The organism is Brevundimonas huaxiensis (assembly GCF_014218725.1).
Classification (GTDB): Bacteria; Pseudomonadota; Alphaproteobacteria; order Caulobacterales; family Caulobacteraceae; genus Brevundimonas; species Brevundimonas huaxiensis.
The window spans coordinates 333,494-444,143 of sequence record NZ_JABBJE010000001.1; the positions used below are offsets into that span (position 1 = coordinate 333,494).

Annotated in this window: 106 protein-coding genes, 2 tRNA genes and 1 pseudogene (2 of these 109 cut by a window edge); 51 read left to right on the forward strand and 58 right to left on the reverse strand. The window is 65.9% G+C overall.

Features of this window, described 5'->3' with window-relative positions; genetic code table 11:
* Positions 1-900, forward strand: partial view of a ligase-associated DNA damage response exonuclease gene (locus HF680_RS01700; protein ID WP_185223897.1) — the 3' portion only. 132 nt of this gene lie to the left of the window's left edge; 900 of the gene's 1,032 nt are visible here — the last part of the coding sequence; its start codon lies off the left edge, out of view; it ends in the stop codon at positions 898-900.
* A gap of 3 nt (positions 901-903) precedes the next feature.
* On the opposite strand, the gene HF680_RS01705 is transcribed toward HF680_RS01700, so the two are convergent.
* A complete protein-coding gene (locus tag HF680_RS01705; protein WP_185223898.1) occupies positions 904-2,514 on the reverse strand; it encodes a response regulator in 1,611 nt (536 codons plus the stop codon).
* A 201-nt stretch (positions 2,515-2,715) separates the two neighbouring features.
* Between HF680_RS01705 and queC the strand changes: the two genes are divergently transcribed.
* From queC to HF680_RS01720, 3 genes are read left to right on the forward strand one after another with little or no spacing between them, the layout of a single operon-like run.
* Positions 2,716-3,426: a 7-cyano-7-deazaguanine synthase QueC gene (gene queC / locus HF680_RS01710; protein ID WP_394353519.1), complete on the forward strand. Its 711-nt coding sequence runs from the start codon at positions 2,716-2,718 to the stop codon at positions 3,424-3,426.
* Complete coding sequence (queE, locus tag HF680_RS01715; protein ID WP_185223900.1) at positions 3,423-4,058, forward strand: 7-carboxy-7-deazaguanine synthase; 636 nt, start codon at positions 3,423-3,425, stop codon at positions 4,056-4,058. The genes queC and queE overlap by 4 nt, the downstream gene beginning before the upstream one ends.
* Positions 4,058-4,426 (forward strand): 6-pyruvoyl trahydropterin synthase family protein, encoded by a 369-nt coding sequence (locus tag HF680_RS01720; RefSeq protein ID WP_185223901.1) that lies wholly within the window; start codon positions 4,058-4,060, stop codon positions 4,424-4,426. Before queE ends, HF680_RS01720 begins: the two co-directional genes overlap by 1 nt.
* A gap of 1 nt (position 4,427) precedes the next feature.
* On the opposite strand, the gene HF680_RS01725 is transcribed toward HF680_RS01720, so the two are convergent.
* Both HF680_RS01725 and HF680_RS01730 read right to left on the reverse strand, forming a co-directional pair.
* Positions 4,428-4,706 carry a hypothetical protein gene (locus tag HF680_RS01725; protein WP_017504585.1) on the reverse strand — a complete coding sequence of 93 codons (279 nt, stop codon included), beginning with the start codon at positions 4,704-4,706 and terminating at the stop codon, positions 4,428-4,430.
* A 55-nt stretch (positions 4,707-4,761) separates the two neighbouring features.
* Positions 4,762-5,610: a thioesterase family protein gene (locus HF680_RS01730; RefSeq protein ID WP_185223902.1), complete on the reverse strand. Its 849-nt coding sequence runs from the start codon at positions 5,608-5,610 to the stop codon at positions 4,762-4,764.
* Between the two features lie 180 nt (positions 5,611-5,790).
* On the opposite strand from HF680_RS01730, the gene HF680_RS01735 reads away from it, so the two are divergent.
* From HF680_RS01735 to HF680_RS01745, 3 genes are all read left to right on the forward strand, one after another.
* Positions 5,791-6,279 (forward strand): winged helix-turn-helix transcriptional regulator, encoded by a 489-nt coding sequence (locus tag HF680_RS01735; RefSeq protein ID WP_017504587.1) that lies wholly within the window; start codon positions 5,791-5,793, stop codon positions 6,277-6,279.
* 49 nt (positions 6,280-6,328) lie between these two features.
* The gene (locus tag HF680_RS01740; RefSeq protein ID WP_185223903.1) at positions 6,329-7,030 is read left to right on the forward strand and encodes a helix-turn-helix transcriptional regulator; all 702 of its coding nucleotides are present in this window, start codon (positions 6,329-6,331) and stop codon (positions 7,028-7,030) included.
* A gap of 61 nt (positions 7,031-7,091) precedes the next feature.
* Complete coding sequence (locus HF680_RS01745) at positions 7,092-7,442, forward strand: VOC family protein (protein WP_185223904.1); 351 nt, start codon at positions 7,092-7,094, stop codon at positions 7,440-7,442.
* Between the two features lie 6 nt (positions 7,443-7,448).
* Here HF680_RS01745 and HF680_RS01750 read toward each other — a convergent pair whose 3' ends face one another.
* The 7 genes from HF680_RS01750 to HF680_RS15890 all read right to left on the reverse strand — a co-directional run bounded on the left by HF680_RS01750 (position 7,449) and on the right by HF680_RS15890 (position 17,003).
* Positions 7,449-8,138 carry a response regulator gene (locus tag HF680_RS01750; RefSeq protein WP_185223905.1) on the reverse strand — a complete coding sequence of 230 codons (690 nt, stop codon included), beginning with the start codon at positions 8,136-8,138 and terminating at the stop codon, positions 7,449-7,451.
* A gap of 164 nt (positions 8,139-8,302) precedes the next feature.
* A complete protein-coding gene (locus HF680_RS01755) occupies positions 8,303-10,636 on the reverse strand; it encodes a TonB-dependent receptor (RefSeq protein WP_185223906.1) in 2,334 nt (777 codons plus the stop codon).
* A 159-nt stretch (positions 10,637-10,795) separates the two neighbouring features.
* On the reverse strand, positions 10,796-11,998 hold the full coding sequence (mnmA, locus tag HF680_RS01760; protein ID WP_185223907.1) for a tRNA 2-thiouridine(34) synthase MnmA: 1,203 nt from the start codon (positions 11,996-11,998) through the stop codon (positions 10,796-10,798).
* Positions 11,999-12,098: 100 nt separating this feature from the next.
* Positions 12,099-12,383 carry a CtrA inhibitor SciP gene (sciP, locus tag HF680_RS01765; protein ID WP_026108337.1) on the reverse strand — a complete coding sequence of 95 codons (285 nt, stop codon included), beginning with the start codon at positions 12,381-12,383 and terminating at the stop codon, positions 12,099-12,101.
* Between the two features lie 172 nt (positions 12,384-12,555).
* Entirely contained in the window at positions 12,556-14,313 is a 1,758-nt protein-coding gene (flgE, locus tag HF680_RS01770) for a flagellar hook protein FlgE (RefSeq protein ID WP_185223908.1), read from the reverse strand.
* A 49-nt stretch (positions 14,314-14,362) separates the two neighbouring features.
* Complete coding sequence (locus HF680_RS01775; protein ID WP_045810240.1) at positions 14,363-15,091, reverse strand: flagellar hook assembly protein FlgD; 729 nt, start codon at positions 15,089-15,091, stop codon at positions 14,363-14,365.
* Between the two features lie 4 nt (positions 15,092-15,095).
* Positions 15,096-17,003, reverse strand: coding sequence for a flagellar hook-length control protein FliK (locus tag HF680_RS15890; protein WP_235968807.1), 1,908 nt, complete (start codon positions 17,001-17,003; stop codon positions 15,096-15,098).
* A 407-nt stretch (positions 17,004-17,410) separates the two neighbouring features.
* Here HF680_RS15890 and flgK point away from each other — a divergent pair, with 407 nt between their 5' ends.
* From flgK to HF680_RS01825, 9 genes are all read left to right on the forward strand, one after another.
* On the forward strand, positions 17,411-19,510 hold the full coding sequence (flgK, locus tag HF680_RS01785; protein WP_235968808.1) for a flagellar hook-associated protein FlgK: 2,100 nt from the start codon (positions 17,411-17,413) through the stop codon (positions 19,508-19,510).
* Positions 19,507-20,472: a flagellin gene (locus HF680_RS01790; RefSeq protein WP_017504599.1), complete on the forward strand. Its 966-nt coding sequence runs from the start codon at positions 19,507-19,509 to the stop codon at positions 20,470-20,472. The genes flgK and HF680_RS01790 overlap by 4 nt, the downstream gene beginning before the upstream one ends.
* Before the next feature lie 67 nt (positions 20,473-20,539).
* The gene (locus HF680_RS01795) at positions 20,540-21,778 is read left to right on the forward strand and encodes a putative DNA modification/repair radical SAM protein (RefSeq protein ID WP_185223910.1); all 1,239 of its coding nucleotides are present in this window, start codon (positions 20,540-20,542) and stop codon (positions 21,776-21,778) included.
* A complete protein-coding gene (locus HF680_RS01800; RefSeq protein WP_185223911.1) occupies positions 21,778-23,232 on the forward strand; it encodes a UdgX family uracil-DNA binding protein in 1,455 nt (484 codons plus the stop codon). Before HF680_RS01795 ends, HF680_RS01800 begins: the two co-directional genes overlap by 1 nt.
* 228 nt (positions 23,233-23,460) lie before the next feature.
* Positions 23,461-24,576, forward strand: a complete 1,116-nt coding sequence (locus tag HF680_RS01805; RefSeq protein WP_185223912.1) for an MlaE family ABC transporter permease — start codon at positions 23,461-23,463, stop codon at positions 24,574-24,576.
* Complete coding sequence (locus tag HF680_RS01810; protein ID WP_185223913.1) at positions 24,573-25,349, forward strand: ABC transporter ATP-binding protein; 777 nt, start codon at positions 24,573-24,575, stop codon at positions 25,347-25,349. The genes HF680_RS01805 and HF680_RS01810 overlap by 4 nt, the downstream gene beginning before the upstream one ends.
* Before the next feature lie 12 nt (positions 25,350-25,361).
* Entirely contained in the window at positions 25,362-26,300 is a 939-nt protein-coding gene (locus HF680_RS01815; protein ID WP_017504604.1) for an MlaD family protein, read from the forward strand.
* A complete protein-coding gene (locus tag HF680_RS01820) occupies positions 26,297-26,947 on the forward strand; it encodes an ABC-type transport auxiliary lipoprotein family protein (RefSeq protein WP_185223914.1) in 651 nt (216 codons plus the stop codon). Before HF680_RS01815 ends, HF680_RS01820 begins: the two co-directional genes overlap by 4 nt.
* A 94-nt stretch (positions 26,948-27,041) precedes the next feature.
* The gene (locus tag HF680_RS01825; RefSeq protein ID WP_039246452.1) at positions 27,042-27,944 is read left to right on the forward strand and encodes a hypothetical protein; all 903 of its coding nucleotides are present in this window, start codon (positions 27,042-27,044) and stop codon (positions 27,942-27,944) included.
* Positions 27,945-27,947: 3 nt separating this feature from the next.
* On the opposite strand, the gene uvrA is transcribed toward HF680_RS01825, so the two are convergent.
* The 3 genes from uvrA to HF680_RS01840 form a co-directional block, all read right to left on the reverse strand.
* Entirely contained in the window at positions 27,948-30,893 is a 2,946-nt protein-coding gene (gene uvrA, locus HF680_RS01830) for an excinuclease ABC subunit UvrA (RefSeq protein WP_185223915.1), read from the reverse strand.
* Positions 30,894-31,003: 110 nt separating this feature from the next.
* On the reverse strand, positions 31,004-31,498 hold the full coding sequence (locus HF680_RS01835; RefSeq protein WP_185223916.1) for a group III truncated hemoglobin: 495 nt from the start codon (positions 31,496-31,498) through the stop codon (positions 31,004-31,006).
* Positions 31,499-31,523: 25 nt separating this feature from the next.
* Positions 31,524-31,958 carry a hypothetical protein gene (locus tag HF680_RS01840; protein ID WP_185223917.1) on the reverse strand — a complete coding sequence of 145 codons (435 nt, stop codon included), beginning with the start codon at positions 31,956-31,958 and terminating at the stop codon, positions 31,524-31,526.
* Positions 31,959-32,133: 175 nt separating this feature from the next.
* Here HF680_RS01840 and HF680_RS01845 point away from each other — a divergent pair, with 175 nt between their 5' ends.
* Positions 32,134-33,744 (forward strand): ABC-F family ATP-binding cassette domain-containing protein, encoded by a 1,611-nt coding sequence (locus tag HF680_RS01845; protein WP_185223918.1) that lies wholly within the window; start codon positions 32,134-32,136, stop codon positions 33,742-33,744.
* A gap of 6 nt (positions 33,745-33,750) precedes the next feature.
* Here HF680_RS01845 and HF680_RS01850 read toward each other — a convergent pair whose 3' ends face one another.
* The 4 genes from HF680_RS01850 to HF680_RS01865 form a co-directional block, all read right to left on the reverse strand.
* A complete protein-coding gene (locus HF680_RS01850) occupies positions 33,751-35,328 on the reverse strand; it encodes an EAL domain-containing protein (protein ID WP_185223919.1) in 1,578 nt (525 codons plus the stop codon).
* 90 nt (positions 35,329-35,418) lie between these two features.
* Positions 35,419-35,856 (reverse strand): flagellar basal-body protein FlbY, encoded by a 438-nt coding sequence (locus HF680_RS01855; RefSeq protein ID WP_185223920.1) that lies wholly within the window; start codon positions 35,854-35,856, stop codon positions 35,419-35,421.
* A complete protein-coding gene (locus HF680_RS01860) occupies positions 35,853-36,155 on the reverse strand; it encodes a rod-binding protein (RefSeq protein WP_091747798.1) in 303 nt (100 codons plus the stop codon). The genes HF680_RS01855 and HF680_RS01860 overlap by 4 nt, the downstream gene beginning before the upstream one ends.
* Positions 36,156-36,157: 2 nt before the next feature.
* A complete protein-coding gene (locus HF680_RS01865) occupies positions 36,158-37,279 on the reverse strand; it encodes a flagellar basal body P-ring protein FlgI (RefSeq protein WP_017504614.1) in 1,122 nt (373 codons plus the stop codon).
* 183 nt (positions 37,280-37,462) lie between these two features.
* Between HF680_RS01865 and HF680_RS01870 the strand changes: the two genes are divergently transcribed.
* The 3 genes from HF680_RS01870 to gltX all read left to right on the forward strand — a co-directional run bounded on the left by HF680_RS01870 (position 37,463) and on the right by gltX (position 39,913).
* Positions 37,463-37,888, forward strand: a complete 426-nt coding sequence (locus HF680_RS01870; RefSeq protein ID WP_185223921.1) for a flagellar assembly protein FliX — start codon at positions 37,463-37,465, stop codon at positions 37,886-37,888.
* A gap of 179 nt (positions 37,889-38,067) precedes the next feature.
* Positions 38,068-38,502 (forward strand): RNA polymerase-binding protein DksA, encoded by a 435-nt coding sequence (gene dksA / locus HF680_RS01875; RefSeq protein ID WP_017504616.1) that lies wholly within the window; start codon positions 38,068-38,070, stop codon positions 38,500-38,502.
* A 76-nt stretch (positions 38,503-38,578) separates the two neighbouring features.
* Positions 38,579-39,913 (forward strand): glutamate--tRNA ligase, encoded by a 1,335-nt coding sequence (gene gltX, locus HF680_RS01880; RefSeq protein WP_185223922.1) that lies wholly within the window; start codon positions 38,579-38,581, stop codon positions 39,911-39,913.
* A 15-nt stretch (positions 39,914-39,928) separates the two neighbouring features.
* On the opposite strand, the gene HF680_RS01885 is transcribed toward gltX, so the two are convergent.
* A complete protein-coding gene (locus HF680_RS01885) occupies positions 39,929-40,222 on the reverse strand; it encodes a CC_3452 family protein (protein WP_017504618.1) in 294 nt (97 codons plus the stop codon).
* Positions 40,223-40,327: 105 nt separating this feature from the next.
* A complete protein-coding gene (locus HF680_RS01890) occupies positions 40,328-40,933 on the reverse strand; it encodes an LOG family protein (RefSeq protein WP_039246470.1) in 606 nt (201 codons plus the stop codon).
* A gap of 111 nt (positions 40,934-41,044) precedes the next feature.
* Between HF680_RS01890 and HF680_RS01895 the strand changes: the two genes are divergently transcribed.
* Positions 41,045-41,767: a hypothetical protein gene (locus tag HF680_RS01895; protein WP_205195884.1), complete on the forward strand. Its 723-nt coding sequence runs from the start codon at positions 41,045-41,047 to the stop codon at positions 41,765-41,767.
* 119 nt (positions 41,768-41,886) lie between these two features.
* Here HF680_RS01895 and mnhG read toward each other — a convergent pair whose 3' ends face one another.
* The 7 genes from mnhG to HF680_RS01930 form a co-directional block, all read right to left on the reverse strand.
* Positions 41,887-42,228 (reverse strand): monovalent cation/H(+) antiporter subunit G, encoded by a 342-nt coding sequence (gene mnhG, locus HF680_RS01900; protein WP_045810223.1) that lies wholly within the window; start codon positions 42,226-42,228, stop codon positions 41,887-41,889.
* Complete coding sequence (locus tag HF680_RS01905; protein WP_045810222.1) at positions 42,225-42,506, reverse strand: K+/H+ antiporter subunit F; 282 nt, start codon at positions 42,504-42,506, stop codon at positions 42,225-42,227. Before HF680_RS01905 ends, mnhG begins: the two co-directional genes overlap by 4 nt.
* Entirely contained in the window at positions 42,503-42,991 is a 489-nt protein-coding gene (locus HF680_RS01910) for a Na+/H+ antiporter subunit E (protein WP_045810221.1), read from the reverse strand. Before HF680_RS01910 ends, HF680_RS01905 begins: the two co-directional genes overlap by 4 nt.
* On the reverse strand, positions 42,988-44,583 hold the full coding sequence (locus HF680_RS01915; protein ID WP_045810220.1) for a monovalent cation/H+ antiporter subunit D: 1,596 nt from the start codon (positions 44,581-44,583) through the stop codon (positions 42,988-42,990). Before HF680_RS01915 ends, HF680_RS01910 begins: the two co-directional genes overlap by 4 nt.
* Positions 44,580-44,924: a Na+/H+ antiporter subunit C gene (locus HF680_RS01920; protein WP_197070993.1), complete on the reverse strand. Its 345-nt coding sequence runs from the start codon at positions 44,922-44,924 to the stop codon at positions 44,580-44,582. Before HF680_RS01920 ends, HF680_RS01915 begins: the two co-directional genes overlap by 4 nt.
* Positions 44,921-47,839, reverse strand: a complete 2,919-nt coding sequence (locus HF680_RS01925) for a monovalent cation/H+ antiporter subunit A (protein WP_185223923.1) — start codon at positions 47,837-47,839, stop codon at positions 44,921-44,923. Before HF680_RS01925 ends, HF680_RS01920 begins: the two co-directional genes overlap by 4 nt.
* Positions 47,840-48,058: 219 nt before the next feature.
* Positions 48,059-48,133 (reverse strand) — tRNA-Asn (locus HF680_RS01930).
* 65 nt (positions 48,134-48,198) lie between these two features.
* Between HF680_RS01930 and HF680_RS01935 the strand changes: the two genes are divergently transcribed.
* Positions 48,199-49,011, forward strand: coding sequence for a TrmH family RNA methyltransferase (locus HF680_RS01935; RefSeq protein ID WP_185224301.1), 813 nt, complete (start codon positions 48,199-48,201; stop codon positions 49,009-49,011).
* Positions 49,012-49,059: 48 nt separating this feature from the next.
* Here HF680_RS01935 and HF680_RS01940 read toward each other — a convergent pair.
* Positions 49,060-49,133, reverse strand: a tRNA-Cys gene (locus HF680_RS01940).
* Between the two features lie 134 nt (positions 49,134-49,267).
* On the opposite strand from HF680_RS01940, the gene HF680_RS01945 reads away from it, so the two are divergent.
* The 5 genes from HF680_RS01945 to HF680_RS01965 all read left to right on the forward strand — a co-directional run bounded on the left by HF680_RS01945 (position 49,268) and on the right by HF680_RS01965 (position 55,983).
* On the forward strand, positions 49,268-49,897 hold the full coding sequence (locus HF680_RS01945) for a protein-L-isoaspartate O-methyltransferase family protein (RefSeq protein WP_045810093.1): 630 nt from the start codon (positions 49,268-49,270) through the stop codon (positions 49,895-49,897).
* A 140-nt stretch (positions 49,898-50,037) separates the two neighbouring features.
* Positions 50,038-51,573 carry a TolC family outer membrane protein gene (locus tag HF680_RS01950; protein ID WP_045810092.1) on the forward strand — a complete coding sequence of 512 codons (1,536 nt, stop codon included), beginning with the start codon at positions 50,038-50,040 and terminating at the stop codon, positions 51,571-51,573.
* A gap of 130 nt (positions 51,574-51,703) precedes the next feature.
* The gene (locus HF680_RS01955) at positions 51,704-52,303 is read left to right on the forward strand and encodes a DUF2497 domain-containing protein (protein WP_045810091.1); all 600 of its coding nucleotides are present in this window, start codon (positions 51,704-51,706) and stop codon (positions 52,301-52,303) included.
* Between the two features lie 83 nt (positions 52,304-52,386).
* The gene (locus HF680_RS01960) at positions 52,387-55,230 is read left to right on the forward strand and encodes a valine--tRNA ligase (protein ID WP_045810090.1); all 2,844 of its coding nucleotides are present in this window, start codon (positions 52,387-52,389) and stop codon (positions 55,228-55,230) included.
* Between the two features lie 21 nt (positions 55,231-55,251).
* Positions 55,252-55,983 (forward strand): TlyA family RNA methyltransferase, encoded by a 732-nt coding sequence (locus HF680_RS01965; RefSeq protein WP_045810089.1) that lies wholly within the window; start codon positions 55,252-55,254, stop codon positions 55,981-55,983.
* Between the two features lie 161 nt (positions 55,984-56,144).
* On the opposite strand, the gene HF680_RS01970 is transcribed toward HF680_RS01965, so the two are convergent.
* On the reverse strand, positions 56,145-56,807 hold the full coding sequence (locus HF680_RS01970; RefSeq protein WP_185223924.1) for a glycine zipper 2TM domain-containing protein: 663 nt from the start codon (positions 56,805-56,807) through the stop codon (positions 56,145-56,147).
* 193 nt (positions 56,808-57,000) lie between these two features.
* On the opposite strand from HF680_RS01970, the gene HF680_RS01975 reads away from it, so the two are divergent.
* Together HF680_RS01975 and HF680_RS01980 are read left to right on the forward strand one after the other, a co-directional pair.
* Complete coding sequence (locus HF680_RS01975) at positions 57,001-58,245, forward strand: class I SAM-dependent RNA methyltransferase (protein WP_185223925.1); 1,245 nt, start codon at positions 57,001-57,003, stop codon at positions 58,243-58,245.
* Positions 58,242-58,643: a hypothetical protein gene (locus HF680_RS01980; RefSeq protein ID WP_045810087.1), complete on the forward strand. Its 402-nt coding sequence runs from the start codon at positions 58,242-58,244 to the stop codon at positions 58,641-58,643. The genes HF680_RS01975 and HF680_RS01980 overlap by 4 nt, the downstream gene beginning before the upstream one ends.
* Here HF680_RS01980 and HF680_RS01985 read toward each other — a convergent pair.
* The 4 genes and pseudogenes from HF680_RS01985 to HF680_RS15900 all read right to left on the reverse strand — a co-directional run.
* On the reverse strand, positions 58,640-59,482 hold the full coding sequence (locus HF680_RS01985; RefSeq protein ID WP_185223926.1) for an alpha/beta hydrolase family protein: 843 nt from the start codon (positions 59,480-59,482) through the stop codon (positions 58,640-58,642). The genes HF680_RS01980 and HF680_RS01985 overlap by 4 nt on opposite strands.
* 42 nt (positions 59,483-59,524) lie before the next feature.
* Positions 59,525-60,610 (reverse strand): PA0069 family radical SAM protein, encoded by a 1,086-nt coding sequence (locus HF680_RS01990; protein WP_185223927.1) that lies wholly within the window; start codon positions 60,608-60,610, stop codon positions 59,525-59,527.
* Positions 60,611-60,672: 62 nt separating this feature from the next.
* Complete coding sequence (locus HF680_RS15895; protein WP_235968852.1) at positions 60,673-61,353, reverse strand: SPOR domain-containing protein; 681 nt, start codon at positions 61,351-61,353, stop codon at positions 60,673-60,675.
* A gap of 48 nt (positions 61,354-61,401) precedes the next feature.
* Positions 61,402-62,163: pseudogene (locus HF680_RS15900) on the reverse strand (D-alanyl-D-alanine carboxypeptidase family protein); the annotation flags it as partial.
* 275 nt (positions 62,164-62,438) lie between these two features.
* Here HF680_RS15900 and HF680_RS02000 point away from each other — a divergent pair.
* Positions 62,439-62,930: a phasin family protein gene (locus HF680_RS02000; protein ID WP_039247554.1), complete on the forward strand. Its 492-nt coding sequence runs from the start codon at positions 62,439-62,441 to the stop codon at positions 62,928-62,930.
* 61 nt (positions 62,931-62,991) lie between these two features.
* Here the strand turns inward: HF680_RS02000 and HF680_RS02005 are convergent, their stop codons facing one another.
* Positions 62,992-63,486: a nuclear transport factor 2 family protein gene (locus HF680_RS02005; RefSeq protein WP_235968809.1), complete on the reverse strand. Its 495-nt coding sequence runs from the start codon at positions 63,484-63,486 to the stop codon at positions 62,992-62,994.
* A gap of 151 nt (positions 63,487-63,637) precedes the next feature.
* Between HF680_RS02005 and clpS the strand changes: the two genes are divergently transcribed.
* Together clpS and clpA are read left to right on the forward strand one after the other, a co-directional pair.
* A complete protein-coding gene (clpS, locus tag HF680_RS02010) occupies positions 63,638-63,967 on the forward strand; it encodes an ATP-dependent Clp protease adapter ClpS (protein WP_017504641.1) in 330 nt (109 codons plus the stop codon).
* Positions 63,968-63,980: 13 nt separating this feature from the next.
* Positions 63,981-66,281: an ATP-dependent Clp protease ATP-binding subunit ClpA gene (gene clpA / locus HF680_RS02015; protein ID WP_026108343.1), complete on the forward strand. Its 2,301-nt coding sequence runs from the start codon at positions 63,981-63,983 to the stop codon at positions 66,279-66,281.
* A 52-nt stretch (positions 66,282-66,333) separates the two neighbouring features.
* Here clpA and HF680_RS02020 read toward each other — a convergent pair whose 3' ends face one another.
* Positions 66,334-67,479 (reverse strand): GNAT family N-acetyltransferase, encoded by a 1,146-nt coding sequence (locus HF680_RS02020; protein WP_185224303.1) that lies wholly within the window; start codon positions 67,477-67,479, stop codon positions 66,334-66,336.
* Positions 67,476-67,934, reverse strand: a complete 459-nt coding sequence (locus HF680_RS02025) for a RidA family protein (protein WP_017504644.1) — start codon at positions 67,932-67,934, stop codon at positions 67,476-67,478. Before HF680_RS02025 ends, HF680_RS02020 begins: the two co-directional genes overlap by 4 nt.
* A 105-nt stretch (positions 67,935-68,039) precedes the next feature.
* Between HF680_RS02025 and HF680_RS02030 the strand changes: the two genes are divergently transcribed.
* Positions 68,040-68,936: a hypothetical protein gene (locus HF680_RS02030; RefSeq protein ID WP_185223928.1), complete on the forward strand. Its 897-nt coding sequence runs from the start codon at positions 68,040-68,042 to the stop codon at positions 68,934-68,936.
* A gap of 4 nt (positions 68,937-68,940) precedes the next feature.
* On the opposite strand, the gene HF680_RS02035 is transcribed toward HF680_RS02030, so the two are convergent.
* The 3 genes from HF680_RS02035 to HF680_RS02045 are packed head-to-tail and all read right to left on the reverse strand — an operon-like array spanning position 68,941 to position 72,290.
* Positions 68,941-69,681: a polysaccharide deacetylase family protein gene (locus HF680_RS02035; protein ID WP_185223929.1), complete on the reverse strand. Its 741-nt coding sequence runs from the start codon at positions 69,679-69,681 to the stop codon at positions 68,941-68,943.
* Positions 69,682-69,717: 36 nt separating this feature from the next.
* Complete coding sequence (gene pncB, locus HF680_RS02040) at positions 69,718-71,013, reverse strand: nicotinate phosphoribosyltransferase (RefSeq protein ID WP_185223930.1); 1,296 nt, start codon at positions 71,011-71,013, stop codon at positions 69,718-69,720.
* Positions 71,014-71,021: 8 nt separating this feature from the next.
* Entirely contained in the window at positions 71,022-72,290 is a 1,269-nt protein-coding gene (locus HF680_RS02045) for a DNA polymerase IV (protein WP_185223931.1), read from the reverse strand.
* 106 nt (positions 72,291-72,396) lie between these two features.
* Here HF680_RS02045 and HF680_RS02050 point away from each other — a divergent pair, with 106 nt between their 5' ends.
* Positions 72,397-72,762 (forward strand): response regulator, encoded by a 366-nt coding sequence (locus HF680_RS02050; RefSeq protein WP_164952723.1) that lies wholly within the window; start codon positions 72,397-72,399, stop codon positions 72,760-72,762.
* Positions 72,759-74,120 carry a PleD family two-component system response regulator gene (locus tag HF680_RS02055; protein ID WP_161640213.1) on the forward strand — a complete coding sequence of 454 codons (1,362 nt, stop codon included), beginning with the start codon at positions 72,759-72,761 and terminating at the stop codon, positions 74,118-74,120. The genes HF680_RS02050 and HF680_RS02055 overlap by 4 nt, the downstream gene beginning before the upstream one ends.
* A gap of 75 nt (positions 74,121-74,195) precedes the next feature.
* On the opposite strand, the gene rpmG is transcribed toward HF680_RS02055, so the two are convergent.
* The gene (rpmG, locus tag HF680_RS02060; RefSeq protein ID WP_003164451.1) at positions 74,196-74,363 is read right to left on the reverse strand and encodes a 50S ribosomal protein L33; all 168 of its coding nucleotides are present in this window, start codon (positions 74,361-74,363) and stop codon (positions 74,196-74,198) included.
* Between the two features lie 126 nt (positions 74,364-74,489).
* Here rpmG and HF680_RS02065 point away from each other — a divergent pair, with 126 nt between their 5' ends.
* Complete coding sequence (locus tag HF680_RS02065; protein ID WP_185223932.1) at positions 74,490-75,056, forward strand: hypothetical protein; 567 nt, start codon at positions 74,490-74,492, stop codon at positions 75,054-75,056.
* Positions 75,057-75,058: 2 nt separating this feature from the next.
* On the opposite strand, the gene HF680_RS02070 is transcribed toward HF680_RS02065, so the two are convergent.
* From HF680_RS02070 to rnr, 3 genes are read right to left on the reverse strand one after another with little or no spacing between them, the layout of a single operon-like run.
* Positions 75,059-75,472, reverse strand: coding sequence for a DUF5990 family protein (locus HF680_RS02070; protein WP_185223933.1), 414 nt, complete (start codon positions 75,470-75,472; stop codon positions 75,059-75,061).
* Between the two features lies 1 nt (position 75,473).
* On the reverse strand, positions 75,474-76,175 hold the full coding sequence (locus HF680_RS02075) for an NUDIX hydrolase (RefSeq protein ID WP_185223934.1): 702 nt from the start codon (positions 76,173-76,175) through the stop codon (positions 75,474-75,476).
* Positions 76,172-78,481 carry a ribonuclease R gene (gene rnr / locus HF680_RS02080; protein WP_185223935.1) on the reverse strand — a complete coding sequence of 770 codons (2,310 nt, stop codon included), beginning with the start codon at positions 78,479-78,481 and terminating at the stop codon, positions 76,172-76,174. The genes HF680_RS02075 and rnr overlap by 4 nt, the downstream gene beginning before the upstream one ends.
* Before the next feature lie 118 nt (positions 78,482-78,599).
* On the opposite strand from rnr, the gene HF680_RS02085 reads away from it, so the two are divergent.
* Positions 78,600-80,000, forward strand: coding sequence for a pyridoxal-phosphate dependent enzyme (locus tag HF680_RS02085; RefSeq protein ID WP_205195887.1), 1,401 nt, complete (start codon positions 78,600-78,602; stop codon positions 79,998-80,000).
* 4 nt (positions 80,001-80,004) lie between these two features.
* Positions 80,005-81,168: a cystathionine gamma-synthase gene (locus HF680_RS02090; RefSeq protein ID WP_045810073.1), complete on the forward strand. Its 1,164-nt coding sequence runs from the start codon at positions 80,005-80,007 to the stop codon at positions 81,166-81,168.
* 7 nt (positions 81,169-81,175) lie between these two features.
* Here the strand turns inward: HF680_RS02090 and HF680_RS02095 are convergent, their stop codons facing one another.
* The 3 genes from HF680_RS02095 to HF680_RS02105 form a co-directional block, all read right to left on the reverse strand.
* Positions 81,176-81,880, reverse strand: a complete 705-nt coding sequence (locus tag HF680_RS02095; protein ID WP_185223936.1) for a TorF family putative porin — start codon at positions 81,878-81,880, stop codon at positions 81,176-81,178.
* Positions 81,881-81,918: 38 nt separating this feature from the next.
* Positions 81,919-82,851, reverse strand: a complete 933-nt coding sequence (locus tag HF680_RS02100) for an NAD(P)H-dependent flavin oxidoreductase (protein ID WP_112861696.1) — start codon at positions 82,849-82,851, stop codon at positions 81,919-81,921.
* Between the two features lie 271 nt (positions 82,852-83,122).
* A complete protein-coding gene (locus tag HF680_RS02105) occupies positions 83,123-83,524 on the reverse strand; it encodes an endonuclease domain-containing protein (RefSeq protein WP_185223937.1) in 402 nt (133 codons plus the stop codon).
* A 107-nt stretch (positions 83,525-83,631) separates the two neighbouring features.
* Here HF680_RS02105 and queF point away from each other — a divergent pair, with 107 nt between their 5' ends.
* Entirely contained in the window at positions 83,632-84,093 is a 462-nt protein-coding gene (gene queF / locus HF680_RS02110; protein ID WP_066554928.1) for a preQ(1) synthase, read from the forward strand.
* A 28-nt stretch (positions 84,094-84,121) separates the two neighbouring features.
* Here queF and HF680_RS02115 read toward each other — a convergent pair whose 3' ends face one another.
* Positions 84,122-84,604, reverse strand: a complete 483-nt coding sequence (locus HF680_RS02115; RefSeq protein ID WP_185223938.1) for a hypothetical protein — start codon at positions 84,602-84,604, stop codon at positions 84,122-84,124.
* Positions 84,605-84,752: 148 nt separating this feature from the next.
* Here HF680_RS02115 and HF680_RS02120 point away from each other — a divergent pair, with 148 nt between their 5' ends.
* Complete coding sequence (locus HF680_RS02120) at positions 84,753-85,583, forward strand: DUF817 domain-containing protein (RefSeq protein ID WP_185224304.1); 831 nt, start codon at positions 84,753-84,755, stop codon at positions 85,581-85,583.
* Here the strand turns inward: HF680_RS02120 and HF680_RS02125 are convergent.
* Both HF680_RS02125 and HF680_RS02130 read right to left on the reverse strand, forming a co-directional pair.
* Positions 85,555-86,217, reverse strand: coding sequence for a DedA family protein (locus HF680_RS02125; RefSeq protein WP_185223939.1), 663 nt, complete (start codon positions 86,215-86,217; stop codon positions 85,555-85,557). The genes HF680_RS02120 and HF680_RS02125 overlap by 29 nt on opposite strands.
* A 72-nt stretch (positions 86,218-86,289) precedes the next feature.
* Positions 86,290-86,883, reverse strand: coding sequence for a nitroreductase family protein (locus HF680_RS02130; RefSeq protein ID WP_185223940.1), 594 nt, complete (start codon positions 86,881-86,883; stop codon positions 86,290-86,292).
* Between the two features lie 45 nt (positions 86,884-86,928).
* Between HF680_RS02130 and HF680_RS02135 the strand changes: the two genes are divergently transcribed.
* Complete coding sequence (locus HF680_RS02135; RefSeq protein ID WP_185223941.1) at positions 86,929-87,555, forward strand: NUDIX domain-containing protein; 627 nt, start codon at positions 86,929-86,931, stop codon at positions 87,553-87,555.
* A gap of 20 nt (positions 87,556-87,575) precedes the next feature.
* Positions 87,576-88,403 (forward strand): serine O-acetyltransferase, encoded by an 828-nt coding sequence (cysE, locus tag HF680_RS02140; RefSeq protein WP_185223942.1) that lies wholly within the window; start codon positions 87,576-87,578, stop codon positions 88,401-88,403.
* Between the two features lie 9 nt (positions 88,404-88,412).
* Here cysE and HF680_RS02145 read toward each other — a convergent pair whose 3' ends face one another.
* Positions 88,413-90,488, reverse strand: a complete 2,076-nt coding sequence (locus HF680_RS02145; RefSeq protein WP_185223943.1) for a TonB-dependent siderophore receptor — start codon at positions 90,486-90,488, stop codon at positions 88,413-88,415.
* A 51-nt stretch (positions 90,489-90,539) separates the two neighbouring features.
* On the opposite strand from HF680_RS02145, the gene HF680_RS02150 reads away from it, so the two are divergent.
* On the forward strand, positions 90,540-91,739 hold the full coding sequence (locus HF680_RS02150) for a DUF1624 domain-containing protein (RefSeq protein ID WP_185223944.1): 1,200 nt from the start codon (positions 90,540-90,542) through the stop codon (positions 91,737-91,739).
* A gap of 72 nt (positions 91,740-91,811) precedes the next feature.
* Positions 91,812-92,033 (forward strand): DUF3126 family protein, encoded by a 222-nt coding sequence (locus HF680_RS02155; protein WP_039243756.1) that lies wholly within the window; start codon positions 91,812-91,814, stop codon positions 92,031-92,033.
* 50 nt (positions 92,034-92,083) lie between these two features.
* Here HF680_RS02155 and HF680_RS02160 read toward each other — a convergent pair whose 3' ends face one another.
* Together HF680_RS02160 and abc-f are read right to left on the reverse strand one after the other, a co-directional pair.
* Positions 92,084-92,335: a DUF2164 domain-containing protein gene (locus tag HF680_RS02160; RefSeq protein WP_045810064.1), complete on the reverse strand. Its 252-nt coding sequence runs from the start codon at positions 92,333-92,335 to the stop codon at positions 92,084-92,086.
* Positions 92,332-94,254 carry a ribosomal protection-like ABC-F family protein gene (gene abc-f / locus HF680_RS02165; protein ID WP_045810063.1) on the reverse strand — a complete coding sequence of 641 codons (1,923 nt, stop codon included), beginning with the start codon at positions 94,252-94,254 and terminating at the stop codon, positions 92,332-92,334. The genes HF680_RS02160 and abc-f overlap by 4 nt, the downstream gene beginning before the upstream one ends.
* Before the next feature lie 151 nt (positions 94,255-94,405).
* Here abc-f and ndk point away from each other — a divergent pair, with 151 nt between their 5' ends.
* Both ndk and HF680_RS02175 read left to right on the forward strand, forming a co-directional pair.
* On the forward strand, positions 94,406-94,825 hold the full coding sequence (gene ndk / locus HF680_RS02170; protein ID WP_017504672.1) for a nucleoside-diphosphate kinase: 420 nt from the start codon (positions 94,406-94,408) through the stop codon (positions 94,823-94,825).
* Positions 94,826-95,038: 213 nt separating this feature from the next.
* Positions 95,039-95,239: a YMGG-like glycine zipper-containing protein gene (locus HF680_RS02175; protein WP_017504673.1), complete on the forward strand. Its 201-nt coding sequence runs from the start codon at positions 95,039-95,041 to the stop codon at positions 95,237-95,239.
* A gap of 91 nt (positions 95,240-95,330) precedes the next feature.
* Here the strand turns inward: HF680_RS02175 and HF680_RS02180 are convergent, their stop codons facing one another.
* Both HF680_RS02180 and purN read right to left on the reverse strand, forming a co-directional pair.
* Positions 95,331-97,415: a M13 family metallopeptidase gene (locus HF680_RS02180; RefSeq protein ID WP_185223945.1), complete on the reverse strand. Its 2,085-nt coding sequence runs from the start codon at positions 97,413-97,415 to the stop codon at positions 95,331-95,333.
* Positions 97,416-97,502: 87 nt separating this feature from the next.
* A complete protein-coding gene (purN, locus tag HF680_RS02185; RefSeq protein WP_235968810.1) occupies positions 97,503-98,105 on the reverse strand; it encodes a phosphoribosylglycinamide formyltransferase in 603 nt (200 codons plus the stop codon).
* Between the two features lie 142 nt (positions 98,106-98,247).
* Here purN and HF680_RS02190 point away from each other — a divergent pair, with 142 nt between their 5' ends.
* A complete protein-coding gene (locus HF680_RS02190; protein WP_185223946.1) occupies positions 98,248-99,858 on the forward strand; it encodes a S10 family peptidase in 1,611 nt (536 codons plus the stop codon).
* A gap of 23 nt (positions 99,859-99,881) precedes the next feature.
* Here the strand turns inward: HF680_RS02190 and purM are convergent, their stop codons facing one another.
* A complete protein-coding gene (gene purM / locus HF680_RS02195) occupies positions 99,882-100,919 on the reverse strand; it encodes a phosphoribosylformylglycinamidine cyclo-ligase (RefSeq protein ID WP_185223947.1) in 1,038 nt (345 codons plus the stop codon).
* Between the two features lie 79 nt (positions 100,920-100,998).
* Between purM and rnd the strand changes: the two genes are divergently transcribed.
* Positions 100,999-102,147 (forward strand): ribonuclease D, encoded by a 1,149-nt coding sequence (gene rnd / locus HF680_RS02200; RefSeq protein ID WP_185223948.1) that lies wholly within the window; start codon positions 100,999-101,001, stop codon positions 102,145-102,147.
* A gap of 47 nt (positions 102,148-102,194) precedes the next feature.
* Here rnd and HF680_RS02205 read toward each other — a convergent pair whose 3' ends face one another.
* From HF680_RS02205 to HF680_RS02220, 4 genes are all read right to left on the reverse strand, one after another.
* Positions 102,195-103,682, reverse strand: coding sequence for a Ppx/GppA phosphatase family protein (locus HF680_RS02205; RefSeq protein WP_185223949.1), 1,488 nt, complete (start codon positions 103,680-103,682; stop codon positions 102,195-102,197).
* Entirely contained in the window at positions 103,682-105,898 is a 2,217-nt protein-coding gene (locus HF680_RS02210; RefSeq protein ID WP_055804537.1) for an RNA degradosome polyphosphate kinase, read from the reverse strand. Before HF680_RS02210 ends, HF680_RS02205 begins: the two co-directional genes overlap by 1 nt.
* Positions 105,899-105,958: 60 nt before the next feature.
* On the reverse strand, positions 105,959-106,639 hold the full coding sequence (locus HF680_RS02215; protein WP_185223950.1) for a P-loop NTPase family protein: 681 nt from the start codon (positions 106,637-106,639) through the stop codon (positions 105,959-105,961).
* Positions 106,640-106,725: 86 nt separating this feature from the next.
* Positions 106,726-107,013, reverse strand: coding sequence for a YciI family protein (locus HF680_RS02220; protein ID WP_045810057.1), 288 nt, complete (start codon positions 107,011-107,013; stop codon positions 106,726-106,728).
* A 164-nt stretch (positions 107,014-107,177) separates the two neighbouring features.
* Here HF680_RS02220 and aspS point away from each other — a divergent pair, with 164 nt between their 5' ends.
* The 3 genes from aspS to HF680_RS02230 all read left to right on the forward strand — a co-directional run.
* On the forward strand, positions 107,178-109,010 hold the full coding sequence (gene aspS, locus HF680_RS02225) for an aspartate--tRNA ligase (protein ID WP_045810056.1): 1,833 nt from the start codon (positions 107,178-107,180) through the stop codon (positions 109,008-109,010).
* Between the two features lie 144 nt (positions 109,011-109,154).
* Positions 109,155-109,289 (forward strand): hypothetical protein, encoded by a 135-nt coding sequence (locus HF680_RS16130; protein WP_255360388.1) that lies wholly within the window; start codon positions 109,155-109,157, stop codon positions 109,287-109,289.
* Between the two features lie 95 nt (positions 109,290-109,384).
* On the forward strand, positions 109,385-110,650 hold the 5' portion of the coding sequence (locus tag HF680_RS02230; protein ID WP_185223951.1) for a hemolysin family protein. Its footprint extends 69 nt past the window's final position; only the first 1,266 of its 1,335 coding nucleotides appear in the window; the start codon lies at positions 109,385-109,387; its stop codon lies off the right edge, out of view.

Consider the following 110,650-nt stretch of genomic DNA (forward strand, 5'->3'; position numbering starts at 1 on the left):
GCCGGTCACGGGGCGGTGCTCGCGACGCGCCAGACCCTGGCGATCATGGCTGAACGTTATGGCGCGGATTTTACGCTACAGCCCCAATCGGTGGAATACGGCGAGGCGACCGCGATCAATGGGGTCGATCTCAGATTGGCGCCCGCCGGCCATGTGCTGGGTTCGGCCCAGGTCGAGGTGCGCTGGAAGGGGCTGATCATGGTCGTGTCCGGCGACTATAAGCGCCGCCGCGATCCGACCTGTGCGCCGTTCGAACCTGTGCCGTGTCACGTTTTCATTTCGGAGGCGACGTTCGGCCTGCCGGTCTTCAGCCATCCGCCGGCGGACGAGGAAGTCGGGCGGCTGGTGCGGTCGCTGGGACAGTTTCCCGAGCGGGCGCATCTGGTCGGCGCCTATGCGCTGGGCAAGGCGCAGCGGATCATCCGTCTGCTGCGCGAGGCTGGATGGGATCGCACCATCTATGTCCACGGTGCGCTGGAGCGGCTGAACGCCCTCTACGAAAGAGAAGGAGTCGATCTGGGCCCGCTGGCGCCGACCCGTGACCTGCCCAAGAATGCGCTGGGCGGCGAAGTCGCCATCGCGCCGCCGTCCGCCATCCAGGATCGATGGGCGCGTCGATTCGCCGATCCGGTCACGGCCTTCGCTTCGGGCTGGATGGGCGTGAAGGCGCGGGCGCGGCAGCGCGGCGTGGAACTGCCGTTGGTCGTGTCGGATCATGCCGACTGGAACGAACTGACCGCGACCTTCACCGAGATCAAGCCGGAGGAAATCTGGATCACCCACGGCCGTGAGGAAGGGCTGCTGCGCTGGGCGGAGATCAACGGCCAGAAGGCGAGGGCGCTGCGACTGGTCGGCTATGACGAAGAGGACGAAGAGGCGCTGGACGTTCGCCCGGACTGATGATCAGGCGACGGCGCGATCGGATTGGTCCTGTTCGTCCGCGGCGGAGATGGCGGCGTTCATCGCCATACGCAGGCGTTCGGGCTTGATGGGTTTTTCGACGACGGCGGCCATGCCGATCGACAGATAGTGTTTGGCGTCTTCCGGGTCCGCATTCGCGGTCAGGGCCACGATCGGCACGCGGCCGACGGCGCCGGGCAGGGCGCGAATGGCCTGAGTGGCCTGAACCCCGTCCATTCGGGGCATCTTGATGTCCATCAGGACCAGATCGTAGCGGCTTTCCTGAACGGCCTGCAGCGCCTCCAGGCCGTCCTCGGCCAGTTCGGAACTACAGCCGAACATCTCGCACAGCGCCTGGGCGACGACGCGGTTGGTGGCGTTGTCGTCGACGATCAGGATATGCGGCGCGGATTTCAGGTCCAGGCCCGACAGATCCGACACGTTGGACTGCGCCTCCACCTCGACCACCGCGCGGGGCGCGGTCAGGTCGAAGGCGAAGGTGGCGCCGCGGCCCTTGTTGTTCTCGGCCCAGATCCGGCCGTCCATCCGGTCGATGACCTGACGACAGATCGACAGGCCCAGGCCGGCGCCGTCGGGGCCGGAACCGTGCACGAAGGGTTCGAAGATGGAGTCGACGCGATCCGGCTCGACGCCCGGGCCGTCGTCGCGAATGCGGGCTTCCATGTGGATGCGGTCGCCCTCGACCCAGGCCTTGAGACCCGCCTCAACCACGCCGTTGCGGGCGAACTTCAGCGCATTGCCGATCAGGTTGTTGAACACCTGCTTCAAGCGCACGCCGTCGATCACGGCCGCCAATTCGGTGTCGCCTTCGTAGCCGACGAGCAGGGTCACGCCGTCCTGAGAGGCGCGCGGTTCCCACATCGACTGGATGTCGTCCATGACCGCGCGAAGGGCGGTCGGTTCGGTCTTCAGCTCCAGTTCGCCGGCCTCGGCCTTGGACAAATCCACCGCGTCCTGGAGGATGCGCAGCAGGGTCTCGGACGAATCCACGATGGTCTGGACGTGCGCCTGAGCCGCCGTATTCAACGGCTGGCGGCGGAGCAGTTCGGCGACGGCCAGGACGCCGTTCATCGGCGTGCGCAGTTCGTGGCTCATGATGGCCAGGAACTGGCTCTTGGCGCGAGCGGCGGCGATGGCCTGGGCGCGGGTGTCGCTGAGGATCGCGGCCTGTTCTGCCAGTTCGGCGTTCTGCTCGCGCTGCCGCGTGTTGACGGCCTGCAACAGGGTGGCGGCGGTGCCCACGCCCCAATAGGCGCCGTTCTTGGTGACGATGAAGCCGCGCAACAGGACGGCCGGACCACCCTTCAGCATGATGTCGCAAAAGGCGTCGATGCGGACGCCGGCCTCGACCACGGCCGGCTCGGCATCCATGGCGAAGGTGATGGGGCGAAGGTCGTAGAGGGCGTGGCCGAAGCGGGCGGCGATTTTCTGAAGGAAGGCGGTGCGTTCGACCAGGCCGACAGGGCGGTCGCCATCGACCACGGGAATGACCAGCGTATCCGGCTCGCGTTCGAAACGCGCCAGAACCTCGCAGCCGAGAGTCGTCGGCGCAACCGGCTTTGGACGCTCGGAAAGGGTCTCGATGGTCGGCATACTGCCCGGAACTCCTACTCATTGTGAGTAAAAGCCCAAATCGCTTGCGGATTAGTTAAGCGGCGTCATCCAAGACGCAAATCCGCCTTTTTTGCTCAAGGGTTGGGTCTGGTGTATGAGGCCCGCCCGACCCATCTGGGTCCCCATCCTTTTGTGCATGCGCGCGGCCGACCGGCCGACCGCAGATTCGTCATGAGCGCCATCCTGGAAAAGAAGCCCGCATCGGCCTTGGTTCTGTTCTCCGGCGGGCAGGACAGCGCGACCTGTCTGGCCTGGGCGCTGGAACGGTTCGAGCGGGTGGAGACGGTCGGGTTCGACTATGGCCAGCGCCATCTGGTGGAGATGCAGGCGCGTCAATCCGTGCGCGACGGAATGAAGACGGCTCTGCCCCAGTGGGCCGATCGCCTGGGCGACGACCATGTGGTGGATCTGACCGGATACGGTCGGATCGCCGAGAGCGCCCTGACCGCCGACCGCAAGATCGAAATGGACGCGCGCGGCCTGCCGACGACCTTCGTGCCGGGCCGCAATCTGATCTTTTTAGTCGCAGCCGCGGCGTTGGCGGATCGGCGCGGGCTGGAAGTCCTGGTCGGCGGCATGTGCGAGACGGATTATTCGGGCTATCCGGATTGCCGCCACGAAACGATGGAGGCGATGGCGCGGGCGCTGTCGCTGGGGCTGGACAAGCCGGTCGTCATCGACACGCCCCTGATGTGGCTGACCAAGGCCCAGACCTGGGACCTGGCCGACAGCATCGGCGGCGACAGGCTGATCAAGCTGATCATCGAGGATAGCCACACCTGCTATCAGGGCGACCGGACGCATCGACACGCCTGGGGCTATGGCTGCGGGTCTTGCCCGGCCTGCGAACTGCGCGCGGCCGGCTATGACGAATGGGCGTCGGGGCGATGACCTACTCGGCCAAGGAAGTGTTCCTGACGGTTCAGGGCGAGGGCGGACAGGCGGGGCGACCGGCGGTCTTCCTGCGGTTCGCCGGCTGCAATCTGTGGAGCGGGCGCGAGCACGATCGGGCCAGCGCCGTCTGCACCTTCTGCGACACCGACTTCGTCGGCGTTGGCGGCGATGGGGGCGGCAAGTTCGCGACGGCGGACCTGCTGGCCGATCACGTCGCGGCGATGTGGCGCGGGCGTGACGGCGATCCGAAACTGGTGGTTTGCACGGGCGGCGAACCCTTGCTGCAGTTGGATGCGCCCCTGATCGACGCGCTGCATGCGCGCGGGTTCGAGATCGCGATCGAGTCGAACGGTACGATCGTAGCGCCGGACGGCGTAGACTGGATCTGCATCAGTCCCAAGGCCGATGCGGATGTGGTTCAGACGCGCGGGGCCGAGCTGAAACTGGTCTTTCCCCAGCCCAAGGCCATGCCGGATCGGTTCGAACATCTGGATTTTGAACGGTTCTGGCTTCAGCCGATGGACGGGCCGGATCAGGTCGAGAACACCGCCGCCGCCATCGAATACTGCCTGACCCACCCACAGTGGCGCCTGAGCGTCCAGACCCACAAATACATCGGCGTCCGCTAATGCCCGTCTTCGAGATCACCAAACAGGCGACCTTCGACGCCGCCCACCACTTCCCGAACGAGCCCGAGGGCAGCATCTATCGCCGCGTCCACGGTCATTCCTTCACGGTCGAGGCGACGGTGCGGTCCGAGGTCCTGGACGTCGAACACGGTTGGGTGGCGGACCTGGGCGCGCTGGACCGGGCGCTGAAGGCGGCGGCCGAGACGCTGGATCACGGCATGCTGAACGAGCACGAGGGACTGGAACTGCCCAGTCTTGAAAACCTGTGCCTGTGGTTCGCCAGAACGCTGAAGCCTGCGTGGCCGGGCCTTTGTCGGATTCAGGTGGCGCGGCCGACGATCAACGAACGCTGCGTTCTAAGTCTCTGATCTAGCAGCGTTTGCCCTGACGCTGGCGCTGTTCGCAGCGGCGTTGTTCGCGTTCATAGTCGCGCTGTTCACGCTCGCGACGCAGTTTGGTTTCCTCGTCCGAGGTGGTGACGGCATCGAAGCCGGCGCCGACGACCGCGCCGGTGGCTTTCGCCGTCCCGCCGACGACCGCAGCGGTCCCGCCGACGACGGCGCCGACAAGGCAGCCCTGCAGCATCAGACAACCGCCCAGCACGACGACGACTTGGGACACGGAAACGAGGCGATTTCGACGACGCATGGCGACACTCCAGAGATTTGGAATAGTCGTCGATAATGATGAATGAGGGCTGACTTCAGGCGGGACGTTGCGGCAGCAGTTTGCGGCGTTGGCGCGACAGGGCCAGCGGCGTTCCATCAGCGCCCCAGGCGATCGCCTCGTCCACCGTCCAGCCCAGGCCGAGGTCCAGCATCCTGAACTCGAAGAAGGCCCAGCCGGCCGGCGCGGTCTGGGGCGTCGGATCGGTCAGGATGTCGATGCGCAGATCGACGGTGGTCATGGCGGCCGGCGTCTTGGACGCGGTCCAGGCGGGTGGATACAGCGCGTCCAGAAGGTAGCACAGGCCGACCTCATCCAAGGGCCGGCCGTCGGCCATCCGCATCCAGGTGCGTTCGATCACCGGCTTGCCCTCATTGCCGCCCAGGATGTTGGGGCCGCCGTCGAAGCGGTATTCGACATGCTGGGCGAAGTGCGGCGACATCGGCCCGCGTATCGTGGCCTTCGGGTCCAGCCTGTCCAGCGGCGGGGGCGGCCCGTGCAACGGCGTCAGCGGCGGCGGCGCGGCGTCCAGCCCATAGGTGCCGGTGGCATGGTGGGTCATGCGCCCGTCCTGCTCGGCCTCCACCGCAGCATACAGAACATTGCGGCCGCCGCGCAGCAGGCGAGGGCGAAAGGCGACCTGTTCACCGAACCTTGCCGCTGACAGATATTGGACTGACAGGGTCCGAAGGGGCGCCGTCAGCGCCAGTCCCTGTCGCATCGACTGCGCGCAAAGGGCCGCCAGCAGCCCGCCGAACGGAAAGCCCTTCTCCGGCGCCATGCTCGATGGGCCATTCGAGAAATGACCCGGCACGGGCGCGGACAGACCGCCGTCTTCGAGGACCTGGAAGGTCAGGGCGGCGTCGAGAGAAATGGGCGGCGTCATTGCGCAATCCTGCGTCAGGCGAAGAAGCGGCGGAAGACCTGATGACGATCTCCCGCCGAAGTCCAAGGAACAAGGCGGCGAACCGGGAGGCCTGCACGTCCGTTGCGAAACAAGACTGACTTGGAGCGTTCGGATTTGCAACCCTTGCCAAATGCCTGACGCGGCGTCACTTTCGCGCCTATGGGACGCACCGCCGACTACAGCCGCCAAAGTTGCTCCATCGCCGCCACGCTTGAGGTGATCGGCGATCCCTGGACCCTGCTGGTCATTCGCGACGCCTTCAACGGCGTCAGCCGGTTCGAACAGTGGCAAGACAATCTGGGCGTGGCGCGCAACGTCCTGGCCGCCCGGCTCAAAAGCCTGGTCCAGCATGGCGTGCTGGAGCCGCGCCTGTATTCCGAACGCCCGCCGCGCAACGAATATGTCCTGACCGCCAAGGGCAAGGATCTGTACGGCGTTCTGGTCACCTTGCACGGCTGGGGCAACAAACACGTCTATGGCGACGCCGACAGCGGCATCGACATGGTCCACAAGACCTGCGGCCATTCCCTGACCCCGCGCATCGCGTGCGGCTGCTGCGGCGAGATCGTCAAACCGAGGGATATCGCCCTGACCCGCGCCGAGAACCGGCCGACGGTCGGCGATGTGATGCCCAAGGAAGCGGCCTAAGCCCGTTCCTGCTGACGCTTTCTGGCAGCAGGACTGCTAGGATCGCGGGGTGTCACGCTCCGAACGCCTTCTTGATCTGCTGAACGTCCTGCGGCGGCATCGTCGGCCGGTGAGCGGGCAGGTGTTAGCCGAGGAGATGGGCGTCAGTCTGCGGACGCTTTACCGCGACATCGCCAGCCTGCAGGCGCAAGGGGCGACGATCGAGGGGGAGGCGGGGGTCGGCTATGTGCTGAAGCCGGGCTTCATGCTGCCGCCGCTGATGTTCACGCCGGAAGAGATCGAGGCCCTGGTGCTGGGGTCGCGCTGGGTGGCGGATCGGGCTGATCCGCGCATGCGCGATGCGGCGTTGGCGGCGCTGGGACGGATCTCGGCGGTGTTGCCGCCCGATCTGCGCGACGAGATGGATACCTCGGCCCTGCTGGTCGTGCCGGGCGAGCCGTTCCCGGCGGATCGGGTCGATCCGGCCTTATTAAGGAAAGCGATCCGCACCGAGCGGCGCCTGAAGCTGTGTTATCGCGACGAGGCGGGATCGGCGTCCGAGCGTGTCGTCTGGCCGTTCGCCCTGGCCTTCTTCGACCGGGTGCGATTGCTGATCGCCTGGTGCGAACTGCGCGGTGATTTCCGCAGTTTCCGCACCGACCGCATCGTCGAGGCGGAGGTGATGGAGGCGCGCTATCCGATGCGTCGCCAGGCGCTGATGAAGACCTGGCGCGAGGCGCACGAAAGATCGCGGTCAGGAGACGGCTGCTGACGGAAACTGGCAGCAGCGAAGGCTAGGGTTCGGCGTGTTGGAAACATGAGGGGCCGGGCTGATGAGCGAGATCGAGGACATTCTGCTGGCCGTTGAGGATCCGGAAGTCAGCGCGCGCTTCTATGCCAGTCTGCTGGGTTGTCGGCCGGTGATGGCGGGACCGGACCGGGCCTTGTTCAAGCTGACGTCGGGCCGGGCGCTGGGGCTGCTGCGGCGTGCCGGCGATCGGCGCGAGGTGTGCGAGGTGGACTTTCCGCTGGAGGGCGCCGCAGCGGTGGATCAGGCGCATATCGACTGGTGGGATCGCGGGGCGCGCATTCTGACGCCGCCGACGGACGCCGCGCCGGTCCGCAGCTTCGTGGCGGGCGATCCCGACGGCCATCGGCTTAGGGTCTACGCCGTCGCGGCGTGAGCGCGATCAGACCTCGGCTTCGAGCCGGTATCCGACCCCGCGCACATTGGTCAGCAGGCCGGCGGCGTCTGCGGCGTCCAGCTTGCGGCGCAGGTGGCTGACGTGGCTGTCGATCGTGCGTTCCAGCACCGCCTGATTGGGGAAGCAGGCCTGCATGATCTCGCTGCGGCTGAAGACGCGCAGGGGCGTGCGGGCCATGTGGGCCAGAATGCGGAACTCGGTCAGGGTCAGGTCCAGACGGCGCTTGCCCGATGGCGTCAGGATCGCCGCCAGATAGTTCTCCAACTGCACCTCAAGCGGACCGACGCGAAGGGTCTTGGCGGCCCGGCCGCCGCCGCTGCGTCGCAGGATGGTCTGGATGGAGGCCGTGACCTCGGCCGGCTTGAACGGCTTGGCGATATAGTCGTCCGCCCCGATCCGCAGCGCCTGCAGCTTGTCGGCGGCCTCGTCCCGGTCGCCGACCATGATGACTGGCGTTTCGCCGCGCCGACGCAGTTCGCCCAGCACATCCCAGCCGTCGCGCACGGGCAGGCGGACGCTGAGCAGGGCGAGATCGGGCTTGAGCGACGCATGCAGGTCGGCCGCCTGCTGGCCGTCGGCGGCGACGACGGTGCGAAAGCCGTCCCGACGCAGGGCGGCGTCCAGGATTTCGACGCCCTCGGCGACGTCATCGGCGATCAGGATCAGGCTGCTCATGGCGTCTCCGAGAGCCGCCATCGCGCCAGATCGTCGCGTCGTCCAGCAAAACCGGACGGCTGCGGTGAAGTTTCATATCGCCGTCGCAAAGCCTTCACGCAGACGAAGAAAAACCCCCTTCCGCCGTGGCGGAAGGGGGCCAGTCGGTCGTTCGGGAGGAACGCTTAGTAGGAGGCGCGCAGCTCGATGCCGAAGGTGCGCGGGTTGTTGAAGTTGCCGTAGTCGCCCAGTGTGTTCCGGTTCGACGGATCGCGGCGATAGACGTAGGTCTCGTCGAGCAGGTTGCGCGACCACAGGGCCACTTCCAGCAGCGGACCGCCGTCGCGGGTCGTGATGTCGGCGATGGCGACGCGGGCGTTCACGACGAAGGACGAGTCGGCCTTGATCGCGAACTGCTCGAAGCTGTGGGCCGCATCGGCGTAGTTGGCGTCAATGTGCGCCTTCAGGGTCGCGCCCATGAAGGGCGAGTTCCAGTCGGCGGCGACGCTGCCGGCGTTCTCGGGCGTATAGGCGATGAAGACCTGCTGCACCTGGCCGTTGAACGGGTTGATCGTGTCCGGCACCTTGGCGTCCGTATAGGCGTAAGACGCCGACAGGGTCAGGTTGTCGGTCGCCCGGAACTGACCTTCCAGCTCCACGCCGCGGATTTTCGTGGTGCCCGGGGCGTTGATCGTTTCCAGCGTGTTGCGGGTCGAGGCGCCCTGGACGGTGACCAGGCTGAAGTCGATCTGGCTGTCGGTGCGGTCCATGGCGTAGACGGCGGCGTTGAAGCGGACGCGGCGGTCGAACAGGTCGCTCTTCAGGCCGATTTCGTAGGCCTTGACCTCTTCGGGATCGAACGAGCGGTAGGTCAGCGAGCGCGAGGAGGCGCCGCCGGCGCGGTAGCCGGTCGAATACTTGCCGTAGACGTTGATGTTTTTGCTGACGTCATAGGCCAGGGTGACCAGCGGGTCGAAGCGATCGACCTTGGAGCTGAAGGTCAGGTTGGTGGGGGCGTTGTTGACGACCTCCAGCTTGCCGTCCTTGTCGTCCCAGGTGTAGCGACCGCCGACCGTCAGATGCAGGGCGTCCATGCTGGCCGGGGTCCAGGTGGCTTGTCCGTAGATGGCCTTGGATTCCGAGTGGGCTGTGGACTTGCGGTCCAGCGAGCGGAAGCCGCGGATCGTCGGGGTGGGGTCCAGGATGGTGTAGCCCGTGCCGTCGGCGTTCCACTGGTTCGTCGAGGGCGTGGCGGCGTCGTCGGACACCGTTTCCTTGAAGTAGAAGACGCCGCCGACATAGTCGATGCTGTCACCCAGCGAACCGACGGCTTGCAGTTCCTGGCTGAACTGATGCTGCCAGAAGCCGGCCAGCGAATAGCGGCTGAAGCGGCCGTTCGGGCCGACGACCGGCGGACGGTGCGCGCCGGCGATGTTGTCGTACTGTTCAACATCCAGATCGCGGTAGGCCGTGATCGAGCGGATTTCCAGCGCGTCGGTCGGGCGATACGACAGGTGCAGATCCATGCCGCGCGTGTCGTCGACGCTGAACTGCTGAGGCACGCCGATGTCGGCCTGCGTCATGCGGTTGGAGCCTTCGACTTGGACCAGGGGCGACAGGGCGCGGATGCTGCCCGAGGGAACCGTTGCCGAGGTGAAAGGCACGACGGTCAGGCCGTTCGGGTTGAAGTTCAGCAACTGGCTGTAGAACGGGGTGTTCTTGTCCTTGCTGATGTCCGCCGCCAGGGTGGCGGTGAAGTTGTCGGCCGGCGTCCAGCGCGTCTGGAAGCGAAGGCCGCGACGGTCATATTCGCCAAAGCCTGACTGTCCCGGCAGGATGTTCTCGGTCACCGGCCCTTGGACCGAAATGATGCCGTCGACCTTGAAGGCGAAGTCGCCGAGAGCGGGGAAGTCGACGTGCAGTTCGGAGTTGTAGGACTCCAGATTGCCGACGCCGGCGATGGCGCGCATGCCGAACACGCCCGTGGGCTTCTTGGTCACCAGCGACAGGGCGCCGCCTTCGGTGTTGCGGCCGAACAGGGTGCCTTGCGGACCCTTCAGGACTTCAACGCGCTCGATGTCGAGCAGGGCGGCGGCGAGGCCGTGCTGGCGGGCCAGATAGACGCCGTCGACATAGACGCCGACGCCTTGCTCGCGGGCGGGCTGGTTGGCGTCGTTCGGCACGATGCCGCGGATGCCGATGGTCAGGGCGGACTGGCGGGCCTCGAAGGTGGCGATGCGCAGGCTGGGGACGCTGCCGTCGGCCAGGTCCATCAGGCTCTGCACGTGGCGATCGGCCAAGGCTTCGGCGTTGACGACCGAGATCGAGATCGGCGTGTCTTGCAGATTGGTTTCGCGCTTGGTCGCGGTCACGACGATGTCGTCAAGACCGGCCGGCTCGACGCTGGCGGCCGTCGGCGCGGTCTGGGCCGGCGCGGTTTGGGCGAAGGCGGAAACGGGCGCGGCGAGAAGTGCAGTCCCCAGCAGCAGCTGGAGGCGCAGTTTGGTCTGACGATGCATTTTTATCCCCTGCTTAGTCGGGGCGGGGATTACGCCGTCATTGCGATGCGCAGTTTACAGCCGTGCAACAGCCCGGTGCATCTTTGATGTCCGAGGTTGAGAGAAACCTGCAACCAGGGTCCACCGCGCCTCCACATCGTCTCCACACTTTGGCCAGAGCTAGATGACGACCGCGTTCGTGTCGCGGATGAAGCCGCCGCCCAGGATGCGTTCGGGGTCCGTCGGATCGTACAGGGCGCAGGCCTGACCCGGCGCCACGCCTTCTTCGCCCTCGTTGAAGACGACGCAGATATCGCCATCGATCAGGGCGAGGCGGGCTGGCGAGGGCTGGCGAGTCGAGCGGACACGGGCCAGGACCGGGATGTTGGCCTCGGCCGCCTCGGTGATGGTCGCCTCGTCACCGAGCCAGTTGGTTTCTTCCAGCGTCAGACTGGCGGTCAGCAGGGCTTCGCGCGGGCCGACGATGACGCGACGGGTTTCAGGCTCCAGCCGTGTCACGAACAGGGGCTCGCCCACGGCGACGTTCAGGCCGCGGCGCTGGCCGATCGTGTAGTCCGTGATGCCTGCGTGCCGGCCCAGCACCCGACCGTCCATATGCACGATCTCGCCGGCCTCACGCCCTTGCGGACGCAGGCGGTCGATCAGGGTGCGATAGTCCCCGGAAGGCACGAAGCAGATGTCCTGGCTGTCCGGCTTGGCGGCGATCTTCAGGCCCAGTTCGGCGGCGACGCCGCGCACCTGGGGCTTTTCCAGATCGGCCAGGGGGAAGCGCAGATAGTCCAGCTGGTCTTGGGTCGTGGCGAACAGGAAGTAGGATTGGTCGCGCGAATGGTCGATGGCCTTGCGCATCTGCGAGCGGTTGCCGGCGACGGCGCGGCGGACGTAGTGACCCGTCGCCATCGCCTCGGCGCCCAGATCGCGCGCCACGTCCAGCAGGTCGCGAAACTTGACGGTCTGATTGCAGCGGATGCAGGGGACCGGCGTCTGGCCCTTCAGATAGCTGTCGGCGAACTGGTCGATCACCGCGTCCTTGAACCGGCTCTCATAGTCCAGGACGTAGTGCGGAATGCCGATCATGTCGGCGGCCAGGCGGGCGTCGTGAATGTCCTGACCCGCGCAGCAGGCGCCCTTCTTCTTCAGCGCCGCGCCGTGGTCATAGAGTTGCAGCGTCACGCCGACGACGTCGTAGCCCGCCTTGTGCAGCAGGGCCGCGACGACGGTGGAATCCACTCCGCCCGACATGGCGGCCACCACGCGCGCGCCGACCGGCAGGCCGACCGCCGCCCGCGCGCTCTCGACCGCCGCATCCATGTCGGTGCGCGCGATGTCGGGAACGGGGCAGAAATCTTCGACCAGGGTCATCGCGGCCTTTTAGTGCGGAACCGGCGCGATTTCGAGGCCCGCAAAAGAAAAGGGCCGCACCCGTCGCCGGATGCGGCCCTTAACGTCTTCGGGGAAACCCTCAGGAGCGATAGCTCTGGATCCGCGTTGTGCGCAGACCCTGCATGCCCCATTTGTCGATGGCCTTCTGCCAGGCCAGGAACTCTTCGGCCGTCAGGCGATATTTCGCCAGGGCGTCGTCGAGGCTGAGCAGGCCGCCGCGAACGGCGGCGACGACCTCGGCCTTGCGCCGGATCACCCACCGGTCCGTGTTGGACGGCGGCAGGTCATTGAGGGTCAGGGGCGTGCCAGTCGGTCCGACCACGTATTGTTCGCCTTTGCTATTAAGGCGTCGCTCTTGCAACATGGGCTTATGCCTCTTTCACCAACACCGTAGTGTCATGAAGGTAGGCGTTCCCGACTAAGGTCCGTTTAAGCGTCGTGGTGAAGGAACGGATAACTTCCGCCCCTTCCTGAACGACTCTGTAAACCTTGCTTGCGCGACGATTCATCGAGACTAACGCTTACTTACTCGCCGATCAGCGTTTGATGTTGATCAGCTCGGCCAGCATTTCATCGGCCGTAGTGATGATTTTGGACGAGGCGGAATAGGCGCGCTGGGTGGTGATCAGGCCCGTGAACTCGGCCGACAGATCGACGGTCGAGGACTCCAGCTGCTTGGCCGCGATCTCGCCCGCGCCGCCCGTTCCCGCCGCCTTTAAGTTAAAGGTGCCGGACTGAAGGCTGACGGCGTAGGCGTTGCCGGACACTTCACGCAGGCTGTCGGGGCTGGGGAAGGTGGCGACCGCGACCTGGGCGATGCGGCGCATGACGCCGTTGTCGAAGATGGCGGTGACGAAGCCGCCCTCGTCGATCTTGATTTCGCTCAGATTGCCGAACGCCGTGCCGTTGGTGACCGTCGACTGGACGACCGAGGCCGTGTTCAGCTGGCTGAGACCGCCGGCCGAGGTGTTGAGGTCCAGCGTGACGGCTTGGGCGGCGATGCCCAGACCGTCGGCCCAGGCGACCTGGCCGACCGGCATGGTCAAGTTGGCGGGGTCGGACTTGCCGAAGTTCAGCGTCGCCATGGTCGGGTCATCGAACAGACCCGTGCCGGCGGGCCAGGCCTTCATCGTGTCGACGTCCAGGCGACCCGACGGCGTGAAGGCGATCTTGCCGGTCTTGATCTGGCCGTTGGCGTAGGGCGCGCCTGCGATCACGTCGCTGGCCGGCACGGACACGATCTCCGCATACCAGATGTTCGGTTCGTCGCTCTTCAGGAAGCGGAGTTCCAGATTGCGCTGGCCGCCCTTGGAGTCCGAAACCGGGATGTTCATCTTGAAGTCGGGCTTCACGCCGACGGGGTTGTCGTCGTCGGCGTTGTACATCGCCATGGAGTTGACCGACGGGTCGTACTTCGTCTTGGCGACGTTTTCGTTGCCCAGGCCGACGTCCGAGAGGTTGATCGTATAGGCGGGGCCGCTGGCCGGCGTGAACTGGATCTGGGTCGGCGGCGTGCCGATCGCGGTCGCCGAGCCGGCGTTCGCGCCGTTGATGGTCAGGCCAGTGATGGCGCCGGTGGTCGGGTCGAAGGTCGCCGAGGCGTCGATCTTCTGCGAACCGGACTTGATCACCAGATCGTGGCTGCTGGCGCCGGTGCGGGTGTAGCGGACAGACACGTCGTGGGTCACGGCCGGCGTCGCCGTATCGGACACGCCCTTGTAGGACTGGGCGCTGGCGGCCGAAGACGCTTCTTGGCTCGAACGCAGGTTGGCGTTGATCTGGACACGAGTGGTCGGTTCGGCGGTGCCGCCGACTGAGCCGATGTTGATCGAGCGCAGACGCGACAGATCGGACGGATCGGTCGAGATCTCGCCGTTGGAGTCCACTGGCCAGCCTTGGAGATACAGGCCGGCGCTGTTCTTCAGATAGCCCTGCTTGTCAACGGTAAAGGCGCCAGCGCGGGTGAACAGGCGGGTGTCGGTCGCGCCGACGTTTTCGGCCTGCGTCGTCGTGACGAAGAAGCCCTGACCGTTGACGGCGAGGTCGGTGCTTGAGGTCGTGCGCTGAAGCTGACCTTCCTGGCTGACGTAGGAGCGGGTGTTGGTGGTCACGCCGCCGGCCGAGTAGCTGCCGCCCGATGCGGTCTGGCTGTTGACCAGGGTCTGGAACTCGCTCGCCGTGCGCTTGTAGCCGACGGTGTTCACGTTGGCGATGTTCTGGGAGATCGCCGCCAGGGCGGCGGAGTTGGCGGCCAGGCCGGACACGCCGGCCAGCATTGCACTGTTGAGGCTCATGGAAAGAACGCTCCTTAAATAGAGGTCATCGGGAAGGCGGCGGATCGCATCATGCGGCCGCCTCCTCGGTGGGGACGTTCGGATTCTCCGTATCGTCGGTATCATTGGCCGCCTGGGCCGTGATCTCGTTCAGCGAGATCACGGTCGAGAGCGGAAGGATGGAGTCGCCGATCACCAGATACGGCGCGCCGTTGTACATCTCGACGCCGGTGACCCGGCCCTGGATCAGCGCCTGGGCGTCGACCTTGGCGCCGGTCGAGTCGGTGGCGGCGACCTTCAGCGTATAGACGCCGCCGTCTTGGGCCATGCCGCCGTCCTTCAGCTTGCCGTCCCAGGAGAAGGTGTGCAGGCCGGACGTCTTGTCGGGCGCGGCGCCCTCCCAGACCACGACGCCCTTGCTGTCGACGACCTGCAAAGTGGCCTTGTCCGCGTCGGCGCCCAGTTCGTAGGCCCAGGTGGCCTTGCCGTCGTTGAACTCGGTGGCGGTCCAGGCGGCGGTGACGCTCTTGCCGATGTAGTTGGCGGCGTTATCCAGACCGCCGCCGGCCTGGGCGGCCAGCAGGCTGGTCAGCAGGTCGTTCGTCAGCAGTTGTTGCTCCACGCCGGCCATCTGCGTCAGCTGCGCGGTGAACTGGTTCGAGTCCAGCGGCGACAGCGGATCCTGGTTCTTCATCTGCGTGGTCAGCAGGGTCAGGAAGGTCTCGAAGTTCGAGGCCAAGGCTTTGGTGCCGCCGGTGATGCGGCCCGCTGCGGCGGAGGTTGTGACGGCGTCGACCATGGGGTCAGACCTTCAGATCGACGCGGTCAGGCGTCAGGGAATGGTTAATCCAGGCGCCAGGCGCCGGGACGGTGGGCATGTCGGCCTGGGCCGCGAGGCGAGAGCCGCCGGCGAACAGGGCGTTGCGCTGCTGCTGACGCTCGAAGGCGCCGCCGCCCGTGGACGGATCGCGTTGCGAGAAGTCGAGCGCGTCACCTGCGACCTGGAAGCCGGCCTCCTGAAGCTGGCGACGCAGTTCGTCGGCGCGGCCCTTCAGATCGGCGGCTGCGGCGGGATTGTCGAAGGCCAGTCGAGCGGACAACTGGCCGTCCTTGCCGATCTCAAGGCTGACATCGACGCGGCCCAGATCTTCGGGCGTCAGCACCATGTCGAACCGGGTCGAACGGCCCTCGAGCTTGCGGGCCATCTGCGCGGCGAGTTGGGCGGTGGTCTCGACGGTGGCGCGCGACAGTGTGGTCAGGCCCTGAGCATGGCTGGACACGGCGGCCTGTTGCGCAGGCTGCGCATCGAGCGGCGCAGGGCTTGCGGTAGTGGATTCAGGCGAGGCCGGCTCCGGCGTGGCGACGCCGCCGGTCGCAGCCTCGGCTACCTTAGCGGATGGCGACGTCGGCTTGGCGGCGACTTCTATCCCGGCGCTGGAAGGGGTGGCGTCTTGGGTTGTAGCCGTTTGGATCGCGGGAACGGCGGCGTCGCTGGTCTGGTCCACCGCCGCATGGAGATTGCCGCGCAATGGCGAGGCGGGTTGAAGCGAGGTCGGCGACTTCGGCGTATCGATCGGAGCCGCCTCTGCCGGCTGATCGGCTGTGTCGGCCGTTTCGGCTGTCGCAGACGACGCCGCTTCAGTGGACGCAGCGACGACGCCGGCCGGGGCGATGAAGGACGGCTTGGGCATCGTCGACGTGACGGCGATCTGGACTTGGGCGGTCGGGATCTGAGCGGCCGCAAGGGATTGAGAGATGGGCGACGGTGCGGCCGGTTTGTCGGGGTTAGCGACAGCGGTCTGGATCGTGCTGGCCTCACTTTCGGACGTGGCAGGCGCCGGCGCCGTTGCGTCGGTCGGACGAGGCGCTGCGTCGCCCTTGATCGTAAAGGCCGACTTGGGCGCGACTGTCGGCTTCGGACCGTCGGTCGTCGTCGGCTGAACGGGCGTGACCGGGGCCTCGGCGGCCTTGACTTCAGCCGGCTTCGCCACGGCGGGAGAAGAGGGCGACGCTTCGGTCGTCAGGATTTCGGAGAGTTCCGAAAGGACTGTTTGAGCGGTCGCGGCCGCCAACGCGGACTTCGCTTCAAGGTCCTGGTTGGCAGGCGCCAACGCAGTCTTGGCAGTGGTGTCAATTGGAGAGCGGGGAGCCGTGGCTACCGCCGTCGTGGTCGCCTCGGGCGCAACGAATGCGACTGCCGCAACATCCTTGGGAGCTTGTGGATCGACAGGGATTTCCGCCGCGTCCTCGGAAACGGCCGGCGAGCCCGCGACATCGAGCGATTGGGCGACCGGAACGGCCAGCGTCGGTTGCGCGGCTGTGAACGGCGTTGCGGCGACGAGGCCAGGGGTATCGTCGTCCTTCGCGGCCGTGTCCGTGCCGATCTGCTGTTCGTCAGACAAGACGCGCTGCGTTTCGGCGTCTGCGCTCTCGCCCGTGGTCGCAGGAATGGTGTCGGTCGTCGCGGTCGCCGTGTCGGCGTCCAAGTCGGCCGTCATCGGCTGGGCCATGATGACACCCAGCGACCGAGCGCCCGTCAGACGGCCGGGCGTCATCCGTTCGGCCGGCGCGCCGTGGACGCCCGCGTTCAGCGCCTCGGCGATCTTGCCGGAGAACAGACCCGCATCGACGGCCTCTGCGCCCAGGGCGGCAGCCGACGGTCCGGTCGAAACCGGAGCGGCAGGCGCGAACAGGGCGGAAGCGGTGGACATGGAAGCGCGGCGGCTTTCGTAAGGAGCGACGACGGCGCCTGCTGCGCCCAAGAGTTCGTCGTCCTCGACGCAAGGGACGGGCCAAGAAAATAAGCCAGCAAAAACAATACGAAAAATAGCCTTGAGGGCTGAGGCGCCGAAGGGCGGCGGTCGTTATTGCCGCGCTCTCGCCACTTTTTGCCCGGCTTCGCGGCGCTGCCGATCAGCGACAGGCGGGGTGTCTGCATCCGATTGGCCCGACCTTTGCGCAGCTTTCCTATCATGACGGCCGTCCGATCAACGATCCTGTGTAAAAACAACGCTTTGTGTGAGCGGTCGTGGCGCGTAGCTGGGCAAGAACTGCGCGTCGCGATGCAGCGGTTGCCGGGTAGGGCGGGGGAGACGCGTCAATGTCGCTGAACTCGATCATGAACATTGCGACGTCGGGGCTGAAGACCGCCCAGTCGCAGTTGCGCGTCACCGCCGACAATATCGCCAACGTCGATACGCCCGGATACATCCGCAAGGTCGCCGATCAGTCGGCTGCGGTCACCAACGGCTATGGTTCGGGTGTCGACGTCACGCGGGTGCGTCTGGCGACGGATCGTTTTCTGCAGGCCGCCAGCCTCAGCGCCGGGTCGGACGCCGCGCGCCAGACCGTGCGCTATGAACTGTACGACCAGATCCAGAACCAGTTCGGCGATCCCAGCAGCGACACCAACTTCTTCGCCCAGGTCGACAAGCTGTTCGCCACCTATGCGACCCTGGCCGAAAGCCCCACGTCCTCGGCCGGGCGTCAGGACACGATCTACAAGACCCAGGCGATCTTCAATGAGGCCGCCGGCATCGCGTCCCAGATCCAGTCAGCGCGTCAGGAGGCGGACGGCCGGCTGCTGAGCGCGGTCGAAACGGTCAATCCGCTGCTGGAACAGATCGCCAAGCTGAACAAGACCATCGCCGCCGGAACGGTGACGAACGAGGATGTGACCGGGGCCCAGAACGCCCAGCTGGGCCTGATCAACGAACTGTCCAAATATATGGATGTGAAGGTCGAGGCCCGCTCCAACGGCGGCGTGACGCTGCGCACCAACACAGGCACCACCCTGGTGGGTGAGGGGGCAGCGACGCTGTCGTACCAGGCGGCCGGCACCGTGGACGCCATGACGGCCTTCTCCGACATCATGATTACCGAACCCAGCGGCACGCGCTGGCCGCTGCTGGACGGCGTGTCGTCCGGTCAGATCCGGGGTCTGGTCGAGATGCGCGATGTCGATGCGCCTGCCGCCGCCGCGCGCCTGGGTGAGTTGACGGCCAAACTCGCGGACGAACTGAACCGCGCCCATAACGCCAATAGCAGCGTTCCTGCGCCGACCACCCTGACGGGGCGCAACGTTGGACAGTCGCTGGCGAACGCCCTGACCGGCTTCACCGGCACGACGACCATCTCGGCGGTCAATGCGTCGGGCGTGGTCCAGGCCTCGGCGCAGATCGTCTTTTCCGGCGGGACGATGACGATCAATGGCGCCGCCGCCGATCCGACCACCTTCCTCAGCGTGCTGAACGCCCAACTGGGCGGCACGGCGACGGCGAGCTTCTCGGACGGCCAACTGCGTCTGGACGGGGCGGGTGGAAACGGCGTGGCCATCGCCGACGATGCGACCTCGCCCAGCACGAAGGGCGGTCGAGGATTTTCGCACTGGTTCGGCCTGAACGACCTGGTGACCACGACCACGCCGACCTTCTACGAGACGGGCCTGACCCTGACGTCTCAGCATGGGTTCGATCCGGGTGAGAGCCTGACCTTGCGCTTTGCCGGTCCTTCCGGCGCGCGTCTTCGCGACATTACCGTGTCCGTACCCGCCGGGACGGGCACGATGGGCGAGATGCTGGGCGCGCTGAACGACCCCATCACGGGCGTTGGCCGCTACGGCGCCTTCAGCCTGGATGCGGCGGGCAAGCTGTCCTTCAAGGCCTACGACCCGTCGGCGACGTCGATGAGCGTCGTCAAGGACAATACGACCCAGGATCCGTCCGGCGTTTCGATGTCGCAACTGTTCGGCCTGGGCGCGACGGGATCGACGCGGGCGGGCGCCTATACGGTGCGTAGCGATATTCAGCAGGACCCCGGAAAGCTGGCCTTGGCGCAGTTGAACCTGTCGGCCGCGGCGGGGACGCCAGCGCTGAGCAAGAACGATGGGCGCGGCGGCCTGGCGTTGGGGGATGTGGGCAAGACGAACGTCGCCTTCGCCGCAGCCGGCGGCAACGCCGGCGGGACCAAGACCCTGTCGTCCTATGCGGCGGACTTCGCCGGCGAGATCGGCGGCAAGGCCTCGGCTGCCAAGACCCGCAGCGAAACGGCAAGCGCCCTGGCCAAGGAGGCGGACAGCCGCCGCAGCTCGGCCGAAGGCGTGAACATGGACGAGGAACTGGTCAACATGACCACCTTCCAGCAAGCCTATAACGCCTCTGCGCGCCTGATCCAGGCGAGCAAGGACATGTACGACGTACTGATCGGAATCCTGCAATGACGCGCGTCGCGACCCACGGGAACTACCAGTCGGCCTTGCTCAGCCTGATGAACGCGCAGGGCCGCGCGCAGCAGGCGCAGGAGCGGATCGATAGCGAGAAGATCGCCACCGATATGTCTGGCTATGGTCGAGGCGCCGAACAGCTGACCAGCCTGACATCGACACAGGCGCGGCTGGAGGGCTTCATCTCCACCGGCGAGGCCGTGAAGGCGCGGCTGAGCGCCCAGGATCTTGCCATGAGCCGCATCTACGAAGGCGGTAATGCGGCGCGCGAGGCCATCGCAAACAGCCTGGCGGCCGGGCGGATCGACAATCTGATGGTCGAGCTCGGTCTGAACTATCAGACGGTGCAGGGTGGACTGAATGCGGAACACCAGGGCTCCTATCTGTTTGCGGGCGGCCAGAGCGATATCGCGCCCGCCACGGCTGCAACCATGGCCGATTTGACGGCGGCGCCGTCCACCGCCGCGACCTTCGCCAACGACACCCTGAAGCAGAAGTCGCGCATCGACGAGAAGACCACGGTCGAGACCGGGTTTCTGGCCAGCGAGATCGGCGGGCCGCTGACCGAGGTGTTCCGCAACATCCAAGCCTTCCAGAACGGCACGGCGGTCACCGTCGGCGGCGTGACCTATACGCCGGCCGGGGCGGGCACGCTGACGGGACAGCCCGACGCCAACGTCACCGCTTTTCTAAAGGCGCAGATGGGCGAACTGGACAAGGCGAATGCGGGCCTGACGAACCAGACGGCCAAGAACGGTCTGATTCAGAACCACGTCGAGACGGCGCTGGACGCCCAGGAAAATCAGAAAACTGCTCTGCAGAAGATGATGCAGGACAAGTCCGGGTATGATCCGGCACGGGCGATCACCGATCTGCAGATGGCGCAGGTGGCGATCGAGGCTTCGGCTCAGATCATCAACTCGCTGAAAAGCACGTCGCTGCTTAATCTGCTGCGCTAAGTTATCGTTTCAAAAAAAGAAAACGGCAACGCTGGACCAAACATCGTTCTGGAACGTATCAAGAACGATGGCCCGTCTCGATCTGCTTCGAAAACTTTCCGTTCTGGCTGACGCCGCCAAATACGACGCTTCGTGTTCGTCGTCCGGAACGTCGAAACGAAACTCCGTCGGCGGCAAGGGGATCGGCTCGACCGAGGGGATGGGCATCTGCCACGCCTATACACCGGACGGTCGGTGCATCAGTCTGCTCAAGATCCTGCTGACCAACTTCTGCATCTACGATTGCGCCTATTGCATCAATCGCGTGTCGTCGAATGTGGAGCGCGCGCGGTTCGATGTCGACGAGGTGGTCGACCTGACGCTCAACTTCTACAAGCGCAACTATATCGAGGGCCTGTTCCTGTCGTCGGGCATTATTCGATCCGGCGACTATACGATGGAGCAGCTGGTCCTGGTTGCCAAGACGCTGCGCGAAGTCCACGACTTCCGGGGCTATATTCATCTGAAGCTGATCCCGGAGGCGGACCCGAAGCTGGTGGAGATGGCGGGTCTGTACGCCGACCGCCTGTCAGCGAATATCGAACTTCCGCGCGACGAGGCGCTGGCGCGACTGGCGCCGCAAAAGGATGTTGGTGTCATCAAGAAGGCGATGAGCCAGGTGCGCTTGGGCGTCGAGGCGGCCAGGCCGGCCAAACGTGAAAAGATCAAACCGCCGAAGTTCGCGCCGGGCGGCCAGAGCACTCAACTGATTATCGGCGCCGACGGCGCGCCGGATACGGAAATCCTGGATCGCAGCGCCTCGCTCTACGGCGGTTACGGCCTGCGCCGCGTCTACTATTCGGCGTTCAGCCCGATCCCGGATTCCAGTTCGATCCTGCCGCTGTCCAAGCCGCCGCTGATGCGCGAGCATCGGCTGTATCAGGCCGATTGGCTGATGCGGTTCTATGGCTTCTCCGCGCCGGAGATCGGCGAGGGCGCATCGAACGGCATGCTCGATCTGGCGGTCGACCCCAAACTGGCCTGGGCGCTGAACAAGCGCGAGCAGTTTCCCGTCGATGTGAACCGTGCGCCGCGCGAAATGCTGCTGCGGGTGCCGGGTCTGGGCGTGAAGGCGGTGGACCGGATTGTCTCGGTGCGCCGCTATCGGACCCTGCGGCTGGAGGACGTCGGACGACTGACGCGATCGGTGGCCAAGATTCGGCCCTTCATCACGGCGTTGGACTGGACGCCAGGCGGACTGACGGATGCGGCGGACCTGAAGTCGCGCGTGACCAGCCGCACGCCCGAGCAGTTGAGCCTGTTCTGATGGCGGTGGCGACGCTGGACTGTGAGACCGACTTCGACGGCTGGCGGAAGGCGGCGCGCGCGTTTCGATTGGCGGGTGTGGAGCCCGCAGCGGCGCGGTTCGTCGTGGCGGGGGCGGTAGAACAGGGCGGGCTGTTCGATCAGCCGATTGCCGAAGAGGCGTCGCCGACGCCGGATGACCGCAGAGCTTTCAACGTGCCGAAAGAGTTTGTGGACCTGGCCCAGAACCTGATCCTTCATCGATCCGCTGACCGTTTCGATCTGATGTATCGGCTGCTGTGGCGACTGAAGGATGAGCCGGACCTGATCAAGGTCATTTCGGACCGGGACGTCGCCGACGCGCTGGAGCGGGTCAAGAACGTCAGCCGCGCCTCGCACAAGATGAAGGCCTTCGTTCGCTTTCGCCAGGTGCATGACGATCTGGGCGAGGCCTGGGTCGCGTGGTTCGAGCCGCCGCATCGGGTTCTGGAAAAGACCGCGCCGTTTTTCCAACGGCGGTTCACGACCATGCGCTGGTCGATCCTGACGCCGGATGGTTCGGCCTTCTGGGATGGCGAAACCCTGCGGTTCGGGCCGCCAGCGACCCGCGACATGGCGCCGGCCGAAGACGAGATCGAGGATTTCTGGAAGACCTACTACGCCTCGACCTTCAATCCTGCGCGGCTGAAGGTGAAGACGATGCAGGGCGAGATGGCCAAGTCCTACTGGAAGAACTTGCCGGAAGCCGCCCTGATCCCGGAACTGGTGGCGGCCTCGTCGGTTCGAACCGAGACCATGGTCGCTACGCCGTCGCCTCAGCCCAATCCGCGCTTCGCGCGCGCCGTCGCGCCAGACCTGCATCTGGCGCGTCCCGACGCCGAAGCCGTGCCCGAAAACCTCGACGATGTCGCCGGCGGCGTTCAGGCGTGTCGCCGTTGCCCGCTTTACCGCGACGCGACGCAGGGTGTGTGCGGGGAGGGGCCGAAGTCGGCGCGTCTGATGATCGTCGGCGAGCAGCCGGGCGATCAGGAGGATCTGGCAGGCCGCGCCTTCATCGGGCCGGCGGGACAGGTGCTGAACGCAGCCCTGGCCGAGGCCGGCATTGATCGATCCGATGTCTATGTCACCAACGCGGTCAAACACTTCAAACACGAGCCGCGCGGCAAGCGCCGTCTGCACAAGACGCCGAACGCGGGCGAGGTTCAGGCCTGCCGTTGGTGGCTGGACTCAGAACGCCGGCTGATCAAGCCGCAAGTCGTGCTGGCCCTGGGGGCGACGGCGGGTCTGGCGTTGCTGGGTCGAAAGCCGGCCGTGATGCAGGAACGCGGCGCGCCGATCGACCTGAGCGATGGATCGACCGCCGTGCTGACGGTCCACCCCTCCTATTTGTTGCGTCTGCCGGACGAGGCCGCGAAGTCCGAGGCGAGACGGTTGTTCATCGAGGATCTGGCGGCCGTGCAACGTCGTATGAGGTGACGCGAGAACGAATCCCGTTCGGCCGCGTTTGGCATCAGCGCCAGCGTGACCGTTGGACGTTTCATTGGGGGAGGCGATCTCGACACGATCGATCGACAAACATCCGTGCGAATGTTATCGCGCGTTGACATCGAATGCCGGCTTGACCATTAGGGCGGCAGGGATTTCGGCTGTCTGTTCAGAGGGGCAGGGGATAATCGCGATGTCAGACCGGTCATCAGAGGCCCGATGAACCAGGCCGCATACGAAATCGTCGATCGTGATGGCGAAGCCCGTCTGCGCCTGACCGGCGACTGGACGACCACGGCGCTGGGCCGTCTGCCGACGGAGCTGAGCCGCGATCTGGAAGGCCGCGAAATCGCCAGCATCGACACCTCCGATCTTGGTCGCTTCGATACCGCAGGCGCGCTGGCCCTGGTGCAGGCCTCCAGCGGCCGCCTGTCCAAGAGCCAGTGGAAGGATCGACCCGAGGCCGGCCGTATCTATCACATGATCGAACTGCTGGAGCGCCAGAGCGCCCCGGCCCCGAAACGCCCCAGCGCCTTCGTTCGCACCTTCGCCAAGATCGGACGCGGCGTGTATGATTTCGGCGGCGAGGCCATGTTGTCGCTGGCGTTCCTCGGCCGACTGATGGCCGCCGTGGTCGAAGCCGCCAAACGCCCCGGTGGCATCCGCTGGCCGGCCTGGGTCAGTCAGGCGGAGCGGGCCGGTCTGGACGCCATTCCGATCGTCATGATCACCAACTTCTTCATCGGGGCCGTGATCGCCTTCATCGGCGTAGATTTGCTGACCGACTTCGGCGCCCAGGTGTTCGCGGTTCAGTTGATCGGTGTCGCCATGTTCCGCGAGTTCGCCGTGGTCATCGCCTCGGTCCTTCTGGCGGGACGTTCGGCCTCGGCCTTTGCGGCGGAGATCGGGTCAATGCGGATGAATCAGGAGGTCGACGCCATGCAAGTCATGGGCGTCGATCCATTTCAGGCCCTTGTAATTCCTCGTGTTGCGTCGCTGGTGATCATGCTGCCGCTGCTGACCTTCATGGGCATGATCGGCGGTCTTATCGGCGGTCTGGTCGTGTGCTGGAGCTCGCTGAATCTCGGCCCGTCCTTCTTCTTCCAGCGTCTGGTCGAGGACGGCACCATGGCCCAGCATCTGATGGTGGGTCTGGTGAAGGCGCCGGTCTTCGCCCTAGTGATCGCCGCCATCGGTTGCCGTCAGGGCATGGCCGTCGCCGGTGATGTCGAAAGCCTGGGCCGCCGCGTGACGGCCGCCGTGGTGCAAGCCATCTTCGCCATCATCTTCCTGGACGCCGTGTTCGCCCTGGTCTTCCTGGAGCTGAACATATGACCGAAGCGCCAGAAAACCTGATGGAGGTGCGCGGCCTGCTGAGCCAGTTCGGCGAGCGCACCATCCACGAAAACCTCGACCTCGACCTGGTGCGCGGCGAAGTCCTGGGCGTCGTCGGCGGATCGGGGGCGGGCAAGACCGTGCTGCTGAACACCATCATCGGCTTGAAGGAGCCGGAAGGCGGGTCGGTGAAGGTGCTGGGCTACGACCGGGCGAACCTGACCAAGGCCGAGGCGGCCGACATCGAGAAGCGCACCGGCATCCTGTTCCAGCAGGGCGCGCTGTTCTCATCGCTCAGCGTGCTGGAGAATGTGGCGTCGCCCTTGGTCGAACACACCAAACTGCCCAAGTCGGTCATCTATGAGCTGGCTGAGCTCAAGATCGCCATGGTCGGTCTGAAGCCCGAGCATCACCATCTGAAGCCGGCGGAACTGTCGGGCGGCATGAAGAAGCGGGCCGGCCTTGCGCGTGCGCTGGCGCTGGACCCCGAGCTGGTGTTTCTTGATGAGCCGACGGCGGGCCTGGATCCCATCGGCGCGGCCGCCTTCGACGATCTGATCCGGCAACTGGCGGACGACCTCGGTCTGTCCGTCTTCATGATCACCCACGACCTCGATACGCTCTACGCCATCTGTGACAAGGTGGCGGTGCTGGCGGACAAGCGGGTCGTGGAAAAGGCCACGGTGCAGGAGCTGGAAGGCTCCGACCATCCGTGGATCAAAGAATATTTCCTGGGGCCGCGCGGACGCGCAGCCACCAAGTCTGCCGCCTGAGGAGAGCGGATCATGGAAAGAGACGCACATTACGCCGCCGTCGGCATCGCCACCGTCGCCCTTCTGGCGGCCTTGGCGGTGTTCACAATCTGGCTGGCCCGGCTGCAGTTCAACAGCGACTACGACATGTACGACATCGTCTTTTATGGGCCGGTGAACGGCCTGTCCAAAGGCGGCGAGGTGCATTTCAACGGCATCCGCGTCGGCCAGGTCACCGACCTGAACATCGACACCAAGCGCGACGATCAGGTCATCGCCCGTGTCCGCGTGGACGGCACGACGCCGGTGCGCGTGACCTCGCGCGCTCAGCTGCAACCGCAAGGCATCACCGGCTTGAACTACATCCAGATCACCGCCGGCTCGCCCAACAGCGCCCTGTTGAAAGAGCAGTATCCGGACAATGTCGTGCCTGTGCTGCAAAGCCAGCCGTCGCCGATCGCCGAACTGCTGAGTGGTTCGGGCACGGTGCTGGCCCAGACCGTGGATGCGCTGAACCGGATCAACCGCGTCATGTCCGACGACAATATCCGCAGCTTCTCCACCAGCGTGAAGAACGTCGAGGCCCTGACGACCGAACTGGAAGCCCGCAAGGCCATCTTCCAGCAACTGGAAGAGGCCGTGACCAACGCCAACGCGGCGGTGAAGGAATATCAGGCCCTGGCCGTCGACACGCGTCAGATCATCAATACGGACGGTCGCCAAGCCATCGCCAACATCAACTCGGCGACGGCGGAGGCCCGCACGGCGATCGCCTCGGCCAACCGTTCGATCACGGGTCTGGAGCGTCCTTTGGGTGACTTTGCGACGACCAGCCTGCCGCAACTGACCGGCACGATCGAAGAACTGCAGGACGCCACCCGGTCTCTGCAATCCCTGATCGACGATGTCCGCGCCAGTCCGCGCGACTTTATCGGTCGTCCGAAATCCAAAGAGCTGGAGGTGCAGCCGTGATCCTTCGTCCTGTCCTTCGACTGGCGGCGTCCGCCGCTGTCCTGACCGCGCTGAGCGGATGCGCCCTGCTGTCGTCGCCGGACCCGGTGCAGAACTATCGGTTCGGCCTGCCGATGGTCGCGCCGTCGGCGGTGGGCGACACGCCTGCGCCTCTCACGGTCTCGATCCGCCGCATCGAGTTCCCGCAGGCGACCGGCGACGACAAAATCCTGGGCGTCACGGGTCTGGAGACGGCCTATATCGGCGGCGCACGCTGGGTGTCGCCGGCCTCGACCCTGTTCGACGACAGTCTGAAGGCGGCCTTCGCCAACCGAGCCGATCGCATTCGCGTACTGGGTCGTCGCGAACCGGGAACGCCGCCGCTGATCCTGCAAGTCACGGTCACGACGTTCGAGGCGCGTTACGCCGCGCCGGGCGCCGTGCCGGATGTGGTCGTGACCGCGCGGGCGCAGCTGCGCTCCACCCCGGAACGGCGCGCGGGCGGCGGCACCATTCGTCCCGAGGAAGGGCGCTCGGTCGAGCGGGTCTTCACCGTGACCCAGCCCGCCGGCGACAATCGCGTATCCGCCATCGTCGCAGCCTTCGACACGGCGACCCGCGACATCAACACCCAGATCGCGGACTGGACGATCGCCTCCGCGAACTGAGGCGATCGAACGCGTGATGCCGTAACGGCGGCGGTGCGGGACGTAGGCTTGTGGATGCGCTAGGGTGCGCCGCGAATCTGCTCCCGGAGTTGTCATGAGTTTTTCCGCCACCGACGCGGCCTTCGAAGGCTTCCGGGTCGTTCGTCGGCATCCGATCGTCGCGGTCGCCTGGGGCCTGGTTTATCTGGCCGTCTATGTCGCCATGTTCGGACTGGGCGCCGACAAGTGGGCCAGCCTGATGGCGGCGGGTGAAGCGCTGGAACAGTCGGCCAACCCGTCGATGGCGGAGTTTCAGGCCTTGGGTCAGACTTACGCCGGAGCCCTGATCTGGGCCGCGCCTATCGGCTTGCTGGTCGGCGCGGTGCTGAGCGCGGCGGTGGCGCGCTCGGTTCTGCGGCCGGACGAGTCGTCGTGGGGCTATCTGCGTTTTGGCATGGATGAGGTTCGTGTTCTGGCGGTCAGTCTGATCGTCAGCCTGGCTGTCGGTCTGGCGTCGGGCGTCGGCATGATGGTGGTCGGCGCGGCTATCGGTTTCGGCGCGGCGTCGGGTCAGGCGCTGCTGATTTTGGCCGGCGTGCTGCTGATCTTCGCCGTCTTCGCCCTGATCGTATGGCTGGCGATCAAGTTCAGCCTTGCGGTGCCGATGACGATCGATCGTCGCAAGATCACCATCGTGGAATCGTTCGCCGCCACCAAAGGACATTTCTGGTCGCTGCTGGGCATGGCCGTGATCGCCATCATCATGTCGCTGATCGTCAGCATCCTGGGCATGATCATCGGCGCAGCGGCAGACCTCGCCACCGGCGGCATCCAGACGCTGGCGCGCTTCGACGGCGAGGGATTGGGTCAGATCCTGATGCAGGCCTGGCCGGCGATCCTGGTGTCGTCGATCGTCAACGCCTTCCTGGCCGCGCTGCAACTCGCGGTCCTGTATGCCCCGTTCGCAGCGGCCTGGAATGGGCTTCGAGGCGGTCAGTCGACCGACGTCTTTTCCTGACGATCAGGCCGACGCCTTCACTCTTTTCTTCTTTGCCGGAGCATCGACGGAGCCGCCCAGGGTCGCCACACGCGCCTTGCGGCGGTCCTCGTGCCGATCCAGCACCTCCTTGAGGTATTTGCCAGTCCAGCTGGCCTTGTTGTCCGCGACCTGTTCGGGCGTGCCGACCGCGACGATCTCGCCGCCGCCGTCGCCGCCTTCGGGACCGAAGTCGAGCAGATAGTCGGCGACCTTGATGACATCGAGATTGTGCTCGATCACCACGATGGTGTTCCCGGCCTCGACCAGTTCCTGCAGCACCTCGAGCAGCTTGCGCGTATCCTCGAAGTGCAGGCCGGTCGTCGGCTCGTCGAGGATGTAGAGGGTGCGGCCGGTGGCGCGTTTCGACAGCTCCTTGGACAGTTTGACCCGTTGGGCCTCGCCGCCCGACAGGGTGGTCGCCGGCTGGCCGACCTTGACGTAACCTAGGCCCACGCGTTCCAGCGTCAGCATCTTGTCGCGGATCGGCGGCACGGCCTTGAAGAAGCTGGCGGCCTCCTCGACCGTCATGTCCAGCACGTCCGAAATGGACTTGCCCTTGAACACGATCTCCAGCGTCTCGCGGTTGTAGCGTTTGCCCTTGCAGACGTCGCAGGTGACATAGACGTCCGGCAGGAAGTGCATCTCGATCTTGATGACGCCGTCGCCCTGGCAGGCCTCGCAGCGACCGCCCTTGACGTTGAAGCTAAACCGGCCGGGGCCGTAGCCGCGCGCCTTGGATTCAGGCAGGCCGGCGTACCAGTCGCGGATGGGGCCAAAGGCGCCGGTGTAGGTCGCGGGGTTCGAGCGCGGGGTGCGGCCGATGGGCGACTGGTCGATGTCGATGACCTTGTCGAAATGCTCCAGGCCTTCGATCCGGTCGAAGGGGGCAGGGGCCTCCGATGCATTGTTCAGCCGACGCGCGGCGGCCTTGTACAGGGTTTCGATGGTGAAGGTGGACTTGCCGCCGCCCGAGACGCCGGTGATGCAGGTGAAGACGCCGACCGGGATTTCGCCGGTGACGCTCTTCAGATTGTTGCCGCTGGCGCCGCTGATTTTCAGCATCCGCTTGCGGTTGATGGGGCGACGGCCCTCGGCGGGGATTTCGATCTCACGCTCGCCAGTCAGGTATTTGCCGGTCAGGGACTTGGGGTTGGCCATGACCTGGGCCGGCGTACCCTCGGCGCACACCTGTCCCCCGTGAACCCCGGCGGCGGGGCCCATGTCGATGACGTAGTCCGCGGTCAGGATGGCTTCTTCATCATGCTCGACCACGAGAACCGAGTTGCCGAGGTCGCGCAGGCCCTTCAGGCTTTCCAGCAGGCGGGTGTTGTCGCGCTGGTGCAGGCCGATGGACGGCTCGTCCAGCACATAGAGGACGCCGGTCAGACCAGAGCCGATCTGCGACGCCAGGCGGATACGCTGGCTCTCGCCGCCCGACAGGGTGCCGGAGGACCGGGACAGGTTCAGATAGTCCAGGCCGACGTTGTTCAGGAACCGCAGCCGGTCGCAGATTTCCTTCAGGATGCGCCGGGCGATCTCCATCTGCTTTTCGGTCAGATTCTCTTCCAGGGTCGAGAACCACAGATAGGCCTTGGAGATCGACAGGGTGGAGATGTCGGCGATGTCCTCGCCGCCGACCTTGACCGCCAGGGCCTCGGGCTTCAGCCGCTTGCCGTGGCAGGCGTCGCAGGGCGTCTCGGACTGATAGCGCGCCAGTTCCTCACGCACCCAGGCGCTGTCGGTCTCGCGCCAGCGGCGCTCCAGGTTCGGCAGGACGCCCTCGAACGGCTTGGAGACCTCGTACTTTCGGGCGTTGTCGTCATAGACGAACTTGATCTTTTCGGACCCCGTGCCGTGCAGGATGGCCTTGTGCGCCTGGGCGGGCAGGTCACGCCACGGCTTGTCCATCGAGAAGCCGTAGTGGAGGCTCAGCGATTGCAGCGTCTGGGTGTAAAGCGGCGACGGCCCGCGCGCCCACGGCGCCACGGCGCCCTTGTGCAGGGTCTTGTCGCGGTCGGGGATCACCAGATCGGCGTCGAACGCCAGCTTGACCCCCAGGCCGTCGCAGACCGGGCAGGCGCCGAAGGGGTTGTTGAACGAGAACAGGCGCGGTTCGATCTCGCTGATCGTGAACCCCGACACCGGGCAGGCGAACCGTTCGGAAAACAGGATGGAGCGCGGCGCTGTCTCGCCTTCGGCCGTGGAGGCCCATTCGGCGTTGGCGATGCCATCGGCCAGACCCAGCGCCGTCTGCAAGCTGTCGGCGTAGCGCGCTTCCTGATCCGGTTTGGTGACGATCCGGTCCACGACGATGTCGATGTCGTGCTTGAACTTCTTGTCCAGGGCGGGCGCTTCGTCGATCGGGTAGAACTGGCCGTCGATCTTCAGGCGCTGGAAGCCCTGACGCTGCCATTCGGCGATTTCCTTCTTGTATTCGCCCTTGCGGCCGCGAACGACGGGAGCCAACAGCAGGATGCGCTCACCGTCGGGCAGGGCGACCAGCTTGTCGACCATCTGGCTGACGGTTTGGCTCTCGATGGGCAGGCCGGTGGCCGGCGAATAGGGCACGCCCACACGCGCCCACAGCAAACGCATATAGTCGTGGATTTCCGTCACCGTGCCGACGGTCGAGCGCGGGTTCTTGGACGTCGTCTTCTGTTCGATCGAGATGGCTGGGGAGAGGCCTTCGATCAGATCCACGTCCGGCTTGCCCATCAGCTCCAGGAACTGGCGGGCATAGGCTGACAGGCTTTCGACATAGCGACGCTGGCCCTCGGCATAGATGGTGTCGAACGCCAGCGAGGATTTACCCGACCCCGACAGGCCGGTCATCACCACCAGCTGCTCACGCGGAATGTCGAGATCCACGCCCTTGAGGTTATGCTCGCGGGCGCCGCGAACGCGGATGAAGTTATGCTTTTCGGTCATGCTGTCCGGAGAACGCGGAGGAGGGCCGGCGGGTCCGGCGCGACATCGCTATATGGGGACGAATTGCGGGATTGAAGCAAGAACAATGTAGGAACATTGCGGCCGGCGCATCATTCCGGCGTCCACGCCTGCGTGGGCCGCACGAAACGCTCGCCCTTGGCCAGAAGCACGCCGCTGGCGTTGGCGACGCCGAGTTCAAGGCTTTCGGCGATGCGGCGGGCGCGTTGAATGAAGTGGTCGGCGGCGATGGGCGGGCAAAGGGTGCGCGCGGTATCGGCGAACAGCTCCAGCCAGCGATCGAAATGCCGCGCATCGATGGGAAGGGGCAGGTGTTTTGGCATCGGCCGGCCCTGATAGACGCCGGTGGACAGGGCGACCGACGACCAGAACAGCTTCATCTGCGCCAGATGCGGCGCCCAGTCGGTGATCCGGTGTGCGAAGATCGGGCCGATCAGCACGTCGTCGCGGACACGGGCGTAAAAGCCTTCGACCAGGGCGTCGATCATGGCCTCGTCTATGCCGGTCTGGTCTCGCAGGCGCTGGACGGCGGCCTCGCGCCGCGCGGCGGCGCCAGCGGGGTTTTCAATGCGGAAACGGGTTTGCATGACGGCAGGTCTAGCCGCCGCCAGCCTAGTGGTCGAGAAAGTCGCCGGCGTTGAACGACAGGACGCAGATGGGGTCTCCGCCCGTCGTATCGATCGAGCAGGAATCGACGCCGAACAGGTCGGCCTCGACCTTGGCGGTCGAGCGGAAGGTGCGGCCGTCACGCTGGAATGTCGATCCGATCTTCTCGCTCCACGGGATCAAGGCCGCGGCAAAGGCCGCGGCCGGCGCACCCGTGCACGTGAACAGAATATATTCCGCGCCGTCCCCGTTGTCCGCGCGGCGATAGGCATCGGCCGCAGCAGCCTGCTGCAGGCAGGCGGCATAGAGCCGCGCGTTCGGCGGCGGCGCCTGCGTTGGCACGGCGCTGTAGTTTGGGGCTGATGGCGGCGCGTTCGGCGCGGTGGCGCAGGCGGCGCAAGCGAGGGCGGAGAACACTGTGAGCAGGACGACTGGCTTCATAGGGGTCTCCTCAAGGCCAAGCTTCTCACGCGGCCGTGTTCGACGCCAGACTTGCGCATTGCGGGATTACGACCCATCCTGCTTGTTCTGACGCGTTTTGCAGAAGGTTTGACGATCATGATCATCGCATTGGCCACCGGTTCCGCCCTGTCCGCCATGCTGCTCGTGATCCTCAATGCCAATCAGCCCAAGCCGAAACGCGTCCCCGTCCGCACTCGCGACACTCGACAAGGTCGCCGCTAGGACGCCGGACGGCGCCACCCTCTTCGACAATCTGAGCCTGACGTTCGGGCCTGAGCGCACCGGCATCGTCGGTCGCAATGGTGCGGGAAAGAGCACGCTGCTTCGCCTGATCTCGGGCGAAGCCGCGCCGGCCGAAGGGGCTGTCGCGCGAGCCGGAGCGATCGGCGTCTTGGATCAGCGCTATGAGCCGACGCCTGCTGAGACCGTTGCTCAAACCCTCGGCGTCGAAGGAGCGCTGGCGGTTTTGGGGCGGGCTTTGGCAGGGCAGGGAACGGCTGACGATTTGGCCGAGGCCGACTGGACGTTGGAGGCTCGTCTTGATGAGGCCTTGCGCGACGTCGGGCTGCCGGATGTGGACCTCGAACGCCTGACGTCCAGTCTCAGCGGGGGCGAGCAGACGCGGTTGCGCTTGGCGCGGTTAAGGCTGGCCTTGCCCGATCTGATCCTGCTGGACGAGCCGACCAATCATCTGGATGCCCAAGCGCGGGCGCTGGTCGCCGACGTCATCGCACGTTGGGACGGCGGGGTCGTGGTGGTCAGCCATGATCGCAACCTGTTGCGCCGCATGGACCGAATCCTTGAGGTGTCGAGCCTGGGCGTCGCCAGCTACGGCGGCGGCTATGACGCCTATGTCGAGCGAAAGGCGCTGGAGCGCGAGGCGGCGACGCGGGATCTGGCCGAAGCCCAACGCGACCTCGCCCGTGTCGGCGCCGAGGCTCAGCAACGCGCCGAGGCCCAGTCGCGCCGCGACGCCGCCGGCCGCCGTAAGGCCGCGAAGGGCGACATGCCGAAAATCCTGCTGGGCGCACGGGCCGAGCGCGCCGAAAGCACGGGCGGCCTCAGCCGCTTGCTGGCCGAACGACAGGCTGAGGCCGCGCAGGACGCCTTGGCTTCAGCCCAGGCGCGCGTGGAGCGAACGCGAACGCTGGCGATCCCGATGCCGACGACCGGCCTGCCAACGGGACGGGCGGTGCTGACGTTGGACCAGGCGGGCTGGGCGACACCTGAGGGGCGTACGATCGTCGGGCCGGTCGATCTGAAGTTTGTCGGGCCGGAACGGGTCGCGATCACGGGACCGAACGGCGCGGGCAAGACGACCCTGTTGCGGCTGATCACCGGCGATCTGCAACCGACGACAGGGCGCGTCGAGCGGCCTGTGCGGGCGGTGCTGCTGGATCAGGAGGTCAAGATCCTGAGCCCGGACGAAACGCTGGTGGAGGCGTGGCGACGGTTGAACCCGAAAGGCTCGGTCAATGACGCACAGGCGGCGCTGGCGCGGTTCCTGTTTCGCAATACGGCGGCGCAGCGCCGGGTCGACGAACTTTCGGGCGGCGAGCGGCTGAGGGCGGGCCTGGCCTGCGTCATGACAGGCGCGACGCCGCCGCAGTTGCTGGTTCTGGACGAGCCGACGAACCACCTCGACCTGGACGCCATCGCGGCGGTCGAAGAGGCGCTGAACGCCTATGACGGCGCCTTGATCGTCGTGAGCCACGACGTGGATTTCCTGGCGGCGCTGAAGATCACGCGCACGATCCAGCTCTAAGGTCGGTCAGCCCCAGGCCTCCACGGCGCCCTTGCGACGGACCATAGACGGGCTGGACAGTTGGGTGCGCGGCTCGGCTTCGGCGCGGCCGAACAGCCAGCCTTGGCCGTATTCGACGCCCGCCGCCTTGAGTTCTGCGGCGACGCCGTCGGTTTCGATCATCTCGGCGATGGTTTCCAGACTCATCGAACGGCACATTTCGACGATGCTGTGCAGCATAGCCTTGGAGCGTTGGTCGGTCTGGATATCGCGAACAATGGCCCCGTCGATCTTGACCGAGTCCACCGACAGTTTGCGCAGATAGTCGAAGGCGGCGGCTCCCGCGCCGAAATCGTCGATGCAGACCTTGATGCCGGCTTCGCGCAGCCCGGCCAGGCGACGGTCGGCGGCTTCGATGTCTGCGACGGCGGAGGTTTCGGTCACCTCGACCATCAGGCGACGACGTTCTTCGGGCGCGCCGGCGGTCATGCGCAGCAACTGCTCGACATAGGTGTCGTCGCCCAGCGAGGCGCCCGAGACATTGACCGCCATCTTCAGCAGGCCGGCGCCGGGCTGGCGCATCCGCTTCAGCACCTTTTCCGCCACGGCGAGATCGAATGACTCGATCATGTCCAGCTCCTCGGCCATGCGAATGGCTTCCGCGGGACCGCTGTTGCCGCTGAATCGGGTCAGGGCCTCGAAGTGATGGACCGCTCGTGAATCCAGATGGACGATGGGCTGATAGTGGACCTGGAACTCGCGCGACTTGACCAGGCTGCGGAAGGTCTCGGCGTCGCGGAAGGTGCGCTTCAGCGAGTCGGCGAAGGCGATCTGCGGATTGGCGAGGCCGTCGCCCTTCAGGCAGCCTTCGATGGCGAACCGCATGGCGCGCAGCACGCACAGGGAATCCGATCCGGGCGGGACGGGCGAGCTGAACGCCTCTGCACCCAGCGACAGGCCTTCGGCCCGGCCGGCCTCAACGATTTCGGCAGCGATGTCACGACGGTCGTTGGCGGGGCGGAGAAGGGCATAGCGGACGCCCGTGACCTGCGACGCGCTCGATCCCTCGACGGCGGCGGACTGAAGCGTGGCCTCGATGCGGCGGTTCAGACGATCGGCGGCTTCGCCGGTGACATTCTCCAACCCGGTAATGTCGAGGAAGGAAAGGGCCAGGTCGGGATTGGACTCCAGCACACGCCCGGCGTCGGCCAGGAAATCTTCCGGTTCCAGAAGCGGCCGTGTGTCCAGATCCTCCAGCGCGAAGGCCGGGCCTTCGTAGGAGATGGCGCAGGAGACGGCCGGCGCCATCTGCGGCAAGACGAAGGCGCGGAAAGAGGCGCGGCGCACGCGGTCGGGGCCGGCCGCCACAAGGACCGACGTCGCCGGAATACGCACGCCGGACTTCATGCCTTGCAGGGCGGTCAAGGTGGACGCGCCGTCGTGCAGCAGATCGAGCAGGGGACGGCCGGTCCAGGTTGCGCCTGCGTCCTCGCCGGCCACAGCGCCCGCGCCGATCGCAAAGGAGACCACGCCTTTCGGATCCACCTCCACCAGAGTGTCGGCGGAAGCGAAGGCCAGGCCTAGGAGGCGGGTGGTCAGCGTCATGAGGCCATGCTGGCACGCAGTCGCTTAAAAAATAGGCAATGACCCTTAAGGCGCGAACCGTGATCGGCGAACGGCGAAGGGACTTCCCGTTCAGGCCATCCGATTGAGGGCGACAGCGCGTCCGTCGCCCAGCGAGGCCCGGCCGTCGGCGGCATAGGCGGAGGCGGGGGTGCGGGCGGCGGTGACCTCCGCCGCGATGGCGCGGACCAGACCCTCGGAGATTTGACGCGCGGCGTCGACGGCGCGGCTGTGTCGCGTCAGGACGGCGTCGAACTCACGCGTGGCGTTGATCAGGGTCTTTCGATCTTCGAGCGGAGCGCCGCTCAGCAGCGCCGGATTGGCCTTCACATGAGCGGAATCGCGACGGTAGAGATTGGCCATCTCCTGGGTTTCCGACAGACCGGCGGCCACATCCTGAGGACGGCCGTCGGCGAAGGCGGCTGTTTCGGCCTTCAATCGCTCGGTGAGACGCAAGGTCAAGGTCGTCAACTGACGAACCCGCGCCTGGGCCAGTTCGGTGTCGCTCATTGCCGGCCCTCCTGCATCTTCAGCATTTCGGCCATGACGGTGTTGCTCAGACCGATGCCCCCCGCCTTCACCGTGGACTTGGCCATTTCGTCCAGCATGAAGCTGCGCCATGTCGCCTCGCCCTGGCCGCCGCCGAACAGGCCGTCGGTCGACAGGCCTTCGAACATCGGCTTCAGCATTTGCGAGATGAAGGTGGCCTCGAAGGCCTTGGCGGTTTCCGCGATCTTGTCTCGGTTAGCCGCCGTGGGCGCGGCCGCGGCGGGGCGCAGCAGGTCGGCGGAGACGGTCAGGTCGGTCATGCTCACATCACCTCGATGTCGGCCTGCAGGGCGCCGGCGGCCTTGATGGCCTGCAAGATGCTGATCATGTCGCGCGGGCTGACGCCAAGGGCGTTCAGGCCGTTGACCAGGGTGGAGAGGTTGGCGCCACCGCCCACCAGCCGCATCTGGGTGCCCAGATCCTCTTCGACGTTCACCTGGGTCGAAGGGACGACGGCGGTCTGGCCCCGGCTGAAGGGCGCCGGCTGGCTGACTTGCGGCTGTTCGTCCACCGATATGGTCAGATTGCCCTGAGCGATGGCGACGCGAGAGATGCGCACGGCGTCGCCCATGACGATGACGCCGTTGACCTCGTCGATGATGACCTTGGCGGGCGTATCGACGCTGACGGCCAGGTTTTCGATCCGGCTGATAAAGCCCGCCATGCCCAGTTCGCCGGGCGCGCGCAGGGACACGACCGTGCCGTTCTCGGCCAGGGCCGACCCCGGGTAGGCGGCGTTGACGACGGCGGCGACGCGCTGGGCGGTGGTGAAGTCGGGGTTGCGCAGGTTCAGGCGCACCTCGTTCATATTGGCCATCTGGAAGCCGGTCTCGCGCTCGACCAGGGCGCCCGAGGCGATGCGGCCCGCGGTCGGCACGCCGCGCGTCACCGACGACCCCGAACCGCCCGACGCCGAGACGGCGCCGGTCTGGACCGAGCCTTGCGCCACCGCATAGACTTGACCGTCTGCGCCTTGCAGGCTGGTTACCACAAGCGAACCGCCCAGCAGGCTCTTGGCGTCGCACATGGAGGCCACTGACACGTCGATGCGCGAGCCGGGCGTGGCGAAGGCCGGCAGGTCGGCCGTGACCATGACGGCGGCCATATTCTTGGTGTTGGCGTTGGCGCCGCGGATATTGACGCCCAGCCGCTCGGTCATGCCTTCCAGCGACTGGCGGGTGAAGGGGCAGTTGCGTAGGGAATCGCCCGTCCCGTTCAGCCCCATGACCATGCCGTAGCCGACAAGCTGGTTGCCGCGCACGCCCTCGACGGCGGCGATATCCTTGATGCGCGACTGCGACTGGGCCAGCGCCGATGTCGCGCCGCCGGCGACGACAAGCGTCGCGGCGACGGAGGCGATCAGGCGGGCAAGCAGATTTTGCATCGGTCAGGCGTCCACGCAACGTTACGACGCCGTCTGTGCGAAGATCATGCCGCGGAATTAACGACGCGAATTCAATGACAGTCGGCCTTTGAAGGTCAGAGAAGCGGCAGAATTTGCCGGGGCGTTAACCAAACAGTCATCGCCGCCCGTCATCCATGGTTTCATGACGCGGAGCACCTGCACATGAAGGTTGTCGGCCCCAACGGCGTCAGCACGCCTGCCAGCACACGTCCGACGCGATCCGCCAGCGGCTTTTCGCTGGGGCAGACTGCGGCTGCGTCCGCGCCTGCCGCAACGACCGCCAGCGCAGCAACAGGCGGGGTCTCTGACGTCTCGGCCCTGATGGCCCTTCAAGGGGTCGAGGGGCCGCTGGAAAAGCGGCGTCGCGCGATCCGGCGCGGCAGCGGTCTTCTGGATCGTCTCGATGAAATCAAGTTGGCCCTGCTGAACGGCGACGCCGACGAGGGGGCTCTGGATCGACTGGCGCGGAGCCTGCGCGAAGAGCGCGCCGACGATGACGACAAGGACCTGGCCGCCTTGCTGGATCAGATCGACCTGCGCGCTTCAGTCGAACTGGCGAAGGCGGAAATGCGCCGCAACCGCCCCTGATACGAAATAATCGTCTGACATCAGGCGGCTAAGCTTCGGCAGTGAGTGACTTTTGCCACTGTCAGACGGTTAGTCGCCCTATTTTCATCACGGAATCGAGAACCGCGTTGCCGCGACTCGACGGGCTGACTATACGGCCATCTACGCCACAGGGGGGCGTGTTAGAGAGCGTGAGATCGATGAGCGCCTTGGCGTCCGTTGTGTCCGACGAAACCGGCCCGTATCGGCCGTCTGACAGCGAGCCGTTCATGAACGAACGGCAGCAAGCCTATTTCAAGAAGAAGCTGCTGGCCTGGAAGGATGAGATCCTTCGCGAGTCCAAGGGCACCGTCGTCAATCTGAAGGCCGAGACCGAGAACCACCCCGATCTGGTGGACCGGGCGTCTTCGGAATCCGATCGCGCGCTGGAGTTGCGCACCCGCGACCGCCAACGCAAGTTGATCTCCAAGATCGACGACGCGCTGCGCCGGATCGAGGACGGCTCCTACGGCTACTGCGAAGACACGGGCGAACCCATCAGCCTGGGTCGTCTGGAAGCCCGTCCGACGGCGACCCTGTCGGTCGAAGCCCAGGAACGCCACGAACGCCGCGAACGCGTTCACCGCGACGACTGAGGTTTAAGCCTTCCGCGCCTTGACTTCGCCGGGTTGCGGGGCGACCTAGCCGCCTCGCTTTCGAGGTCGTCTATCCATGTCCGTCAAGGTTCGTTTCGCCCCGTCGCCCACGGGTAAGCTGCACGTCGGCAATGTCCGTACCGCCTTGGTGAACTGGATGTTCGCCAAGGGGCAGGGTGGATCGTTCGTCCTGCGCATCGACGATACCGACCTGGCGCGCTCCACGCCCGAGTTCGAACAGGGAATCGAAGACGACCTGACCTGGCTGGGGATGCCGTGGGACGAGCGTTACAACCAGTCCAAACGGTTTGATCGCTACGAAGAAGCGGCCGCCAGGCTGAAGGCGTCGGGGCGGCTTTATCCCGCCTATGAGACCGCCGACGAGCTCGACCGTCGGCGCAAGGTGCAACTGTCGCGCGGCCTTCCGCCGATCTATGACCGCGCGGCGCTGGAACTGACCGAAGAGCAGAAGGCCGCATACGAAGCCGAAGGGCGCCGTCCCCATTGGCGCTTCAAGCTGGATGGCAAGCGCGTCGCCTGGGAAGACCTGGCGCGCGGTCATGCGGAGGTGGACACCGCCTCGATGTCGGACCCGGTGCTGATCCGCGAGGACGGCCTGTTCCTCTACACCCTGCCGTCGGTCGTCGATGACATCGACATGGCCATCACCCACATCATCCGGGGCGAGGATCACGTCACCAACACTGGCGCGCAGATCGAGATCTTCGAAGCGCTGGGCGCGACGGTTCCGGGGTTCGCCCACATGCCGTTGCTGGTGGGCGCCGACGGCGCGGCCCTGTCCAAACGCCTGGGATCGCTGTCGATCAGCGACATGCGCGACCAAGGCTATGAGCCGATCGCCATCACCAGCCACCTCGGCCGGATCGGGACCTCCGATCCGCTGGAAGTCGGCGCCTCGGTCGAGGCTCTGGGTCAGAGCTTCGCCTTCTCCAAGATGGGCCGTTCGCCGGCGCGTTACGATACGGCGGATCTGGACCGGCTGAACGCCCAGGCGCTGCACGTCATGGATTATGCGACGGCGCAGCCGCGTCTTCAGGCTCTCGGCGCCGATCTGGGCGAAGCCTTCTGGAATACGGTGCGGGGCAATCTGACAAAGTTCGCCGACGTCGCGGACATGGCGCAGATCGTCCGCGGTCCGATCCAACCCGTTATCGAAGATACGGTCTTCATCGAAACGGCGCTGCGTTTGCTGCCGGAAGTGATCGACGAGAACGCCTGGTCGGCGTGGACCTCGGCCGTCAAGGCCGAAACGGGCGCGAAGGGCAAGGCGCTGTTCATGCCGCTGCGTCTGGCGCTGACGGGCCAGCAGCACGGGCCGGACATGGCGGCCATGGCGCCGCTGATCGGTCGTGAAACCATCCAGCGGCGGCTAAGAGGCGAGGCGGCCTAAGCCGCCTCACGCATTTTAGGCGTTGCAGACAGCCAGTTCGTCAGCGCTCAGGGCGACGCCCTTGTACGAGAAGGCGGTCACGGGACCGAACTTCTGAACCACGCGGCGGCAGGCGCGCGTCGCGGGCTGTTCCGTGCCGCCTGCAGCGGTGCAGGTCGCGCCTTCGCAGGACCAACGTGCGCCGTCGATAATGGTGGCGCGTGCGGGCGCCTTGGCGGCGTCGGCCAGCGTCAGGCTGGTGGCGGCGGGGGCTTGGGCGACCGCAGGGGCGGCGGCGAACAGGGCGGCGGCGATCAGCAGAGCGCGCATTGAAAACTCTCCGAAATGAAGAACGGCGTCATGCCGCTGCGCTCCCATGTCAGTTTTCGATAAAAACTGTCAAGACGCGCGCAGCGGATTATGAGCGATGATCACTTATCGATGATCATGTTTCAATTGCGGCGCATCGCCGCCGGCCTGAACCTGCGCCATCGCCTCTTCGACGGTTTCGGCGACGGTCCAGGCGTCCAAAAACGACGGCGGCGTCATTCCTTCTGCGACGCTGTGCTTCATCAGATCGAAGAAGCCGTTCCAGAAGCCGTTCAGGTTCAGGAAGACGACCGGCTTGTGGTGCAGGTCCAGCCGCTTCCAGGACAGCAGCTCCACGACCTCTTCCAGGGTGCCGATGCCGCCGGGCGCGACCACGAAGGCGTCGGATTGGTCGTACATCAGCTGTTTGCGCTCGTGCATCGAGGTGACGACGACGGTTTCGACCTCGTCGAACAGGCGTTCGCGGCTGCGCAGGAAGGCCGGCATGATGCCGACGACCCGGCCGCCCGCCTCATGCGCGCCACGCGCGGAGGCTCCCATCAGACCCACGCCTCCGCCGCCATAGACCAGCCGCCAGCCGGCCTCAGCCGCCGCCTTGCCGAAGGCGTAGGCCGCCTCGGTATAGGAGGGATCGGCGGTCTCGGAGGCGCCGCAGAACAGGCAGACGGAAGAGCCGTCGAACGGCAGGAACGAAACGGGGGGCAGGGACATGGAGCCTCGAAGAAAACGAATAGGCGGCCTGGCCATGGCCAAACCGACGGCGCTCAAGCTAACACAGGCTCGAGCCGCTGGGTCGCCAGTCCTATATCGTAGAGGCGCAGGATGAAACGTCGGATGATGGTCGCGTGTGTCGCGGTCCTGGCTGCCGCAGCCTGTTCCGATCAGCAGGGCGGCGTGGCGGGGCCGACGGGGGCCGACGAGGCCTCGCCCTGGGTTCGCCCGCCCCAAATCGATGGCGTGTCGCGCGACGGCGGCGTCCTGGTGCTGCGCGGCGGGGCGGGGCCCAATGCGCGTGTCGTGCTGCGTGCGTCGGATACTGCGGCCGTGGCGACGACGGCGGACGGCGCGGGGCGTTTCGAACTGCGGCTGCCGCCTCTGAGCGGCGATGTGCGCTTCACGCCCGAGGTGCAGGTGGGCGAGGACGCCGCCGTCTCGCCCGAGACCCTGGTGGTGATCCAGGGCGGGGCCGGTCCCGTCGCCCTGATTGCCGCTGGCCAGCCGACGGTTCGCCTCGATGGCGGCGAAGGGCTGGATGCGGTGGATTCGGACGGCGCGACTTTGATGGCGTCGGGTCGAACAAATGGGGCGGCTCCCTCGGTCAATATCAACGGCGCAGATATGTCGCCGACAGCGATCGGGCGCGGCCGCTGGCGGGCCGTCATCGGACAGTCGGGTGCGGCGACGATCACGGTGAATGGCAAGCGCTTCGACTATCCGGGCGTGGGCGCGGCTGGCAGCTTCATCGTCGAGCGGGCGGGGGCAGGCTGGCGGATCACTTGGCCTGTCGATCCAGCGGGGCGTCAGACGACATGGCTGCCGGACTGAAGGGCGCTTAACGATCTGGAAACCATTTCGGTTAAGGAATGGGGTCGTCCTCAGGGACACCATCACCGAACCTGCTTGCAGCCCGGCGCCCCCGCCGGGCTTCTTTTTTCGCCGGCCGATCAGCCCTTTCTCGGCGTGTCTTCGGCGCCCTCGGTGCGATCGCGGAACAGGGCGGCGCGGGCCAGCAGGATCAGGGTGACCGGCGTTGTGACCGTCAGGAAAAGGCCGATCAGGATTTCGCGGGGCATGAAACGCCGCTCGACGGTCGTGAACCAAACGATCGACGCCAGCAGGACCAGCGCCATGCCGAGCGTGGCCCCGAGCGTCGGAGCATGGACGCGCTCATAGAAGGTCTTCAGCCGAACCAGCCCAACCGCGCCCAGCAGCGAGAGGGTCGATCCGATGACCACCAGGGCGACGACGAGGATGGCGGCCCATGCGGGAACGTCAGCCTCGGTCATTCGATCACCTCGCCGCGCATCAGGAATTTTGCCAAAGCCACGGTTGCGGCGAAGCCCAACATGCCGATCACCAGGGCGGCCTCGAAATAAAGCTGGCTGTTGGTGCGGATGCCGAACACCACCACCAGCAGCATGCCGTTCAGATAGAGGGTGTCCATGCCCAGGACGCGATCCTGGGCGCGCGGACCGTGAATGATCCGCCATGCCGCCAGGCCCATGGCGCAGATCAGCATCAGCTGGGCCAGACCCAGGCCCCAGGTCAGCACCGCCGCCGTCATTCGAAAATCTCCATCAGCCGACGTTCGTAGCGATCCTTGATCAGCCGCACCCAGGTTTCTTCATCCACCAGATCCAGCACGTGCAGCAGCAGACGGCCGGTCGCGGCTTCGTACTCGACCCACAGGGTGCCGGGCGTCGAGGTGATGATGATGGCCAGTACCGCCAGACCATATCGATCGCGCAGGTCCAGCGGGATGTGGATGAAGCCGGATGTGCGCTCATGCCGTCGCCGCCCCAGAATGATGTGCGACACTGCCCAGTTGGAGCGCACGATGTCGCCCACGACGTCGATGGCGAGGCGCATTATCGCCGTCGGCGACTTCACTCGCACCCGATCCACGCCCAACGCCAGCATGATGATCGGCGCCAGCAGGGCCAGCAGCACCGCGAGCGCCAGGGACGGCGGCGCGACCGAGGCGCTGAGCAGGATTGAGGCGACGAACAGGCCGAGTGAAAGGATGGGGTAGGGAAGGACGCGTCTCATCGACCGCCTCCGCCCAATACCGCATGAATGTAGCCTTGCGGTTCAGCCAGCCAGGCCGCCGTGTGGTCGGTGTAGATCAGGGCGGAGCCAGCGAAGATGGCCAAGAACACGCACGCGCCAAGCAGGGCTGCGACCGCCGTCAACTCAGCCGCCCCCACCACGAAAGCCGGCGCGTCTTCGTCGCGCGTCCAAATCGCGCCGACGCCAAGGCGGGTCAGCCCGATTAAGGCGCCGAGGCTGGACACGGAAAGCACAGCGACCAGCGTCCAGGCCGCCGCATCGCCAACGCCCACCAGGGCGCTGATCATCGACAGTTTTCCAACGAAGCCGGCCAAGGGCGGCAGGCCGGCGACCATCAGGGTGCAGATCAGAAAGGCGCCGCCCAAGGCCGCGACGGCCGCCGGGATGACCAGGCCCGGCTCGTTACGCTCTTCGTCGTCGAACGGATCACGATATTCGTCATCGAAAACAGCGCGCGCCTCGCCGACATCAGCTTCACGCCCGCGCTGGAGGATCTCGGCCAGCAGAAACAGGGCTGCGCAGGCCAGGGTGGAGCCGATCAGGTAAAAGAGCGCGCCGCTGAGGGTCGCCGCGTCGCCGACGCCCAGGCTGGCCAGAACGGTGCCGGAAGAAATCATCACGCCGAACCCGGCGGCGCGCGACAGATCGCGAGAGGCGATCAGGCCGAATGTGCCGAACCCTATGGTCGCCAGTCCGCCGACGAACAGCCAGGTCAGGCCAAATCCGGAGGAGGCGCCAGCGTCCGCGCCGAACAGCAGCAGACTGAGGCGGATGACGACATAGACCCCGACCTTGGACAGGATGGCGAAGACCGCCGCCGCCGGCGCGGTGGCCGCCGAATAGGTCGGCGTCAGCCAGAAGCCCAAGGGCCACATGGCGCACTTTATCAGGAAGGCCGTGCCCAGCACCGCCGCTCCGATATGGAACAGTCCCAGGTCATCCGCTGAGACCGTCGCAACCCGCGTCGCAACATCCGCCATGTTCAGCGTACCGGTCACCCCGTAGACCAGGCTGACGCCGATCAGGAACAGCAGGGATGCGGTCAGATTGACGGCGATATAGATCACGCCCGCCCGCACCCGCGCCTCGCCCGACCCATGCAGCGCCAGTCCGTATGAGGCGGCCAGCATGATTTCGAAAAAGACGAACAGGTTGAACAGGTCGCCGGTCAGCAGGGCGCCGTTCACGCCCATGATCAGAAGCAGGAACAGAGCGTGGAAGCGCGGTCCCGCTCTGTCCCATCGCGCCAGGGCGAAGATCAGGGCGCATCCACCCAGAACGCTGGTCAGCGCGACCATCATCGTCGACAGACGGTCGGCCACCAGGACAATGCCGTAGGGCGCAGCCCACGATCCCAGGCGATAGACGCGCGCAGTATCGCCGCCGCCCACGGCGCCGTTTGCGCTCTCGTGCAGCAGAACCAGGGCCATGACCAGAATGGCGGCCATTGCGCTCAAGCTGAGCACCGCCTTCAGCGTTCGACGACGCTCGTCCAGCAACAGCATGGCGGAGGCGATAACCATCGGCAGGACGATGGGGCCGATGATCAGATGGGCGTCCCAGTTGATCATGCATCCGGCTCCTTGCCATCGACATGATCGCTGCCGGTAATGCCACGTGCCGCCAAGATGACGACCAGGAACAGCGCCGTCAGGGCGAAGCTGATGACGATCGCGGTGAGGACCAGCGCCTGCGGCGTCGGGTCGGTGTAGCGCGCGGGATCGGCGACCTCGCCCGCCAGCACCGGCGGCGCGCCCGATCTCAGCCGTCCCATGGCGAAGATGAAGATGTTGACCGCATAGGACAGCAGCGACAGCCCCATGATCACCTGGAAGGTGCGCGGGCGCAGCAGCAACCAGACGCCGGAGGCCGACAGCACGCCGATGGCGAGGGCGAGAACCAGCTCCATCATGACGGCTCTCCTTCTTCGGCGTCTCTTTGCTTGGGCTTGCGCAGCGACTGGTGCGCCAGGGCGACCAGGGTCAGGACCGTGGCGCCCACGACCAGAACAACGACGCCCAAATCGAACAGCACGGCGCTGGCCAGCGGCACGCGGCCCAGGATCGGCAGGTCGGCATACTGGAACCAGGAGGTCAGGAAGGGATAGCCGAAGAGCCATGAGCCGATCCCGCTGAGGGCGGCGATCACCAAGCCGGCCCCGATCCAGACGATGGGCCGGATCGCCAGCCGCTCTTCGACCCACCGCGCGCCCGAGGCCATATACTGAAGGATGAAGGCGATCGACAGGGCCACGCCCGCCGCGAAACCGCCGCCCGGCAGGTCATGCCCGCGCAGGAACAGGTGAACGGCGAGCAGGATGATGAAGGGGAAAATCCAGCGCATCACCACGCGGGGGATCAGCATGGTCTCCTTCAGCGTATCGCCCTCCGATCGCGTCTCATGATCGCGGTCGGAAGCGTCCTGCACGCTCTGCTGACTGGGATTGGACAGGGTGTCGTCGGCGGGGCGGAAGCGGCGCAGCAGGGCGAAGATCGTCAGGCCGACAATGCCCAGAACCGTGATCTCGCCGAAGGTGTCGAATGCGCGGAAGTCGACCAGGATAACGTTGACGATGTTGCGCCCGCCTGCGTCCTTATAGGCGTGCTCGACGAAGAAGCGCGAAATCCCCTCGATCGATGGGCGCGTCATGATGGCGTAGGAAATGGCCGCCAAGGATGCGCCAGCGGCGGCGGCGATGATCAGGTCGATACGGCGACGGCGGCGAGACCGCTTCTCCATGGCCTGTGGCAGGCGAATGGTCTCCAGCCGTTTGGGCAGCCAGCGCAGGCCCAGCAGCAGCAGGACGGTGGTCACGACCTCGACCAGCAACTGAGTCACGGCCAGATCCGGCGCCGACAGCCAGACGAAGGACAGGCAGCTCGCCAGACCAGCGCCGCCCATCAGAACCACGGCCGCCAGCCGGTGATATTTCGCCTGCCATGCCGCTGCGACGGCACAACTGGCGCCGACCAGCCAAAGACCTGCGAAGGCCCAGTTGGACAGGGTGAATGTCGGCATGATCGGGCGGATCACAAATCCCGCGCCGATCGCCGCCAGCCCGCCCGCCAGCAGGGCGACCAGGACGATGGCCCGCAGCTGTGGCTGTTGTCGTGTCGCCCCGAACAGGCGAACCATCGCCTCCGATCCCTTGAACAGGCCGGTCATGGTTCGCTCGAACAACCAGCCGCCGTTCAGGCGCTTCCAGCCCCACGGTCCGCCGCGCGGGTTGGCGTTGATGCGTTTGCCGAAGACGACATAGAGACCCACGCCGCCCGCCAGCGCGACGAGGCTGAGCACCAGCGGCAGGTTGAACCCGTGCCACAGGGCCAGACTGTAGTAGGGCAGGTCAAAGCCCAGCACCGAAACGGCGGCGCTCTTCAGGAACGGCCCCACCGTCACAGCCGGGAAGATGCCGACGACCAGGCACAGGGCGACCAGCACCTCGACGGGGCGACGCATCCAGGCGGGCGGCTCGTGCGGGATGCGATCCAGCTCGGTCGGAGCCGGGCCGAAGAAGGTCGCGTGGATAAAACGCAGGGAATACAGAACGCTGAAGGCGCTGGCCAAGGTGGCCAAGGCGGGCAGCAGCATGTTCAGGCCGTGCGTATGGGCGCTGGCCACCGCCTCGGCCAGGAACATTTCCTTGGATAGGAAACCGTTCAGCAGCGGCACGCCCGCCATTGCGGCTGCGGCCACCATGGCCAGGGTCGCCGTAAAGGGCATGAAGCGGAACAGACCGCTGAGTTTGCGCATGTCCCGCGTGCCGGCCTCATGGTCGATGATGCCGGCGGCCATAAAGAGCGACGCCTTGAAGGTGGCGTGGTTCACCGTGTGGAAAATGGCCGCGATACAGGCCAGCGGACTGCCCAATCCCAACAGCAGCACGATCAGGCCCAGATGGCTGATCGTCGAATAGGCCAGCAGGCCTTTGAGATCATGCTGGAAGATGGCGCACCACGCGCCGAGCAGCAGCGTCGCCAGGCCCATGCCGCCGACGATCAGATACCAGCTCTCGGACCCCGCCAGGACGGGCCAGAAGCGGATCAGCAGGAATATGCCCGCCTTCACCATTGTGGCGGAGTGTAGATAGGCGCTGACCGGGGTCGGGGCGGCCATGGCGCGGGGCAGCCAGAAGTGGAACGGAAACTGCGCGCTCTTGGTCATCGCGCCGAGCAGCAGCAGGATCAGCGCCGGCAGATAAAGCGGGCTGGTCTGGGTCGCCTCTCGTGACGCCAGGACGACGTCGAGGTCGTAGCTGCCGACGATTCGCCCGATCAAGATCATGCCGACCAGCAGCGCGATGCCGCCCGTGGCCGTCACCGTCAGCGCCATGCGCGACCCTTCGCGCGCGGCGGGGTTCTGGTGCCAGTAGCCGATCAACAGGAAGGAAAAGAGGCTAGTTAGCTCCCAGAAGACCACCAGCTGAATCAGATTGCCCGACAGCACCACGCCCTGCATCGCGCCCATGAAGGCCAGCAGGAAGGAGAAGAACCGCGGCACCGGATCCTTCGGCGACATGTAATAGCGGGCATACAGCACCACCAAGGCGCCGATCCCCAAGATCAGGGCGCTGAACAGCCACGACAGTCCATCCAGTCGCAGCACCAGATTGACGCCCAGCGACGGCAGCCACGGGATTTCGTAGCGCAGCGTCTCACCGTCCTGGAACATCGGCCATAGCGCGGCCAGACATCCAAGGCTGACCAAGGACACGACCCACGACAGAATGGCGGCCGAGGTGCGTGCGTGACGCGGCAAGCCGGACGCGACGATGGCGCCAAGAAACGGCAAGACCAGGATGACGACAAGAAGGAAGCTGATGGACATCGAGGCGGGGCGTCTCTCCTGGATCGCGAGTGATCACTTTGCCAACGCTCAAGGTTGGCCAAGGTTCGCTTTGATCTACGGACAGGAGCCGGGTGCGTCAAAGCGACACCAGAGCGCGGAACGCCGGCGCCCAATGGCCCGATCGCCGTACGAAACAGATCAGATTGTGAGGAAAGTTTTCGACCTAACGCCTTGTCTGGCCTCAGTCTTTACCCCGAGTGGCTCCGCAGGTAGGATTCGAACCTACGACCAGCCGATTAACAGTCGGCTGCTCTACCACTGAGCTACTGCGGAACATCTGCTCGGGAGGCGGGCGTATAGCAGCGGCCGTTCCGATCTTGCAATGGGAAAACGAGCCAATCGAAACGATATTTATCGACGACCCTGACGACCCGCGTGTTGCGGCCTATCGCGATATCCGCGAACGCGATCTAACGGGGCGTCAGGGGTTGTTCATCGCGGAAGGGGAGGTGGTGGTGCGTGGACTGGCGTCGACGGCGTCGCGCTGCCGGCCCCTGTCGCTGCTGCTGGCGGAAAAGCGCTTTGCGGCTTTGTGCGATGTCATTACGTCTCTGCCGCCAGCGACGCCCGTCTATGTCGCAGGCCAGGCCGTGCTGGACCGGATTGCGGGTTTCGAACTGCACCGGGGAATTCTGGCCTTGGGCAAAAAGCCCGAGCCGCTGTCGTTGGACGATGTGCTGGCGGATATCGGGCCGCAGGACGTGTTCGTCGTGGCCAGCGGGATCGGCAACCACGACAATGTCGGCGGCCTGTTCAGGAACGCCGCCGCGTTTGGCGCCAGGGCGGTGCTGCTTGATCCGACCTGCTGCGACCCCTTCTACCGCAAGGCGATTCGCGTTTCGGTCGGCGCGGTGCTGCGCACGCCGTTCGTCGTCGCCGGCGCGACGGACAGTATCGAAGCCCTGCAGCGGGCTGGAGTCGAGGTCTTGGCGCTGACGCCTTCGGCGACCGAGCGGCTTTCGGACTACGGGCGTGTCGGAACGGTCGCTCTGATGCTGGGGTCGGAAGGGCCGGGGCTGCCCAGGGATTTGATCGATCGGTGCCGGCCGATCGGCATCGCTATGGCGGGCGGGTTCGATTCGCTGAATGTCGCGGCGACGAGTGCTGTTGCCCTTCATCATCTGACGACGACGGCGCTTGCTGGTAGCTGAAAACGCGAAGGCCGCCCCGAGGGGCGGCCTTCGTCCGTATCGTCGCGATGGAGGCCTGACCGGGAATCGAACCCGGGTGCAAGGATTTGCAGTCCTCTGCGTCACCACTCCGCCATCAGGCCGCTTTTTGTCCCCGATTTCTCGGGGGCGGTCATCGCGAGGGGCGTTCGCTATCAGATCGGATTGTCCGCTGCAACGCACGGACCTATAAGCGCGCGAGATTTCCTCCCGGATTATCGTTGAAGGCTGCCTACAGATGGATTTCACCGCAGAGCGCAAGGCCATGGTCGACTCGCAGGTGCGGGTGAACGACGTGACCGATCGCGCGATTCACCTGGCCATGATGGCTGTGCCCCGTGAAAACTACTGCGCGCCCGACCGCGCCTTCGCCGCCTATTCCGAGGAAGCGGTGATGATCGCGGGCGAGCGCCGCCTGATGCCGGCGCGCGACGTCGCCAAGCTGCTGCAAGCGGCCGATGCGCGCGAGGGCGAGAAGGCCCTGGCCATCGCCGCGCCCTACGCCGCCGCCCTGCTGGCCCGTATGGGCGTCAGCGTCACGGCTCAGGAATCGGACGACGCCGTGTTCGCCGTGGTCGGCGAGGCCTTATCGGACGCGGGCGTGGCGACCGTCGTCGCGCCGCTGGCTCAGCCGACCGGCGAAGGATGGGATCTGATCATTTCCGAAGGCGGCGTCGAGAGCCTGCCCGAATCGTGGGGCGCGGCCCTGCGTCCTGGCGGCCGGATCGTCGTGGTCGAACGTCGCGGCGCCATCGGCAAGGCTGCCCTGTATGTTCAGACGCGCGAAGGCTTGTCGCGCCGCGAACTGTTCGATTCGTCGCCTGCGGTCCTTGCCGAGCTGAAGCCGGCCCCCACTTTCGCGCTGTAAGATCAAAGAGACGCGCGGTTGCGACGGAGATCCCGTTCGCAACCGTGAAGAAAACTTAACTGGCGTGTGGTTCGGTCAGGCCGCAGTTACGCTTGAGAAAACATTCGGGCGTTCTTCGGAGCGTCACGCAAGGACGGACAATGTTGAAACGCTCGCGTGTGCTGGCTTCGGCCGCTGTGGTCGCCGTGATGACCGGTCTGGGCGCACCGGCCTGGGCCGAGACGCTGCAGGACGCCATCGCCCTGGCCTATCGGACCAATCCCAACCTGCTGGCCCAGCGCGCCAACCAGCGTGCGCTGGACGAGACGGTGGTCCAGGCGCGGTCGGGCCTGCGCCCGACCATCGGCGCCTCTGCCGGCGTGGACTACACCCGCAGCGACTTCCCCGCCATGACCCAGTTCGTCGATACGAACGGCGACGGCATACCCGACACCCAGGTCACGACCTCGTCGTCTGAAACCGAAGGCGCCAATGTCGGCGTCAGCGTCAGCCAGAACGTCTGGACCGCCGGCCGCACCTCGCGCGCCATCGACCAGGCCCGCGCCAGCGTCCTGGCCGGCCGTGAGAACCTGCGTGAGATCGAGCAGTCGGTCATGCTGTCGGTGATCCAGGCCTATGTGAACGTCACCCGTGACATGGAAATCCTGCGTATCCGCCAGGAGAACCTGACGGTGCTGCAACGCCAACTGGAGGAAACAAGCGCCCGTTTCGAGGTCGGTGAGATCACCCGCACCGACGTGGCTCAGGCCGAAGCTTCGCAGGCGCAATCCGAAGCCGATTTGGCGAACGCCCAGGCCCAGTTGTCCACGTCGCGCGCCGCCTATGCCGCCGTCGTCGGCCAATCGCCGACCGATCTGGAAGCCGCGCCGATTTTGCCGGAGGTTCCCAGCGACTTCGACGTCGCCATCGAGACGGCGTTGCAGCGCAATCCCGCTGTCCTGGCCGCGACCTATCAGTTGCAGAGCGCCGAGGCGGCCGTCGCCGCCGCCCGTTCGGAATATCTGCCGTCGGTGCGCGCCACCGCCTCTTATGGCGGATCGTCCAATGATCTCGGCGACTTAGGGCAGCTGGCTGACCGTCGCAGCTTCACGGCCGGCGCCACCCTGTCCGTGCCGCTGTTCACCGGCGGTCTGAACCGCTCGCGCGTCGCCCAGGCTCTGGAGCGCGCCAACGCGGCCCAGATCGGCATCGAGGGCGAGCGCCGCACGGTGCTTCAGAACGTCAGCTCGGCCTACGCCCAGGTGCTGTCGACCCGCGCTACGGTCGCGGCCGGCACGGAAGCCGTTCGCGCCGCATCGGTCGCGGCCGAAGGCGTGCGCCAGGAAGCCCAAGTCGGCCTGCGCACCACGCTGGACGTGCTGAACCAGGAGCTGGCTCTGCGCAACGCCCAAACGGCGGTCGCCAGCGCCCGCGCCGCGGAGTACGTCGCCCGCGCCTCGCTGCTGGCCGCCATGGGGCAGCTGGAAGGCCCGGCGCTGAACCCGACGATCGAGGCCTATGATCCCGCGACGAACTACGACCAGGTCAAGGGACGCGGCGGCCTGCCGTGGGACGGCGTGATCGAGACGCTAGACCGCGTGGCCTCGCCGCCGATCGTGACCACGCCGGACACCGCCGACGCGCCGATCGACGCTCAGCTCAAGGGCGAGGTCGTCCGCACGGCGCCGCAGAACTGACCGCGTCGAATACGGACGGAAACCGCCCGTTGATTCCGACGGGCGAAGATGCGACGACAAGGCACAGGTTTCGAGCGATCCATCGCTCGGCGCCCACCCCTTCTACCCAGGCCTCGCCCAAGGTTGCGCCATGACCGATCAGTCCGCCCAGGAACCGACCATGGAAGAGATTCTGGCGTCGATTCGCCGGATCATCTCTGAAGACGAGGCCCCGGCCGAAACGCCGGCCGCCGCCATGCCGGAAGCCACGCCTGAGCCGGTTCCCGAGCCGCTGGCCGCCGAAACTATCTTCGCCGCCCCAGTCGAGCCGACGCCGGAACCCGCCGCCGTCGAAGACGACGTGCTGGAACTGACCGATCGCTATGAGGCGCCGGCCGAGACCATCGGCGATCTGGACGTGGTCGAACATTCGCCCGCGCCCTATCAGCCCGAGCCTGAACCCGCTTACGAATCGGCTCCCGAGCCGGCCCGGGCCTATGACACCCTGGTCGGCGACAGCGCCGCCGCCAGCGCGGCCTCGGCCTTTGCAGGCCTGGCCGCCAGCTTCAAGAAGCCTGAGCCGGCTCCGTCGGCCTCGGGCGACCTGCCCTTCGTCAGCGGCAACACCGTCGAGGCCATGGTCGCCGAGATGCTGCGTCCGCTGCTGAAGGACTGGCTGGACAACAACCTGCCCGGCATCGTCCAGGCGGCGGTACAAAAGGAAGTCGAACGCATCGCGCGCAGCGCCTAGCCCTTCGCTTCAGCCCAGACTAATCCGAGGGGCGGCTCCTGAAGGGGGCCGCCCTTTCGCATTTTGCAAAAGACCCTATTCCCATGCTTGAGAAGACTTTCGAACCCCAGGCCGCCGAGCCCCGCCTGTACGCCCAGTGGGAAGAGAGCGGCCTGTTCGCCCCGCGTCCGGCCAAGGCGACAGACGGCGCCGCTGACGCCTATTCGATTGTCATTCCGCCGCCGAACGTGACGGGCAGCCTGCATATCGGCCATGCGCTGAACAACACCTTGCAGGACATCCTGGCCCGCTATCACCGGATGAAGGGCAAGGCGGTGCTGTGGCTGCCGGGCACGGACCACGCCGGCATCGCCACCCAGATGGTGGTCGAGCGCAAGATGGCGACCGAGGGCAATATCGGTCGTCGCGACATGGGCCGTGACGCCTTCATCGATAAGGTCTGGGAGTGGAAGGCCGAGAGCGGCGGGACCATCGTGCGCCAGCTGCGCCGCCTGGGCGCCTCCTGCGACTGGTCACGTGAGCGGTTCACGCTTGACCCGGAGATGAACGCCGCCGTCCGCAAGGTCTTCGTGCAACTGCACAAGGAAGGCCTGATCTATCGCGACAAGCGGCTGGTGAACTGGGATCCGCATTTCCAGACCGCCATCTCGGACCTGGAGGTCGAGCAGCGCGAGGTCGACGGAGCCTATTGGCATTTCGCCTATCCGCTGGCGGACGGCGTGACCTACGAACACCCCATTGCCTTCGATGACGACGGCAAGGCCACGGAATGGGAGACGCGCGACTTCATCGTCGTCGCCACGACTCGACCCGAGACCATGCTGGGCGACACCGGCGTGGCGGTGCATCCGGATGACGAACGCTATGCCGGCCTGGTCGGCAGGTTCGTGACCCTGCCGATCACCGGCCGTCGCATCCCCATCGTCGCCGACGACTATGCCGATCCGACCAAGGGCTCGGGCGCGGTGAAGATCACGCCGGCGCATGATTTCAACGACTTCGGCGTGGGCAAGCGCGCGGGACTCGAAGCGCTAAACATTATGGACGCCGAAGCGCGGATCACTGATGAAGACTCCCCGGAAGTTCCTGCCGAACTCGTGGGAATGGAACGTGAGAAGGCGCGCAAGGCCATCGTCATTCGTGCGGAAGAAGAAGGCTGGCTGCGCGAGATTGAGAAGACCAAACACGTCGTGCCGCACGGCGACCGGTCCGGCGTGGTCATCGAGCCGTGGCTGACGGACCAGTGGTACGTCGACGCTAAGGTCTTGGCCCAACCCGCGCTGAAGGCGGTGGAGCAGGGCGATGCGGTGTTCGAGCCCAAGTCGTACGAGAAGATCTACTTCGAATGGCTGCGCAATATCGAGCCGTGGTGCATCTCGCGTCAACTTTGGTGGGGGCATCGTATTCCCGCTTGGTTTGGGCCACCCGCAGGCGAAGATGGCAAATGGGAAAGCGGGCCATTCAAGATATTTGTCGCCGAAAACGCGGCTGACGCGCTAGCGGAGGCCGAAGCATTCTACGGCTGTAAAGCGACCGAAAGCGACGCCGTTGGATGGGAAGCCGGCGAACCTATAGATAGCTCCGACTATCCATATACGGCCGTGCGTTTGAAGCAGGACGAGGACGTTCTCGACACCTGGTTTTCCTCGGCCCTGTGGCCGTTCTCGACCATGGGCTGGCCTGAGAAGACCGAGGATCTGGAGCGCTTCTATCCGACCAGCGACCTGGTCACGGCGGCGGACATCATCTTCTTCTGGGTCGCCCGGATGATGATGATGGGCCAGCACTTCATGGGCGAAGTCCCGTTCAAGCGCGTCATCATCAATGGCCTCGTCCGAGACGAGAAGGGCCAGAAGATGAGCAAGTCCAAGGGGAACGTCATCGATCCGCTGGGCATCATCGACGAGCTGGGCGCTGATCCCTTGCGCTTCACCATGGCCATCCTGTCGGGCACGCGCGACATCAAACTGTCGAAACAGCGGATCGAGGGCTATCGCAACTTCGGCACCAAGCTGTGGAACGCCGCGCGCTTCAGCCAGATGAACGAGGCGCGCCGCGTCGAGGGCTTCGACCCCGCCACCGTCGACCAAACGATCAATCGCTGGATCCGAGGCGAGCTGACCAAGGCCGAACGCGCGGTGTCGCAAGCCATCGAAGGCGGACGGTTCGACGATGCGGCCGGCGCCCTGTATCGCTTCGTCTGGAACGTCTTTTGCGACTGGTATCTGGAACTGGCCAAGCCTGTCTTCCAAGGCGCCGATGAAGCCGCCAAGGCTGAGACGCGGGCGATGACCGCCTGGACGCTGGACCAGACGCTCAAGCTTCTGCATCCGGTCATGCCCTTCATCACCGAGGAACTGTGGGCCGAACTCGGCAAAGAAGGGCCGGCGCGCGACGGTCTGCTGATCGGCGCCGAATGGCCCGTGCTGCCGGACGCCTTCATCGACGCCTCAGCCGAGGCCGAGATCGGTTGGTTGGTCGATCTGGTCGGCGAGATCCGCGGCCTGCGCGCCGAGATGAACGTGCCGCCGTCGGCCAAGCCGCCGCTGGCCTTCGTTGCGCCCGACGCCGTGACGGCCGAGCGGATCACACGCCATCGCGATCTGATCTTGACACTAGGCCGTGTATCCGAGGTCGGCTCGGCGGACGCGGCGCCGACAGGGGCCGTGACCTTCGTGTCCGGCGGTTCGACCATCGCCTTGTCCTTGACGGGCATCATCGATCTGACCGCCGAACGGGCCCGTCTGGAGAAGGAAATCGCCGCCTTCGACAGCGACATCGGCCATGTGAACAAGAAGCTGGGCAACCCCAATTTCGTGTCTCGCGCCGCGCCGGAAGTCGTCGACGAACAGCGCGCCAAGCTGGCCGAGGCCGAGGCAGGCAAGGTCAAGCTACAGGCGGCGCTGGCGCGTCTGGCGTCGCTTTGACGCCCTGATGAAAGCAAGGCTGTGAAGACGCGGATTGATCAGCTTCTGGTCGCACGCGGCCTGTTCGACAGCCGCTCGCAAGCGCGCGCCGCGATCGAGGCGGGGCTGGTTCTGGCCGACGGCGTGATCGTTCGGAAGGCGTCCGAACAGCTTGCGGACGACATCGCGCTGGAGGCCCAACCCGCCCTCCCTTGGGTCGGGCGCGGCGCGCTGAAGCTGGACCACGCCCTGAACCTGTGGCCCGTCCTCGTGGAGGGCAGGGTGGCGCTGGACGTCGGCGCATCGACCGGCGGCTTTACCGAGGTTTTGCTGAACCGCGGCGCAGCCAAGGTGTTCGCCGTCGATGTCGGCTTCGGCCAGATGCACGCACGGGTGTCGTCTGATCCCCGCGTGGTCAATCTGGAGCGCACCGATGCGCGCGACCTGACGCCTGATCTGATCCCGCAGCCGCCGTCGCTGGTCGTCTGCGACGCCAGTTTCATCAGCCTGATCAAGGTTCTCCCGGTCGCGCTCGACCTGGCGACGCCTGGCGCGGATCTGGTCACCCTGGTCAAGCCGCAGTTCGAGGCCGATGGTCCGGGCGGCGGCAAGAAGGGCGTGATCAAGGATGTGACGGCGCATGCGGCCGCCGTGGAGCGCGTGCGCGACTGGCTGGAAGCGCTGGGTTGGGCGGTTCAGGCGACGACCGAAAGCCCGATCACCGGCGGCGACGGCAATGTCGAGTTCCTGCTGTGGGCGAAGAAGCCGGGCTAAGGCCGTAACCCCAAAACGGGCTCAAACAGCTCAACGGCCGATAGCCCCAAACGGGCTCAAGTAGGCCAAAGGCCGATAGCCCCCACAAACAAAGAGAAACCGCCGGAGGATTGCTCCTCCGGCGGCTCCGTCACGTCGTCGATCGACAGGGGGGCTGAAAATCAATCGACGACGCGATAGCGGCCGTACTGGTCGGGGCAGGTGCGGACATAGCGGGTATCCGTACGACCATCGGGCAGACGGATCTGGCTTTCGGCCAGACGGCATCCGTCTGAATTCTGATAGGAGTCGACCGGGCGCGAACGATCGTCGTAGTAGCCGCCGCGGCTGTAGGCATAGTCGTTGCGACGATCGTAGTCGTCGTAGCGATAGCCCTGGTCGCCGGTGTAACGATCATCGTAGTAGCCGTAGCTCGGTTGGCTGTAGCCCTGAGCGTAATAGCCGTTCGAGCCATAGCTGTTCTGATAGCTGCGGCAGGCGTCCGAGCTGGACCGACCCACCTGAGACCCGACGACAGCGCCGAGCACGCCGCCCAGGATGCTGCCTTCGGTGCGACGGCCGCGTGCGGCCAGTTGCGAGCCGATGACGGCGCCCGCGCCGCCGCCGATCACTGCGCCGGCGCCGGTGCGACCTTGGCGCTCACGCGCGCAAGGATCGTAGTAGCGGCCGCTGTTGTAATCATACGAGCGGCTGTAGGCGCCGGTGCCGTAGTTCTGGCTGTAGCCGCTGCCGTAATAGTTCTGGGCCGACGCCGTGAGCGGGGCGGCCGTGACGCCGAACGCCAGGGCGGCGACGGCGGCGATCGATGTTTTTGTGAGACCCATTTCCAACCCTCTGAGGACCGAACGATTTCCGTCAAACGTTAACGGCAAAGCCTCGTGTCTCGTTGCACTAGGATTTACGACGGCGAAGCTGAACGGCGATTGATCGGTTCGTTCATCTTCGTTCATGTCCATCCGGTCGCCCCTACTGCCCGGTGGCTTGAGCGAACGGGGACGCCCGGCTAGAAGCCGGCCGATGGACATCTTCACCATCGACCGCGTCGGCGGCCAGGGCGACGGCGTCGCCCAGACGCCGTCCGGCGCGGTGTTCGCCGGCCTGACCTTGCCCGGCGAAACGGTGCGCGGCGTGGTCGTGGACGGGCGGCTGGAAGAGGTCGAAATCATCACGCCCAGCCCCGACCGGATCGTACCGGTCTCGCCCCAGTATGGCGATTGTGGCGGCTGCTCGCTTCAGCATTGGTCCGAGGGGCCGTATCTGAACTGGAAGCAAGAACAGGTGCGACTGGCCCTGGCGCGCGAGCGGATCGAGACCGAGATCGAGGCGACGGTGGCGACTCCGCCGGCCAGTCGTCGCCGCCTTGCGCTTCATGCCCGTCGCACCCAGGATGGACGGGTCGTGCTGGGCTTCAAGGCGCGCCGCTCCTGGCGGCTGGTCGAGGTGAAGGCCTGTCCGGTCGCCGATCCCCGGATCGTGGCGGCCATTCCGGCGCTGACCCAGGTCGCGGCCGCCTTTTTCGAACATCCGAAGTCCGCGCCGACCCTGCACGTCACCTGGACGCTGTCGGGGCTGGATGTGGATGTGACCGGGGTCGAACGGCGCTCGGGCGGAGGCCTGTCGGCCGACGCGCAGATGAAGGCCATCGAGGCGGCGCACCGGGCCGATCTGGCGCGCCTGAGCCTGGCGGGCGACACCCTGGTGATGGCGCGCCAACCCAAGGTGGGGTTCGGCCCTGCCACCGTGGCCCTGCCGGCGGGTGGATTTCTGCAGGCGGTACCTCAGGCCGAGGCGGCGATGGTGTCTCGCGCGCTGACGGCGGTGAAGGGCGCCAAGAAGATCGCCGATTTGTTCTGCGGCGCCGGGACCTTCACCTTCCCCTTGGCCACGGTCGCGCCGGTGATCGCAGCGGACGCGTCCAAGCCCGGCATCGATGCGCTGAAGGCCGCCGTCGGTTCGGCCAAAGGGATGAAGGCCATAACGGCCGAGGCGCGCGATCTGTTTCGTCGGCCGATGAATCCTTATGACCTGAAGGGATGCGACGCCATCGTGTTCGATCCGCCGCGGGCCGGCGCGATCGACCAGACGGCTCAGATCGCGGACACCAAGGCCGGCGTCGTCGTGGGCGTATCGTGCAACCCTCAGACCTTTGCGCGTGATGCGCGGGTGCTGATCGACGCCGGTTTCCGGCTGGAGACGGTGACGCCGGTGGATCAGTTCCTGTGGTCTTCGCACGTCGAACTGGTGGGGGTTTTCAAACGATGACCTTAAACGACACGAGCGAAGAGGACGGCGGCGGTTTCGACGCCGACGACTGGACGCGGCTGAAACCGTTCACGGGCGCCGTGGCGACGCTGGACGACGTTCAGGCGCGACGGGCAGTATTCGCCTTGGGCGAGACCGACGATCCGCGTCCCATCGCCATGGACCTGCCCCAACCGGTCATCTGGTGGGAAGAGGAGGGTGAACAGGCGGCGGTGGCCGTCCAGGCCGAAAGCCATCTCGGCGCCGATGGCGAGGAGATGGAAATCCTGGGTCTGATCCTGCCGGACGGCGAGGGCGCGGTGGCCCTGATGGAGGACGTCGATCTGGTCGATGACACCGATCCGACCTGGCGCGATCTGGTCACGCGCGCCATCGATCCTTCGGCGGCGGACGACTAATTCAGAGCTGCGCCGACGCGAGTGACGAAATCCAGCTGCGAAGGGATGTCGCCGTGGTCTGCTCTCGCGAACACAAGACGCTCGACGTTCACGCCTCTCGCCCGAAGATCATGAGCAAGTTTGCGGCTGAGTACGGGCGGCAGGGTCGTGTCGCGAGAGGCTTCCAGCACGACGACCTTGCCTGAATAGCCGTCCAGCGTCGCGGGCACATCCACAGTGGTCAAGGCCTCGGCCAACTGGACGCGGACGATCGGCCGCCACAGTCCCACCATTGAATCAACGGCGGCGCGGGCGGTCGGCGTGGTCGCCTCTAGCACCAGGGCGTCGGCGCGGATGACACGCGCGGCCTCGGCGCAGATCGGACCGCCCAGGGAATGCCCCCAGGCGATCAGCCGGCGGCCCTCGGCGTCGGCCTGGGCGCGGGCGGTCGCCGCGATGACCTCGCCTGCATCCCTGTAGGTCGCGAAGCTGGCCTGCCCCGGCGTGTCGCCGGACCCCGGATAGTCGAACATCAGCACATCGCCGAACGGCGCGAGTTCGTTCGCAACCTGCGCGCCCGAAACACCACGCCGAAACAGATTGCCCCCGCAATACAAGATCAGCGGCGCGTCGGCGCGTCCCGTCCGCACGCGGGTTGCAGCGACAGCGCCTCCCGCAAAAGGCAATGACAGGATTTCAGCCCCAGGAATGGCAGGGCCGGGAGCCAAGATCAGCTTCTCCGCCTGAACCCGCGTGTCGGGATAGAAGAACTGCCCTTCAGGCACATTGACGGTTAGGCAGCCGGCCAGGATGGTGGACAGGCCAATGGCGGCAGCGGTCGCCGACAAACGTTTGATCATGACACCCCCCAAGATTTGCGACGCTAAACCGAAGGCGGTTGATCAGGCAATCTTGTCGAGCGGCGGATCGAACAGGTCCATCTGAGGCCGGGCGTCTGCGGGCACGCGGAACTGTGTTTCGTCCAGCAGGCGATGCGGCGTGTCGAGGCCGTAGCGTTTGACGGCGGCCTTAAACCGCGTTCCGATCAGTTCGGCGACGGGGCCGCTCCCCTTCATCCGCTGGGACCAGTCGGCGTCATAATCCTTGCCGCCGCGCGTCTGCCGGATCAGGGACATGACCCGCGCGGCGCGATCCGGGCGGGCGTCGGCCAGCCATTCCCGAAACAGGTCCTTGATCTCAAGCGGCAGACGGAGGGTGACATACATAGCCCGCGTGGCCCCGGCCTTGGCGGCGGCTTCCAGTATGGCTTCCAGTTCGTGATCGTTCAGACCGGGGATGACGGGGGCGAAACCGACCCCTACCGGACAACCGGCGTCCGCCAGGCGGCTGATCGCCTCCAGCCGTTTGGCGGGGGTAGAGGCGCGCGGCTCCATCGCCCGCGCCAGCCCACGATCCAGTGTGGTGATGGAGACGAAGGCCGAAGCCAGCCCCGCCTTGCCCATTGGGCCCAAAATGTCGGCGTCGCGCGCGATCAACACCGACTTGGTGATGATGCTAAATGGGTGATTGAACCGCTGCATGACCTCCAGAATGGAGCGCGTCGACTTCAGATCACGTTCGACCGGCTGATAGGGGTCGGTGTTGCCGCCTATGTGGATGCGCTTGCATCGGTATCGGGGTGCGAGGAACGCCTGTTCCAGCAGACTTGCGGCCTGGGGCTTGAAGAAGATCCGGCTCTCGAAATCCAGGCCCGGGGATAGGCCCATCCAGGCATGGGACGGACGGGCGTAACAGTAGATGCAGCCATGTTCGCAACCTTTGTACGGGTTGATGGAGCGGTCGAAGCCGATGTCCGGACTGTCGTTCCGGGCGATAATGGTGCGAGCGTATTCAGGGGTGAGGGTGGTGCGCAGCGGCGCGGCCTCGGCGTCGTCCGGCGTCCAGCCGTCATCGAACGACTGATGCTGCTCAGGCTCGTATCGGCCGCTGGCATTCGAACGCGCGCCTCTTCCCTTGGCGGTTTCCATGGGAAGGACGATGCGACATTAGATAGAACAAAGCAAGAACATTTGTTCTCGCCGAGTTGGCCTCAGTCGGGGCCGATGACCATGCAGGTCACGCGACGCGCAGCCAGCGTCTCACAGGCGGATTTTGCGCCGGTTTCGGTCAGGCCGACGAAGCGGGAGCGATACCAGTCGCCGGCGGTCTGGACGTTGCGCTCTGCGGTGGCGAACTGATCGCGGAAGCGGCGGTTGACCTCGGTCAGCCAGTCGGTCGCCACCTTCTCTTCGCGGAAGGCGCCGACCTGCACCGCCCAGCGACCGGCCGGCGTGCGGGGCGTGGCGCGGGCGGGTTCTCGCGTTGCAGATGACGCGGAACGACGGGGCGTGGTGGACGGCGCGACAGCGGCATTGGCCGGCGCGCCGTTCAGCGACGCAGTGACATTGCGGGGCGCACGGGGAGCGGGGACGGCGGCCGGCGTCGAACCAATGGGCGGCAGCGTTGCAGCGGCCCGCTGGCTGGCTGCGCGCTCCGACGGCGCAGGGGCGACACGCGTCGGCAGGGCGGCGGGCGCCGGTGCGGCCGTATAGGCGACAGCGGTGGACTCGGCGCCGACGCCGTCCTCGTCGTCATTGACCGAAGCATAGGCGATCGGGGCGTCGGCGATCGCCGATCCCACGCCGAAACCACGTTGCTCGAAGAAGGTTTGGGCCACCTGGATCCGCTCGCCCTGGGCGCGGCGGCGCTCGACTTCGAAGCCTGTGTCCATCAGCTCGGCGACGTGGGCGTTGCGGCTGGCGGTCGAACGGCCGCCCAGGACGATGGTGATCAGGCGTCGCCCGTCGCGCACGGCCGAGGCGGCCAGGTTGTAGCCCGAGGCGTTGGTATAGCCGGTCTTCATCCCGTCATAGCCGCGCCCGGTCGGCAGAAGGCCGTTGGTGTTGCGATAGTTGCGACCGTTGTAGGCCCAGTCGTGAAGGCCGAAGTAGCTGTAATACTGCGGGAAATCACGCATGATCGCGCGCGCCAGAATGGCCTGATCGCGCGCGGAGGTCACCTGACGTGCGTCCGGCAGGCCGTTTGCGGTGTAGTAGCGCGTCTGGGTCATGCCCAGCTGGGCGGCCTTCTGCGTCATCATATTGGTGAAGCGGGCTTCCGATCCGCCGATGTGCTCGCCGATGGCCAGGGCCATGTCGTTGGCGGACCGCACGGCGGTGGCGCGCATGGCGTTGTCCAGGGTGATGGTCTAGCCCGCAGCGAGGCCCAGTTTTGACGGCGGCTGGGACGCGGCGCGCGGCGAGATTGTCAGCACGTCGTTCACATTGGCCTTGCCCTGAGACAGGGCCTCGAACGTCAGATACAGCGTCATCATCTTGGTCAGAGACGCTGGATAGCGGCGGCTGTCGGCGTTCCGCGCGAACAGAACCTCGCCCGTGGCGGCGTCGATCACGATGGCGGCGTAGCGGCTGTTCTCCTGGGCCGAGTAGGCGGTCTGGGCCTCGATCGGTCTGACGTTCGCGCCCAGAACCAGCGAAAGCGCGAGGACGGCGAACAGGCCACGGCGGAGAAAAGCGATCATGGGCGGGACAACCCCTCGGTGAGCAGGGTGCGACAGGCCCCCCGGCCGTCACGAACAAACAGCTAGCATAGTAAGCGCGGGTTTCGTGGTGGTTAACCGCGCGTCAACGCAAATTTGACCGGCCGATCAAGGTTATCATCGATCATATTGTGCATTGCACAAAACGCTTGAAAAACCTTCGCACTTGCAGCATATTGTGGGTGTGCGAGATCCTCTCGCGTCATTATTTCCGCCCTCAGGTCCGTCCCCAAGGGTCTTCTACCGGAGAGACGATCATGGCCGACGCCGCTGAAACCGTGAAGAAAACCGCCGACCAAGCCACCGCCGCTGCGACTTCCGCAGCCGCCAAGGTCAAGGCGCAAGCCGAAACCATGCAGGCCGCCGGCACGCAGGCCTTGCGTGAAGGCATCGACAAGTCGACGGCCTCGATGGCCGAGCTGAACGCGCACAGCAAGAAGACCCTGGAAGCCATGGTCGAGTCGGTCACCGTCGCCCAGAAGGGCGCCGAGGCCCTGTCGCAACAGGCGCTGGGCTTCGCCAAGTCCTCGTGGGAAGACGGCGTCGCCGCGTCCAAGGAACTGTCGACCGCCCGTTCGGTGCAGGAGTTCTTCGAGCTCCAGACCGCCTGGGCCAAGAAGTCGATGGAGCGCTATGTCGCCGAGCTGACCAAGACGAACGAGATCGTCACCGCCACGGTCAAGGACAGCATCAAGCCGATCAACGAGCGCGTCACCGCCTCGGTCGAAACCTTCCAGGCCGCTCGCTAATCCCGCGAACCGACTGAAGAATCGAGAAGGCCCCGGAGTTCGCTCCGGGGCCTTTTTGCTGTCAGGGCAGGGCGGAATGGTCGTAGCTGAAGACCCGTGCCAGCTTCCAGTCGGTCCCCTCCTGTTTCCACATCTGCGTGAAGCGGGCGCGGCCGACGCGCCGTTCCGGACCGTCGCCCTGGCGTTCGTAGAACACGTGCTCGCCTGTTTCGACCGCGCCGTAGTTGTTGATGGGATAGACGGCCAGACCGTCTCGGAGAGCCTCGCGTCGGGTCCGCCAGGCGTCGGGCGCGCTGCGGTCCTGACAACGCGCGGCGTATTGCGCGACAAAGCTGTCGGCGTCGGTGGCCACGCGTCCGCCGCGATCGTCGAAAAACTCGAAGTCATCGGTCAGCATGGCCCGAAGTCCGGCGGGATCGCAGCCTTCGAAGAAGACAGCGAAAAGTTTGGCGTCGGCCGCCATGACGGCGGTTTCCAGCGGCGTGGGCTGGGCGAAGACGGCGAGCGAAAGGGCGGCGAAGAGGGCGGCGGGCATGGCGATCGGGGGGCTGTTCAACTGAGGCTCTCAACCTGAGCCGTTGACTGCCTTGGATCACGTGAAATCTTTGTCAGACGCCCTTCACGAAAGCCGTGACTGGACGCCGCTTCAATTCAGGCCATCATTCCCTATCTGAGAGCCAAGACGACTCCCCGATTACGGAACACGAATGCCCATACAAAGGCCCGGTGAGACCGGCGGCGGTCAAGGAACCGCCGTTGTCACCGAAACAAAGCCGAAGCTGCAAAAGCCCTCGCTCTATCGAGTGCTGATTCTGAACGACGATTATTCGCCGATGGAATTTGTCGTCTATGTGCTGGAGCGGTTCTTCCAGAAGAGCCGGGAAGAGGCCACCCGCATCATGCTGCATGTGCATCAGCATGGCGTCGGCGTCTGCGGCGTCTTCACCTACGAGGTCGCCGAGACCAAGGTCGCGCAGGTCATCGAGACGGCGCGCCGCCACCAGCACCCTCTGCAATGCACGATGGAAAAGGACTGAGAGGAGCCTCCCTATGCCTTCATTTTCCCGTCCTCTCGAAGAAACCCTGCACCGCGCGGTGGGATACGCCAATGCGCGCAGGCACGAGTATGCGACGCTTGAGCACCTGCTGCTCGCGCTGATCGACGATCCCGACGCGACCGGCGTCATGCAGGCCTGCAACGTCGATCTGTCGGCGTTGAAAGCGGCGCTGACCCTCTATGTCGACAACGATCTCGCCGCCCTGGCCACCAGCGACGGCGAGGATGCCAAGCCGACCGCCGGCTTCCAGCGCGTGATCCAGCGCGCGGTGATCCACGTCCAGTCGTCCGGCCGCGAGGAAGTGTCCGGCGCCAATGTGCTGGTCGCCATCTTCTCCGAGCGCGAGAGCCATGCCGCCTACTTCCTGCAAGAGCAGGACATGACGCGCTATGACGCGGTCAACTTTATCGCCCACGGCATCGCCAAGAAGGCGGGCGCCAACGAGGCGCGTCCGGCCAAGGGCGCTTCGCCCGAAGAGGCCGAGGATGCATCCGCCGTCAAACAGGGCGGCGAGGCGCTGGAAGCCTATTGCGTCGACCTCAACGAGAAGTCGCGCCAGGGCAAGGTCGATCCCCTGATCGGTCGTCAGGCCGAGGTTGATCGTTCGATCCAGATCCTGTGCCGTCGGACCAAGAACAACCCGCTTCTGGTGGGCGATCCCGGCGTCGGCAAGACCGCTATCGCCGAAGGTCTGGCCCGCAAGATCGTCAACGGCGAAGTGCCCGACGTCCTGAAGGACGCCACCATCTACTCGCTCGATATGGGCGCGTTGCTGGCCGGCACCCGCTATCGCGGCGACTTCGAGGAACGCCTGAAGCAGGTGGTCAAGGAGTTGGAGAACCACGACAACGCCGTGCTCTTCATCGACGAGATCCACACCGTGATCGGCGCGGGCGCGACCTCGGGCGGGGCGATGGATGCGTCGAACCTGCTGAAACCGGCCCTGGCGTCCGGCACCCTGCGCTGCATGGGATCGACGACCTACAAGGAATATCGCCAGCACTTCGAGAAGGACCGCGCCCTGGTGCGTCGCTTCCAGAAGATCGACGTCAACGAGCCGACGGTCGAGGATACGGTGAAAATCTTGAAGGGTCTGAAGACTTACTACGAGCAGCACCACAAGGTCCGCTACACCGACAGCGCCGTGCGCACGGCGGTGGAGCTGTCTGCGCGCTACATGACCGACCGCAAACTGCCGGACAAGGCGATCGACGTGATCGACGAGGCCGGGGCGTCACAGATGCTGCTGACCGAATCCAAGAGGAAGAAGGTCATCGGTCAGAAGGAGGTCGAAGCCGTCATCGCCAAGATGGCCCGTATCCCGGCCAAGTCGGTGTCCAAGTCCGACACCGAAAGCCTGCGCGAACTGGAAACCGACCTGAAGCGCGCGGTCTTTGGTCAGGAACAGGCCATCGAACAGGTGTCGGCGGCCATGAAGCTGGCGCGCGCGGGTCTTCGCGATCCGAACAAGCCGATCGGCAGCTTCCTGTTCAGCGGCCCGACCGGCGTCGGCAAGACCGAGGTCGCCAAGCAACTCGCCGCGACCCTGGGCATCGAGATGCAGCGTTTCGACATGTCGGAATATATGGAGCGCCACACGGTCAGCCGTCTGATCGGCGCGCCTCCCGGCTATGTGGGCCATGACCAGGGCGGGCTTCTGACCGACGCCGTCGATCAGCATCCGCACGCTGTCGTGCTGCTGGACGAGATCGAGAAGGCGCACCCGGATGTCTACAACATCCTGCTTCAGGTGATGGACAACGGCATGCTGACCGATGCGGTCGGCAAGAAGGTCGATTTCAGGAACGTCATCCTGATCATGACCACCAATGCCGGCGCCGCAGACAACGCCCGCGCCTCCATCGGCTTTGGCCGGGGCAAGGTCGAAGGCGAGGACGACAAGGCCATCCAGCGCCTGTTCGCGCCGGAGTTCCGCAATCGCCTGGACGCCATCGTGGCCTTCAAGCCGTTGCAGGCCGACACGATCCGCTCGGTGGTGACCAAGTTCATCCTTCAGCTGGAAGCCCAGCTGGCGGATCGCAACATCACCATCGAACTGACCGACGAAGCCGCCGACTGGCTGGCCAAGAACGGTTTCGACGAACTGTATGGCGCGCGTCCGCTGGCGCGGGTCATCCAGGACTCGATCAAGAAGCCGCTGGCCGACGACATCCTGTTCGGCCGCCTGACGCGCGGCGGACACGTCAGGGTCCAGTTGAAGGATGGCAAGATCGACTTCGACATCACGAGCGCCAGCGCGCCCGCGAAGGCCGAGGAAGAAGAGACGGCCTGATCCTCGAAAAGGTGATGGCGAAAGGCCCGGCTGGCAGCAGCCGGGCCTTTTTCTATGCCTGCTTGTAGGGCGACAGTTCTTCGGTCATCGCCCGCATCTCCGCCGCGACGGCCGGGCGTTCGCCGTCCAGATAGCGGGCGACGGGATCGCGCAGGGCGGGGTCGGCGATGAAATGGGCGGAATAGACGGGAGAGGGCAGGTAGCCGCGCGCGATCTTGTGGTCGCCTTGGGCGCCGGCCTCGACGCGGGACAGGCCGCGCGAAATGGCGAATTCGATGGCCTGATAATAGCAAAGCTCGAAATGCAGGAAGGGCACGTCTTCCAGCGTGCCCCACTGACGGCCATAGAGCGCGTCTCGGCCGATGAAATTCAGGGCGCCGGCGATGGGCGTCTCGCCGCGAAACGCCATCACCAGGGCGATCCGCTCGGCCATGGTCGCGCCGATGCGACTGAAGAAGTCGCGCGTCAGATAGGGCCGGCCCCATTTGCGCGAGCCAGTGTCCATGTAGAAGGCGAAGAAAGCGTCCCAGTAGGCCTCGGTGATTTCGGCGCCGGTCAGGACGCGGATATCCAGATCGGCCTGGGCGTCGCGGCGCTCGCGCTTGATGGTCTTGCGACGGTTGGCCGACAGGGCGGCAAGAAAGTCGTCGAAGGTCCGATAGCCGTTGTTGCGCCAGATGAATTGGATGTCCTGGCGTGGCAGCAGGTCCGCCTCGGTCATGGCTGACCAGTCCGCTTCGGTCGGGAAGTTGACGTGTAGCGAGGAGACGCCCAGCCGTTCGACCAGGGTCACCGCCCCCTGGATCAAGGCCTGACGCACCGTCGCGCCGTCGGTCTCGGGATGGTTCAGGAAGCGCGGGCCGGTTGCGGGGGTGAAGGGCACGGCGCCCAGCAGCTTGGGATAATAACGACCGCCGGCCCGCTCATAGGCGTCGGCCCAGCTGTGGTCGAAGACATATTCGCCCTGGCTGTTGCCCTTCAGATAGAGGGGCATCACGCCTAACACCGCGTTGCCTTCACCTCTCAGGGCCAGGTGGCGTGGGGCCCAGCCCTGGGGCGGCGCGGCGCTGCCCGAGGCCTCGCACGCGTGCAGGAAATCATAGGAGACAAAGGGATCGCCGGTGGGCAGCGCGCACGCGTCCCAGGCCTCTTGGCCTATGTCGGCGATCCCTTCGTGAACCGAGATCTGAAAGATCAGCGGATCTCCACGATCGCATCGATCTCGACGGCGAAGCCGAGCGGCAGCTTGTACACGCCGACGGCCGAGCGGGCGTGCTTGCCGGCGTCGCCGAAGACCTCGACCATCATGTCCGAGCAGCCGTTGATGACGGCGGGAATGGCGGTGAAGTCGGGGCCGGCCTGAACGAAACCACCCAGTTTGACGATGCGGACCACCCGGTCCAGATCGCCATCGCAGGCGGCCTTGATCTGGGCGATCAGGTTCAGACCGCACAGACGCGCGGCTTCCAGCGCCTGCTCCGGCGTCACGTCGACGCCGACCGTGCCCTTGATGCCGCCGTTCGCGTCATTCGACAGCTGGCCAGAGATGGTGACCTGATTGCCCGAGCGGACATAGGAGACATAGCTGGCCACCGGTTTGGCGGGTTCCGGCAGTGTGAGGCCGAGTTCGGCGATGCGGGCTTCGATGCTCATGGGGGCTCCTGTTTATCTGGGCGCGGTTTAGCGCGGGGCAAGGGCGGCGTCACCCGTTCGGCGCGCTTTAAAGGTTCGCCAACCGCGCCGTGTCATGATGCGATCATGGATATGCATCTGACCCCCGACGTCGCCGCCTTCCATTCCGTGCTGGCGCGGTTGTCTCCTGACGACCGCGCGCGTGTGGACGCCGCCGTGGTTCCAGCCGCGCAAAAGGCCGCCGAGGCCGCGCCGCACTGGGATTTCGAAATGCCGGCCAAGGCGGTGGATGCGCTGTTGGGCCCTGATGCATCCGACGATGTTCGTCGCGGCCTTGTCGCCGCCTGGGCGCTGCAACTGCCGGACCGTGCGGTGGCGATGAACCTGCCGGCCGAGGTCATGGCCCTCTATCCCTACTGGATCGAACAGTTGGCGGGGTTTCTGGATAAGGCCGAGGGCGACTATGTTTTCGACCACTGGTCCAAGGACGTGCGCTTCACCCTGGCGCTCAGCGTGCCGGGCGCGAAAAGTCAGGTCATAGACCTGTCGTCGCCGGTCGGGCCGGGCCAGATCGTCAAACACGTCCGCGACGGCTGGGGCGTCAAACCGCTGTTCCGCTATCTGGCGGCGGGCGCCAAGCGCGAGCCCTGGCTGGAGGTTCACACCGAGAGCCGCTGGTTGCGCGGCTTCAATGAGGACGGCTGGAACGAGGCTTGGGCGACGGCGGCCGAGCTGTGCCGCGCGCGGCCTGAACTGGCCGGCATGATCGGCTCGAGCTGGTTCTATGATCCGCCCCTGACAGAGATCAGCCCCCGCCTGGCGCACCTGCGCCTGAACCCGCTGAAGGGCGGGGCCTTCATGGTCCACCAAGGACCGGGCGAGATCCACACTGAACGGGCGGCGACGGCGTCTGCGTCGAGGAAGGCGCTGATCGACAGTGGCGAATACACCGCCCGGTCCTGGCTGATGATCTGGCCTCGCAAGGAGCTGATCGCCTGGGCGGATCGGCGCAAGGCCGCCTGATCTCTCAGGCTGTCGCCATCCGCCACGCCGCCGCGACCGGCTGAATGTCCAGGTCGGCCGCCTTCGCCAGCCGGATCAGACGGTCGATGTCCTCCGGCCGACAGCCATAGGGCGTCGGCGCGTCGCTGACGTCGTGGCCGTAGGCGATCAGCCAGCCGTTGGAGACCGCTGTCTCCGAAACTAGCGCCTCCAGATCGTAGCCGGGCAGGCGACGGCTCTCCAGGCCTATGGCCTGCAGCAGGTTGCGATCCGAACGCCCGGCGTTGATCCCGTCGCGGACGCCGCGCCCGCACAGGAAGCGTTTGTCGATCACGGCTTTCGATCCGAAGGCGCAATCGCCGAACGGATAGGCGAAGGTCTGCATCTGATATCCGTCCAGCCGCTCGGCCACCCAAGCGGCGTTGCGAGCCAGGCTGGCGTCCAGTTCGGCCGGCGACAGGGTCAGGGTCGAGACATGCTCATAGGTGTGGCAACCGACTTCGTGCCCGGCCTCATGGAGAGCTTGCAGGTGCTCCACCTCAAACTGGGGCAGGTCCAAATTGCGACCGCCGGCCAGGCCGCCGCAGACATAGTAGGTCGCCTTGACCCCGTGCTCGGCCAGGATCGGTCCGGCCTCGGTCCAGGCCGATGCCGGGATGTCATCGAACGACAGGCTGAGGACGCCGCGCGCGGGCTGCACGTCGGCAGGACGGACATCGAGATAGCGGCCGGCGCGGCGACGCATCTTGTCGAAAAAGGCGCTCATGCCCGCCTTGTCGCACGACGGGCTTAAGGCCGGGTTTCAGACCGTGACGGGTTGAGCCGTCAGACCGCGCACGCCGAAGACGCGGCGATAGCGTTCGATCTCAACGGGATCGCCGACCGCTTTCGCCGGATTGTCCGACAGTTTGACGGCGGGGCGACCGCCGGCCTCGACCACCTTGCAGACCAATGAGATCGGCTCCAACTCGGGCGCGAAGGCGGGCGAGCAGTCGCGGAAGTCGTTGGTCAGATTGGTGCCCCAGCCGAAGCTGAGACGGGCGCGACCGTGGAAATGGGCGTGGGTGGCCTCGATCCCGTCGATGTCCATGCCGTCGGAAAAGATCAGCAGCTTCTCCTTTGGGTCGCGCCCATGCGCGCGCCACCACTCAATCAACCGCTCGCCCGCCGGAATGGGCGGAGCAGAGTCGGGCCGGAAACCGGTCCAGTCCGCGACCCAATCGGGCGCTTGGTCCAGAAACGCCTCGGTGCCGAAGGCGTCGGGCAAAACGATCAGCAGATTGCCCGCATAGTGCCTGCGCCATTCGTCCAGCACCGCATAGGGCACCTGGGCCAGCGCCGCGTCGTCGGGCGCCAGGGCCGCCAGAACCATCGGCAGTTCGTGGCCATTGGTGCCGATGGCTTCCAGGTCGTTCTCCATGGCGTGCAGGACGTTGGACGTGCCGATGAAGGATTTGCCCAGACCTTCCTTCAACGCCTGAATGCACCAGCGTTGCCACAGGAAGCCGTGCCGCCGCCGCGTGCCGAAATCCGACAAGGCGAGGTTGGGCAGAGCGCGAAGTCGCTCGACCTTGGACCACAGCCGCGTCTTGGCGCGCGAATACAGGATATCCAGCTCAAACCGGCCCAGCCGCCGCATCCCGACCCGGCAGCGCAGCTCGTTCAGGATCGCCAGCGCCGGGATTTCCCACAGCGTCACCTCGGCCCAGGCGCCCGAAAAGGTCAGCACATACTGCCCATCCTGAACCGAAAGCTCGTAGTCCGGCAGGCGATAATCGGTCAGCCAGGCGATGAAGTCGGGCGAGAAGATCTGCTTCACGCCATAGAAGCTGTTGCCCGCCAGCCAGACCAGTTCCTTGTTGGTGAATCGCAAGGTGCGGGCGTGATCCAGTTGCTCGCGCAGGGCGTCGACATCGATCTCGTCGGCCAGACGCACGGTCTTGGTGCGGTTGATGACCTGGAAGACGACCGGCACGTCGCGATGCTCGCGCCAGATCATCTGCAGCATCAGCAGTTTGTAGAAGTCCGTGTCCAGCAGGCTGCGGACGATCGGGTCCAGGCGAAAGCCGTGGTCATAGGCGCGTTTGGCGAGATCCATGCCCTGTCCTACGGCTTCAGCGCGCGGCCCGCCACCACCGCATCCTTGCCGAACTTCTCGCGCAGCACATCGATGGCGCGTTCGGTTTTCAAGGCGCGGGTTTCGGTGGTCTGGAACAGGCCGGCGGGCGCGTCCTCGGCGTCCTGCACATCCGCCATGCCGATGCCGATCAGACGATAGGGGCGGCCCAGCTCGGGTTTCAGCAGATCGCGCCCCGCGGCGAACAGGGCGCGCGCCGTCTGCACCGGGTCGGGCAGGGTGACGCGTCGGGTCACGATCTTGAAGTCGGTGCGCCGCAGCTTGAGCACCAGCACCCGGCTGGCGACGCCATCGCGCCGGGCCTTGGACGCCAGCTTTTCGCACAGGGGCCACAGCTCGGCCTCCAGCGCTTCGGCCGACGTCAGGTCTTCGTTGAAGGTGGTTTCGGCGCTCATCCCCTTGCGGTCGCGCTCGGGGTTTACGGCGCGGGCGTCGCGGGCATGGGCCAGATCGTGCAGGCGCAGACCGGATTCGCCGTAACGTTTGACCAAGTCGCGCACGTCGGCCCGCGCCAGATCGCCGATGGTCGAATAACCATCGCTGCGCAACGCCTTGCCGAACACCGGCCCGACGCCGGGCAGGGCGGTGACCGGACGCGGCGCCAACAGGGCCTGGGCGTTGGCGGCGCCGACGACGGAGAAGCCGCGCGGCTTGTCCATCTCCGACGCCATCTTGGCCAGAAAGCGGTTGGGCGCCAGGCCGATGGAGACGGTCAGGCCGGTCTCCTCCTCGATCTGTTTCTGGAAGCGGATCAACTGCAACGCCGGCGGGCCGCCGTTCAGCCGTTCCGTGCCCGACAGATCGACCCAGGCCTCATCCAGCGACAACGGCTGGATCAAGGGCGTCAGCTGTCCCAACGCCCCCAGAATGCGCTGCGATTCGAAGACGTATTTGGTGAAGTCCGGCCGGATCACCACGGCCTCGGGACAGGCCTTAAACGCCTTGAACATCGGCATGGCCGAGCCGACGCCATACTGGCGCGCGACATAGCAGGCGGTGGAGACCACGCCGCGTTTTCCGCCGCCGACGATGACCGGCTTGTCGCGCAGTTCGGGCCGGTCCCGCTTCTCCACCGAGGCGTAGAAGGCGTCGCAGTCCATGTGGGCGATCGACAGCTGGTCCAGTTCGGCGTCTGCGACCACGCGCCGCGATCCGCACGCCGGACAGCGGTTCTCGCGCGGCCCGGCGGGATCTTCGCCGGTCCACAGGCAGTCGCGACAGATGGCCTTGATGGCCACGCTTAAGGTCTCCGTAAGGTTGGCTTCACCCCAACTTAAGACTGGGCGCCTACGAATGCGACCAACGAGGCGTCCCGCGTTCGAGGGGCGCGCAGGTCAGGTGATGATGTCCAAGAAAGTCCTCATCGTCGAGGATAACGAGCTGAACATGAAGCTTTTTCATGATCTGCTCGATTCCCAGGGCTATGAGACCCTGCAGACCCGCGAGGGCTTGCAGGCGCTCGCCCTAGCGCGCGCCCATCATCCCGACCTGATCCTGATGGATATCCAGCTGCCGGAAATTTCGGGTCTGGAAGTCACCAAATGGCTGAAGGACGACGAGGAGCTGAACCACATCCCCGTCATCGCGGTCACGGCATTCGCCATGAAGGGCGATGAGGAGCGGATTCGTCAGGGCGGGTGTGAGGCCTATATTTCCAAGCCCATCTCGGTGATGCATTTCCTTGAAACCATCCGGCAGCACCTTGGATGAGCGCCCGTATCCTCGTCGTCGACGATGTGGACGTGAACGTCCGCCTGCTCGAAGCCAAGCTGACCATCGAATATTACGATGTGCTGACCTGCAACGACGGCCTGTCGGCCCTGGCCATCGCCGCCGAGCACCAGCCGGACCTGATCCTGCTCGACGTCATGATGCCTGGCATGGACGGGTTTGAGACGTGCCGACGGCTGAAAGCCCAGGCCGAGACGCGCCATATCCCCGTCGTGCTGGTCACGGCGCTGGACGGGCGCGAGGATCGGATCAAGGGGCTTGAGGCCGGCGCCGACGACTTCCTGACCAAGCCCATCGACGACGTCATCCTTTTCGCACGGGTCAAGTCGCTGACGCGGCTGAAGCACGTCATGGACGAGCTGCGCGAGCGCGAGGAAAGCGGCCGTCGCCTGGGCGTCGATTCGGACAATGCCGCGCGGCTGCGCAGCGAGGGCGGGCGCGTTCTGATCGTCGATGACGACCAGCGTCAAGCCGAGAAGATCGCCCAGGAACTGGGCGGCGAACATCGCATCACCATCGAAACGGATCCCGAGGCGGCGCTGGTCGCGGCCAAGGGCGCGCTGGACCTGATCATCGTCAACGTCGCCGCCGCCAGCTTCGACGGTCTGCGGATCGTCGCCCAGGCCAAGTCGGGCGATGCGCGCCGCGCGCCGATCTTGGCCATCGTGGAGCCGACCGAACGGCCGCGCATGATCAAGGCGCTGGAACTGGGCGCCGCCGACATCCTGCCGCGCCCCGTCGATACCGAAGAACTGTCGGCGCGCGTTCGCACCCAGATTCGGCGCAAACGCTACACCGACTTCCTGCGCCAGAAGCTGGACAGCAGCATGGAAATGGCCGTCACCGACGCCCTGACCGGCCTGCACAATCGGCGCTACATGACCGGCCAGCTGCAGGCGCTGGTGGGCCGCGCGGCCCAGGGCGGGGCCCAAGTGGCCGTGCTGGTTCTGGACATCGACCACTTCAAGTCGGTCAACGACAGCTTCGGCCACGATGCTGGCGACGAGGTGCTTGTGGAGTTCGCCGTGCGCCTGGCCACCAATGTCCGGGCCGTGGACCTGCCGTGCCGCATGGGGGGCGAGGAGTTCGTTGTCGTCATGCCGGGCGCCAGTCTGGAAGACGCCGGCCGCGTCGCCGAACGGATTCGCCGAGACGTCGCCTCCGCGCCGTTCCGCGTCATGGGCGGCAAGGAGCAGATCACCATCACCATCTCGATCGGCGTGGCCGCCACGACCGGTGACGGCGATACGCCTGAAGGCCTGCTGAAGCGCGCCGACGAAGGAGTCTATGAGGCCAAGGCCGCCGGCCGCAACCGGGTCATCGCCAAGGCGGCGTGACGCGAGCGCCCAGACAACGAAAAACGCCCGGCTGGAGACCAGCCGGGCGTTTTCAATTCTGAGCGGATCAAGGCCTTACTTGATCTTGCCTTCCTTGAACTCGACGTGCTTGCGCACGACGGGGTCGTACTTCTTGACGACCATTTTCTCGGTCATGGTGCGGGCGTTCTTCTTGGTGACATAGAAGAAGCCGGTGTCGGCCGTGGAGTTCAGGCGGATCTTGATGGAAGCCGGTTTGGCCATCGGAATTACCTCTGCGACGGCGAAAGCCGCTTAAAATAAGAGGCGCGGAACATACTCAGGATCGCCCCAAAGTCAACGGGCGCGATGCCACGTTGATGAGGCGCAACGCACATATAGTCTGACCGCATGAAAATCGCATCCCTGCTGGCCGCCGCGGCCCTGATGTCTCTGTCGTCCGTCGGCGTCGCAACGGCCGATCCGGCTCAGTCCCAGGACAATTTCCTGGCGCGGTTGAACGCCCTGTGCGGCCAACGATTCGAAGGCCGTGTCGTCACCACCGACGCCGCCGATGCCAGGTTCGCCAGCGAGCGGCTGGTCATGCATGTCCGCGACTGCTCGCCGGACGAGGTGCGCATTCCCTTCGCCGTGGGGTCGGATCGTTCGCGCACCTGGGTGGTGACCAAGACCGATGCGGGTCTTCGGCTGAAGCACGATCACCGACACGCGGATGGCACGACTGACGTGCTGCATTGGTATGGCGGCGACACAGTCAACGGCGGCACGGCCGAGCGTCAGGAGTTTCCGGTCGACGCCGAATCGATCGCCCTGTTCAGCGAAAACGACGCGGCCGTCTCGACCACCAATGTCTGGGCGATGGAGGTTCATCCCGAGCGGATGTTCGCCTACGAGCTGCGGCGTCCCAACCGGCATTTCCGCGTGGAGTTCGACCTGACCAGGCCGATCGTCGACTAGGGTCAGGTGGCGCGCCAGGCCCTGATCGGCCGCACGGTCGCGCAGGCGGGGCCGCCATCCTTGGCGCGGCCGGGCAGGACGACTTCCAGCACCTCGCCTTGGCGCGCCTGGGCCAGCAGATCGGCGGGAATGTCGTGGACGTCGATCTTGGCGCGTCGGCTCCATTCGCTGGCGTGCTGGCCTGCCGACGTGCCGATCGCGACATAGACGAACCGCCGCGTAGCGCCCTCGCGCCGCACGAAGGGGCCGGTCAGGCGGCCATCCTCGGACAGGGTGACGGGCGCGTCGAAGCTGATCGGGTCCGCGCTGGCGATGCGCGGCTCGACCGGCCTGTTCGCCTTGTCCTGCAGGCTGTAGGCGACGCCCGCGACCGGATCGGCGATCGTCAGGCGCAGGGTGATCGTTGTTCCGGCCATGTCAGTCCCTGTGTTCCACGGTATGCCGACCCCGCACCATCCGCACGAAGGGCAGGGGGCGGTTCGGGTGTTCCAACCGCTCGGCCAGTTCACCCAGCACGAAACGGGTGATGGCGGGCAGGTCCAGCGCGCGCGCCTCGTCCAACGGCAGCCAAGCGATCTCGTCCAGTTCGCCCGACCCTGCGGTCGGCTCGGGGCTCAGCAGGGCCTCGGCCGGGGCCATGAAGAACCGCGCGTCGAACCGCCGGGTCCGGCCGGGCGGCGTGATGGCGCGTGCGACATAGGACAGGACCGACAGATCGGGCAGGGCGCCCGCCTGGCGATACTCTCGCCATGAGCCGGCGACGGAGGCGCGGGGCACCGGCCGCCCCAGAATCAGCCCTGTCTCCTCGAACGTCTCGCGCACCGCCGTCAGGGCCAGGGCGCGCGCACGGCGAGCGGGCAGTTCGCCTTCCAGCCGCCGCGCAACCTCGCCCGACAACTCACCCGCCGAGGCGGCGGTGAAGTCGCTGCGATCGATCCGCCCGCCCGGAAACACCCATTTCGACGCCATGAACACATGGCCCGGCGCGCGCCGCCCCATCAGCACCTCGGGCCGATCGCCGCCGCGCGTCAGGATCAGCGTCGCCGCATCCTTCGGCCGCTGAGCCCCGCCGACACGCGGGGCGTCGGCCAGATCCTGAGCGGCGTCGAAAGGAGTCACTTGCGCTTGCCCTTCCTCACGCCCTTCAGGCCCCCGGAGGGTTTGGAGCCGTTGCGGGGCTTGGGGCCGCCAGGACGGTTTTTGCTACGCATGGGCGGGCCGTCGCCGCCTCTTCCGCGCATGCCGTAGCGTGGAGCCGGGGCGTTGGGATCGCGGGGTTCGGGCTCGCTGAGCATTTCGAACACCAGGCCGCCAGTGACGGGCGTGGCTTCGCGCAGCTTGACCTCGACCATGCGGCCCAGGGAGAACCGTTTGCCGGTGCGTTCGCCGACCAAGGCGTGGGCGCGGTCGTCGTGGGTGAAGTATTCGCTGCCGAGCGTCGAGACAGGCACCAGGCCTTCCGCGCCCGTGTCTTCCAGACGAATGAACAGGCCGAACCGCGTCACGCCGGTGATCCGCCCGACGAAGGTCGCGCCGACGTGCTCTTCCAGATAGGCGGCGATGTAGCGGTCCATCGCATCACGCTCTGCGGCCATCGACCGGCGCTCGGTCATGGTCACGCCCTCGGCGATGGCCGGCAGTTCGGCGATCTCGCGATCCGTCAGTCCGTCCTTGCCCAAGTTCAGCGCCCGGATCAGTCCGCGGTGGACGATCAGGTCGGAGTAACGCCGGATCGGCGAGGTGAAGTGGGCGTAGCGATCCAGGTTCAGGCCGAAGTGGCCGATGTTCTCGGGGGAGTAGATCGCCTGCATCTGGCTGCGCAGGACAACCTCGTTGACCACGTCGGCGTGTTCGGTGTCGCGCGTTTCGTCCAGCAGCTTGTTGAACCGCTTGGTCGTACCCGGCTCGCCCTTGTTCCAGGGCTTGCCGATGGTCGATAGGAAGTCCGCCAAGTTGAAGATCTTTTCCTGACTGGGCGCGTCATGCACGCGATAGATCAGCGGCGTCTTCTTCTGCTCCAGCGTTTCAGCGGCGCAGACGTTGGCCTGGATCATCATCTCTTCGATCAGCCGGTGCGCCTCCAGCGAAGCGCGTTTCTCGATAGACGCGATGCCGCCATCCGGGGCCATGCGGATGCGGCGTTCGGCCGATTCGATCTGCAGCGGGCTGCGCTTCAGCCGGCCTTTCAGCATGGCGTGATAGGCGTTCCACAGCGGATAGAGGATCGCCTCCATGATCGGGCCGGTCGTGTCGTCCGGTTGTCCATCGATGGCGGCCTGCGCCTGTTCGTAGCTGAGCTTGGCGTGCGACCGCATCAAACCGCGCACGAACCGATGTCCGGTCTTTCGGCCGTCCTTGTCGAAGACCATCCGCACGGCGAGACAGGCGCGGTTCTCGCCCTCCTTCAGGCTGCACAGACCGTTCGACAGCAGTTCCGGCAGCATCGGCTCGACGCGATCGGGGAAATAGGTCGAGTTGCCCTTGTCGCGCGCCTCGCGGTCCAGCTGGCTGCCGGGGCGGACGTAGGCGGCGACGTCGGCGATGGCGACCCAGACGATCCAGCCGCCCTCATTCTTCGGATCCTCATCGCGCGCCGCATAGACGGCGTCGTCGTGGTCGCGCGCATCAGCGGGGTCGATGGTGATGAAGGGAACCTCGCGCAGGTCCTCGCGGCCCTTCAGCGTCGGCAGGGCCTGATCCTCGGCCTCGCGTTCGACCGCTTCGGAAAAGCCGGTCGGGACGCCGTGGGCGTGGATGGCGATCAGGGAGGCGGCGCGGGGATCGTCCTCCTTGCCGATGTGCTCCAGGATCTTGCCGCGCTTGGGACCATAGCGCTGCTCGCCCTTTTCGATGGCGGCCAGGACCAGGTCGCCGTCACGCAGGTCGCCGGACTGGGCCTGGGGCACCAGCAGCACGTCCTTGGAGCGGCGGTCGACCGGCTCGACGCGGGTTTCGCGCGCCGACTTGCGGATGACGCCCAGGACGCGGTTGGTCCCCACGTCCAGCTTCTTGATCAGCCGGGCTTCCCAACCCTCGGCGCCGCGCTGGAACTTCACCAGCACGCGATCGCCCAGGCCAGGGGCGGCCTTGGACTTGTCGGGCATCAGAATGGCGCGCGGGGCGTCGGGACTGGCCTCGACCAGGCGAACATACAGTTCGCCGTCGCCGTCGCGTTCGATCACATCGGCGACGCCGACGGGGGGCAGGGCGCCGGCTTCGGAAAAGCCCTTGCGACCGCGTTTGGCCAGTCGCCCTTCGGCTTCCAGTTCGCGGATCATTTCGCGCAGGGCCCGGCGGTCGCCGCCTTTCAGGCCGAAATGGCGCGCGATGTCGGTTTTCTCGGCCGATCCGGCCTCGCGCAGAAAGGCGACGAGCGTGTCTTTGTCGGGCAGACCGGCGGGCGGCCTCTTGGATGATTTGGTCATTATGTCTTTCGTAGCGCGGAACCGCGCCCTTGAGTAAATCTTGAGGGGTCAAATCTTGCGTGAGTTGACCGCGTGATGGCGGGGCTTCAGCTTCCGCCCGCCCCGAATGGAGTTTTCGATGTCCCTGACCGCCCCCGCCCTGAGCGCGACCGTCTCGTCGCCGCTGGATCTGATCGGCAAGACGCCGATGGTGGAGGTGACGAAGATCGACACCGGCCCGTGCCGCCTGCTTCTGAAGCTGGAGTCCCAGAACCCCGGCGGTTCGATCAAGGACCGGATCGCCATCTCGATGCTGGACGCCGCCGAGCGCGAAGGCTTCCTGAAGGAGGGCGGCACCATCGTGGAGGCGACGGCGGGCAATACGGGCCTGGCGTTGACGCTGGTCGGTCGGGCCCGAGGATATAAGGTGCTTCTGGTCATCCCGGACAAGATGTCCAAGGAAAAGATCCAGCATCTCAGGGCGATGGGCGCCGATGTTCGTCTGACGCGTTCGGACGTGCCGCATGGTCACCCGGAATACTACACCGACATGGCCGAGCGTCTGGCCCAGGGCATTCCAGGCGGCTTCTACGTCAACCAGTTCGCCAACGCCGCCAACGCCGAGGCCCATGTTAAGACGACGGGTCCGGAAATCTGGGAGCAGACGGGCGGCGACATCGACGCTTTCGTCGCCGGCATCGGCTCGGGCGGCACGATCACCGGCACGGCGCAGTTTCTGAAGAGCGTCGGCTCGAAGGCCCAAATCATCCTGGCCGATCCGGTCGGCTCGACCCTGGCCGGCATCGTCAACGACGGCGTGCCGGGACCGGAAGGCAGCTACACCGTCGAGGGAATCGGTCAGAATTTCGTGCCCGACACGGCGGACATGAGCCTGATCGACAAGGCCTATTCGATCCCCGACGCCGAGGCGATCGCCACGGCGCGCGAGCTGCTGCTGAAGGAAGGCATCCTGGCCGGCTCGTCGTCCGGCACCCTGATCGCCTCGGCCCTGCGCTGGTGCCGCGAGCAGACGGAAGCCAAGACCTGCGTCACCTTCGTCTGCGACACCGGGGCCAAATATCTCTCCAAGGTCTATAACGACGCCTGGCTGGCGGATCAGGGCCTGGGCGAGCGGGAAATCCACGGCGATCTGTCGGACCTGATCAACCGCAAATACGAGAAGGGCGACGTCGTGGTCGCCGGGCCGGGCGACACCCTGGACACCGCTTTCAAGCGGATGAAGGGCGCCGACGTGTCCCAGCTGCCGATCATCGAAGACGGCCGGCTGGTCGGCATCCTGGACGAAAGCGACCTGATCCGCATCATGAACACCGACGAAATCACGCGTAAGGAGCGGTTCGCCAAGCCGGTGGCCTCGGCAATGACGCGCGATCTGGACACGCTTCAAGTCAATGAGCCGCTGGACGCCCTGATTCCTGTCTTCGACCGCGACCGCGTGGCCATCGTGCTGGACGGCGAGCGGTTCGTCGGCCTGATCACCCGCACCGACCTGATCAACCACCTCAGCCTGAACCGGTAAGTCCATGAGCGACAAGAAGAACAGCCAGGGCTTTTCGACCCGCGCCATCCATGCCGGCCAGCATCCCGACCCGACGACGGGTGCGGTGATGACCCCGATCTACGCCACCTCGACCTATGCCCAGGAAAGCCCGGGCGTGAACAAGGGTTATGAGTATGCGCGGGGCAAGAACCCCACACGCGAGGCGTTCGAGGCCTGTATCGCGGACCTGGAGGGCGGCACGCACGGGTTCGGCTTCGGCTCAGGCATGGCGGCGACCTCGACGGCGCTGGAGTTGCTGGATGCGGGCGATCACATCGTCACCGGCGACGACCTGTACGGCGGCTCGTGGCGACTGTTCGAGCGGGTGCGTCGGCGAACCATGGGGCTGGACTTCGCCTATGTGGACCTGAGCGACATCGCGGCTGTGGAGGCGGCGATCACGCCAAAGACCAAGATGCTGTGGGTCGAGACGCCGACCAATCCGTTGATGAAGCTGGCCGACATCGCCGCCCTGTCGAAGGTGGCCAAGGCGCATGGGCTGCTGCTGGTCGTCGACAACACCTTCGCCACCCCCTTCTGCCAGCAGCCGCTGAGCCTGGGGGCGGACGTGGTCATGCACTCGGCGACCAAATATCTGAACGGCCATTCGGACATCATCGGCGGCGTGCTGGTGACGGCCGACGCCGAACTGGCGACGCGGATCAAGTTCCTGCAGAACTCGGTCGGCGGGATCATGGGGCCGTTCGACGCCTTCCTGGCCAACCGGGGGCTGAAGACGCTGGCGCTGCGGATGAAGGCGCACTGCGAGAACGCGCTGACCATCGCGCGCTGGCTTGAGACGCGCGCGGGGATCGCCAAGGTCATCTATCCCGGCCTGATCGCTCACCCTCAGCATGAGCTGGCCGCGCGCCAGATGCACGGCGGGTTCGGCGGGATGGTGACGGTAATCCTGGAGGGCGATCTGGAGCGCACCAAGCGCGTGCTGGAGCGGGTTCAGGTCTTCACCCTGGCCGAGTCGCTGGGCGGGGTGGAAAGCTTGGTGAACCACCCGGCGATCATGACCCACGCCAGCGTGCCCAAGGAGGTCCGCGAGGCGGGCGGCGTGACCGACAACCTGATCCGGCTATCGGTCGGGGTCGAGAACGTCGAGGACTTGATCGCGGATCTGGATCAGGCCCTGGGCTGACGCCCGGTCAGAAGGCGTAGGCCACCTTGGCGACCAGGGCGTCCTCATACTGTTCGCCGAAGGTGTGGGCGTCAGTATCGTAGTAGCGAAGGTCCAGCTCCAGGGCGTCGGTGAGGGCGTAGGTCACGCCGGCGTTCCAGCCGGTGTAGTCGGGCGCGCCGTTCTGTTCGCGGCGACCGACGGCGACCGTGCCGTTCAGCTGGGGCGTGAAGTCCCAGCCCAGGCGGCCCTCGACCCAGGTGAAGCTGTCGGTCGAGCCGGCGGCGTCGGGCGAATACTGGACCTGCAGTCGCGCGCTGGCCGGGCCGATCGAGCGGCTGGCGTTGCCGGTGATCTCCCAGGCGTCCTGATCATAGCCGGCCTCGGCGTCGAGGCGGTTCTTGTAGGCGACGTTGAAGTCGAACCGATAGCCGAAGGCCTCGGGTTGATAGCCGACCACGAACTCGGCCTCGACGTTGGAGCCGCCGGCCTGAATCGTCTGGAAGCCCGGGCCGATGTAGAACAGGCCGTCCGCGCTTTCCCAGGTCGCCGAGCCGAAGGCGTAGCCGTCGTTGCCGGACTTGGATGCATCCTTGGAGCGGTTGTCCGTGCCCGCGCCCAGTTCGAAGGACCAGGCGTCGCGCGCGGCCGGCGAGCCGGACTGGGCGGCGGCCGGCAGGGCGACGGCGAGCGCGGAAACGGACAGGGCGGCGAGGATGGTCGTGCGGATCATGGGGGCTCCAACGCGCGAGGTGCGGATTGGCGCCGCCTTTAGCGTGCTCCGGCCTTGATGGCGAATTCCTCCGTGGCCTGAGCGAACTCTTGTCGCAGGCGTGCGACCAGTTCGGCGGTCGGCAGGACGTCGTGGATGGCGCCCGCGCCCTGGCCGGCGGACCAGACGGTCTTCCAGGCCTTGGCCTCGTCGCCCATGTCCAGCTTGTGCTCTGGCAAGGTCTTCGGGTCGATGCCGTTCTCGATCAGCGACTTGCTCATGAAGTTGGCGGGGATACCGGATACGGCGGGCGTGTGGACGATGTCGGTCGCGCCGCTGTCGATGACCATCTGCTTGTAGGCGTCGGCCGCCATGGCCTCGGTCGTGTTGATGAAGCGCGTGCCCATATAGGCGAAGTCGGCGCCCAGCATCAGGGCGGCCGCCACGTCCTGACCCGTCGAAAGGGCGCCCGACAGGATGATGGTCCCCTTGAAGAAGCTGCGGACCTCATTGACCAGGGCGAAGGGGTTGATGATGCCCGCATGGCCGCCCGCGCCGTTGGCGACCAGGATCAGGCCGTCGACGCCGGCCTCAGCCGCCTTTCGCGCATGACGAATATTGGCGATATCGTGGAAGACCTGACCGCCATAGCCGTGGACCGCGTCGACCACGTCGCGCACGGCCCCCAGAGAGGTGATGATCAGCGGCACCTTCTCCTCGACCGACACCATCATGTCGGCCATCAGCCGGGGGTTGGTCGGGTGGACGATGTGGTTGACGCCGAAGGCGGCGGCCTCGGGCTTCAGCCGGCCCTTGATCTCGTGAATCCAGTCGCGATAGCCCTCGGTCGTGCGCTGGTTCAGCGACGGGAAGGTGCCGATCACGCCCGCATTGCAGGCCTCGACCACCAGATCCGGTCCGGACACCAGGAACATCGGCGCCGAAATGATCGGCAGGATCAGACCTTTTTGCAGCGAAGCGGGAATGGCCACGGACGTCTCCTTTGGTTTTCTTTCGCTACGCTTAGCGGGCTGTCGCCGGGGAAGGCAATCGCGGGGATTTCAGACGGTGGCGCGAAAAAAATGAGTCTAATTCGTCTAATCTCGGGTCGGAGGCGGGGTGAAAGCGGGCAGGCGGCGACGGCGGGTGAAAACCGGCCATCATACGAGGGTTCGGACGGGGGATCGGTCGATTGACGCTGGTCTGCGCCAAGGCGTTGAACGGGCGGGGGAAGCTGTCCGGAACTAGGATGGCTGGGTGGCCTCAATCCTCCCCCGCCGGGGGAGGGGGACCGCGTAGCGGTGGAGGGGGCCGATCGCGCACCTGCCGATGAATATGGTCCACCACGGCAGCCAGTTCGCTCAACACATCCCGCGCCGGGATACGAAGGACGGAAATGCCGCGTGCGTTGAGCCATTCTGTCCGCCGGTTGTCGTGCTCCACCGCCTCAGCCTGGGAATGGCTTTCGCCGTCCACCTCGACCGCGAGGCGAGCGTCCTCGCAATAGAAGTCCAGAACGTACGGACCGATGGGGTGCTGGCGGCGAAAGTGAATGCCGTCGAGCCGGCGCCCTCTGATGTGCTGCCACAGGAGGACTTCCGGCAGGGTCATCGTGCGGCGCAGGTCGCGGGCGCGGGCGACGGTTTTCTTAGGTGCGTAGGTCATTTGCGTCATCGACCGCATACGCGGCCGGCCCCCTCCACCGCTTCGCGGTCCCCCTCCCCCGATGGGGGAGGATTTTCATCTGAGCGGCAAGCGCCTAAATGCCCGGCATGACCCACTATACCGACAACCTCAGCCAGCTCGGCGCCCAGACCGCCGCTCCGACCAGTCCCGAGACGGCGGTGCTGGAGCGGGTGCCGAACCCGCATGCGGACACGCTGTATCTGGCCCGGTTCACGGCGCCGGAGTTCACCAGCCTGTGCCCGGTGACGGGCCAGCCGGATTTCGCCCACATCGTCATCGACTATGCGCCGGGCGACTGGCTGGTCGAGTCCAAGAGCCTGAAGCTGTATCTGACCAGTTTCCGCAATCACGGCGCCTTCCACGAGGACTGCACCGTCGCCATCGGGCGGCGGCTGGCGGACTTGCTGGAACCCAAGTGGCTGAGGATCGGCGGATACTGGTATCCGCGCGGCGGCATCCCCATCGACGTCTTCTGGCAGACCGGCGCGCCGCCCGAGGGGCTGTGGCTGCCGGACCAGGGCGTGCCGACCTATCGCGGGCGGGGGTGAGTAAAGCTTGATACTTTGAATTGCTCCATCAGAGTTCGCCGCGCATTGCTGAAATAGTTAGTCTAAAAAGTGGAAGTCCGACGCCAACTAGGAATGTCGTGCATGATAATATTGTAAGGTAAGCGGCCCATTTTCTGGATTGGTCGGCTTTTTTGTCTTCAAGAGCTACCACTTCTTCATCGACATTTTCCAACCGTTTTAGACGTTCCCATGTGTTGTTGGTATCTGAAAGCCGCCAGCTATTTTCATCATGTCTCCAAGCAGAACCAATGAAGCCAAAAGCTGCGAAAGCTGCGGCAACGCCAACCAGAAATAGCCACATCGACGGAATGAGCTGATAAAGAAGTATCGTGTTGTCTTTAGGCGCTGCGAGTGTGGCGCACCCGAGAAGAGCGGCTCCGTTGCCGATTCCCAAAGTTCCGAGCCAACGTTTTACTGCATCGTTGGCATGTGACACCGCGTTAGCTATTTCCGTTTCATAGAGCTTAGCTAACTTGTCTTCGGCACTCATAGCGACCTCTGGGCGGCACTTACATGTTGCGTGCTGTCGCATAAGTCGAAAATTCTTCAGCTACAAGCTGTAGGCAAAGCTGAGTTTCTTTGGGCAGGTGTGCACAGTGACCTATCGCCTTCCCCTCGAAGCCTGGGGCCGCCGTCTGATGACGCGGGCGGAGGCGTGGGCTGACCAGTCTCGCCCGCGTCGATACGCCTATGAGTTCCTGTGGTTCGGACTGAAGCAGGGGTGGGCGTGTCTGTTCGGGGGGGTGATGCTGGCCCTGATCCTGGGCACGTTTCTGCTTTGGCCGGAGGGGGCGCCGGTGTCGCGTTACGATTTCCTGGCGGTCGGGGCGGTGGTGATCCAGGCGGCGATGCTGATCTTCCGGCTGGAGAGCTGGGAAGAGGCGCGGGTGATCTTCCTGTTCCATGTGGCGGGGACGATCATGGAGCTGTTCAAGACCGCGCACGGGTCGTGGGTCTATCCCGAGGACAGTCTGCTGCGGATCGGGGCGGTGCCGCTGTTCTCGGGCTTCATGTACGCGGCGGTCGGCAGCTATATCGCGCGGGTGCAGCGCATCTTTCATATCCGGGTGCGGAGGTATCCGCCGCTGTGGACGACCTGGGTGCTGGCGGCGGCGATCTACGTCAACTTCTTCGCTCATCACTGGCTGCCGGATGTGCGCATCGCGCTGTTCATCGCGACCGCCGTGTTGTTCGGGCGGGGATGGTTCTATTTCACGGCGGATCGGAAGCGGCGGTCAATGCCGCTGCTGCTGGGGTATTTCCTGGTGGCCCTGTTCATCTGGTTCGCCGAGAACCTGGGTACGCTGGGGCGGGCCTGGGTCTATCCGGGGCAGGCCGACGGGTGGGAGATGGTGTCCCTGGCCAAGCTGGGCAGCTGGTTTTTGCTGATGATCATCTCGGTCGTGCTGGTCTCGTTGGTGCACCGGCCCGAGCCGGAGATCAGCGGCCCTGTAGCGCCCCGCGCATGACGGCGGATTTGCGGCTCATGCGGGCCTTCACCAGGCGATAGACCACGGCGACGACCAGGATGGTGACGGCGAGGCCGCCGATCAGCAGGGTGGGGCCGTGCGCCTCGCTGAGCACTTCCATCTTCGCCAACCCCTGGGCGGCGAGATAGCCGGGGGCCAGCATGGCCAAGACCCAAACGATGCCCGAGGTCACATTGCCGAACTGGAATGATTGCTGGCGCATCCTGAGCATCCCCAGCGTCAGCGGCACGAAGGCGCGCAAGGGCCCGAAGAAGCGGCCGACGAAGATCGACATGACGCCGTAGCGACGGCAGTACAAACGCGTCCAGGCGATGCGCCGGCGGTGCGCCTTGAACATCGGGCGCTGGAGGAAGCGCACGCCCAGCCGACGTCCGGCCCAGTAGGAGATGGCGTCGCCGATCACCGCGCCGATGACGCAACCGACGATGACGTTGACAGGGTCCAGCACGCCGGCCGCGATCAGGCCGCCCGCCGCGACCAGCAGGCCGGTGGCGGGCACGAAGGCGCCGACGACGGCCAGCGACTCGACGAACACGACCAGGCCCAGCATGACGCCGGCCCACATATGGTTGCGGGCGACGAAATCGCCCACGGCTTGCAACAGGGAATCCATACGAAGGCCTTGGGGGAGGAAGGCGGGGTCGGTCGAGGTCAAACCGACGTAGGGCGACCTTATGTCACCCGCTTACGGCAGGCGTGTGACCTTGGCGGCCAGGTCGGGACGCGGGCGTTCCAGCGCGGGTTCGTTCAGCGTGCCGATGTGGATGAAGCCGGCGACGCTCTCGCCCTCGGTCAGGCCGAACAGGGCGACGCCTTGCGGGTCGTAGCTGTACCAGTCGGTGATCCAGCTGGACGAATAGCCGAAGCCGGAGGCCGCGTGTTCCAGGTTCATGCAGACCGCGCCGGCTGACAGGTGCTGCTCCCAGATCGGCTTGGAGCCTTCGACCGGTGTCGAGACGACCAGGATGGTGACGGGCGCGGCGGTCAGTTTGGCCAGGACCGCCTGATCCTTGGCCGGGCCGTTCCTGAGTTCGACCAGCACGGCGAGGCGGGCGGCGATGTCGGCGCGCGATTGGGGACCCAGGACCACGAACCGCCACGGGAACAGCTTGCCGTGGTCGGGCGTGCGGGCGCCCAGGGTCAGGATCTCGTCCAGTTCGGCCTCGGAAGGGCCGGGCGCGACCAGAGCCTGGGCCGGGGCGGAGCGCCGCTGGGCCAAGCGGTCCCGGAAATCTTTGGACGGAACGGGCGGGGGCAGGGGTTCGTTGAGGGCGACCATGCCGTCTAGCTAGGCTTTCATCCGCGTCTTCGCCATAGGTGGCCCATGCGCAAATCCGACGAACCGAAATGGGCCGAGGGGCTGGCGAAACCGCCGGCCTGGCGCAGCGACGGAAACGAGACGGTGTTCGACAGCCCCTGGATGGCGCTGACCCGGCATCCGGCGACGGCGCCGACGGGGATGAAGGCCGACTATGCCGTCGTGAGGTTCAAGAACGTCGGGACCGGCGTCCTGCCCGTGCATGAGGACGGGACGGTGACCCTGGTGGGCCAGCAGCGGTTCGCCCACGCCAACTACAGCTGGGAAATGCCCGAGGGCGGCGCGCCGCTGGACGAGGATCCGTTCGACGGCATCCGGCGCGAACTGGCCGAGGAGGCGGGATTGCAGGCCGAACACTGGCTGCCGGCGCTGAAGGTCGAGATGTCGAACTCCATCACCGACGAGATTGGCATGACCTGGATCGCCTGGGGCCTGAGCCCTGCGCCGACCGATCCCGATCCCACCGAGATCATCGCCGTAGTGCGTGTGCCGTTCGTCGATCTGCTGGTCGAGATCGGGCGGGGAACGGTGCGCGACAGCCTGACGGTGGCGACGGCCTACAAGGCCTATCATATGGCGATGAACGGCGAACTGCCCGAGGCGCTGGCGCGCGCCTTGCTGGGGCGCGTATGATGTCGCCGAAGGAGCCGGTCATGGCCAAGCTGGAAGTTGTCGCAGAAACCGAAATCGACAGCGTGTGGCGTCAGCTGCGCGCCTCGGCCGAGGCGGCGTCGCGCGAGGAGCCGCAGCTGGGCTCGCAGATGAATGCGGTGATCCTGTCGCACGACGACCTGGCGGGCGCGCTGAGCTTCCAGATCGCGCGCAAGCTGGCGGACGGCGAGATGAGCGCCATGTCGGTGCGCGAGGTCTGCCTGTCGGCGTTCAAGGCCGATCCGTCGATGGTCGAGGCGGCGGAGGCGGACCTTCAAGCCGTGGCCGAACGCGACCCGGCGATCCGCAACCTGTTGCAGCCCTTCCTGTATTTCAAAGGCTTCCAGGCCTTGCAGGGCTGGCGCGTGGCGCATTGGCTGTGGGGACAGGGGCGCGAGACGCTGGCCTTCCACTTTCAGAGCCGGATTTCCGAACTGTTCCAGCTGGACATCCATCCGGCCGCGCAATTTGGCAAGGGGCTGTTTCTGGATCACGGCACGGGCATCGTCATCGGCGAGACGGCGGTGGTCGGCGACGACGTGTCGATGCTGCATGGGGTGACCCTGGGCGGGACGGGCGCCGAGCGCGGCGACCGCCATCCCAAGATCGGCAAGGGCGTCCTGCTGGGCGCCGGGGCCAAGGTGCTGGGCAATATCCACGTCGGCGACTACGCCAAGGTGGCGTCCGGCTCGGTGGTGCTGAAGGCCGTGCCGTCCGGCTGCACCGTGGCGGGGGTGCCGGCCCGGCTGGTCAACTGTCCGACCAACGCCGAACCGGCCCGCACCATGGATCACACCCTGGCTGATGTGGTGTACGACTTCGTCATCTGAGCGGACGCCTCATAGCGCGATCCTGAGCGAGGCGCGGACGCTGCGCGGGGCGCCGGGGTAGATCCACAGGGCGCTGTAGGAGCTGGCGGCGTAACGCGCGTCGAACAGGTTGTCGACCTCGACGCGGGCGGTGACCTGGGGCGTCAGGCCGTAGTCCAGCGCCGCCTTGGCCTTCCAGTAGGCGGGCAGTTCGGGCGCGCCGAGCGCCAGGCCGCCGGCCCGGTCGCCGACGTAGGCCGCGCCGGTCATGAACGACCAGGTCGTGCCGTGGATGGTGGGGAAGCGACCGATGACGAACAGCGAGCCGGAATGTTCGGGCACGTTCAGCACGGCGTCGGTGGCGAAGGCGCGGTCGTCGGCCCTGGCGTCGGTCCAGCCGTAGTTGGCGACCACCTGCCAGACGTCGTCGATCTTCAAGGCGCCGTCCAGCTCGATCCCGCGCGTCGTCAGCTTGCCGACCGGGGCCAGGAAGTTGGGATCGACCGGATCGGTCGTCAGAATGTTCGACTTCTCAATATCGAAGACGGTGGCGGCGAGGTCCAGTCCGTCCCAGGCGCCGGCCAGGCCGATCTCATAGCCCTTGCCATCCTCGGGCGCGAAGCCGGAGCCGTCGCGGCCCGTGCCCGAGTTCAGCACGAACGACTGACCGTAGCTGGCGTGGGCGGTCAGGTTTTCGGTCAGGCTATAGCGGGCGGCGAGGCGGTATTTCAGGGGCGTGTCGCTGGCTTCACCGACGGCGCCGGTGCGGTTGTTTCGGATGGTCTGGTCGTAGTCGTCGAACCGCAGCCCGGCCAGCAGGCTGAGACGGTCGTTCACCTCCCACAGATCCTGGGCGTAGAGGGTGACGACATCGCGCGTCTCCAGATTGTCGGTGAAGGGCAGGGGTATCGGCGGCGTGACCGCGCCATAGACGGGGTTGAAGACGTTGATCGGATAGGGATTGGCGGCGGTCGGATTGATGCGCAGCCACTTCTCGCCATAGGTCAGCTGATAGGCCTTCACTCCGAAACCGAGATTGTGAACGCCCAATCCCGTCTGGACCACGCCGTTCAGCTCCAGCCGGGCCGACAGGTCCTCGACCGAGAAGTCGCGTCCGCGACGCTGACGCCACAGCTGGTCGCCCACCAGACGCGAATGGTCGCTCGACAGACCCTTCAGCGAGCCGCCCCGCCAGGCGACGCCGCCGTTCAGGCTCCAGTCGTCATTGATCCGGTATTCACCGGTGATCTGGTGCCGTTCGTTGCGGAAGCGGGTCACGCCGTCGCCGGGCTCGCCGTAGTAGTTCGAGGGCGGCAGGAACAGCGCGTCGCCGTTGATCGCCGGCATCCCTCGGTCGAACAAGGTCGTGAAGGTGGTGAACTCGCCCACATAGGTCAGGCGCAGATCATCGTTTGGACGCCAGGTCAGGGACGGCGCCACCACAGTGCGGTCCAAGCCGACATAGTCGCGCCAGCCGTTCGAAGTCTCGCCCGCCACCACAAGCCGTCCGGCCAGGGTGTCGTTGATGGGGCCGGTCAGGTCCAGTTCGCCGCGACGCAGACCGAACGATCCCACCGTGGCGGTAAAGGTGGCGGCGGGCGCAAAGCGCGGGGTCTTGGAGACGATATTGATGCGTCCGGCCGGGTCGATGTCGCCGAACAGGGCGCCGGACGGCCCCTTCAGCACTTCTATCCGCTCGGATGTCGCCGGATCGCGGGGCGGGGCCATGCCGCGATTGGCCAGGAAGCCGTCGACATAATATTCCGCGCCGCCGTCGGGCGTGCCCAGGAAGCCGCGAATGGCGAAGTTGTCCATGACGCCGCCGCGATTGTTCTGCTGGCTGACGCCGCTGACCAGTTCCAGCGCGTCGGCCAGGCGCGTCGCGCCCACGGCCTTGATCAGATCGTTCTCGACAGAGCGGCTGGACGGGGACATGGCCTCGGTGATCGATCCTGCACCCAGCGTCAGATCACGCGGCGCCGAGCGGCGGCCCAGAACGACGATCTCCCCCACCGTTTCAGGCTCAACCCCCGCGACAGCGACGGGGGCGGGGGCGTTGGCGGCGACCAGCAGGCACGCGCCGGCGCAGCTCAGAAGGAGGGACAAGGCAGGCTCCGTTTGAAATGTTATACTGTATCGGCTATCCGCTTCCGCCTGATGATGTCAACCGCTGCAACGCTTGTTCCCGCCTCCATTTCTTCGACTGCCGCGCCAAGCCGTGCGGTCAGTCGGATCCGATCCATCGACGCCCTTCGCGGGCTGGTCATCCTGCTGATGCTGGTCGATCACGCGCGGGAGTTCTTCTTCATCCACGCCCAGGTCTCGGACCCGATGAATGTGGAGACGACCTCGTCGGCGTTGTTCTTCACCCGGCTGTCGGCCCATTTGTGCGCGCCGGTGTTCGTGGCCCTGACGGGATTGGGGGCCTGGCTGTACGGAAACAAGCAGGCGGGCGGCGGGAACGGAGCCAGCGCGGCATCGGCCTTCCTGCTGAAACGCGGTCTGTTTCTGGTCGTGCTGGAACTGACGGTGGTCAACTTCGCCTGGACCTTCTCGGTTACGCCCGAGTTGATCTATCTGCAGGTGATCTGGGCCATCGGCCTGTCGATGATCGCGCTGGCGGCCTTGGTGCATCTGCCGCGTCCGATGCTGATCGCCGTGGGGCTGGTCATCGTGCTGGGCCACAATCTGCTGGACCCGATCACCATTGCGGCAGGGCAGCCGGGCTATGCGATCTGGGCGGTGCTGCATGATCGCGGATTTATAGACTTACCTTGGGGTGGTCAGGCGCGGACGTCCTATCCGCTGCTGCCGTGGATCGGCGTGGCGGCCTTGGGCTATGCCATCGGGCCGTGGTTCGCAGGCGAGCAGAGGACGCGGCTGAGGCGGCTGGTGCTGATCGGGGTGGGCGCGCTGGCCCTGTTCGTCGTGCTGCGGGCGATCAATGTCTATGGGGATGCGCCGTGGGCCGTGCAGGCGACGCCGATCCAGACGGTGATGAGCGTGTTGAACCTGACCAAATATCCGCCGTCGGCCGACTTCCTGCTGCTGACGCTGGGGATAGGCGCGCTGATCCTGGCAGGGCTGGAAAGAGCGCCGGAGCGGTTGGTCGGCGTGCTGGCGGTCTTTGGCGGAGCGCCGCTGTTCTTCTATCTGATCCACCTCTACGGGCTGCATCTGTTGAACCTGGCGGCCGTGATGCTGTTCGGCGCCAATCAGGGCGAGGGCTTCGGCGTGCCCGGCGTTGGCTGGGTGTGGCTGCTGGCGGCCCTGGTCGCCGTGCCCTGCTGGTTCGCCTGCCGCTGGTTCGGCGGGGTCAAGCGGCGCAGTTCGCAATGGTGGATGAAGTATCTCTGAGACGGGAAAATGCGCGACGCCGGTTTCCCTGAACCGCCGATGTCTCTAGGGTCCGCCGCCAACGTTCAGACCATGAGGCCCCCCGTGAAAGACACCGACCTGAAGCGCATCGAGGCGCACCTCAAGCGCACCTTCAACACCGGCGGCATCATCGTGAAGGCCCGCCCCAAGCAGAATGACTCGGCCGAGGTCTATGTCGGCGACGAGTTCATCGGCATCGTCTTCGAGGACGAGGACGAGGAAGGCTCGTTCATGTTTGAAATGGCGATCCTGGCCGAAGACCTTCCGGCCTAACCGCCGACCGATCCGACCGCCCGGCGTGAATGCGCCGGGCGGCTTTCGTTTCAGCGCGTGGGGGCCGCGCGTTCGAGGCCGTACAGCGCCTCGACGATGTCCTCGGCCTTCTGCTGGACCAGTCGCTGGGCGTCGTGGACGCCGCGATTGTAGAAGGCGCCGCCGATCTCCTTGCCGATGAAGTCCAGCAGCATCTCGGCCGGAAGCTGGCCGAGTTCCTGATCCAGTTCGCGGGCGAAGTAGTCGCGCAGTTTGGCGGTGATCGCCGCGCGTTCTTCCTTAGAGAATTCGATCGGCTTCATGCGACTTCGGCCAAGGCTTCTTCGGCGGCGATCCAGGCGGCTTCGGCGGCGGCCAGATCGGCTTCGGTCTTGGCGCGGGCGCGGGTCAGGCCTTCGAGGGCCTTGGGATTGCTGACCGAGGCGGTGGCCATGTCGTCGTCGATACGGGCGATCTCGGCCGCAAGGCGGGTCATGGTCTCCTCCGCCTTCTTGACCGCGTGACGCAGGGTCGAGGGCGAAGGGCCGGATCGCTTCTTGTTGCCCCTATCGTTCGCGCCCCCGCCTTTTGAAGAATTGGCGCTCTCTGCTTGCGAGGCACCTGAGTTGGCCTTGGCCTCTTCCTTCTTGATCTGGCTGGGCTTGGCGATGGCTTGTTTCGCGCGGTCGAGGACGAACTTGGCATAGTCGTCCATGTCGCCTTCAAAGGGTTTCACCGTGCCGTCGGCGGCCAGCCACAGGCGATCCGCCACCATTTCCATCAGCGAGCGGTCGTGGGTGATCAGGATGACGGCGCCGTTGTAGTCGTTCAGCGCGTCGAGCAAGGCGCGGCGGCTGTCGATGTCCAGGTGGTTGGTCGGTTCGTCCAGGATCAGGACGTGGGGCGCATCCATCGCCACCATGTTCAGCAGCAGGCGCGCGCGTTCGCCGCCCGACAGGCTGTCGACCGTGGTCTCCTGCTTTTCGTAACCCAGGCCGAACTGGGCCAGTTTGGAGCGGCGGGCGCTTTCGGGCGCGTCGGGCATGGCGCGGCGGATGATCTCCAGCGGCGTGTCGGTCGGGTCCATCGCCTCGATCTGGTGCTGGTGGAACCAGCCCACGCGCATCTTCCTGTCGCGGTGCAGTTCGCCCTCGGAGACGTTCAGGGCGCCGGCGATCATCTTGGCGAAGGTGGACTTGCCGGCGCCGTTGACGCCGAGCAGGCCGATGCGGTCGTCAAGGTCCATGCGCAGGTTCAGATTGCGCAGGATCGGCTTGCCCGGCTCATAGCCGACATTGGCCCGCTCCAGCCGGATCAGCGGCGGGGCCAGCGGGCGCGGCGGAGAGGGCAGGGTGAAGGGAGCGACGCGCTCCTCGATGGTGGTGGCGACCGGCTGCATCTTCTCCAGCCGCTTCATGCGCGACTGGGCCTGGGCGGCCTTGGACGCCTTGGCCTTGAAGCGATCGACGAAGGCCTGAAGGTGGGCGCGCTCGGCGTCCTGCTTGGCCTTGGCCGACAGTTGCAGCCGGGCCTTTTCGGCGCGGGCCTTTTCGAAGGCGTCGTAGTTGCCGGTGTAGAGGGTCAGGGTGTGGTTCGCGAGGTGCAGGATATGGGTGCAGACCTCGTTCAGCATCTCGCGGTCGTGGGAGATGATCAGGGCCGTGTGCGGATATTTCTTCAGCCGCGCCTCAAGCCACAGGGCGCCTTCCAGGTCGAGGTAGTTGGTCGGTTCGTCCAGCAGCAGCATGTCCGGCTCGGCGAACAGGGCGGCGGCCAGGGCGACGCGCATTCGCCAGCCGCCCGAGAACTCCGACATCGGCCGGGCCTGGTTCTCCTGATCGAAGCCCAGGCCGACCAGGATTTCGGCGGCGCGCGCGGGCGCGGCGTCGGCGTCGATCTCGATCAGGCGCGACCAGATCTCGCCCATCTCTTCCGGTTCTGCAGTCTCGAGCCGGCCCAGCAGGGTGTGGCGCTCGACGTCGGCCTCAAGGATGGTGTCGATGACGCTGACGGGGGTCGCCGGATGCTCCTGATCGACCGAGCCGATACGGGCGGTCTTGGGCAGGCTGATCTCGTCGCCGGCGGCGTGAAGCTCGCCCAAGATCAGCTTGAACAGGGTCGACTTGCCGATGCCGTTGCGGCCGACCAGACCGACCTTGGAGCCGGGCGGCAGGCTGACGGAGGCGTCCACGAGAAACTTGCGGCCCCAGGCGTTGAAGGTCAGGTCGGTGATCTGAAGCATTGCGGCGAAGGTTCTTCGGTTGGTCGGCGTCCCTCAATCGGCAGGTCGCCATGCGGGGTGCGTCAGGGATGCAAAAAGGGACGGTTGGAAACGCGGGAGGTGGTCGCTATAAGCCCGCGACACTCAATCTCCCAACAAGAAGTCAATTCCCATGACCGAACGTACCTTCTCGATCATCAAGCCCGACGCCACGCGCCGCAACCTGACCGGCGCGATCAACGCCGTGATCGAAGGCGCCGGCCTGCGCATCGTGGCCCAGCGCCGCGTCAAGCTGACGACCGAACAAGCCAAGAAATTCTACGAAGTGCACGCCGAGCGCCCGTTCTACGGCGAGCTGGTCGAGCAGATGACGGCCGAGCCGGTCGTCGTTCAGGTGCTGGAAGGCGACAACGCTGTCGCCGCCTATCGTGAAGTCATGGGCGCCACCAACCCGGAGCAGGCCGCCGAAGGCACCATCCGCAAGCAGTTCGCCCTGTCGATCGGTGAAAACTCGGTCCACGGTTCGGACAGCCAGGACAACGCCAAGATCGAGATCGCCCAGTTCTTCACCGACGACCAGATCGTCGGCTAAGCGCTCAAGTCGCGAGGGACCGCGTTCCGAGCGTAGCGCGAGCACAAGGCGCTCAAGTCGCGAGGGACCGCGTTCCGAGCGTAGCGCAGAAAAGAAGAGCTATCCGCGAGCATCAGCTCTCGCATAGCGTGACTATATAGGCCCGCGCCCGGAACCGGACGCGGGCCTTGTCGTTTGGTGGTCATGATCTCGTTCGTCTCCCGGAGAAGACCCATGAAGACCATGATCAAACTGGCCCCCGTCATCGGCGTCGTGGCCCTGCTGGCCGCCTGCGGCCAGACGATGGAACAACGCGCCGCCACCGGCGCCCTGGGCGGCGCCGTCGCCGGCCAGGTCATCGGCGGCAACACGGGTTCGACCGTGGCCGGCGCCGCCATCGGCGCCGTCGCCGGCGCGGCGACCAAGCCCCGCTAAATCCAAGTAGGTCTTCCCGGCGAAAGCCCGGATGACAAAAAGGCCCGGAGCGTTCGCTCCGGGCCTTTTCTACGTCTGACGTCCGGCGCCCTTACCAGATGCGGGCGCGGGCCTCGGGCGCAATATATTCCTTCTGGTCCGGAGAGACGCCGAAGGCCGCGTACCAGGCGTCGATGTTGCGCGGCGAGGTCGCGGCGCGCACCGAACCGGGCGAGTGCGGGTCGGTGGTCAGCTGTTCCTTCAGCGCCGCCTCGCGCGACTTCTCGCGCCAGACCTGCGCCCAGCCCAGGAAGACGCGCTGATCGCCCGTCAGCCCGTCAATGACCGGCGCCGGCTGACCGTTTAGAGACTTGTGATAGGCGTCCAGGGCCAGCAGCAGGCCGCCCAGGTCGGCGATGTTCTCGCCCATCGTCAGGTCGCCGTTGACGTGCACGCCGGGGATCGGCTCCAGCTTGTCATAGATGTCGCCCAGCACCTTGGCGCGCGCCTCGAAGCGGGCGGCGTCTTCCGGCGTCCACCAGTCGCGCAGCACGCCGTCGCCGTCCGACTTGCGGCCCTGATCGTCGAAGCCGTGGGTGATCTCGTGGCCGATGACCGCGCCGATGCCGCCGTAGTTGACGGCCGGGTCCGCGTTCGGATCGAAGAAGGGCGCCTGCAGGATGGCGGCCGGGAAGACGATCTCGTTGCGCGGCGGGTTGTAGTAGGCGTTCACCGTCTGGGGCGTCATGCCCCATTCCAGCGGATCGACCGGCTTGCCGATCTTGCCGCGCTTATAGGCCCATTCGAAGGCCGAGGAGCGCTCGACGTTGCCGTACAGGTCGTCGGCCTTCAGCTCCAAGCCATCATACGAGCGCCACTTGTCGGGATAGCCGATCTTCACGCCGAACTTGGACATCTTGTACAGGGCCTGCTCGCGCGTGGGCTCGCTCATCCAGTCCAGGGTCTTCAGCCGCTCGGTCATGGCGTCGCGGATATTGCCGACCAGGGCTTCCATCTGCGCCTTGGACGAGGCGGGGAAGTGCAGGCGGACGTATTCCTGAGCCAAGACCTCGCCCAACTGACCGTCGACCAGGGCCACGCCCCGGTTCCAGCGGGGACGGTTCTCGGGCTGACCGCGCAGCGTCTTGCCGCGGAAGTCGAAGCGCGCATCGACGAAGGCCTTGGACAGATAGGGGCTGGCCTGATCGACGACATTGAAGGCCTGCCAGGCCTTCAGCGTCTCGATGGGGGTGTCGGCGAACACCTGGGCGATGGCGGGGATGGCGGTGTTTTCCATCAGCACCAGGGTGTCGACGTCCGACACCTGGGCGCCGGCCAGGAATCCGGCCCAGTCGAAGCCGGGAGCCAGGGTCGCCAGGTCCGAGGCCTTGGCCGGGTTGTACAGCTTGTCGATCTGGCGACGCTCGACCGTCGTCCACTGCTTGTCGGCGACCTTGGTTTCGAAGGCCAGGATGTCGGCGGCGGTCTTGGCCGGATCGGCCCAGCCGATGGCGGTCAGGGTGGTCGTCAGATAGGCCAGATAGGCCTCACGCTGGGCGGCGAAGTCGGGCTTCAGATAGTAGTCGCGGTCCGGAAGGCCCAGCGATCCCTGGCCCAGATAGGCCGAGTTCAGATTGGGGTTCTTCAGGTCTTCGAACACGTCGATGCCGAACAGGGAGCCGCCGAAGCCCGAGTGGCTCTCGCCCATCAGGCGCGCCATGCCGGCGTGGTCGGTGACCGCCTTGACGGCGGCGAGGTCGGCGGCCAGCGGCGTCGCGCCCAGCTGCTCGATCTTCGCCTCGTCCATGAAGCTGGCGTACAGGGCGCCGACCTTGCGGGCGTTCTCGTTGGCGGGATTGGCGGCGCTGGTTTCGATGATCGACTTCAGCTGGGACTGGGCGTTCTCATACAGGACGTCGAACGGGCCGAAGCGCGACTTGTCGGCCGGAATCTCGGTCGTGCGCAGATAGGTTCCGTTGGCGTATTCGTTGAAGTCGTCGCCGGGCTTCACCGAGGTGTCCCGACCGGCCAGATCGAAGCCCCAGGCGCCGAAGGGGCTGTGGGCCGCGCCGGCCATGCCGTGCGAATGCTGGTCCGAAGCGCTCTGGGCCGAAGCGTCGTGGGCCGAGGCCGCGCCGCCGGTGAGAGCGACGACGATACAGGCCGAGCAGGCGGCCATCAGACGAATGCGTGTCATGGATAGAGAGGGTCCCGATTGAGGTCGGGCGCACCATTGCGCCGGTGCGGCGGTCTGTCGCATGACGTTTTTGTAATCTTCGCGCCGCTAGCGGCGGGGCAGGTCTCGGCAGAAGTCTGCCAACACCTGCGGGTAGAGCTGATGCTCCGCCGTCTTGACCCGTTCGGCCAGGGCCTCGGCCGTGTCGCCTTCGACGATCGGCACCCGCGCCTGGCCCAGGATCGGACCTTCGTCCACGCCCTCGGTCACCAGATGGACCGTGCAGCCGGCCTTGGCGTCGCCGGCGGCGATCGCACGGGCGTGGGTGTCCAGACCCGGATAGAGGGGCAGCAGGCTGGGGTGAATGTTCAGCATCCGCTCGCGCCAACCGCCGACCAGCCAGGGGGTCAGAACACGCATATAGCCGGCCAGCGCAACGACCTCGACGCCGGCGTCGCGCAGGGCGGCGTCCACCGCCCGCTCATGCGCCTCGCGATCCTTGCCGAACGGTTTGTGCGCCACGGTCGCCGTCGCCACGCCCTTGGCCGCCGCAATCGCCAGTCCGCCCGCGCCCTCGATATTCGACAGCACCAGCACGACCTCATAGCCGCTGTCCGGCGCCTGACCGGCGTCGATCAGCGCCGCCATGTTGGACCCCGCCCCCGAGATCAGGACGGCGACGCGGACGGGCGGGGCGGCTTGGGGCGACATGGCGCCTCGCATGACGGCGCGGGCGACGCTTGGCAAGTTTCAAACGCGATCCGCCCTTGTTGTCCGCTGGATTTGGGCGTTAGCGTGTAACGCTGACCGCATGGCGAGGGGTCGTGGGTCGGCGCGTACAGGGGACCATCGCATGAAGAGACTGATCTGCCTCGCGGCCATCGCCGCGACGCTGAGCGCGCCCGTGGCGGCGCTGGCCCAGGAAAGCGGGACCAACAGCAGCAGCAACAATGGCGGGGGCGCCGCGATGCGATCCGCAACCGACCGGTTCCGCAACGCCAACGCCGAGGCGATCGAAAAGGATTGGGCGCGCGCACCGGTCGAGGAGACCGAGGTCACGACGGCCCATTCGGTCAACGCGCACGGAAAGACCCTGCGCTACAAGGCGACGGCGGGCACCCTGACCATCCGCGATGACGCGGGGATGCCGACCGCCAGCCTGTTCTACACCGCCTATACGCTGGACGGTCAGCCGGTCGGGACGCGGCCTGTGACCTATCTCTACAACGGCGGGCCGGGCTCGCCGACCGTGTGGCTGCATATGGGCTCGTTTGGGCCGATGCGGGTCCAGACCGATGAGCCGACCGTGGTGCGGCCGGCGCCCTTCGCCTTCGGCCCGAACGACCAGACTCTGCTGGATCAGACGGACCTGGTTTTCATCGACATGGTTGGCGCGGGCTTCTCGCGTCCGTTGGGCGAGACGCCAGGCTCGACCTTCTGGGGCGTGGACGGGGACGCCGACGCCTTCGCCCGCGCCATCATGCGCTACACGACCAAGTTCAGCCGCTGGTCCAGCCCGAAATACATCATTGGCGAATCCTACGGCACGCTGCGCACCGGTGCGGTGGCGTTCCAGCTTGAAGATCGCGGGATGTCGCTGAACGGCGTGGTGCTGCTGTCGTCGATCATGAACTACGGCGTGCGTCAGCCTGGGTATCCGCAGAACTTCGTCACCCTGTTGCCGACCTATGCGGCGACGGCCTGGTATCATCGCAAGCTGGCGAACCCGGCCGCGACGGTCGAGGAACAGGTCCAGCGGGCACGCGACTTCGCATTGGGGCCGTATGCCTCGGCTCTGGCCAAGGGGCACATGATCTCTGACGCCGAGCGCGCCGATATCGTGCGCCAGATGAGCGAACTGACCGGCCTGTCGACCACCTTCATCGACAACGCCAATATGCGCGTGGACCTCGGGGCCTTCCGCAAGGAACTGCTGCGCGACCGGCGCCAGACGATCGGGCGGCTGGACACCCGCTACATGGGTCTGGACGAGGATGCGGCGAGCGGCGAGCCGGAGGATGATCCGTCCAGCTCGGCCGTGACGGGGGCCTCTTTCGGCATCTTCCGCGACTATGTGGCAAACGAACTGAACTATAAGACCGACGTCGAATACCGGATGTCGGCGCGCGGTCTGCCCGGCTTCAACTGGAACTGGAGCCACCGTCCGCCGGTCGGAGGCCCGCAAACCACGCCGAACACGGCCATCGATCTGGCCACGGCGATGCGGCGCAATCCGTATCTGAAGGTGATGTCGCTGAACGGCTATTACGACGCCGCCACGCCCTTCTTCTCGACCGAGTTCGACCTCGCGCAGATGATGCTGGAGCCCAGCCTGCGGCCGAACCTGGAGTTCACCTACTATGAGGGCGGGCACATGATGTACCTCAGCCACGACGCCCTGGTGAAGCTGCACGCCGACCTGTCGCGCTTCTACGCCGAGACGGCGAACGGCGGGGCGCGGTAAGCCCCTCGCGAACTGGGAGCGGCTTAGGCCGCTTCCAGTTGTCCGCAGACGAAGGCGACTTCGCCGGCGTTGAGCAGGGCGGCCAAAACTGGCTCGGCATTTTCGGGCGATACGATCAGGATGAAGCCGACGCCGCAGTTGAAGGTGCGGCGCATCTCGTGGTCGCTGATGCCGCCGGTTTCGGCCAGCCACTGGAAGACGGCGGGCATGGGCCAGGCGTTCCAGTCGAAGCGGGCCTGCAGACCCTCGGCGATGCAGCGGGGCGGGTTTTCGATCAAGCCGCCGCCGGTGATGTGGGCCGCGCCCTTGACCAGGCCCGCCTTCATGATCGGCAGGACCGGCTTCACATAGATGCGGGTGGGCTCCATCAGGGCCTGAGCCAGCGAACGGTCCTTGGCGAAGGGGGCGTCGTCGCCCCAGGCCAGGCCGGACTTCTCGACCACCTTGCGCACCAGCGAATAGCCGTTGGAGTGCGGGCCGGTGGAGGCCAGGCCGATGATGACGTCGCCGGCCGCCTGGCAATCCAGATAGGGCAGGGCGTGGCCGCGCTCGACGGCGCCCAGGCTGAAGCCGGCCAGATCGTAGTCGCCTTCGGTGTACATGCCCGGCATTTCGGCGGTCTCGCCGCCGACCAGGGCGCAGCCGGCCTGGCGACAGCCCTCGGCGATGCCGGCGACGACGCGGCGGGCGGCGTCGATCTCAAGCCGGCCGGTCGCGTAATAGTCGAGGAACAGCAGGGGCTCGGCGCCCTGAGCCAACAGGTCGTTGACGCACATGGCGACCAGATCGACGCCGACGCCATCGTGGCGGCCGGTCTCGATCGCGATCTTCAGCTTGGTGCCGACGCCGTCCGTCGTCGTGACGATCAACGGATCTTCGAAGCCGGCGGCCTTGAGGTCGAACAGGGCGCCGAATCCGCCCAGCGAGGGCTCCGATCCGGGGCGCGCCGTCGATTTCGCCAGCGGCTTGATATGTTCGACCAGCATTTCGCCCGCGTCGATGTCCACGCCCGCATCGGCGTAGGTCAGACCGTTTTCGAGAGGCTTTTGGGTGTCGCTCATGGGATCTCGGGCCTGAATCGGGGCGGAAATGCAGCGCGGCTCTTGCCACAGGTAGGATGCGCGGGGCTATAGCATCGGAATGACGCCGATCACCACCACCGAGGCGCTGGCCGATTTCTGCGCCCGCGTAGCCAACGCTCCCTTCATCACGGTCGACACCGAGTTCATGCGGGAAACGACCTATTGGCCGAAGCTCTGCCTGATCCAGGCGGCCTCGGCCGATCACGCCGCCATCATCGACCCGATGGCGGAGGGGCTGGATCTGGAGCCGTTCCTGGACCTGTTGCGCGACGAGAAGATCGTGAAGGTCTTCCACGCCTGTCGCCAGGACGTGGAAATCTTCGTGCGCCTGGGGGCCATGCCCAAGCCGATGTTCGACACCCAGGTCGCCGCCATGGCCGCCGGGTTCGGCGAACAGGTCGCCTATGATTCGCTGGTGCGGCAGATGCTGCGCATCGAGGTGGACAAGGGCAGCCGGTTCACCGACTGGGCGCGCCGGCCGCTGTCGGAGAACCAACTGGTCTATGCGCTGGGCGACGTGACCCATCTGGCGGCGCTTTATCCCAAGCTGCGCGACCGGCTGCAGAAGGAAGGCCGGCTGGAGTGGGTCATGTCGGAGATGGAAAGCCTGACCGATCCGGCCCTCTACGACACCAACCCCGAAAACGCCTGGAAGCGGCTGAAGCCCAAAAAGTTCTCGGCCAAGTATCTGGCGGCGTTCAAGGCCGTCGCCGTCTGGCGCGAGCGGGCGGCGCAGGAGCGTGACCAGCCGCGCGGCCGCATCCTCAAGGACGAAGGCATCGACGAGATCGCCCAACAGACCCCGACGGATATCGAGGCCTTCAATCGCCTGCGCTCGGTGCCGAAGGGTTTCGGCGGTTCACGCCTGGGTCTGGAACTGGCCGAGGAGCTGAAACGGGTTCTGGCCGATCCTGAAGCCTTTGCGCCCGAAATGGAGCGTCCAGCCCACCGCCAGCCGGCCCCGCCGTCGGTCGTGGAGCTGTTGAAGGTGCTGCTGAAGGCCAAGAGCGACAACGCCGGCGTGGCCTCCAAGCTGATCGCCACCGTGTCGGACCTGGAAAAGATCGCGATCAACGACGACGCCGACATCGACGCCATGAAGGGCTGGCGCCGCCAGATCTTCGGCGAGGACGCGCTGAAGCTGAAGCGCGGCGAGATCGCTCTGGTGCTGAACGGCGCGAGGGTGGAAGTCGTCGAGATCGAATAGGGGCGAGCGTCTCCTCCCATGCAATGGGAGGAGACGGGTTGATCGCCTTAGATCTTCAGCCCCAGGTCCATCGCCTCGGCGAGGGCCTTGGCGCGCTTTTTGGTCTGTTCGCCCAGGAGGACGTCGGCGTAGCCTTCGGTCGCGGTCAGGCGCAGGTCGCCGCCTTTGACCTTGGCGGCGGCATTGGCCATCAGCTGGGGCGATCGCCCGGACAGATCGCAGGCCAGACGGATCGCCAGGCCGATGGCGCGGGCGCGTTTGGCGGCGGCGGCGTCGAGCAGGCGGTCGATGACCTCTGGCTGAGGCGTGGCGGGCGCGCCGCCGTAGCGGGCGTTCATGGCGCTGGCCAAAAAGGCGCGTTCGGTATGGCTGATGCCCGCGACGGGCGCGCGCAGCACCTGGTCGAAAACAAGCTCCAGCCTGTGATCAGGGTGCAGCCGCGCGCCCAGGTCCGCCAGACGGCAGGCGGCGCTAACCAGCACGGCGTCGCGTTTCTCGCCGAACACCTCGGGCAGGGCGGCGACGATTTCGGAAATCCAGCCGTTCAGCGCGCCGGGCAGGGCGGGGGCCACGCCCTGACGACCGCCCAGGGCAGTGCAACCGGCCAGAAGCGGATCGGCCGTGCGCGTCGCCTCGTCCAGCGTCTCGAACAGCAGGCCCTCGCGCACGCCCCAGGCCGACATCTCGATCTGTTTGAGACCCAGATGTTTGATCAACGCCTCGAGCACCAGGCCGGCGTAGGGCAGGGTCTCGGCGCGCTTCTTCGACACGCCGGGCAGTTTGGCCAGGCTGGCCGCCGACTGCTGCGCCACCAGACGTGCGGTCTCCAACGCCTCATCGGCCGACATCTGATACTGATGCACGACCTTCAGCGGATAGGATTTCAAACCCATATGGACCTGGGCCAAGGTGCGCCAGGCGCCGCCGACGGCGTAGAGGCGCTCGCTCTTGAACTGGGCTGCGACCGGTTTCAGGGCCTGATCGATACGGGCCTTGATGCGCTCGGCGTCGAAGGCCTTGCCGTCAGCCAGAGCAAACGGACCCAGCGGCAGGGTCAGGCCGTTCTCGACGCCGTCTCCGTTCAGCAGGGTCAGCTCCAGACTGGCGCCGCCCATGTCGGCCGAGACGCCGTGAGCCAGGGGGGCGCCGGCCAATACGCCCATGGCCGCATATTTGGCCTCTTCCTCACCCGACAGGACGCGGATCTGGAGGCCGGTCTCGGCGGCGACCCGTTCACAGAACTCCGGCCCGTCCAGGGCTTCACGCACGGCGGCGGTGGCGGCGATCAGGGTCGCGTCCGGCCGCACGCCTTCCAGAACGGCGGCGAAACGGCGCAACGCCGTCATCGCCATCACCACGCCCTCGGGCGACAGCTTGCGGGTCGTTGGCAGGTCGCGGCCCAGGCCGGCCAGAACCTTCTCATTATAGACGGTCCAGATCGCGCGGCCTTCCAGCCGGTACAGGACCAGGCGAACCGAGTTTGAACCGATGTCGATCGCGGCGATGTCGCGATCGGTAAGCGCGATGTCGGGCATCAGCGGCCTGGACGCTCGTAGCGCAGGACGGCGGGCAGGCTCTTGGCCTTGCGGCCGCGCCCAGACAGGCTGGGATTGGTCATGAAGTATTTGTGGGCCGAGAAGGGCCGCTCAGGATCGGCGGGCGTAACGCGTGTATAACGCCCTTCGGCGTCCAGCACCCAGCTTTGTGCATCGTCCTTCAGATTGGCGACCATGATCTGGTCCAGCACCTGATCGTGGACGGTGGCGTTGCGGATCGGCGTCATCAGCTCGACCCGGCGATCCAGGTTGCGGGTCATCCAGTCGGCCGAGGAGATGAAGACCTTGGCCTTGTCGTGCGGCAGGTCCTTGCCGTTGGCGAAGCAGACGATGCGGCTGTGTTCCAGGAAGCGGCCGACGATCGACTTGACCCGGATATTCTCGGACAGACCCGGCACGCCGGGACGCAGGCAGCAGATGCCGCGCACGACCAGATCGATACGCACGCCCCACTGGCTGGCTCGGTACAGGGCGTCGATGATCTCGACGTCGACCAGGGCGTTCAGCTTGACCCAGATGGCGGCGGGCTTGCCCATGGCGGCGGCCGACATCTCCTTGCCGATCAGTTCGATCAGCGTGGCCTTCATGTTCAGCGGCGAGACGACCAGGGCTTCGAGGTGGTCCGGCGTCGCATAGCCGGTGATGTAGTTGAACACCCGCGTCGCATCGCGCCCCAGGACGGGGTCGCAGGAGAACAGCGACAGGTCCGTGTAAACCTTGGCCGTCACGGGGTGATAGTTGCCGGTGCCGAAGTGGCAGTAGGTGCGCAGGCCCTCGCCCTCGCGCCGGACCACGACGCTGACCTTGGCGTGGGTCTTGTATTCGACGAAGCCGAAGACGACGTGGACGCCGGCCCGCTCCATCGCCCGCGCCCAGCGCAGATTGGCCTCTTCGTCGAAGCGGGCCTTCAGTTCGACCAGGGCGGTGACGTTCTTGCCGTTCTCGGCCGCCTCGATCAGGGCGGCGACGATGGGGCTGTCCTTGGACGTGCGGTACAGCGTCTGTTTGATGGCGATGACGTTGGGATCGCGCGCGGCCTGGCGCAGAAACTGAACCACCACGTCGAAGCTCTCGAACGGATGGTGGATCAGCAGATCCTTTTCGCGAATGGCCGCGAAGACGTCGCCGCCATTGTCGCGGACGCGTTCGGGATAGCGGGGTTCATAGCCCTTGAACTTCAGGTCCGGGTGGCCGCCGGGAATCAGGTCCGACAGCTGGGCCAGGCCCAGCATGCCGTCGACCAGAACCACGTCCTGGGGCGCGGCTTCCAGCTCGCCGACGATGAAATCGCGCAGATCGACAGGCATGGACGCCTCGATCTTGACCCGCACCACCGAGCCCAGACGACGCTGCTTCAGCGCTTCCTCGAACTCCAGGACCAGGTCCTCGGCCTCTTCCTCGATCTCGATGTCCGAGTCGCGGATCAGACGCAGAACACCCTTTTCCTGAACCTCGCAGCCGGGGAACAGGTGGTCGATGAACAGCAGCAGCACGTTTTCCAGCGTGATGAACCGCTTGTGCCCCGGCGTGGAGCGGCCGTCGGTCGGCAGTTCCCAGAAGCGGCGCACCTGGGTCGGCACCGGCACCAGGGCGTAGAAGGTCTTGGTCTCGCCCTTGCGCTTCAGCTTCAGCGCCAGGGAGAAGCCGAGGTTGGGCAGGAAGGGGAAGGGGTGCGCCGGGTCGATGGCGAGCGGCGTCAGGACGGCGAAGAGCTGGTTCAGGAACTCGGGTTCCAGGCGCTCGCGCTCGGTCTTGGTGATCTTCTGGCGATCGACGATCTCGATGCCGGCGACGGTCAGCTCCTTCTTCAGCTGGCGCCAGCGCAGCTGTTGTTCGGCCATCAGCTCGCCGGCGGCGATGTTGATCCGCTCAAGCTGTTCGGCTGGGGTCAGGCCGTCGGCGGACAAGACGCGCAGGCGTTCGCGCAATTGGCCCTTCAGGCCGGCGACCCGGGTCATGAAGAACTCGTCCAGATTATTGGCCGAGATGGACAGGAACCGCAGCCGCTCCAGCAGCGGGTGGTTGGGATTGGCCGCTTCTTCCAGCACGCGTTCGTTGAACGCCAGCCATGAGGTTTCGCGATTGAAGAACCGGCTGGGCGAAGCCATCAGCTCTTCGCTCAGCGCGAGTTGGGGGGCGCGAGAGGCGGGAACCTCTTCGCCTCGGGTGTCGTCGTGGATCGCGGCGTCGGTCATGAACCGGTTCTCGCGCGCGTGTGTGACGGCCGCAAGCGGGCGCCGAGAAAATGTCGCGGGTCAGTCGGCGGCGGCGTCCATGGCGTCCAGCACCTGACGCGCCAGAACGCGCGTGACCGGGCGGTGGAGGGCGTCCAGACGTTCGACTACGGCGGCGGCGGTTTCGGCCGAGCGGTCCAGGCGGCGGACCAGATAGTCGATCACGTCGTCGGACGGGGTGATGCTGCGTTCGGCGAAGCGGGCGCGCAGGATGGCCGACAGGACCGCGTCGTCGGGCGCGGCGATGGCCACGGCGCGCACGGCGTCCAGCCGCGAACGCAGATCGGGCAGATCGACCGACCACTGGCGCGGGGCCGAGCGCGACACCAAAAGCAGGGCGCCCCCGCCGGAGTTGGCCAGGTTGATCAGATGAAACAGGCTTTCGTCGTCGGCGTCCGCAGCCCGGTCCAGCAGGACCGGCCGGCCTTCCAGTTCCAGCGGATCGATCAGCGCGGCCTCGGCGCCGTTCAGCGGCACGGCGCCGACCCGCTCGGCCCAGTCGGCGGCGAGGCGGCTCTTGCCCGATCCTGGGGGGCCGTGCAGCGCCAGCACCGCGCCCACGCCGTCGGGCCAGCGGGCCAGAACGCGCACGGCCTCGGCGTTGCTGTCGGACGTCACGAAGGCCTCGCCCGCAACCGGCCGCTCCAGCGGCAGACGCAGCTGTTCGGTCGTCGTCGGGGGCAGGGCGCTCAGCGCGGACATGCGCCTGTCATAGCAGAGCCCGGCGTTAACCGCGTCAGGCCCGCGCTGTTGGTTGCGGGGAGCGAACCGCGCCCCTGTGGATGAAATCAGGCGAATTCGACCAGGGCGGGGTTCAGCTTGCCGGCCTTGAACTCGATCACCGTGTAATCGGCCAGGCCGTGGACCTGGAACGGATCGTCCTTCAGCAGGGTCTCCAGCTCTTGCTTGGTCCCGCCGCTGCGCACCACCAGAATGCCGCCGGTGCGTGGGACCATCGGCCCGGCGGCGATGATCAGGCCGCTGGCGACATGCTGATCCAGCCACGCGCGATGCTCGACCGTCCGCTCCTCGATGGCTTCGATGGGCTGGGTGTAGGTGATGGTGACGATGAACATGGGGGCCTCGGGCGGGATGAAGCGTCAGATATCATGCGCGGCGGCAGGCTTTGCAACGGCTGAAACCTTGACTTTCCGGGGCGATGATGCGCCCTACGCCGCTTCGATTTCGGGCGCCGACGGCGTCGGATTCCACCGCCCAGAGACTCCAGACGGTTCGTTTCATGCACGCCTATCGCTCTCACACCTGCGGCGCCCTGCGCGCCTCTGACGCTGGTTCCGCTGTTCGCCTGTCGGGCTGGGTTCACCGCAAGCGCGACCACGGCGGTCTGCTGTTCATCGACCTGCGCGATCACTACGGCCTGACGCAGCTGGTTCTGCACCCCGAGACGCCGGGCTTCGCCGCCGTGGAGCGTCTGCGCGCCGAGAGCGTGATCAAGGTCGATGGCGAAGTGGTCGCCCGCGACGCGTCCGTGGTGAACCCCAACCTGCCGACCGGCGAGGTCGAGGTGCGCGTCCAGGGCGTCGAGGTGCTGTCGGAAGCCGCCGAACTGCCGATGCCGGTCTTTGGGGATCAGGAATATCCCGAGGATATCCGCCTGGCCAACCGCTTCCTGGATCTGCGCCGCGAGCGACTGCACAAGAACATCGTGCTGCGCTCCAAGGTGATTTCCTCGATCCGCCGTCGCATGGTCGATCAGGGCTTCCTGGAGTATCAGACGCCGATCCTGACGGCCTCGTCGCCGGAAGGCGCGCGCGACTTCCTGGTGCCGTCGCGACTGCATCCGGGCAAGTTCTATGCGCTGCCCCAGGCGCCGCAGCAGTTCAAACAGCTGCTGATGGTGTCGGGCTTCGACCGCTACTTCCAGATCGCGCCGTGCTTCCGTGACGAGGACCTGCGCGCCGACCGGTCGCTGGAGTTCTACCAGCTCGACGTCGAGATGAGCTTCGTCACCCAAGAAGATGTCTTCGCCGCCATCGAGCCGCTGATGCACGGCGTGTTCGAGGAGTTCGGCGAGGGCAAGCCGGTCTCGGCCATCGACGGCGTCCATACCTTCACGAACGACTTCGGCGAGACGTTCGAGCACAAGGGTTTCGAGCGCCTGACCTACGCCCAGTCGATGGCGTGGTACGGTTCGGACAAGCCGGACCTGCGCAACCCGATCAAGATGCAGGTGGTGTCGGATCACTTCCGCGACGGCGGCTTCGGCCTGTTCGCCAAGATCCTGGGCGCGGACGACAAGAACGCCGTCTGGGCCATTCCGGCCCCCACGGGCGGTTCGCGCGCCTTTTGCGATCGCATGAACAGTTGGGCGCAGGGCGAGGGCCAGCCGGGCTTGGGCTATATCTTCTGGTCCGAGGACCAGGGCGCCTGGGGCGGCCCGATCGCCAAGAACCTGGGCCAGGAACCGACCGAGGCCCTGATGTCGTCGCTGGGTCTGGGGCAGGGCGACGCCGCCTTCTTCGTCGCCGGCCTGCCTGCGACCTTCGCCAAGTTCGCCGGCCTGGCCCGCACTCGCGTGGGCGCCGAGCTGAAGCTGGTGGACGAAGACCAGTTCAAATTCTGCTGGATCGTCGACTTCCCCATGTTCGAATGGTCGGAAGAAGAGAAGAAGGTCGACTTCAGCCACAATCCCTTCTCCATGCCGCAGGGCGGGCTGGAGGCTCTGGAGAACCAGGATCCGCTGACCATCCGCGCCTATCAGTACGACATCGTCTGCAACGGCTATGAGCTGTGCTCGGGCGCCATTCGGAACCACAAGGCCGAGATCATGCTGAAGGCGTTCCAGATCGCCGGCTACGACGCCTCGGTGGTCGAGGAGCAGTTCGGCGGCATGTTGAACGCCTTCCGCTTCGGCGCCCCGCCGCACGGCGGCCTGGCCCCCGGCATCGACCGGATCGTCATGCTGCTGGCCGGCGAGACGGCCATCCGTGAGGTCATCGCCTTCCCGCTGAACCAGCAGGGCGAAGATCTGCTGATGAACGCCCCGACCGAGGCCGAGGAGCGCCAGCTGAAGGATGTCCACATCCGCACGGCCCTGCCGATCAAGGTGTGATCGGCGAGGTCTGATCAAAGACGAAAAGGGGGGACGCTTCGCGGCGTCCCCCTTTTTTGTGCTCGCGCCCAAGGCGAGCACGATTGCCTGCAACCGCTGACCGGGATTTACGTTCGGATCGGACGTTAATCTTTCGGCAACCAAATGCGACGCGCCATTCGACTGGGTATCTTCATCGGCACCGTGCTGGGCATGAGCGCCTGTGCGACCCAGTATGACGCCAACGGCCGGCCGGTTTCGGGCGCTTACGGCTCGGTCGAAGCCGGGCGAACGGGCTGAGCGCAAAGGAAAACGTGGCGCTGGTCGCGATCCTGCCCTAATGTAGCGTTGCGGACGCCGTCTGTCGCGCCGCGTCGGTCCCCAAAACCCCCTAGATGTTACTCATCGCTATTGCTGTCGTTCTGCTCCTGGTGGTGCTCAACGGCTTGTTCGCCATGACTGAATTGGCGGTTGTCTCCTCGCGGAAATCCAAGCTGCAGGCGAGGGCGGAACGGGGCGACCGGGGGGCCCGGGCGGCGCTGAAACTGTCGGAAGAACCGACTCAGTTCCTGTCCGCGGTCCAGGTGGGCATCACCCTGATCGGCATTCTGGCGGGCGCCTATGGTCAGGCGACCATCGCGGGCGAGCTGGATCGCATTCTGGAAGTCGCCTTCCCGGCGCTGGCGCAATACACCGAATTCTTCGCGACCGCCGTGGTGGTCGTGTGCATCACCTATGTCTCGCTGATCATCGGCGAACTGGTGCCCAAGCGCCTGGCGCTGATCTTCCCCGAGACGGTGGCGTCCAAGATGGCCAAGCCCATCTCGACGCTGGCGGTCGTGCTGAAGCCCTTCGTCCTGCTGCTGACCGCCTCGACCTCGGGCATTCTGAAGCTGCTGGGCGTCAAGGATCGCGACGGATCGGACGTGACCCAGGAAGAGGTGGCGACCATCCTGGCCGAGGGCACCTCGGCCGGTCTGATCGAACCGGAAGAGCAGGAGATGATCGAGGAGATCATGCGCCTGGGCGACCGTCCGGTGCGGGTGGCCATGACGCCGCGCCACGAGGTGTTCTGGATCGCCCTGGACGACCCCGAGGAGGTGGTGCGCGAGGAAATCCGCACCTGCCCTTATTCGCGCATCGTCGTGGCGCGCGAGAACGACGTCGATAATCCGCTCGGCCTGGTGCACAAGAAGGACCTGCTGGACGCCCTTCTGACGACCGGCAAGATCGATGTGGAGCCGCTGGTCGCCGAGCCGGCCTTTATTCCTCAGTCGACATCGGTGCTGAAGGCGCTGGAAATCCTGAAGGGCTCGCGGGTCCACATGGCCTTCATCGTCGACGAATACGGCGCCTTCGAAGGCGTGGTGACGGCGACCGACATTCTGGAGATGATCGCCGGCGACTTCGACGAGGGCCATGACGAAGAGCAGGCCTGGATCCATCAACGCGCGGACGGCACCTGGCTGGTGGACGGCCAGACCGACCTTGATGACCTTGCCGACACCCTGGGCGAAGACTTCGGCGAGCATGAAGGCTTCCACACCGTCGCCGGCCTGATTCTGCACCAGATCTCGCGCGTCCCGGACGAGGGCGAGGTGCTGCAGGTGGGTCGATTCGAGGTCGAGGTCGTGGATATGGACGACCGCCGTATCGACAAG

What these genes read in the sequence shown, in the direction of transcription:
- HF680_RS01705 (WP_185223898.1), bottom strand. Translation starts at nt 2,514, where the DNA reads ATGCCGACCATCGAGACCCTTTCCGAGCGTCCAAAGCCGGTTGCGCCG.
- queE (WP_185223900.1), top strand. Translation starts at nt 3,423, where the DNA reads ATGACCTACTCGGCCAAGGAAGTGTTCCTGACGGTTCAGGGCGAGGGC.
- HF680_RS01720 (WP_185223901.1), top strand. Translation starts at nt 4,058, where the DNA reads ATGCCCGTCTTCGAGATCACCAAACAGGCGACCTTCGACGCCGCCCAC.
- HF680_RS01725 (WP_017504585.1), bottom strand. Translation starts at nt 4,706, where the DNA reads ATGCGTCGTCGAAATCGCCTCGTTTCCGTGTCCCAAGTCGTCGTCGTG.
- HF680_RS01730 (WP_185223902.1), bottom strand. Translation starts at nt 5,610, where the DNA reads ATGACGCCGCCCATTTCTCTCGACGCCGCCCTGACCTTCCAGGTCCTC.
- HF680_RS01735 (WP_017504587.1), top strand. Translation starts at nt 5,791, where the DNA reads ATGGGACGCACCGCCGACTACAGCCGCCAAAGTTGCTCCATCGCCGCC.
- HF680_RS01745 (WP_185223904.1), top strand. Translation starts at nt 7,092, where the DNA reads ATGAGCGAGATCGAGGACATTCTGCTGGCCGTTGAGGATCCGGAAGTC.
- HF680_RS01750 (WP_185223905.1), bottom strand. Translation starts at nt 8,138, where the DNA reads ATGAGCAGCCTGATCCTGATCGCCGATGACGTCGCCGAGGGCGTCGAA.
- HF680_RS01755 (WP_185223906.1), bottom strand. Translation starts at nt 10,636, where the DNA reads ATGCATCGTCAGACCAAACTGCGCCTCCAGCTGCTGCTGGGGACTGCA.
- mnmA (WP_185223907.1), bottom strand. Translation starts at nt 11,998, where the DNA reads ATGACCCTGGTCGAAGATTTCTGCCCCGTTCCCGACATCGCGCGCACC.
- sciP (WP_026108337.1), bottom strand. Translation starts at nt 12,383, where the DNA reads ATGTTGCAAGAGCGACGCCTTAATAGCAAAGGCGAACAATACGTGGTC.
- flgE (WP_185223908.1), bottom strand. Translation starts at nt 14,313, where the DNA reads ATGAGCCTCAACAGTGCAATGCTGGCCGGCGTGTCCGGCCTGGCCGCC.
- HF680_RS01775 (WP_045810240.1), bottom strand. Translation starts at nt 15,091, where the DNA reads ATGGTCGACGCCGTCACAACCTCCGCCGCAGCGGGCCGCATCACCGGC.
- HF680_RS15890 (WP_235968807.1), bottom strand. Translation starts at nt 17,003, where the DNA reads ATGTCCACCGCTTCCGCCCTGTTCGCGCCTGCCGCTCCGGTTTCGACC.
- flgK (WP_235968808.1), top strand. Translation starts at nt 17,411, where the DNA reads ATGAACATTGCGACGTCGGGGCTGAAGACCGCCCAGTCGCAGTTGCGC.
- HF680_RS01790 (WP_017504599.1), top strand. Translation starts at nt 19,507, where the DNA reads ATGACGCGCGTCGCGACCCACGGGAACTACCAGTCGGCCTTGCTCAGC.
- HF680_RS01795 (WP_185223910.1), top strand. Translation starts at nt 20,540, where the DNA reads ATGGCCCGTCTCGATCTGCTTCGAAAACTTTCCGTTCTGGCTGACGCC.
- HF680_RS01800 (WP_185223911.1), top strand. Translation starts at nt 21,778, where the DNA reads ATGGCGGTGGCGACGCTGGACTGTGAGACCGACTTCGACGGCTGGCGG.
- HF680_RS01805 (WP_185223912.1), top strand. Translation starts at nt 23,461, where the DNA reads ATGAACCAGGCCGCATACGAAATCGTCGATCGTGATGGCGAAGCCCGT.
- HF680_RS01810 (WP_185223913.1), top strand. Translation starts at nt 24,573, where the DNA reads ATGACCGAAGCGCCAGAAAACCTGATGGAGGTGCGCGGCCTGCTGAGC.
- HF680_RS01815 (WP_017504604.1), top strand. Translation starts at nt 25,362, where the DNA reads ATGGAAAGAGACGCACATTACGCCGCCGTCGGCATCGCCACCGTCGCC.
- HF680_RS01825 (WP_039246452.1), top strand. Translation starts at nt 27,042, where the DNA reads ATGAGTTTTTCCGCCACCGACGCGGCCTTCGAAGGCTTCCGGGTCGTT.
- uvrA (WP_185223915.1), bottom strand. Translation starts at nt 30,893, where the DNA reads ATGACCGAAAAGCATAACTTCATCCGCGTTCGCGGCGCCCGCGAGCAT.
- HF680_RS01835 (WP_185223916.1), bottom strand. Translation starts at nt 31,498, where the DNA reads ATGCAAACCCGTTTCCGCATTGAAAACCCCGCTGGCGCCGCCGCGCGG.
- HF680_RS01840 (WP_185223917.1), bottom strand. Translation starts at nt 31,958, where the DNA reads ATGAAGCCAGTCGTCCTGCTCACAGTGTTCTCCGCCCTCGCTTGCGCC.
- HF680_RS01845 (WP_185223918.1), top strand. Translation starts at nt 32,134, where the DNA reads ATGCCAATCAGCCCAAGCCGAAACGCGTCCCCGTCCGCACTCGCGACA.
- HF680_RS01850 (WP_185223919.1), bottom strand. Translation starts at nt 35,328, where the DNA reads ATGACGCTGACCACCCGCCTCCTAGGCCTGGCCTTCGCTTCCGCCGAC.
- HF680_RS01855 (WP_185223920.1), bottom strand. Translation starts at nt 35,856, where the DNA reads ATGAGCGACACCGAACTGGCCCAGGCGCGGGTTCGTCAGTTGACGACC.
- HF680_RS01860 (WP_091747798.1), bottom strand. Translation starts at nt 36,155, where the DNA reads ATGACCGACCTGACCGTCTCCGCCGACCTGCTGCGCCCCGCCGCGGCC.
- HF680_RS01865 (WP_017504614.1), bottom strand. Translation starts at nt 37,279, where the DNA reads ATGCAAAATCTGCTTGCCCGCCTGATCGCCTCCGTCGCCGCGACGCTT.
- HF680_RS01870 (WP_185223921.1), top strand. Translation starts at nt 37,463, where the DNA reads ATGAAGGTTGTCGGCCCCAACGGCGTCAGCACGCCTGCCAGCACACGT.
- dksA (WP_017504616.1), top strand. Translation starts at nt 38,068, where the DNA reads ATGAGCGCCTTGGCGTCCGTTGTGTCCGACGAAACCGGCCCGTATCGG.
- gltX (WP_185223922.1), top strand. Translation starts at nt 38,579, where the DNA reads ATGTCCGTCAAGGTTCGTTTCGCCCCGTCGCCCACGGGTAAGCTGCAC.
- HF680_RS01885 (WP_017504618.1), bottom strand. Translation starts at nt 40,222, where the DNA reads ATGCGCGCTCTGCTGATCGCCGCCGCCCTGTTCGCCGCCGCCCCTGCG.
- HF680_RS01890 (WP_039246470.1), bottom strand. Translation starts at nt 40,933, where the DNA reads ATGTCCCTGCCCCCCGTTTCGTTCCTGCCGTTCGACGGCTCTTCCGTC.
- HF680_RS01895 (WP_205195884.1), top strand. Translation starts at nt 41,045, where the DNA reads ATGAAACGTCGGATGATGGTCGCGTGTGTCGCGGTCCTGGCTGCCGCA.
- mnhG (WP_045810223.1), bottom strand. Translation starts at nt 42,228, where the DNA reads ATGACCGAGGCTGACGTTCCCGCATGGGCCGCCATCCTCGTCGTCGCC.
- HF680_RS01905 (WP_045810222.1), bottom strand. Translation starts at nt 42,506, where the DNA reads ATGACGGCGGCGGTGCTGACCTGGGGCCTGGGTCTGGCCCAGCTGATG.
- HF680_RS01910 (WP_045810221.1), bottom strand. Translation starts at nt 42,991, where the DNA reads ATGAGACGCGTCCTTCCCTACCCCATCCTTTCACTCGGCCTGTTCGTC.
- HF680_RS01915 (WP_045810220.1), bottom strand. Translation starts at nt 44,583, where the DNA reads ATGATCAACTGGGACGCCCATCTGATCATCGGCCCCATCGTCCTGCCG.
- HF680_RS01920 (WP_197070993.1), bottom strand. Translation starts at nt 44,924, where the DNA reads ATGATGGAGCTGGTTCTCGCCCTCGCCATCGGCGTGCTGTCGGCCTCC.
- HF680_RS01925 (WP_185223923.1), bottom strand. Translation starts at nt 47,839, where the DNA reads ATGTCCATCAGCTTCCTTCTTGTCGTCATCCTGGTCTTGCCGTTTCTT.
- HF680_RS01945 (WP_045810093.1), top strand. Translation starts at nt 49,268, where the DNA reads ATGGATTTCACCGCAGAGCGCAAGGCCATGGTCGACTCGCAGGTGCGG.
- HF680_RS01950 (WP_045810092.1), top strand. Translation starts at nt 50,038, where the DNA reads ATGTTGAAACGCTCGCGTGTGCTGGCTTCGGCCGCTGTGGTCGCCGTG.
- HF680_RS01955 (WP_045810091.1), top strand. Translation starts at nt 51,704, where the DNA reads ATGACCGATCAGTCCGCCCAGGAACCGACCATGGAAGAGATTCTGGCG.
- HF680_RS01960 (WP_045810090.1), top strand. Translation starts at nt 52,387, where the DNA reads ATGCTTGAGAAGACTTTCGAACCCCAGGCCGCCGAGCCCCGCCTGTAC.
- HF680_RS01970 (WP_185223924.1), bottom strand. Translation starts at nt 56,807, where the DNA reads ATGGGTCTCACAAAAACATCGATCGCCGCCGTCGCCGCCCTGGCGTTC.
- HF680_RS01975 (WP_185223925.1), top strand. Translation starts at nt 57,001, where the DNA reads ATGGACATCTTCACCATCGACCGCGTCGGCGGCCAGGGCGACGGCGTC.
- HF680_RS01980 (WP_045810087.1), top strand. Translation starts at nt 58,242, where the DNA reads ATGACCTTAAACGACACGAGCGAAGAGGACGGCGGCGGTTTCGACGCC.
- HF680_RS01985 (WP_185223926.1), bottom strand. Translation starts at nt 59,482, where the DNA reads ATGATCAAACGTTTGTCGGCGACCGCTGCCGCCATTGGCCTGTCCACC.
- HF680_RS01990 (WP_185223927.1), bottom strand. Translation starts at nt 60,610, where the DNA reads ATGGAAACCGCCAAGGGAAGAGGCGCGCGTTCGAATGCCAGCGGCCGA.
- HF680_RS15895 (WP_235968852.1), bottom strand. Translation starts at nt 61,353, where the DNA reads ATGGACACAGGCTTCGAAGTCGAGCGCCGCCGCGCCCAGGGCGAGCGG.
- HF680_RS02000 (WP_039247554.1), top strand. Translation starts at nt 62,439, where the DNA reads ATGGCCGACGCCGCTGAAACCGTGAAGAAAACCGCCGACCAAGCCACC.
- clpS (WP_017504641.1), top strand. Translation starts at nt 63,638, where the DNA reads ATGCCCATACAAAGGCCCGGTGAGACCGGCGGCGGTCAAGGAACCGCC.
- clpA (WP_026108343.1), top strand. Translation starts at nt 63,981, where the DNA reads ATGCCTTCATTTTCCCGTCCTCTCGAAGAAACCCTGCACCGCGCGGTG.
- HF680_RS02025 (WP_017504644.1), bottom strand. Translation starts at nt 67,934, where the DNA reads ATGAGCATCGAAGCCCGCATCGCCGAACTCGGCCTCACACTGCCGGAA.
- HF680_RS02030 (WP_185223928.1), top strand. Translation starts at nt 68,040, where the DNA reads ATGGATATGCATCTGACCCCCGACGTCGCCGCCTTCCATTCCGTGCTG.
- HF680_RS02035 (WP_185223929.1), bottom strand. Translation starts at nt 69,681, where the DNA reads ATGAGCGCCTTTTTCGACAAGATGCGTCGCCGCGCCGGCCGCTATCTC.
- pncB (WP_185223930.1), bottom strand. Translation starts at nt 71,013, where the DNA reads ATGGATCTCGCCAAACGCGCCTATGACCACGGCTTTCGCCTGGACCCG.
- HF680_RS02050 (WP_164952723.1), top strand. Translation starts at nt 72,397, where the DNA reads ATGTCCAAGAAAGTCCTCATCGTCGAGGATAACGAGCTGAACATGAAG.
- HF680_RS02055 (WP_161640213.1), top strand. Translation starts at nt 72,759, where the DNA reads ATGAGCGCCCGTATCCTCGTCGTCGACGATGTGGACGTGAACGTCCGC.
- rpmG (WP_003164451.1), bottom strand. Translation starts at nt 74,363, where the DNA reads ATGGCCAAACCGGCTTCCATCAAGATCCGCCTGAACTCCACGGCCGAC.
- HF680_RS02065 (WP_185223932.1), top strand. Translation starts at nt 74,490, where the DNA reads ATGAAAATCGCATCCCTGCTGGCCGCCGCGGCCCTGATGTCTCTGTCG.
- HF680_RS02070 (WP_185223933.1), bottom strand. Translation starts at nt 75,472, where the DNA reads ATGGCCGGAACAACGATCACCCTGCGCCTGACGATCGCCGATCCGGTC.
- rnr (WP_185223935.1), bottom strand. Translation starts at nt 78,481, where the DNA reads ATGACCAAATCATCCAAGAGGCCGCCCGCCGGTCTGCCCGACAAAGAC.
- HF680_RS02085 (WP_205195887.1), top strand. Translation starts at nt 78,600, where the DNA reads ATGTCCCTGACCGCCCCCGCCCTGAGCGCGACCGTCTCGTCGCCGCTG.
- HF680_RS02090 (WP_045810073.1), top strand. Translation starts at nt 80,005, where the DNA reads ATGAGCGACAAGAAGAACAGCCAGGGCTTTTCGACCCGCGCCATCCAT.
- HF680_RS02095 (WP_185223936.1), bottom strand. Translation starts at nt 81,880, where the DNA reads ATGATCCGCACGACCATCCTCGCCGCCCTGTCCGTTTCCGCGCTCGCC.
- HF680_RS02105 (WP_185223937.1), bottom strand. Translation starts at nt 83,524, where the DNA reads ATGACCTACGCACCTAAGAAAACCGTCGCCCGCGCCCGCGACCTGCGC.
- queF (WP_066554928.1), top strand. Translation starts at nt 83,632, where the DNA reads ATGACCCACTATACCGACAACCTCAGCCAGCTCGGCGCCCAGACCGCC.
- HF680_RS02115 (WP_185223938.1), bottom strand. Translation starts at nt 84,604, where the DNA reads ATGAGTGCCGAAGACAAGTTAGCTAAGCTCTATGAAACGGAAATAGCT.
- HF680_RS02120 (WP_185224304.1), top strand. Translation starts at nt 84,753, where the DNA reads ATGACGCGGGCGGAGGCGTGGGCTGACCAGTCTCGCCCGCGTCGATAC.
- HF680_RS02125 (WP_185223939.1), bottom strand. Translation starts at nt 86,217, where the DNA reads ATGGATTCCCTGTTGCAAGCCGTGGGCGATTTCGTCGCCCGCAACCAT.
- HF680_RS02130 (WP_185223940.1), bottom strand. Translation starts at nt 86,883, where the DNA reads ATGGTCGCCCTCAACGAACCCCTGCCCCCGCCCGTTCCGTCCAAAGAT.
- HF680_RS02135 (WP_185223941.1), top strand. Translation starts at nt 86,929, where the DNA reads ATGCGCAAATCCGACGAACCGAAATGGGCCGAGGGGCTGGCGAAACCG.
- cysE (WP_185223942.1), top strand. Translation starts at nt 87,576, where the DNA reads ATGGCCAAGCTGGAAGTTGTCGCAGAAACCGAAATCGACAGCGTGTGG.
- HF680_RS02150 (WP_185223944.1), top strand. Translation starts at nt 90,540, where the DNA reads ATGATGTCAACCGCTGCAACGCTTGTTCCCGCCTCCATTTCTTCGACT.
- HF680_RS02155 (WP_039243756.1), top strand. Translation starts at nt 91,812, where the DNA reads ATGAGGCCCCCCGTGAAAGACACCGACCTGAAGCGCATCGAGGCGCAC.
- HF680_RS02160 (WP_045810064.1), bottom strand. Translation starts at nt 92,335, where the DNA reads ATGAAGCCGATCGAATTCTCTAAGGAAGAACGCGCGGCGATCACCGCC.
- abc-f (WP_045810063.1), bottom strand. Translation starts at nt 94,254, where the DNA reads ATGCTTCAGATCACCGACCTGACCTTCAACGCCTGGGGCCGCAAGTTT.
- ndk (WP_017504672.1), top strand. Translation starts at nt 94,406, where the DNA reads ATGACCGAACGTACCTTCTCGATCATCAAGCCCGACGCCACGCGCCGC.
- HF680_RS02175 (WP_017504673.1), top strand. Translation starts at nt 95,039, where the DNA reads ATGAAGACCATGATCAAACTGGCCCCCGTCATCGGCGTCGTGGCCCTG.
- HF680_RS02180 (WP_185223945.1), bottom strand. Translation starts at nt 97,415, where the DNA reads ATGACACGCATTCGTCTGATGGCCGCCTGCTCGGCCTGTATCGTCGTC.
- purN (WP_235968810.1), bottom strand. Translation starts at nt 98,105, where the DNA reads ATGTCGCCCCAAGCCGCCCCGCCCGTCCGCGTCGCCGTCCTGATCTCG.
- HF680_RS02190 (WP_185223946.1), top strand. Translation starts at nt 98,248, where the DNA reads ATGAAGAGACTGATCTGCCTCGCGGCCATCGCCGCGACGCTGAGCGCG.
- purM (WP_185223947.1), bottom strand. Translation starts at nt 100,919, where the DNA reads ATGAGCGACACCCAAAAGCCTCTCGAAAACGGTCTGACCTACGCCGAT.
- rnd (WP_185223948.1), top strand. Translation starts at nt 100,999, where the DNA reads ATGACGCCGATCACCACCACCGAGGCGCTGGCCGATTTCTGCGCCCGC.
- HF680_RS02205 (WP_185223949.1), bottom strand. Translation starts at nt 103,682, where the DNA reads ATGCCCGACATCGCGCTTACCGATCGCGACATCGCCGCGATCGACATC.
- HF680_RS02210 (WP_055804537.1), bottom strand. Translation starts at nt 105,898, where the DNA reads ATGACCGACGCCGCGATCCACGACGACACCCGAGGCGAAGAGGTTCCC.
- HF680_RS02215 (WP_185223950.1), bottom strand. Translation starts at nt 106,639, where the DNA reads ATGTCCGCGCTGAGCGCCCTGCCCCCGACGACGACCGAACAGCTGCGT.
- HF680_RS02220 (WP_045810057.1), bottom strand. Translation starts at nt 107,013, where the DNA reads ATGTTCATCGTCACCATCACCTACACCCAGCCCATCGAAGCCATCGAG.
- aspS (WP_045810056.1), top strand. Translation starts at nt 107,178, where the DNA reads ATGCACGCCTATCGCTCTCACACCTGCGGCGCCCTGCGCGCCTCTGAC.
- HF680_RS16130 (WP_255360388.1), top strand. Translation starts at nt 109,155, where the DNA reads ATGCGACGCGCCATTCGACTGGGTATCTTCATCGGCACCGTGCTGGGC.